The following is a 115343-nucleotide window of genomic DNA, read 5'->3' as shown; positions in this document are numbered from 1 at the left end:
TTCAGTACTTGCAGCAAAAGGTGGTGCTAATACTGAGAGTGAAGATAATTATATTTTAGAAGAGTTAGAAGCTGTAATGAACCATATTGAGCAAAGTACTCAAAATAGAGGTTCGGAAGAAGATTTTAATGCACTTTTTGAAGATATAGATTTACATTCAACAAAATTAGGTAGAACTGTAAAAGTGAGAAATCAAATCATTGTTGAAATTTTTAAATATCTTGGTGAAATTGATTTCAAATTAAATGATATTGAATCAGATGTTTTAGGAGATGCTTATGAATATTTGATTGGAAAATTTGCAGCTGGAGCAGGTAAATCAGCTGGGGAATTTTACACTCCACAACAAGTTTCTAAAATTCTAGCGAAAATTGTTACTACAGGAAAAACAAAACTAAAATCTGTTTATGATCCGACTTGTGGTTCAGGATCTTTATTATTACGAGTAGCGAGAGAAGTAGAAGATGTAGCAGAGTTTTATGGACAAGAATTAAATAGAACTACTTACAACTTAGCTCGTATGAATATGATTTTACATGATGTTCATTATGATAATTTTGATATCAAACATGAAGATACACTTGAAAATCCACAACATTCTGATTTACGATTTGAAGCAGTTGTAGCAAATCCACCATTTTCAGCACACTGGAAAGGAAATAAAAATCCATTGAATAGTCACGATGAAAGATTTAGCCAATATGGAAAACTTGCACCAAATACAAAGGCTGATTATGCTTTTGTAACGCATATGATACACCAATTAGCTGATAATGGAACTATGGCAACCGTTTTACCACATGGTGTTTTGTTTAGAGGAGCAGGAGAGGGAGTGATTCGAAAATATTTAATTGAAAAATTAAATTATTTAGATGCTGTTATTGGTTTACCAGCAAATATATTCTATGGTACTTCTATTCCTACATGTATTATGGTGTTTAAAAAGTGTAGAGAACAAGATGATAATGTTGTTTTTATTGATGCTAGTGGAGAGGATAATTTTATAAAAGTTGGAAATCAAAATGAGCTTAGAGATATTGATGTAGATAAAATTATTAATACTTACCAAAAAAGAATAGCAATTGAAAAATACTCTCATATTGCTTCTCTCGAAGAAATAGCAGAAAATGATTTTAACTTAAATATTCCTCGTTATGTTGATACTTTTGAAGAAGAAGAACCTATAGATTTAGATCAGGTTGCAAAAGAATTAAATGAAGTTGAAGCTGAAATGATTACAATTGATCAAGAAATCCTTGGTTTTTGTAATGAATTAGGTATTGTTGCACCTTTTAATTCTGAAAACCATGGAGCATAATTTAATTCCGCAACTTCGTTTTCCAGAGTTTCAAGAAGAATGGGAGAAGAAAATGATTGTAGATGTTTTAACCATAGGTAGTGGAAAAGATTATAAACATCTTGATACTGGAGATATCCCAGTATATGGAACAGGAGGCTATATGACATCTATAGATGAATATTTATATAATGGAAAAAGTGTATGTATTGGGAGAAAAGGAACTATAAATAAACCAATGCTGATATCTGGAAAGTTTTGGACTGTAGATACTTTATTTTATACACATTCTTTTAAAGAAATTAGTCCTGAATTTACATATTTATTATTTCAGAAAATTAATTGGTTAAAATATAAAGAAGCTTCTGGTGTACCTAGTTTATCAAAAAGTACTATTAATAAGATACAAATATATTTACCAAAAGTAGAAGAACAAAATAAAATTGCAGAGTTCTTGACAAAAGTAGACCAGAAAATTTCTTTTTTAGAAAAGAAAAAGAAAGGTTTGGAAACTTATAAAAAAGGGATGATGCAAAAACTATTTCCAAAAAAAGGAGAAAAACTACCAGAACTTCGTTTTAAAGACGAAAATGGTAATGAATTTCCTGATTGGGAAGAGAAGAAGTTAGGGGAGATATGTAGAATTATAGGAGGTTATGCATTTAAAAGTTCAGAGTTTAAAACTAGTGGAATTCCTATAATTAGGATATCAAATATTTCTAATAACAGTAGGTTTATAAATTTAGAGACTATAGTATATTATGACAGAATAAATATTGATAATAAATATATAATCAAAAAAGGAGATTTACTAATTGCAATGTCAGGTGCAACTACGGGTAAAATAAGTGAATATAATTTAGATTTTGATTCTTATTTAAATCAACGAGTAGGGCTTTTTAAATCTAAAAAAAATAATAATTCATATATAAAAAAATATGTCTTTTCTAATTCATTTAAAATTCAGATAAAATCTATTTTATCTATAGGAGCTCAACCAAATATCAGTAATAAAGATATTGAACAATTTATAATAAAAATTCCTTTTGATGTAGACGAGCAAAATAAAATTGCTGCTTTTTTAGAAAAAATAGATTTGAAAATAGAAGGAATAGAAAAAGAAATTGAAAAAATGAAAAATTGGAAAAAAGGGTTATTACAAAAGATGTTTGTATAGGTTATGGAAAGAGTTAGAAAAATAATTAATTCTAATATTGATAAATATGAAGATTTTAGTTATTACGAATTACATTTAGATAAAATTAATAAAAATCTTAATGATCATCCAGATATTTCAATTGAAACTTGTAAGTCATTAATTGAGGGGATTTCAAAATCAATATTAAATAGATTAGATAATACATTTGATGAGAAGAAAGAAACTAAAGGTCGAAGTGCAAAATCTGTTCAACAGTTATTCAAAAAAGCTCTTGAGAATATAGAAAAACATAATGAGAAATTTGAATCTCAATATGTTCATTCATCAGGTCAAATAATTAATTTGACCTCTCAAATAAGAACTGAAAGAGGCGATATTTCTCATGGAAAATCTGTTCCCAAAGAAAGAATAACTACTACAGATTTTGCGACTTTGGTGAAAGAAATGACAGATATTAATTTAGAGTATGTTTTAAAATTTTTCTTTGAAATTGATTTGAGTTATAAACATAAATTTGATTATAATTCTGAAGAACTGAAAGAATATAATTTTTGGTTAGACGAAAATGAAACTATTTCAATTAAAGGGGTTTTATATAGTAAACTGTTGTATGAAAACGACTATGATTTATATGAAAATAGATATAATGATGAATTTTTATTAGAAAAGGAAAATGAATTAAATGATAATTCTATTAATGAAAAAGAGCAATTTAAAGAAGAAAGTGAAAAAGAAGATTTAGAAATTAATAAAATTGAAGTCAAAGAAGAAGCTAAAAAAGAGAGTTCTAAAGAAATTCTAAAAGAAGAAAAAGATTTAGTTGAGAATGAAATAAAAGATGAAAAAATTGAATTTGCTAATGATGAAGAAGTTAAAAAATTAAAAGTTCTTACCAATACATTTAATGAAGAAGAATTTTGGACAGAAAAAAGAGATGATAAAGTAAAAGAATTTGCGAATAATTTGGAGTTGAATTTTGAAGCAATGAAAAACATATTTAGCAATTTCTTTTATAGTGATAAAGAGCCATCAAATGATGAATTATCTGATGCGATGAGTTCAAGACCAAAATTAAAAGATAGAAAAAATGTATTAGGAAAAATCAGAGAAGCATTTTCAGAATGTGCAAATGCTCTGAACAGCGATGAATTAGAATAAAAAATAAAATCTATCCCCGTAGAATGACAACACAGCCAGAACAAATATTAGAAAATAATTTAGTATCTCAATTAGTAAAACTTGGTTATCAATTTGTTGAGATTAAAGATGAAAAAGGTTTATTAATAAATCTAAAACAACAATTAGAAAAGCATAACAATATATCGCTTAGCGAAAATGAGTTTAAACAGATATTAAACTTCATCAATAAAGGAAACATTTTCGAAAGAGCAAAATTACTGAGAGATCGAGTTCCATATTTAAATGATCAGGGAGAAAAAAAGACGGTTGAATTAATAAATAAAGTTCATTGGTGTCAAAATCAGTTTCAAGTTAGCCAACAAATCACAATGGAAGGAACTTATAAAAACCGTTATGATGTTACGTTGTTAATCAATGGTTTGCCATTAGTCCAAATAGAATTAAAAAGAAGAGGATTAGAACTTAAAGAAGCTTTTAATCAAAATAATAGATATGAAAGACATTCTTTTGGTGCAGGGCAAGGATTATTTCAGTTCATTCAACTTTTTGTTATCAGTAATGGAGTAAATACAAAATATTATGCAAATAGTTCTTTAGACAAAAGATCTTTTAAACAAACGTTTTATTGGACAGATGTTGAAAATAAACTAATCACACAATTATCAGAATTTGCAGATTCGTTTTTAGAACCATGCCATCTTTCAAAGATGATTACGAAATATATTGTGATGAATGAATCACAAAAGACGATGATGGTTTTAAGACCGTATCAATATTATGCAACTGAAGCAATTGTTGAAAGAGTAAAAACTACAGATAAATATGGTTATATCTGGCACACAACTGGTTCTGGTAAAACATTAACTTCATTTAAAACAGCTCAGATTTTAACTAATTTACCTGAAGTTTATAAAGTTGTTTTTGTAGTAGACCGAAAAGATTTAGATTATCAAACAACTAAGGAGTTTAATAGTTTTAGTAAAGGAAGTATTGATAGTACAAACAATACGAAGACTTTAGTAGAACAAATGACAGACAAAACCAAGCTAGTTGTAACTACCATTCAAAAGCTAAATACTTCCATCAGTAAAAAGAAATATTTAGAAAAAATGGAAGTATTAAAAGATAAAAAAATAGTTTTCATTTTTGATGAATGTCACAGAAGTCAGTTTGGAAAAACACACAATGAAATAAAAGCATTTTTCAAAAAAAGCCAAATGTTTGGGTTTACAGGAACTCCAATTTTTGATAAAAATGCAGGAACAAATCAATTCGGAAAAAGAACAACTTCAATGTTGTTTGAAGAATGTTTACATAAATACGTAATTACAAATGCGATTGGAGATGGAAATGTTTTAAAGTTTTCTATTGAATATATAAGTACTTTTAAGCAAAAAGAAAATGTAGAAGATATCGAAGTTGAAGCGATAGATGAAGAAGAAGTAATGAATGCTCCTCAAAGGCTTGAAAATATTACAAATTATATTATATCAAATCATGATCGTAAAACACATAAAAGGAGATTTACTTCAATTATGTGTGTTTCAAGTGTACCAACATTGATAAAGTATTATAATTTATTTCATGAGAAAAAAATAGCAGGAGAGCATAATTTAAAAATAGCTACAATTTTTTCATATCACGCAAATGAAGAAGATAAAAGTACAGCGGATTTTGTTGTGCCAAATTATGATGATTTAGAATTTAATGAAGTAGCCGAAGAAACAGCAACATATGATACAAAACATTCAAGGGATAGTTTAGAAGAGTTTATAGGTCATTATAATCAAGAATTCAATACAAATTATACAACAAAGGATAGTCAATCTTTTTATAACTATTATAACAATATTGCGAAGAGAGTCAAAAATCAAGAAATAGATATTTTATTGGTTGTAAATATGTTTTTGACAGGTTTTGATAGTAAAACATTGAATACTTTATATGTTGATAAGAATTTGAAATATCACGGCCTGATTCAGGCTTATTCTAGAACGAATAGGATTTTAGATCAAGTAAAATCGCAGGGGAACATTGTAAGTTTTAGAAACTTAAAAGAAGCTACAGATGAAGCAATTTCATTATTTTCAAGTTTAAATGCAAAGGATCAGATTATTATAGATTCTTATGAGGAGTATATCAAAAAGTTTAATGAAGCTCTAAAAAATATGCTCGAAATTGCCCCAACAGTTGCTAGTGTAAATGATTTGCCAAGTGAAGAAGAAGAATTAGAGTTTGTCAAGGCATTTAGAGAATTAATGAGATTGAAAAATGTATTATCAACTTTTACAGAATTTGATTTTGAGGATATTTTGATGGATGCTCAAAGTTTTGAGGATTATAAGAGTAAGTATTTAGATTTACATGATAAGGTAAAAGTTCATTCTCAAAAAGAAAAAGTTTCGATTTTAGATGATATAGATTTTGAATTAGAATTATTTCATAGAGATGACATTAATGTAGCTTATATATTGAAGCTTTTATCAAAATTAAAAGAAGCAAAAGAAGAAGATGTAGAAAAGCAAAAAGAGGATATTTTAAAACTACTTACAGGAGAAACACAATTAAGATCTAAAAAAGATTTAATTGAACGATTTATTAATCAACATCTTCCGAAAATTGAAGATACAGATGAAATTCCTGAAAGATTTGCACTTTTTTTAAATGAAGAGAAAGAGAAGGCTTTTTACGATTTACACGAACTAGAAAATTTAGATAGAATAAAATTAGAAAAACTTATTGGAAATTATTTATTTACTGAAAAAATGCCAAGAAGAGATGAGATTATTGATACAATGAATTCTAGACCAAAATTAAAAGAAAGAAAGGCAATAACTCAAAGAATTACAGATAAAATTACATTATTTGTTGAAACTTTTATTAATGGTGTAGGAGGGTAGTTATGAAGAAAAAGAAAATTATAAAGGATTTAAAATCTTTAGAGAAGAATATAGAATTTAAAATTGTAAATAAAAAAAAGAGTGAAATTTCTATATCTAATTTAGATATTCAATTTAAAATTGAATTTCCCTTGAAAATATTTTCTTACTTCAAAAATAAAGAAATAAAAGTTGAAGTCGTTAATTGTAATTTTAAAGAAGCGATATTTAAAGACTGTGAATTTAATTATAAATTTAAAAATAGTGATTTTAATGATGTCTCATTTGAAAATGTAACTTTTGAAGGTAAAATGAGATTTCATGAATGTAATTTTCAAGAAGAAACTAAATTTAACAATATTGTATTTAAAGACTTAGTTGATTTTTGGAATTCAACTTTTAATAAAAAAGTGATTTTTTATAAAGTTGATTTTGAAAAAACCTCAGTATTTTCTATTGTTACTTTTAGAGAAAATGTATTATTTACTTATTCAAGATTTGTAGGACAAGGGATATTTAGGAGAACTACTATAAAAAAAGGTATTGATTTTTCGCTAGCAATAATAGAAAAAGATTTATTGATTTATGATTTTGAATTAAGTGATTTTGATACAGAAGATCAAAATTTAAAAAAAGAAGAATATGAAAGTTTAATAACCCATGAAGGTGTAATTCCTCAGAAAAATAAAAGAGAAACATTTAGATTAATAAAAAAATATTTAAAGAATCAAGAAGATTTTGTTGAAGCAAATAAAGCTTTTTATTTAGAATTAAATACATATAAGTCAGAATTAAAAAAAATATATTAAGACCTTTTTTAAAAAAGAAAGAAGAATTAAAAAGAGAGTCTATTGAAGAGCTTTTAGTTAATTATTATTATTCAAAATTGATAATTAAATGGATGAAAATTTTATTTTGCTGGATATGGATGTTGATTAAATTTATATGGAAACATAAGTTTAGAAGTATTTATTATAAAGCAGTTGAAAATTATTTTATTCTATTATTAAATTATAAATCCAATAAATTTAGAACATCCTGGATTAGAGGAGTTTTTTTTACTATTACTATAGGTTTTATATTTTATTATTTATCTCTATTAAATACCACAGAATAAAATTATACTACAGAATTAAGATTTGATATATTATCTTATGAATGGCATAATTTTTTTAAATTTTTAATACCAACACATAAGATGGATTATATAGAGTTGAAATCAGAAAAACTAAAAATGGGATTTTACATCTTTGATATTTTAGGGCGAATTTTTATAAGTTATGGGATTTATCAAACAATAAGAGCTTTTAGGAAATATAGTTAATTAAATTTTTGAATAATCTCTATATTTTTATTTTGAAAATATAGAGATTATTTTATGAAGAACAGATTTTATTTAATAAGTTTTAACACTTCAAGTAATTTAGGAATCTTGTCTACTTGTGTTTCAGTCCAAAAAGTATAGTTTTTTATAACATTATCGTCATAATCATTTAACTTAATTGTAATTCTTCTTTTTTTCTCTTTAACACGATAATAAAAAGTAATTTCTTTAGCTCTAAAGATAAATTCAGAAGATTTCTTTTTAAATTTCAGATCTAAATTTGGAATTACAATTTCCTCAATGAATAATATAAATTCATTTATTTCTTCAATTCCTACCCAAGCTGTTTTATACATATCAGGTTTTTTAATATGCATATCTAATTGAAGAGCAACTCTTTTTTCTTGATTTTTTAAATTGATTACTTCTACAGGAAAAAATTCGACAGTTTCTCCAATACCAGATTTAAATTCAGCAATAGTATTCCAGTCTTTATTGATTCTTATTACTTGTGTTTCGTCAATAAACTTTCTTGTAGATGACTCTTCATTTTGAGCAAACATAAATGAAGTTGTAGATAGGAGGAAAATTAAAAAATAAAAATTTTTCATTTCTTTTAAAAATTTGTTTAAGAATTCAAAAGTAATACTAAATTATATAGTTGTTTTACGGAAAACCGTAAATTTACTTTTTAGTTTTAAAGTTGATTTAACATCAAACCTTTAATTATTTCAATAATATTTTCACTAGCTTTTTTATTTAAGAATTCGGTGTTTAATTGTCTACTAAAGAAACTACTTATCCAAAGAACATTATAATTAAATTCATTTGCAATTTCATTTACTTTATGTACTGTTTCGCCTTTTGATCTTGAAGCGCAAATAATAATATCACAGTTTTTTTCAGCTAAATTATTTAAAGTATTTTCGTTTATCATCCTACTTTTTGGGTCACCTTGGCTTTCAAAACCAATAATAAAATCATTTATACTAATACAAGTATTTATATCTTCTGAATAGTCAATTTTTTGATTTTCAGGTATTTTTTTAGCATTTGGAAATTTATATAATAATGATTTGTGTACATTTTTTATTGTTTCAGATTTTCCTTCATTTTCTCTTCCATAGATTGCAATAATTGTTTTTTTCATTAGAATTCTGATGTATTAATTAGAGTTATCGAATATATAAAAATGTTTAATCTTATTCCTAATCACCTTATTAAAGATAAGGTTATAATCTCTACCATCCATTTACTTCCATCACAAAATTTACTTTTTAGGTTACAAATTTAAAGAAGTAATAAAAACATTGTAAAAAAATTAGGTTTCTATTTTTGGAATAGACACTCCTAATTTTTTCACACTTTATTTTATCAAAACTTCTTAGTCCACGGTAACATTAAAAATTTAAAATTTAGGATTATGGAAGCTATTCAGAATTGTGTTACAGAGATTAAAATAAATTATATTCCAGAATATTTAAAGCTGAAAAAACAAATTAAAAGTTCCAAAGAAGCTCATGAATTTATACTCAATTGCTATTCAGAAGAAGAACTAAATGTTCAAGAATGTGTCAAAATCATTTACATGAATAACAGTAATTATATCATGGGAGTTTATAATTTGAGTAAAGGAAATATTCAAAGTTGTTTAGTTGACATTCGATTGATATTAGCTGTTGGATTAAAGTCATTAGCAATTAATTTGATTTTAGTACACAACCATCCAGGAGGAAGTTTAAAACCAAGTAATGCAGATTTACATATTACTGAAAAATTAAAAAAAGCATGTGAACTTGTAGATTTAAATTTATTAGATCATTTAATTATAAATCCAACAAAAGAGTATATCAGTCTAAAAGATGAAGGATGTTTTTAGAAAAATATAGTATAGCACAATAAATTAGACCATTGTGCTATACTTTTTTATTGCAATGAAACGGAGTGATTTTTAAGGTTGAATTAATTTATAAAAGGATTAACAATAGAATATAAATGCGTATGAATTAATACTATAAATTGGTCCCTATAATTTCAAGATGTGTGTCTGTGGACACAATCTTGTTTTACTCCCGTTGGTCATAAAAGAAACAAGTGTTTTAAATAAAATGATCATGAAAAATTGTATAATTAAATTCAGATGCACCGAACAAGAAAAAAATAAGATAGTTTTAGAAGCAGTACAAAATGAAATGGATCTTTCTAAATATGTTAGGCAAGTACTTTTAAATCGAAAAGTAGTAGTAAAACAAAGAAAACCAGATCTTGAATTTTATTTTTTATTGACAAGAATTTATAATTTTTTAGAAGATAAAAAATCGTTATTACAAAAGAGTAATTCTAAAATTTATATCGAGATTACTCATGACCTGAAAATATATTTGAAAAATTATATTTAAGAAATTATGGTAGGTAAGGGGAAGAGCATAGCACACGGAGCAAAAGCTATAGACTATGCTTTAAAAAAAGAAAAAGCTGTAATTCTTGAAAAAAGCGGAATAGTAGGAGGGAGTGGTAAAGAAATAAAAAAAGAGTTTAGAATTACACAAGAATTAAATGAAAATTGTAGAAACACCGAATTAAGTCTTGTTTTATCTCCAAGTATTATGGATGGTAATAAATTATCTAATGAAGATTTTAAAGAGTTAACGAAAGAATTTATAAAAAAATTAAAACTAGAAAAACACCAATATATTAGCATATTGCATTCGGACAAAAAACATAAACATGTACATATTTTTGTAAATAGAATTGATTTTAAAGGAAAAGCATATGTGGATAGTTTTATCGGGAAAAAATGTCAATTAGAAGCTGATAATTTGGCAAAAGAAAAAGGATTTGTTAGAAGTAAAGAAGTTCCTAAACTCAAAAAAGAGGCATTAAAAGGAATAAGGAAAGAAATATATGAATTGCATAAAGAAACTTTAAATAAAAACCCGAAAGATTTTAATGAATACATCTTTAAAATGAAACTTAAAGGAATTACAATAATTCCAACCATCAATAAAAATGGAAAACTACAAGGATTTAGAGTTTCTTACAAAGGAATCAATTTAAAAGCTTCTGAAATACACAGAAAAATGTCTTTACAAAATTATGTGATAGGAAAAATAATGGGATTAAACCCAGTATTTAGAACGATTTCTGTAGGATTAAAAATTTATAATAGATTGAAAGATTTTGGTAAAGAATTGTAATTATAGATTGTTCATTTCTAAGATTAAATTTTAATTTTTCTCTGAACTCTTAAAGTCAATCCTGTATTGTCTTTAAATTGTTGAATATGATTCATATTTCCAACATTTGCTTGTGGTCTTTGCTTGTTGGAAACCAAAGCATCAATCTTTTCAAAAGATTCAAGATCTTTATTATTTTTAAATAAACGATGTGTGTTTTCTATTTGCTCTCTAGCTTTTTTCAACCAACGTTTAGAATTCCTATCTTTTAACTCTACAAAAGTTAAGTCTTTTTCTACTATAAAAACACCATCACAAGTACTTTCTTTATCATCTTCTGTATTAGGTTTAATAATCTTGATACAGTTATCTATAGCATAAAAAGTAACTTCTTTTTCTTCAGGATTTTCAATTTCAGTAATCCATTCATTTTCTTCAGATGTATCTAGATAAGCAGGTCTTTCAGAAGGTGGTGGATCATCACAAATTCCTATTGATTGATTTGAATTTGTTTGTTTACAATTTTCTTTGAAATAACTCATATCTTATCTTCTAAATCTAAAAGTTCTGCATATAATTCATTGAAATATCCTAAACTATCATTCAAATAATTTTCATCAGAAGGTAATCCTTTATAATCTTCTAAAAGTGAAATAGATCCATCTGTTTCATCTAATTCATAAATAGCCAATTCATCAGGATTTATCGTAGAATTTAATGATATTTTTGAATTTAATTCTTTTTCTAATTCTAAATTACCATTCATTTTTTTCTGTAATTGATAACCTTTTACTAGAAGTGTGATGTCATTTAAAAGATATGGACTATGTGTAGTTAGAACCAATTTATTTGCTTCTTTTAAATTATTAAATTCAACTAATTTTTTCAAAATTTCCCACTGAGAATTTGGGAATAAATTTTGCTCTGGTTCTTCAACGATATTAATAAATGAATTATATTGAACATTAAGAATTGTAATTTGTCTATTGAAATCTGTACTTTGATTTAAATAATTGATAATATTTTTAAAATATTCATCTTTATCAATATTTTTATATGGGTTTTTTTTGGTGAAATTTGCCAATTCTCTATTAAGAATCTTCATCATTTCAGAATCAATAGTATCTTTTTCTTTTAAACTTATTGCACTAAAAGATTTATTTTCTTTTCGTTCAATTCCTTCCGCTAAATTTTTAGAAACTAAATATAATGGTATAACAGACTGAAAACCACTAGAAGCTTCATATAGATTTAACTCAAAACCTTCTCCAATAATCATTGATTTCCCAGATTCTTTTTGATAAGAATATTTTAAATCATTTATTGGGATAGAGATACTGGAATTTAATTCCTTTTTAGAACGTTCGTATTCTTCTAAAAAAGTAAACAGTGGTTTTGGTAAATATTCAAGTTTACTAGGTTCAGAAACTGCTGCTACAAAATTTCTTTCTGCAGGAATATACATTACTTTAGGAATAGAATAAATTACATCTATATTTTCTTCTATTAATGAAAAATTATTCTTAGAATAATTGAAAGTATATACATCACCTTTATAAGATATTTCAGTTTCATTTTTAAAATAACTTCTTAAATTTTGGTACTCAAATAGCTCTTTTAAAAAATTAATTTCTTTAGTTTCGTCAATAGTTATTTTTTTTTGAACCAAAGATTTTTCTAACCAAGTTAAAGTAGAGATAACTTTTGCCAAAGTACTTTTTCCCGAACCTTGATTTCCTATAAAAATATTGGTCTTTTTAACAGATAACCATCCGTCATTTTCTTTAAATCCTTCTTTGATTGGTCCAAAATGTCTAATTTTTAAACTACTCATTACTTTGTCATTTTATAATATCAAGAAAATCTTACTTTAATGAAGAAAATTTAAATTTCCAACTATTTCTAAATTACTATAATTAAGTTTATTAGATGTGTTATTTTTTAATTAATCTTATTTTAATTAAGTATGATTGCTTCAAGTCTCAAAAATAATTAGAAATTAATAAGAAAAGAAATAAAAGTTTGGGAGATTTAAGAGGTATTCTATTATAAAAATTAATCTTCTATGTTTTCTTTAGGTATCTCTACCTCTTCTTTTGTTTTAGTTATAATTTCAATTCCTTTTTGTAAAATAATTGAATTTGAAAATGAAATATTCTCTCCTTCATCTGTTATAATAAAGAAGAAAAAACCAGTTATATCGACCACTTCTCCAGTTAATTCAAAATCTTTATCTAAAATCCTAATTTTATCACCTATTCTGACTGGATGAAAGAAAAATAGAATTACACTTGAAGTTAAGTTTGAAAGTACAGACCATTGAGCAACAAATGCAACACCTAAAACAGCTAAAATTGAAGAGATAAAAAGTGTAAACTCTTTTAAATTAACTCCCCAAATAAAAAGTAGTATAACTGCTATTATACTATATAGGAAAATGTAAAATAAATTTAAAATAATTTTTTTTCTATTTGGATCAATAGAATTTTTATCCATAAATTTAGTTAAAAACTTTCTTAAGATAAGAAGTAAGAAAAATGCAATTGTAAATAAGATAAATGTTAATGAGATTTCTTTATATAATACCCAATAGTTTATATTCATTTTTATAGTTTTAATTTGGAGTAGTTTAAAATATCTTTAGAAGATTAATTCTAGATAAGAATTTAAAAATAGTCGCAAAAATATAAAAAAAACCTTACAAAAATGTAAGGCTTTTCATTCTCAAAACAGAATATTTTATGAATCAAATTCATCAAACTCAAAATCATTATCAACGAAATCTTCCATTGTCTGTTCAAGTTCAAGGCTAATTTTAACTAGGTATATCGTATCATTTGTTCTAACCTCTACAACTTTTACAGTTTCATTTTTAGAATTTTGAAAAGATAAAATATCATCATAACTATATCCATCAGGATATTTTTCAATCAACAGATTTAAAATATCTTTATTTAATTTTTTATAATCTACAATTACTCTATTCATATTTACATTTCCAATAAATAAGCAAAAATTAGTGGTACAACTATAGTTGCGTCACTTTCAATAATATACTTTGGAGTTTCAATATCTAATTTTCCCCATGTAATTTTCTCATTAGGCACAGCTCCTGAATAACTTCCATAACTTGTTGTAGAATCTGAGATTTGACAGAAATAACTCCAAAATGGCGTATCTTCTCTTTCTAAATCTTGATATAACATTGGTACTACACAAATAGGAAAATCTCCAGCTATTCCTCCTCCAATTTGGAAAAATCCAATTCCATTTTCTGAATTCTCTGTATACCAATCTGCCAAGAAAGTCATATATTCAATTCCTGATTTCATTGTAGAAGCTTTTAATTCTCCTTTAACAACATAGGAAGCAAAAATATTTCCCATAGTACTATCTTCCCATCCAGGAACAACCATAGGTAAATTTTTCTCGGCAGCAGCATACATCCAACTATCTTTTAAATCAATCTCATAGTATTCCTCTAAAACACCAGAAAGAAGTAATTTATACATAAACTCATGTGGAAAATAACGTTCTCCATTTTCTTCAGCATCTTTCCAAATTTTAAAAATATGCTTTTGTAATCTTCTAAAAGCTTCCTCTTCAGGAATACAAGTATCTGTTACTCGGTTTAAACCTTTTAAAAGTAAATCCCACTCATCTTGTGGAGTTAAATCACGATAGTTTGGAACACGTTTATAATGTGAATGTGCTACTAAATTCATGATATCTTCTTCTAAATTTGCTCCTGTACAAGAAATGATATGTACTTTATCTTGTCTAATAATTTCAGAAAATATTTTTCCTATTTCAGCTGTACTCATTGCACCAGCCATAGAAACTAACATTTTCGATCCATTTTTCAATTGTGCTTCATAACCTTTGGCTGCATCCACTAAAGCAGCAGCATTGAAATGCAAAAAATATTTTTCAATAAATTCTGAAATTGGGTGTTGGTTTATGTTGATCATAATATTTCTTCAATTAAATTTTCATCGTCATTTAGACTTTTAAAAAGCTTCTTTTTTAGGTTTCCTTTAGAACCAATAAGTGTTTTACTCATTTTATCAATTGCTATCATAGATAATGTAGATTGAATGAAACCATCAATCAAATCGTCTATACCAATTCCAAGAGAATTGAAATCTTTTGTATCCATAAGAACTAATCTATTGGTATCACTTTTCCAAACATCATTTTCTTTGTAGGATAGATTTGTTCCTAGAATCTCCCAACTGTTTGTTACTTTTTCAAACTCAGAAGGAAGTGGTTTTTTAGCTCTCCTAGCATAAGTACAAATAGGTTTTATCCCTTCAGCTGTCGAACTTATCATCATTCTTATATCACATACATAAGTTTCACTTTTTTTGTTAGGAATTGTACCTACATGATATAATTTTTGATTTTTGAAAGTACTACTCCAATCAGAATTTCCGATTAGATTTTGAACAATAAACATATCGTAATCAAAATCCAATTCCATAAATTCATCTAAATCTTTTTGAGTAACAATAGTATAAACTCCTTGTCCAGCATTAGAATATGGTACTTTTATTACAGCATGTCCTCCCATTTGTTTTACCCAAAGTGGAATCTCATTTTTACGAACTTCCCAAACAGTGTTTGGTGTATTAATCTTTAATCCAAATTCATCAATTTCAGCATTAAACATCTCATAGGCTTTTGCTGCTACAAGCTTATTTCTACCACCAGCAAGACAACTTATTATCGGATTGACGATTTTAGTTTTTGAAAATACTGGCAATCTATTCCAAGGTTTTTGAGTCAAATATCTAAAACAAGCTTTCACTGCCTTCCAAGAACCATCAATCTGAGCGTACATTGTACTATCTTCAAACTTAATTTTAGGATTTTCATCATCCTTTTCAAAAGGAATTAAATATATTTTTTCCTTCATTACGTCTGCAATTGCTGACGCATATCCAGATGCTTCCATCAAATTCTTATCATAAACAACAACTAAAACTCCTTTTAATCTAACATTCTTTAAGCTGTTTTTAAAAGTGTTTTTTATTAATTGATGATAGGTTGTATCCTCACTATATTCATTAATTAGAGGCATCGATTTTTGACCAGAAGGACAAGAATTACTTTCAATAACAACCATTTGACGTTTTCCCGTATTGGAGGTAACATTTATCAAATCTGCTCCACACCATACAAAATATTTCGATTTGTATTTTAGTAACTCTCTTAGTTTATCCTTATTTGCTTTCGGATTTAAATGACAATAGCGAGTAATGATTTGCTCTTGAGACATATTTAAAAAATGCTTTACAATTGGATGAATTGTAGCATTTAATGTCTTTTCATACCAGTGATTTTGATGCTCAAAATTATTTGGCTCAAATTGTTTTTCAATCAACATTAGTCTTCCATTTCTTCTTTAAATTTTAAAACCTTCTTTGAAGATGAATCCATTCGTTCATCTGATTCCTCATTTTCTTCATTATCTAAAGAAAATTTATAGCTCAACATTTTATAATATAATTTTGCCGCTAAAAAATCAGAAGATTTTTCTTGAGAATTTGGGCAAAGCTCTACTATATCAAAACCTACAACATTTTTTTGCTTAAATACTTTTTTTAAAAAATCTAGAGTTTCATACCAAAATAATCCTCCAGGCTCTGGAGTACCAGTACTAGGTAAAATAGAAGGATCAAAAGCATCTAAATCAAATGTGATAAAAACATTTCCTGTTAATTGATCTAAAACGTCTTCCATCCAAAATTCGTTTTCAACCATTTCATGAGCAAAAAATACTTTATCTCTATTCATTACTCTAGTTTCAGAAATATCCATACTTCGAATTCCTACTTGAACCAAATTTGTATTCTGATTTGCTTCGTATACAGCACAAGCATGATTACAAATAGTTCCTTCATATTCTTTTCTTAAATCTGCATGTGCATCAATATGTAAAACAGTCAAATTATCAAAACATTCATTGAAAGCTCTAATAGATCCGATAGAAATAGAATGCTCGCCACCAAATAAGGTTACGAACTTCTTTTTATTTATATATTTTTTGGTATTTCGATATACTTCACCAACCATTGCTTCTGGAGAGGAATCTTCTGTAATAGGATCTGTAAGAAAAACACCTTCTCTATATACTTCCGAATTGGTTTCAATATCATACAATTCCATATTTTCTGAAGCATCTAAAAATGCATCAGGACCTTTATCTGCTCCTTTTTGCCATGTACTTGTTCCATCATAAGGAACAGGTATTAAAACTACTTTTGATGTTTCAAATTTTGCAAATTCTTCAGGAATCCCTGCATAAGTTCTTTTTTCCATCTTATTTGTATCCTAATATTGATAAAAGCTCTTTACTTTGTTGTTGTTCTTTAAATAATTTTGAGATAATTTTTCCATCTTGATCTCTTTCTAGTAAAATATGTTTTGGGTGTGGGATTAAGCAATGTTGTAAACCACCAAAACCACCAATAGTTTCTTGGTAAGCTCCAGTATTGAAAAAACCGATATAAAGAGGATTTTCTTTTTCAAAAACTGGTAAATAAATTGCATTTACATGTTGTTCAGAATTATAATAATCATCACTATCACAAGTTAATCCACCTAATAAAACACGTTCATATTGATGGTTCCATTTATTAATTGGCAACATGATAAAACGTTTATTAATAGCCCAAGAATCAGGAAGTGTTGTAATAAAAGAAGAGTTAATCATATTCCATTTCTCTCGATCATTTTGCTTTTTTTGATACAAAACCTCATAAACTGCACCACTACTTTCTCCTACTGTAAAACTCCCAAATTCTGTAAAAATATTTGGTACATCAACTCCTGCTTCATCACAAGCTATTTTTATTTGATTTATGATTTCTTCTACCATATATTCATAGTCATAATCAAAAGCTAAAGAATTTTTTATTGGGAATCCTCCTCCAATATTTAAGCTATCTAATGAAGGACATACCTTTTTTAGATTGATATAAACTTTTAAACATTTTAACAATTCACTCCAATAGTAAGAATTGTCTTTAATACCAGTATTGATAAAAAAGTGAAGCATTTTTAATCTCACTTGAGGATTATTAGCTATTTCTCTTTTATAAAAAGGAACAATATTCTTATACCCTATACCTAGTCTGCTAGTATAAAACTCAAATTTTGGTTCTTCTTCCGAAGCAATTCTGATTCCTATATTAAAAGTTTTATGAGTTTCATTTAAAATCAGATTGAGTTCTTCATAGTTATCAATTATAGGAATACAATTCTTATGTCCTCCATTAATCAAATCAGCAATATTTGTTATATACTGATCTCTCTTAAAACCATTACACAATACATAGGTATCTTCTTTAATCTTACCTACCTTTTTAAGATTATTCACAATATCTATATCAAAAGCAGAAGAAGTCTCTATATGAATATCATTTTTAAGAGCCTCATCTAATACATGTTTAAAATGTGAGCTTTTAGTACAATATGAATAATGGTATTTACCTTGATAATCCAATTTAGTTATCGCTGAATCGAACCATTTTTTGGCTTTGTTTATATTTTCAGATATTTTAGGTAAATAAGTAAATTTTAATGGTGTTCCATATTGCTCTATCAATTGCATGATATCAACATTATGAAACAATAGATTTTCTCCGTCAACATGAAATTCATCCTGCGGAAAATCAAAAGTTTGTTCTATTAAATTTTTATATTTTGTATTCATTATTATTTTCAATAAAAAGTTATAAAACAAGCTCTTTTGCTATACCATAGCAAAGCTCGAAAACCCTAAATTGAAATAATAAACTAAACTTGTAATTGTAAATACACACCACGTAGGCGAAGATCCTGTAGTGTATCTAAAAAATTGTAGTTGGAAGAAACCTTAATTTTTTCGTCGTGTTTCCAAAACACAATACAGTTTTTGATCTTCCTTAAAAAACTGCAAACGAAATAAGCAAAACGTAACATTTTAACTTAAAATTATGGCGCTAAATTAATGCTTTTTTCAATACAATAATTATAAAATTGAAAAAAAATAAATTCTGAGTATAGCTCTTAATTTGAGTTATTTTCCTTCTCTTAATGAATTATTGGTAATGTATATTATATTTTTTGTGAGGATAATGTATCTAAATTTATTTTGTTAATAAATGCTTAAATTATAATTTCTTAAAACCATTTTTTTCTTTTAAAAAAAAGTAACATAATAAATACAACTAAAACCATAATAGATAAAACAATAAAATAAGCATATTTAAAATGTAATTCAGGCATATTATCGAAATTCATTCCATAGATTCCAGCGATAAAAGTTAATGGTATGAAGACTGCTGAAAAGATGGTTAAAACTTTCATTATTTCATTTAATCTACTATTTACGTTAGTATTATAAATATTTAATTGATCAGATAAAATTTCTCTATAATTATCATACAAGTCGTTTACATGATCTATATTACTAATTAGTTCTTTGAAAAAAATAAGTGTTTCGTCGTGAATAAGTTCAGATTCCGATTTGTAAAGATTTAGAATCATTTCTCTAGTCGGTTTTATATTTTTTTGTATAAAATTTAATTTTTGTCTATTTGTATTTATTTTAGTGATTATTTCTTGATTTGAAGCATCAAATAGACTGTCTTCAAGTTCGTTTATATATTCACCTAAAATATTCATTACATAAATATAATGATCAATAATTAAGTCAATTAAAGCATAGCACATGTAATCTGTGCTAGATTTTCGGATTAATGTTTTTTGTGTACGTATACGATTTCGAACGGAATCAAAAATATCCCCTTTATGTTCTTGAAAAGTAAAGATTATAGATTTAGAAAAAATAATGGATAAATTTTCTATTTCAATTGTTTTCGATTTTTCATTATATTCAAGCATTTTTATTGAGCTATAAAAATAATCAGATGTATCCATAATTCTTGAACGAGAATCGGTTTGAAATATATTTGATAATAAGATATTAGGTATTTTGAATTCGTTACCTAGTTGGCTGATAAATTCAACATCTGATAGTCCTTCAATATTACACCATGTAACCGTATTTTTATCTTTATAAGGTAATAATTCAGAAATATTATGAATATATTTTTCTTCAAATTCATTCAAATTAAAATCCATCACATGAATTTTTATCTTTTTATGAATTTCCTTTCCTCGATAAATTAATTTGGTAGGTCCTATACCTATTTGTTCTTTGAGTGCTGTTCTTTTAGATTTCATGATTATTCGATTTTATAAAAAATCTTTCTGTTAATAATATCCAAAATGGACTTAATAATAGTGTTAACGAGATTAAACAAATTGTGAAATTATAAGTAAATTCATTAATAACATTTAATTGATAAGCAGAGAAGCTTAATAAAAAACTCAATTCACCAATTTGTGCCATAAAAGCACCACCTAATAATGAATCGTTTTTGCTGCAATTAAATAATCTAAATACAACATAATTAATGAAATGATTTATAATATATACTAAAAGTAGAACTAAAAATAATTCTTTAAAATTTTTGAATATAAAATTAAAGTTTAATTGAAGACCAATACTTATAAAGAAAAAAGCTACAAATAATATTCTGAAAGATTGAAGCGTATTATGTATCCAATCAGTTGCTTTAGAAACATGAATTAACATACCTCCTATAAATGCTCCAAGGGCAGGAGATAAGCCAAATAAAGAACTAAATAATGCACCTCCAAAACAGAGAAATATTGCTAGAAATACTTGGAACTCATTATCATTTTCGATAGTTTTTGAAAATGGTAATTTTATTTGTTTTTTGATATAAATATATGCTAAAATTAGAATAAGACAAAAACCACCAATTATTTTTAATATAATATCAAAAGTGTCTTCTTTTTCCCCACCAAGAACACTAGTAATTATTAATAACGGAACTACTAAAATATCTTGCATCAGTAAAATACTAAATACACTTTTACCAATTTTAGTATTTATAAGATTTTTAGTTTCTAATATTTTAATGATAATTGCAGAACTAGAAAGAGAGATTACAAATCCTAGAATGATGGATCTATTCATCTGCCATTCAAACCAAAAACCAATACTGATTATAATAAGTACAGAAATTAATATTTGTAAAAATGTACCTAAAACAGCTACTTTCCATTGTTTTATTAAATCAGGAAGACTTATTTCCATTCCTATGAAAAATAGTAATAATACAATTCCTAATTCACCCAAATGATGAATAGTTTCTGGGCTTTGAACTAAATCTAATCCGTTTTTTCCTAAAATAGCACCGATAATTATATACCCAACGATATATGGTTGTTTTATTTTTTTTAGGAAAAAACCTATAATAATTGTTATTACAGCTAAAATTGAAATAAAATAAATTATTGGGTCAATTGTGATAGTTAATAATTTCATTTTTATAAAAAATATTTATTTAAAAATAATCTATTTTGATAAAACCTTATGTTTTTTGATCATTTTTCAAGATTTAGAAAAGAATAATTAATAGATTACAGATTATAAATCTTCGAATAATACCATTTTATAAGTATTATCTTCAGAAAAATTTGTAGAAATAAAATTAAAAGAGTCAACAAATGGATATTTTTTTAATAGCTAATTTTAGTAATGTATGTCTATTTAAAAATTGGGTAGACTTTTCTTAGAAAATTTAAACAACTACAATTTCTTTTATTCAAATAAAGGAGAAAAATGTTTGCTATATTTGTATACAAACCCAAACTAAGTAGTTTGGGTTTTTTGTTTGATAAAATTATTTTATGCTTTTTAAAAATATTCCAAATACTATTGCTTCTAATAACCTTCCGGATTTTTTATTTAAGGAAGATTTACTAATTACAAAGTTTTTGAATGAACAAGATGTTTCAGAATCTACTAGAAAAATTTATCAACGAACAATCAAAAAATATTTTAAGTTTTTAAAAGATAAAGAAATTTCATTATCTGAAGTAGATCGAGAGATTTTAATCAATTATAAAGAATTTTTAATTCATGAAGATTTAAGTGTTTCAACAATTAATGGATATTTAATAGTAGTTCGTCTATTTTACCAATGGACCGAAAACCGAGAAATTTTTCCAAATATTGCAAGAGGAATAAAAATTTTAAAACGAAAACAAGGAATTCATAGAAAGCAACATTTGACAAAAACAAATAGTCAAGAATTATTAGAACAATATTCTGATAAAGAAAAACTTTTAAGTTTAAGAAATTTTGCAATTATAAATTTGATGTTGCGAACAGGTTTGAGAGGAATTGAAGTAACTAGAATTAGAATTTCGGATATTTCTTGGAAATATGGAAAGAGAATTTTAAAAGTACAGGGAAAAGGAAAAATCGATAAAGAAGACTATATTATTCTTACGAATAAAGCATATGTTCCAATTTTGAATTATTTACAAGCAAGAGAAAACAGAGATTCTATTGATTATATTTTTGTTTCAACTTCTAATAATTCGAAAGGAAAAGTAATTTCAACTCGAACTATTCGTGAAATTGTAAAAAAAGCCATGATTGAAATTGGATTGGATGGAAAAGAATTTTCAGCACATAGTTTGAGGCATACAACAGCTGTAAATATTCTGAAAGCTGGAGGTCATACTGATGATGCTCAAAAATTATTGAGACATTTGAATCCTGCAACAACAATGATTTATACAAATACACTTGAAGAAGAAGAAAGATTTAAAAATCCAGTGGAAAATTTATTGGATGATATGATTTAAAATAAATATTTAATTTTCTTTTCTACTTCCATAAATTTAGATTTACGGAAGTAGAAAAATTAACATTTTTTGAATGAAAATTGAATGAAAATCCAGAATTTAAAAAATGAAAAGAATCGATTAATTATTCAGAACTTTAATTTTATTCAATTCAATTTCAAGTTTTATAGAAGTTCCTTTTTTCAGAATTGAGTTGACTTTAAGATTTGCTGTTAGTTTTTGACTTCGATTTTTCATATTGATTAAACCGTTTTGTCTTTTCAAATTCATTTTATCAAAACCATTACCATCATCTTTACATTCAATCAAAATGGAATTCTTATTATTTCTCACATTAAAATAAATATTTTTTGCATTGCTATGTTTTAAAACATTTGTCATAGCTTCTTTAAAAATAAACATGATTTGTTTTACAAAAAATACAGAATCGTATGTGAAATTAGTTTCTTCAATTTCGGAATGAAATTGGATTTCTGAATTTTCGAATAAGTTTTCTCCAAAGTCTTTCAAATAAAAGAAAACATCATTAAAAGATTGTTCTTCATCATTGAAAAGCCAAATCATATTTTTTACATTTTCATATAAATCTGTTGATTCAGTTCTAATTTTTTGAATTTTTCTTTTACTTTTCTCATTATCAGTTTCTCGTTCTAACATGGAAGAAAGCAATGAAATATTTGCAATTTTATTTCCAAGTTCATCATGAAAATCTTGAGCAATATCTTTACGAACAGAAGATAATTCATCTTTTAATTCAGAGTTCTGATCAATAGATTTATCCAATTTTCTTTTTTTATGATAGTAAAGAGAAACTGCAATAAGAATAAAAGTAATTAAAACTGGAATTGATTTGAAATATATAGAATAATCGTTTTTGAAATAAAAAGGATTTGAATGTTTCCAATCTCCAGACAATTCTCTATATCGAAATTCAATTTCATGATATCCGGCATCAAGATCTTTAAAATCAATTTTGGATAAATCATTTTCAATTGTTTTCCATTCTTTAGATTGGTTCAGTTTGTATTGAATTATATAATCATGTAGATTTAAAATATTTATTTTTTTAAAATGAAATGTATTGTGTTTTTGTTCAATATATAAGTCAAAATTATTTTTTGGTATAAATTCATTATCATTTTGATAGATGAATAAACCGTTATTTCCTGTTACAAAAACTTTTTGATCGTGAACTAAAATATTAGAGACAATAGAAGAATTTTGTGAAGAATTTTCACCAATTCCATAGGCTTTATCATTTTTAATAAGATTTAAACCTGATTGATTTCCAACCCAAATTATTCCATATTGATCAATTGCGATATCATTTATATTTTCATTTAAAAGACCATTAATGTTTAAAATTTTTTCTTCTTTAATTTTAAAAAGACCTTTTGTTGTTCCAATCCAAATCTCATCATTTTTTAAAAGAAAATCAATGAATTTTGGATTTTTAGAATTAGAAAGTTTGCTCCATTTGTTTGTTATTTGATTAGTGTTTAAATCAACAGTGATTAATCCATCAAATTCAAATAGAATATATAAAATATTATCTCTGATTTGCGCATTATTAATTCTATTACTACGATTTTTAAAAAAAGTTTGAATTAATTTATTATTTTGATAGACTTTTACTTCATTAAAAAGTATTTTTATTTGTTGATTTTTATATTCAAAAACAAAAGATTTACTTTCTCTATTTTTAATATTTAAATTTTTATATTTTTTGTTATAATAATTTTTTGATAAGATGTCAATTTGTGATTTTTTAGGAATAATTTGAAATTTTTCACCATTATATGGAACACTTATTTTTGAAGTAACTTCATTATTTTTAAATTCATATAAATTATTTGGTGATAATATTAAATATGCTCCATCATAGTATTTAATATCTTTTAACTCCTTTTCTGTAAAAACGTCTTTTCCAAAGAATTTATTTTTTGAGTTTTTATAATGAAAAATTCCTTCACCATAGGTTGAAATCCAAATATTTTCATAAGAATCAATCAAATAATCAGAAATCATACTTGAAATTCCAATAGTATCTGAAATACAATGTAACTCTTTTGAATTTGGATTATAGGAGTAAAATTTACGTTCTCCAGCATTAATATCAAACACTAGAAAATAAAGAATTCCTTTGTGAATCCTTAATTCATAAATATTTTTTTCATTCAATTCAGGAAGTGAAATATTCTGAATAATTTTATTATTTTCTACAATTAAAATATTATTTTTTGAAGAAAGAAAATAACGATTGTCTTTTTTATAAAACGAATGTATTGGCTGATTTATAAATGGAAATATTCTTTTAAGTTTTTTAGATTCAATATTGTAGGCGAAAATTTGATCTAATTCATGCTCTCTAAATTTATAATCAGCAATGATGATGATTTCATTATCTAAAATAATTTCTTCTGTTTCAAAATGTGGAAATTCTGTAGTGACTTTTGTATCAAGAAAATATTTTTTCTCTGTTCTTTTATATAAAAAAAATCGTTTAACTTTTTCTTTTTTGGTATTATAAATACTAAAATTAGAATTATAATTATTTACATAAATTAATTCAGAATTTATAGGTTTAATTCCACTGATTTTAGGTGGAATATTTTTATAAGTTTTTATTTCATTTGTTATTTCGTTCAGTTTATGTAAACCACTTCCCCAGGTGCAGAAATAAAGGGAATTATTATTGTCTTCAAAAAAATCGATGACATAATTTGAACCATTTTTATTTTCGATATTTCTAAAATTTGTTCCATCAAAAATAGAAATACCATTATCTGTTCCAATATAAATATAGCCCAATGAATCCTTGATCATTTGATAAGTGATATCATGAGCTAAACCATCTTTAACAGTGTAATTTTTATTGAAATTAGTTTGAGAATTAATCGTAAAAATAACTGTGAAAAAAAGAAAAAATGTGATGAAATATGTCCTTAAATTAATAGTTAGCATATTTATCAATTAAATCATCTTTACTGTTTACTTGTAGTTTTTCATAAATATTTCGAGTATGTGTTTTGATTGTATTGATTGAAATATTTAACTCATTTGCAATAGATTTAGAAGTTTTACCTTTTGCAAGTAATCTCAAAACATCACTTTCTCTTTTTGAAAGCTCATTTATCAAAGGAGCTCTAAATGAATTCACAACTTTGCGAGCAATACTACTACTCATAGGAGAACCACCAGATTTTGCATCAACAAGAGCTTCTATTAATTTTTCTGGTGAAGTATTTTTATTTAAATAACCAATAGCACCAAAGCGAAGTGCATCGAAAATAAAATTAGAGTTTTCATGTACAGAGATTAAAATAATCAGAAGTTTTGGGAAGTTTTTCTTTAAAATTCGAACTCCATCAATTCCATTTACTTTTGGTAATTCAATATCAGAGAGGACTATCTGAGTTTCTAATTCTTTTATTTTTGGAAAAGCACTTTCAAAACAGATAAACTTACCTACAACTTCAAATCGTTTATCAGAATTTATAATACTTTCATAACTTTCTAATAGAATTTCATTGTCTTCTATAATTACTACTCTCACTTTCATTTTTCAAAAAAAATTTTGGGGGCAGCAAAGATACGCTTTTTATGAGGATGTTGGTGTTAAATATAAAATTATATTTATTTAAAGTATTGATAGACTTTTGAATGTGAATTAAAAATCACCCATATAGGGTTAAATGAAAATAGACGTCTTTATATAAATTTGTCACATTAGAATGAATAAATTATTCATTGAAAATCAATTTTAAATCAAAACGATTTTTGAAAATCACAATGAAAAAACATATTATCATTTTAGGATTAAGTAGTATTTTATTCTCATGTATGAATTCAACTGAAATTATAAGTCATAATCAAAGTAATTCAGAAGTAAAAGAATGTCGGATTGATTTAATAAAGATTAATTGTGATTTGGTGAAAAGTTATAATAAAGCTAAAAAACTAATTTTAGAATTTAAAGAAGTTAAAATTGGAACAAATTATACTTTAAAAAATGTATCTAGACACAATGATTCAATATTTTCAAAATTAAATGTATTAAAACAAGATTTACTCAAGATAAAAGAATTATTAGGAGAACAAAAATACAATTTAGAATTTGCTACTATTCAAAAAGTAAAAGAAAAAAATATTCTTTATAAGCAAAAGATGGAAGCAATTTCAAAGATTGAGTGGGAAGCTTTATTACTTAAAAACGATCCTGAAAGAGATATTCAAATTAACATTAAAAATGATTCTAAATTTGATATAGAATTATTCGTTTTAGAAACTCATTTATTTGATAAGTTAGGAAAAGAAATTTTTTATGTTGAAGGTGATACAATTGATGCTTTTGATTTTTTACCTAAACACCGAAGAGATTTTGTACCAGATTATTATAAAGGATCGAAGAAAATAAATCTCAATAACATAGGAGAGTATTCTATTTTGGAAAAAGCTCATGCAATTAAACAAAAATTAATAAATGTGAAGTTTAAGGAATTTTGATAATAATTTAGACTGTTTGTAGCACATGGTTTGAAAAGATCATGTGTTTTTATTTTATGAAAAGTATTGATGATTTAATATTTAAAGATTATAGAATTCAGATACTAAATTTAGAAAATCAAGGAATAGAATCGTTAAAAGGAATTGAAAAATTTAAAAATATTGAAAGATTATTTTTAGATAATAATCGAATAACAAATATTGAATTTTTATCAAATCTAAAAGAATTACAAGTTCTGGATTTAGGGAATAATCAAATTTCAAAAATTGAAGGTTTAGAAGATTTAAATCAGTTAAAATCATTAAAACTAAACAAGAATAGAATTACAAAAATTCAAGGTCTACAAAATTTTAAATTACTTGAAGAACTAAATCTTGGAGGTAATCAAATTTCGGAAATAGAAGGTTTAGATTCACTTGAAAACCTTAGAGAATTAGATCTTAGAAACAACCAAATTTCTAAAATTGAAAATTTAGAACAACTTCAAAAATTAGAATATTTAGATTTTGAAAATAATCGATTAACAGAATTAGAGAATTTAGAAAAATTAAAGAGTTTATGTTTTCTCTACATCATAGATAATCAAATTCCAAACATTGAAATATTGAAAAAATCCCCAAATCTAGAAACTGTTCATTTAGCTGGAAACCCTATAAATAAAAATAATTTAAATGAAGAGAATTATTATTTCTATATCTGTTGGTATCGATATGATTAATAATAATTATAAGGTATAAAATATAATATGAACTTAGAAAAAGACATAAAATATGCATCAGAAGTTTTAGATCCATTTCTGAAAGAAGATAGAATTTATTATTCAAATCCAATAGTTACTTCTTATGGAATTTCAGGAGGGAGTATTTATATATTAAAAGATAATGCGAAATTTTATGATTTTGAAGAAGAAAAGGAAATAAGTGATGCTGAAAATAGATGTGATTTACTTTCAATAACAGAAAATTATCCTGAACACACAAAACTGTTATTTCAATTTGAAAAAGGAAAATTGATGACTGTAAAAGTCTATGATATTCCGATGCTTATTGAGGAATTAAAACAGTCTTCTATTCAAGATTTCAATCAAAGAAAGTATTTAAATAAATCTCTGGAAATTACTTTTTCTAATAATGATGATGAAATTCAAACAAGTGTAATTATCAATAAGAAATATGAAAATCGAGAAGTGGAGAGAGTAAGTGATTATTGTGATGGAGATATCATTTGTTTATATAATTTATTGGAAACGAAACCAAAAAAAATGAAATTTATTTATGATGGTGAAAATTTTCAAATTCAAAGTTCCATAGCTTTTCCTGAATATAGAATTGAAAAAATTCAAGAAACTACTGACATTTTAGATTTTAATCCTAAGGAAATTGCATCAATTTATAATTATTTAGAATCTTTTGATGATTTAAAAATAGCAAAATCTTTAGATGTTTTAAAAGAGAATGAATCATTAAAAAATGACGTAGAAAAACGCTATTTAAATTTTATTCAATTAAGATTAAATGAAAAGAAAGCAACAATTTTTGACTATGAAAAAGCTGCTCCTACTAAAGCTGAGATTGAATTTTTCTTAGATAATGAGCGTTGGGGAAAACGATTTGATTTTATTTCATTTTCGTATTGTAATGATAACGAATCAAAATTAATTGTTGATTTAATTGGAACTGTTGTTAAAAATAATATTCACTTTATGAAAACGATCATGAAGTTTAAGCAAACCAATAATGAACAGTTTTTATCAACAGAAATAGATAAATATAAAAAGTTATTCACAGAGTCTTTAGCAAAAGAAATGAATATTTCGAAAGATGGTTGGTATTCTAAAATTTGTACACATTTATTTATTGTAAACGAAATTCAAAATATTCTTTTTGAGAAAACTTCTTTTGAGAAAGCAAATCAATCTCTTGGTCTGGAACCTTTCATGTTATATCTAATTTTTAATCAAAACAGAGGAACATACTTCGATATTTATCAGTCGGATGCGTCAGATTTGACAAAATTATTTTGGATGTTTCGAGATATTCCTTTTACAACTTGGCAAGGAGTAAAAGCAATTTTTCCTGAATCAGAACTAGCTTATAAAAGAAAAGCGAAATATAGTTTAGAAGATGATAGTGATGAAGCCTATTTAATTGAAAAATAAAATATAAAATATGGAAATTATAGAAGAAGTCGAGCTTTTCGAACATTTAGAATCTTTTGATGATTCTAAAATATTGAAAGCTTTAGAAATTATTAAAGAAAATGAAGAGTTCAAAAAAAGTGTTGAAAAGCGTTATTTACACTTTATAAGGATACGTTTAGATAATCCAAAAGCAACAATATTTGATTATTTAAAAGCCGCTCCAACAAAAGATGAAATTGACTTTGCAATAGATAAATTACAGGAAGCATATGATCAAAAAGCCATTTCTTTTGAGAATTTTAGTGATTTAGAATCTAAATTATTAGTTGACATTATTGGTGCTATTGTTAGAGATAATGTGAAGCTATTACAATTTATTTCTAAAGTAAAAAGAACAACGGAAGCATATTATATAGCTGATTTTGTGGAAGAATTTAGAGATAAATTTGAAGAAGCTATAGGAGATCAAATATTTATTTGCACTAAAGGTTGGTATTCTAAACTTTGTGTAAAAATTTATAATATTAGTGAAATTAACAAAGTAATCTTTAAGAATACAGATTTTAGTAAAGCAAACCTATCTGCAGGATTTGAAGCGTTTACGCTTTTACTAATTCTAAAACAAAATGGAGATACCAAAATTGAAATTTCTCAATCAGAATTTCCTGAATTCACAAAACTTTTTTGGATGTTTATCAATATTCCAAGAATTTATTTAGAAGACGATTCACGTCCTACTTTGCCAGATTCTATTTTATTATATCAGCGAGTTACTGCTTATTATTTGAGAAATGATGAAGCTGATTTTTATTACATAGAGAAATAAATTAATACCTAGAAATGAAAATAATAGATACACAAAGTTTAGGAGTTTCTAGTTTAAAAATTTCTCCAAATCAAGATAAAGTTGCTCTTGGATTCATGGAAGGTCCATTAAAAGTTTATGATATGAGATCAGAGAAAATATTAATGATTTATGAAGATCGTTTATTTCATTCAGTAACTACTTTAGATTGGTTTGAATCCGTAAATGAAGAATTTGTGATTGTTGGTTATGATTCTGGTTATATAAGAATTATTGATATGAATGGAGAAGATCGATTAAAATACCAAAGAAATTCATCAGATTATGGTTACCCATTTGCAGCTCAATTACACCCAGTAGATGTTCAGAAACTTAAAGTAATAAGTAATCAATCTTTCTCTATTTCAACTGATGGGGTTTATGCTAAATTAGAATTGGATATAGATAATAAAGGTTATTTTAAATATTCTAGAGCAAAAGAATATAGAAAAAAGATAGGAAGGTTTATGACAGATGTTGAAGTTTTTAACAAAGAGTATCTACTAATTATTCAATATGATTCTATATTAAAACTTCCTCAAAATAAATTTCACATAAGAGAAATTCAATATTTTCAAGATGAAACTGAATTTACAACAATTTGCAGCTTAAATGTTAATTACTTTATAACAGGGTCAAAAAATAAAGAATTGAAAATTTGGAATTCAGAGCAAAGTAAATCTATAAAAACAATAGCTCTAAATGGAATCCCATACAATTTAAATATCAAAAATGATTTTATTTTTTATATGACAACTAATAGTATTCATGTGAGAGAAAAGTCAACTTTTGAATTACTACATGAACTTGATTTTAAAGATAAAATTATTCAAAATTTTGATGTTTCAGAGGATTTAGAATTATTAATAGTTGGGTTTAAATCAGGAGAAATTTGTTTTAAGGAAATATGTATTAATTAAAATAAATATGGAAGAAAATTCAATGAATTTAGAAGAAAAAATCAATTATATATCAGAGCAATTAGATCCATTCTTAAAGGAAGGAGAAATATATTATTCAAGTCCAATAGTTACAGAATTTGGCACTTCTGGAGGTAGCTTTTATACATTAGAAGATAATAAAATTTGTTATGATTTTGATAATAAAGATGCTATTGATAATGCTAGAAGAAATTTAGGTTATAAGCAGGATTTATTCTCAATTTCTAGAGAATATTCTGAACATACAAAACTTCAATATCGATTTGAAAAAGGAAAATTAATGACTGTTAAAGTCTACGATATTCCAATGCTTTTAGAAGATATTCAAAGTAAATATCTATTTGATTTGGAACAATGCGAAGCTATAAAGCAGGAAGAAGAAATAATATTTACTGAGAAAAATGAAAAGATAAAAACAAGTATTGTTGAAAAAACAACTTTTTCAGATAGTGTTTGGGAAGATGTTTCAGATTATTGTAATCAAGATATTATTTGTTTATACAAAGCACTAGAAATAAAACCAAAGAAGCTGAAATTTATTTTTGATGGGCATAAACTTTTAGCTCAAAGTAATATTGCTTTTCCAGAATATGGAATTGAAAAAATAGAAGAAATTATAGATTTTTCAGATTTTAATTCAAAAGAAATAACTTCTATTTTTAGTTACTTAGAATCTTTTGATGATGCAAAAATAGAGAAAGCACTTTCTGTTTTAAAAGAAAATCAAGTATTTAAATTAAAGGCAGAACATCGTTATTTAAATTTTATAAAAGCAAGATTAGATAATGCAACAGCATCAATTTTTGATTTTAATCAAGCTTCTCCAACAAAAGCTGAGATTGATTTTTTCTTGAGTAATAATAGATGGATAAAATCTAAGAAAACAAAGAAAAATCCAGCTACTGTGAAACTTTCATTTTCTTATTGTAATGAAGAACAATCAAAGTTATTTGTTGATTTTATAGGTTCTATTTCAGGAAAATATGCAAAAGTTTTAAAGTTTTCAGCAGAAGCTAGAATGACTTCCAAAGAATCAGATTTAGAAAAAATAATTCGCGAAAATTTTAAACTTTTTCAATTAAATTTAGAAAAAGATTTAAATGAATATAAAGAAGGTTGGTATGGAGAAATTTTAAATTTTCTTTTTAAACTTCCATCCATTTCACAAGTACTTTTTGATAAGACAAGTTTTCTAGATGCAAATGGTTCTTTGTACTTAAAAGAATTTATTTTCTTTCTTTTATTAAAAAGTGATGATACAGGTTTATACTTTGATATTCATCAATCGGATGCACCTGAATTGACTTATTTATTTTGGATGTTTAAAAATGTACCTGAAACTAATTGGTCTGACAGTGAAGCTTATTTACCTCAAAAAAATAGATTGAAATATAAAAGAACCGCTTATTATAAAATTGGAGATTTCTCCAAATGGCAATATTTAGAAAAATAAAAAAATAAATAATAGAAATGAAACCTTATATACTATTTATGATTTCACTTTTAACATCAACAGCGATTGCACAGAATTTTGAAACAGGCTCTTATCTTGTTTCTGGAGGGAGAATAATTAAAATGGATCTTGTAAAAAGACGAAATGAATCTTTTAAAGTTTCTATTTTGACAACTGGGGGAGAAAAAGTTTATGCTTTTTACCCATTAAAAAACAATGAAGGTTCATATGCTTCAAAAGAAGATAATTTAGTTTTAACTAAAATGAAAGGTGTTTTAGTTTTATTAGAATTAGACCCAAAAGGAGCAATTGAAAATAAATTTGTTGTAGGTTTAAGTAGAAAAGATATAAAAAAAGGAAGAAAGACTTTAGGTATTAAAAGTGATTTTTTTAATGAATTTATCAATAATTCTAATAAAAAAGAATCTCGTTATTTACCAGAGTTTTATGTGAAAAATCCAACTTCTAAATTTCACCAAGAAAATGTTGGTAGAATAGTTTTTTTTTCTGAAAAACCTACTGTTGGCCAAGAGGATTTATCTAAAATAAAGACAGACTTTAAAGTTGGAGATAATATTTGGGCTGTTGCATATTTACCTTTATCATTACGATCAGGTTATTTATATAAACTTTCGAATTATTCACAAGATATTTATGGAAATATGAATTATTGGGCTTGTGTTGGTATTGATAAATTTGAAAAAGATATGTTACCAAAAGAAAATGAAATAGTTAATCAAACTACTGTTAAAACTCTATATGAAAAAGATTTAGATAAAAATTATATTATATTTCAGCTATTGACTGATAGATTAGAAAATTCTGAAGTTGACTCAGATGGAGTAGAGTTTTTGATGAAGAGGATTAATGAAAGAATGGGAAGTTACAAACATAAATTAAGAATTGCATTAACTAATGGAAGAATGGATTCAGATAAGGAATATTTTCATGGTTATATAAATTTTGATGCAAGTGAAGGAACTGAAATATACAAAGAAATGTCAAGTAATATGGCGCAAAAAATATTAGATGCTAAACCTTTACCTATTGCTGTTAGAGAAGATGTAGAATTAGAAGCTGAGATGTTACAACAAGTTAGAATTTGGGCCAGAAATAAAAATTGGTCAAATGTTGATTTTAGAAAAGCTATTATTACTTTAGATTGGCAAGTGATTAAAGATGACTATGGAAATATTGAGGGGAAATATATTGAAGGAAATATTTTGTATAAAAGTAATGAAGGTTGTGGTTATCGAAATTTTGGGTTTATTCGTAAGTATCTAGGAAGTAGTAAATATGATAAAAATTTAAGACAATATACTACCGGGCCAGTTGGTGCACTAAGTTGTGATAAAATAGAATAATTTATAAATATGCAAAGATAAAACAGATGGTTAATTTAAAACAAAGATTACAAAATTTGTATAAAAGAAAAGTACAATCTGAAATAAATAATTTTTTTAGAAAAATAGAACGATGGGTAATGAGACTTTAACATAAATTATTTTTTTAACAAACACTAATAATAAATCACCTTTTTCGGGTGATTTATTTTTTTTGAATCAAGATAACTTTGCAACCGAATTATTTGGTTTAGAACAATTAAAGCAAAATACCAAATAAATAATCTCAAATAAGTTTTAATAATTTTAATTAAATGTAATATGAAGAAATGTAAATGGTTTTTTTTGGTGTTAATATCTGTTCTGACTTTTTCTTGTAGTAAAGATGACGATGGTGAGGATATTTCAATTTATGGAAGATGGAATTTTTATAGTGTGATTGAAGAAAATGAAGAACTTTATGAACACACAACATGTGGGAAGGATTTTATGGAAATAAAAGATGATAATACACTTTGGGTAACAATGTATGAAAAGTCTTGCGAAAAAGAAGAAGGAAAAGAAGGAACATATTTGCCAGAAAAGAATGTATTTATGATTAAAGGTGAAGAAGCTGTTATCACTAAAATGAATACGACAGATTTAACATTTGAAGTTTTGATTAAATCTGAAAATGCTACAGATAAAATTATTTATAATTTTAAAAGATAAAAATTAAACACTCTTTATAAAAGAGTGTTTTTTCATTTTAATACTTTCCATAATGAAAAACGAAAAAACTCAAGAAATTATCTTAAAATTAAATATTGAAAAAGAAATAGAAAAAGAATATTTAGCAGAGACTTTAGAAGAAATTAATCAAATTTATAAAACTCCTGTCAAAAGTTTTTTAGATTCAAAAGCTTCTGTGATAAGTGCTGTTTTATCTGGTATTAAAAAAAATCCACTGAGTTATGTTCAAGTTTATGAAACAGAAGATCACTTTGCTTTCTATTCATTTTTAGTAGCACCAAAATTAGGACATGATTTTTCATTTAAAGTATCAAAAGAAATTGGTGTTGATTTAGAAAAATGTAATAATTTATTGCAACATGTAGCCACAAAAATTCTTTCAAAAGAGATTAAAATTCATATGTTTTTAGGAATTGGAATTCATCCTTTAGAAAAAGAATTTCAAACGAAGAATATGAAAGCTGTCATCATTATAAATGATCCTGTTGTGCAACCAAATGAAGATTATGAGTATAAATTGGTATTTGGAATTAATCAAGAAACTTATGATAAAATAGCAATTGAAAATGGAGGGATTTCACTTAATCCATGGGAAGATTTTATTGATTCAGAGTTTGAAGGAAATCCATCAATGATTACAAAATTATAATGCAAATGAAACAAGAATTATTTGAACAATTAAGTTATTTAAAAGATTGTAAAGGAAAAAAGGGAACTTCCTTTGAAAATTTAGGGAGAAGTATTTTTGATCAGATAAAAAATATTTTAGAAAAGGGAAATTTATATATAACGCATTTATATATTCCTAAAGGCTCGAAAGAAAATGCAGAAAAATTAGCAAAAGATCTTAGAGTAATTTTTAATGAAGAGATTCCAGAAGAATTATTTTCTTTTTATAGTTGTTTTAATGGTTTTGAGTTTCGTTATATAAATGCTCAAAAATTTTGGGAAGATGAAAAAGATGAATTAGATATTGATTGGGATTTCTTTTGTGATGATTATGAATCTCTTTCTTATCAAGATTTGTTTTATGAAGAAAATGATGATTTAAGAGAAGAATTTTTTAGTAATCTGTCTATTTATGAAGATGAATCTATTTTTGAAAAAAAACTTTCTAATCCTAATAAATTATTTCAGTATGAGTTTTATGGAGATTCATTAGAAGAATATGAGTATGGAGTCAAAAAGTTTATTCCACCTTTTGATTTTTTGTTACACCCAGAAAATGAAGTAAGACATTTAGATGAAAATGATAAATTATTTTTCTTGGATTATTATTCTGATTTTCGTCAAGTAGTCTTTGGAAGAAAAGAAGGTGAGATTTCAATTTTTGGAGCTGAAGATTATGGAGCTGATATTTCTAAATTTTCTGATAAAAATATAGAAAAGAAGGTTTTATCAAGATTGTAATTCTATATTTTAAAAAATAAATTAATTAATGAAACTTTCAAAAACAGAAGAATTATTCCTAAAAGCATATCATTACAATTGGGATGATGGTATAAAAAATCTGGATAGAATTATTTCAAATAAAGCTTGTGATAAATCTACAGCTCTTTTAATTTATTGGTTAGGTTGTCCAGAATATTATAATAAGTACCAGGTAATTCAAGAAGTTCCTGAATATGAACTTCCAGTTTATATACTTTTAAAAAAGATAGAAAAGTTAATTTTAGAAGAAAAATTCAATGAAATCATTCAATTTATTCCAGAAAAATCAGAAAGACTACCATTAGAAATACCAAAAGAATTAGGGAATATTCCAATTGAAATGACAAGACCTTCAAATGGGAAAATTCGTTCTCAAGATTTAATAGATGGTAATAATAAGATATTAAAATTATTGAAAGCTTGTCGTAATGGAGATTTAGAAACAATAAAAAAAATAATTGATAATAATGAATTTGATATCAATCAAAAAATTGATGGAAATTACTTAATTGAATTAGCAGTCATTGCTGGTCATATTAAAATTGTTGAATTTTTGATTTCAAATGGAGCTAATATTAAAATAAAAACAGGTCCTAATGGATTTACTTTACATCATTGGGCTTGTCAATCAGGGCGTCATAATATTTCGGAATTATTATGTAATAAAGGGTTACATATTGATGTAAGCGCTAAATGGAAAAGAACAGCTTTACATCAAAATGTATATTATGAAAATGATAATTGGGTAACATCTAAAATGTCAGTTACACTTGAATTTTTATTGGAAAAAGGAGCAAATCCTTTTCTTAAAGATATAGATGGTTTAGATGCATTTGATTTAGCTAAACTAATAAAAAACGATGCAGCATTGGAAATTTTAAACAAACACATAGCATCTAACATATAATATTAACATGCTCTTTTATTTATAATAAATACTTGATGTATCATAAAATTAATCAAATAGAATATTTAAAAGATTGTAAAGGAATTAAAGGAAGTATTTATGAAAATTTGGGAGAAAATGTTTTTAATCAGATTAAAAATATTGTATTAAATAAAGATTTATATATAACGCATATTTATATTCCTAAAGGTTCAGAAGAAATTGCTCAAAATTTATCTGAAATTCATAAAATTATTTTTAATAAAAAAATAAATGAAGGTTTGTTTTCTTTTTATAAATGTTTTAATGGTTTTGAATTTCGTTATGTGAATGCTAGGAAAATGTGGGAAGAAGAAATTAATTTAAAAGCTGAATTTAAAGTACTGTCTTTCGATGATCTATTAAAAAATGATTGTAAAGATTTAAGAAAAGAGTTTTTGGAAGGTTTAGGGGTTTACGAAAACGAATCTCCTTTTGAGTTTAGATTATCGGATTCAAATTATTTATATGATTCAGGTTTTTATGATGGAATTGAAGAAGAATTGGAGTATAGCAATAGAAAATTAATTCCTCCTTATGATTTTTTATTTCATTCTGGAAATAAGATTCAATCCACAAATAGAGGTGAACAATTGTTTTATTTTGATTTTTATTCAAATTTCAGTCAGATATTATATGGTGAAAAAAATGACAAACATGTGTTTTGGCAATCTGAAAATTTTGGAACTCATATAACGAATAGTTTTAGAAAAGAAGAAGAGAAGAAAATAATAGAAATTGTATAAAAATATAAAATGGAATTTTTCAAAAAAATAATAAATAAAAAAACAGAAGAACAAAAAAAGTTTGAGGAAGGATTAAATTTAATGGATTTGGAAATGTATGAATCTGCAATAAAATATTTTGATGAAGCTTTAGAATTGAATCCAAAATTTTCACTTGCTCACATTTATAAAGCAGTTTGTTATCTAAAAGAAGGGAAATCAAATAAAGCAAAAGAAAGTCTTTTAGAAGCAATAAAAATAGATTTTAGAGATAGTTCACCATATTTTCATTTAGGGAATATTGAGAGAGTAGAAGAAAATTATAAAGCAGCTATTCAATCCTATAAAAAATCAGAAGAATTTCTAAAATCAGAAGAATTCAAAGATGTACTTTTTTATAATATAGGTAAATCAATTTTAGATGAACTTGAAGAAAATGATGAAGATTATGAGTATGAGAGGCAAGATAAAATGCGAGAAGAGGCTAAGTCATATTTTATAAAAGCTTTAGCTGAAAATCCAAAACAATTTCAAGCAAATTATGAAATGGGTAATATTTATTTCTATTATTTAAACTCTCGTCAAAAAGCAAAAAAATATTTTGAAAAAACCTTAAGAATTATAAGTGATCTAAATATACCAAATCATTACAAACTAAATTCTTATAGATGTTTAGCAATTTGTGAAGCCATTGAAGGTAATTTTGAATTAAGTCTGAAATATGTAGAAATATCATTGAAATTAGATTCTTTTTCTGTTTATTCTTACTCTGGAGATATTGATTTGATGGAAGTAATGGAAAAAAATCCAGATTTTGAAAAGGATTTGAAGTCTCTTTTAAAAAAATACGAAAACTAAAAATGTCAGACTTAACTAAAATACAAATAGTTCAAAAAAAGAATAGTTTTCAATTTAGAATTGAGAATATTCATCCTGATGTAAATGTTGGGTGGTTAGAAAATCAAAATGAGCAAATTATTTTCAAAACAGGTTTGTTTATTTTGTTAGATTATTTTGAACAATGCGAAATGATGAATCATCAGATATATAATAAATTAAGAGCAGTTTTGTCTCAATATTTAAAAGATGATTCGGAATATTATGAGGAAGCTTTTTTGACAGAATTTGGTTGTTATTATTTTGATGATTTTATGGAAGAATTACTCGAATTTGCAAAGGTATCTAATAAAGGGAATTATGATTATTGGGAAAAGAAATTTTCGAATACAATTAGTGAAAATGAAAACTATCCTTTTATCACTTTAAAATTAAAGTTTAAAAAGGAAATGATTGACTTTAGTGTTGAAGAGATAAATGATATCTATTACTCAACTTTAGATGCTAATTTGGTTAATTGGATTTAGTAATTTTTGAATAGCTCAGTTTTCACTGGGATTTTTAATTTATAAAAAAGCGAAATAAAATGATAAGTGTAAAGGTGGTTCAAAAGGAATATATATTTGGAATACAAATGGATAATTTTCCATATGATATAAAAACAGATTGGATTGATAATGATTTAAAATATAGTATTTCAAAAATTGGATTGTATGTTTTGATAGATTTTCTGAAGCAACAAGAAAATTTGAATAATGAAATTGTTATTAAATTAAGAAATTTATTTAGTTCAAAATTGAAAATAAATTTTGAGAAAGATAATCCTAAATATGACTTAATTATAAACATGGATAATGATGATCTTGAAAAAGTGGTTGTGTATTCCGTAGTATTAAATGCTTATGGCAGTTTAGATTATTTAAAAAATACATTAACTAATATTTCAAATTTGAATGGTATTGATGGTAGATTCACCATTAAATTAAAATTAAATGAAGCTTTAATTGATTTGGATAATGTGAGAAAAGTTGACGTTTATAAAAGTGCAATTGATTTAAATCTGATACTAGAGTAATTAGATATGAATCAAACAGAAATATGGCTAAAAAAGGGAATTTCTTTTTTAGATTTAGCAAATTATTCTCAAGCTAGACAATATTTTGATAAAATAATTGAAATTGATAATTCTAATGTTTTAGCAAATTATCATAAAGCTATTTCTTATGTCCGAGAATCTAATGATAGCTCTGCGAAAGAATTTTTTTTAGAAGTTTTAAAGCATGATTTAAAAAATGGATTGACTTACATTCATTTGGGAAATATAGAAAGAAAAAACCAAGAATATGAAAATGCAATCAATTATTATAGAAAGGCAATTTTATATTATAATGATGAACATATGGATTTACTTTATTTCAATTTTGGAAAAAGTATTTTAGATTATTTGGATTTTTTAATTGATTATAATTCTGATGAAGAAATAGATAAGTTGAAATTAAATGAAGAGGCATTAAATGCTTTTATCAAGGTGATAGATATAAATCCAACCAATGATAAAGTAATTTATGAAGTTGCGAGTTTATATTTTTACGAGTTTTCAAATTATCAGAAAGCGAAAAAATATTTTGTTCAATTATTAGAAATATTGAACGAAAATAATAAACAAATTTCTTTAAAAAAAATGGTTTATCCATGTTTGATAATTTGTGAATCATACTTAGGAAATTTTGATCAAAGTATTGATTATATAAAACAAGGTTTACAAATTAATTCCAATTTAATTAAGATTTTAAAAAGAGATTCGATTTTTAAGTCCATTTTGAAAACTAATGATTCATTTAATTCTAAAATTGAAAATTTAAGTTAGAAAATGAATAAAATTGATTATTGGTTAGAGAAAGGAATACATTTTTTTAATATAGGAAGTTACTACCAATCAAGAGTGTATTTTGATAAAATTCTTGAAATAGACGCGACGAATTATGAAGCATTAAATCATAAAGCTTTATCATATCTACATGAAAATTTAGATGAAATGGCAAAACAATGTTTTTTTCAAATTTTAAAAAATAAACCTGAAAGTGTTTTGACTTATTTATACCTTGGTAATATTGAGAAAAAGAATAATGATTTTGAAAAAGCAATTTTCTTTTATGAGAAAGCAATTGAATATATAACAGACGAAAACTACCAACATATTTTATATTACAATCTAGGAAAAGTTCTTTTGGATAGAGTTGATGAAATTGAATTTTCTGATGATAATTCTGAAGTGGAAAAGATGAGAGAAAGAGCTGAAAAATGTTTTCAAAAATCAAGAGAATTAAATAAATAAAGAATATGAAAACAGTAAACGATTTATTAAAAGAAAATCCAAATTTTGGTATTTCAGGTTGTGTTTTAGATTTATCAAATCAAGGTCTAACTTCTTTGGAAGGATTGGAAAATTACGAAGATGTTTTTGAAACTTTAGATTTATCCGGAAATGAAATTACAAAAATCGAAAATCTAGATAAATTTAAAAACCTTCTTACATTATTGTTAGAGGATAATAAAATTGAAAAAATTGAAAATATTTCTACTCTTTCAAATTTAACGTATTTAGAATTATCGAATAATAAAATTACAAGAATTGAAAATTTAAATCATCTTTCAAAACTAGAGGATTTATATTTAATAGAAAATCAAATTTCTAAGATTGAAAATATAGATAAATTATGTCAATTAGTAAGTTTGAATATCAATTTTAATCAAATTACGAAGCTAGAAAATTTACCTAAATCTGATCGTTTGTTTGAAGTTTTATTAGAAGGGAATCTCATTGAGAAATTAGAGAATTTAGAAGTTTTAAATGTTAGTGAAGTTGCTTTAGATCTAGAAAATAATCTAATAAGTAAATTAGAGAATTTGGATGGAATTTCTTTACAAAGTCTTAATCTATATGATAATAAAATCAAAAGAATTGAAAATATAGAAAAATTTGATGTTGCAGAATTGGTTTTAGGTGGAGACAAAATGGAAATCGAGAATCCTGAAGAAGCTGAAAAATATGATTTTATGATTAGAATTTATTAAAAAATGAAAACGATAAATGATTTATTAAAAGAAAATCCAATTTTTGGTGTTTCAGATTCTGTTTTAGATTTATCAAATCAAGGTTTAACTTCTTTGGAAGGGTTGGAAAATTACGAAGATGTTTTTGATACTTTAGATTTATCCGGAAATGAAATTACAAAAATCGAAAATTTAGATAAATTTAAAAAACTTAAAAATTTAGATTTAAGAAATAATAAAATTCAAACAATTGAAAATCTTACAGAGAATATAAATTTAAGAATATTAGATTTCTCGAAGAATCAAATTGAGAAAATTCAAAATATAAACCATCTTTCAGAATTAGGGTATTTATATTTATCTGAAAATCAAATTTTTAAAATTGAAAATCTTTCAAATCTCAATCTTTTTACATTGGATCTTTATGGAAATCCAATTCAAAATCCAAAGATAATTGAAGATTTAAATGTAAGAGGTATAGTTATTTTAACTGGTAAAATAGAAATATTTAATATCGATGCTGAAGATCAGTATGCACGATATATAGGAATTTATGAATGAAAACAGTAAATGATTTATTAAAAGAAGATCCAGATTTTGATTTTTCTTGTAGAGTTTTAGATCTCTCAAATCAAGGATTGACTTCTTTGAAAGGAATAGAAAAGTTTAAGAGCCTTGAATATTTAACAGTTTATAAAAATAATATATCTAAAATTGATTATTTAGAGAAATTAACTTCTTTAAAACAGCTTGTTTTAAAATGGAATCAAATATCAAATATTGAGAATTTAGATTCTTTAGATAATTTAGAGATTTTAGATTTAAGTATGAATTCTATTTCAAAAATTGAGAATTTAAATCGATTAGAAAATTTAGAGATTTTGAGTTTAGGAGCAAATAAGATTAAAAAAATAGAAAATTTAGAATCTTTTAAACATTTAAAAATTTTAGAATTAGATTCCAATGAAATTCATAAAATCGAAAATTTAGAATTTTTAGAGAATCTTGAATCATTAAATCTTGATTATAATGATATTCGGAAAATAGAAGGAATTCAGAATTTAAAAAATTTACAGAACTTATCTCTTAATTCCAATTTAATTGAAAAAATCGAGAATTTAAAAAATTGTAAAAAGCTTTTGAATTTAGATTTAGCAGCAAATTGTATAAGTAAAATTGAAAATTTAGAAAACTTAATTGATTTGAAGTCTTTGGAATTATATGAAAATAAGATTTCTAAAATTGAAAATCTAGAAAATTTAAAGAAATTGGAACAATTAAATTTAGAATTCAATGAAATTCAAAATAAAGAAAACTTAGATTATTTAGAAAGTTTAATAAAATTAAACTTGGATTATAATCCATTTAATAATAAGAATGAAAAATAAAATAAATAGTTTATTAGCAACATCAGATTCAGATTGCTATCAAGAAGCGTTTCAGTTAATTATTCAAAATAAAGAATTGCTAAAAGAAGTTTATCCAATGGTTTTTTATGTTTTAAGAAAAATTGATAATAGTCCTTTTGGTTTGGTTATTCAACATGAAATAGCAAATGAATTAAATGAAATAATTGAAATTTTTGCATCATCAAATGACTCATTAAAAGAGGAAATTAAGAAATGTGGAGAGTCTTTACATTTATTATTTTCTGAATTGGATTGGAATGATGAAGAAGTTTTTAGAGAAGCAATTTCTGATTTTGAAACATATCAAAAAGAATATGAATCAATATTAGGAAAACAATTAGTTTCAGCATATAAATTTATTGTTGAAAAGGGAGAATATCACTTATCAGGAGAATTGTTAGCATTTTATCGATTATTGATTAAATACGATGAAATGAGTTTTGAAAATAAAGTTGATTTTACAGAAATTCTATATGGTCAGCATGATGAAGATAGATTGAAAGAAGATGTTTTAATTGGGTTGAAATATATTGAAGAAATTGTTGTAAAAGAACCAAATAAAATTATTTATTATTATCATTTAAAGGGATTGATGTATGAATATAATTTAGAGGACGAAGAAAAATCAAATGAGGTTTTTCAAAAGTGTGTTGCTATAAAAGTAACAGCATTTGAAAACAATCCTGTTATTAAAAATTTAAATGAAATATTAAAAGAGTTAGATTGGCAAGGCAGACCAATTGAAGAAAAAGAAAAATATTTAAAGATTGGTGAAAATATAATTAATGAAAGTAAAGATTCTAATAATCTTGATTTTTTATGGGAAAAAGCATGGTTTCAATATAGGTATGCTGAAAATAAAGAAGATGCTTTTAAAACATGTTTATTAATAAATGAGTTGGATAAAGAAGAAATTTATAAACATTTAACAGAAATTATTTTAGAAGATTAATGATTCTAATATTTAAATTATGAAAATCAGAAGAAATTGTTTTATGAGCCTTTTCATAGGTATTAATTTAGTTTTTTTCATATTTCTTGTACGAATAATAAACCTGAAAATAGTTTGACTAAAAAAGAAAAGATAGAAATAAAATCTTCTATAATTATGAAGAGTTTTATGTCAAAAAAAGGAATAGAAACGCAACGAAAAGAATATTACATTACTTATCAAAGCAAAAATTATTTTATAAAACTTTGTGAAAGCAATATTGAAAAAGAAACTTTAGAAAGTTATTTTTTGAATGATGAGAGAATATCTAAAATGTTTTCTATGGAAGTAGAGATTAAAAATGGTTTTTGGGACATTTGTGAAAGTAAAAATGAGAATTTTCAAAGTAGAATTGGAGATTATATTATTATTGATAAAATTAATCATTAATTATAGAACTAGCTGGAATGTTTCAAAGATATAACACCATTGGTCCGATAATTTTATTACCTAAAAAATATGCTTGTGAAAAATGGTCTGGACTGTATGCTTTAAAATCTGATTTTGAAAATTTAGATTTTAATCAAGTTGTTTCTAGATTTGAAGAAAAAGGAAAAATGGTAGTTTCTTTTAATTATTTAAATAGAGAGTTTCTTGCTTTTGATATTTTTGATCATCAAGAAGTTGATTTTAGTTTGATTGAAATGGATGAAATAATTTATATTCTTAGATATTGTATGGAATCTGATAAGGAAATTATTCAATCAGAAAAATTGAGAAATATTGAAAGCTGGGAACTTGATTTCGAAATTGAATTTTCTACAGAAGAATATTTATTATTTGATGCAGGAATCAATTTTTTTGAATTAGAATTAGACGAATTTCCTACTTTATTTCTGGAACAAGGAAAATATAAAATCGAAACAAAAATATTGAATGAAGATTTATCTGAGTATGTTATTCATAAAATAGAAAGAATACTATGAAATTTTGAAGCTAAAAAAATCACCTGTTTTGTGTGAAAAATAATTATTTTCTTTTTAAGAGATTTGCTCAATTATTAACTAATCAAATGTGAAATTGATTAGTTATATGTTTAACCGTTATGTTTAAAAAAATAGACGGATTATTTAAATTGATGAATAAATTAATAAGATGATTTTTATAAAAAACATTAAAAAAATAGTATTAGGATTAAGTTTCATTGGACTTTTATTTTCGTGTAAGAGTAAGATAGTTTATAATGATGAATGTGGAACATTGAAAGATTTTAGTATTGATGAAGCATATTGTTTGAAATATAATTTACCAGCGCAAACATTTTCCTTAAAATATCCATCAGATTTGGAAATTGAAACTCAAGAAAATTATCGATCACCAAATTATGTCGGTTTTTTTAAATATGATAAAGATTCAATTCTAACTGAATCATTATCTGTTGGAAAATATCATGGTGTTTCGGAAGTTTCAGGGAAAAAATCAAGAAATAAAAATTTCTTAGGAATCACTAATGAATCTTTATTGACATCTTTAATTAATCAATTCAGAGTTCCAGGACACATAGAAATAGTTGATGTTGAAATGGCTAATGGAACTTTTTTAGAATCTGATCATTTTATCGCAACTGCATTTTTAAAATCAAAGGAAGATTATAGCGGTTTTAAAGGAAAATATTTACTTCAAATTGTAATGAAAGCGACAACTTCTTTGGATAATAAAGGAGTTTTATTGGTTATGATTGCAAGAGATGATACAGAAATTAAAGGTTTCAAAGATTTTGAATCAAAGGGATGTATTTCCCCAATTGTTCAGTCTTTTGAATAGAGAATTTTATGAAAACGATTAATGATATTCCAAATTTAGATTATACTCAAGAAATTTTAGATTTATCTTCTATGGAAATTGATTCTTTGGAAGGAATTGAAAAATTTCAAAATTTAAAAGTTTTGGTTGCTCAAAATAATAATATTAGTGAAATAGAATTTCTTAATAATTTATCAGAGCTAAAAACTTTGATTTTAAGTGGAAATCATATTTTAAAAATAGAAAACCTAGAAAAGTTAGTTTCATTACAATATTTAGATTTATCTGAAAATAATATCTCAAATATTGAAAATTTGGAATATCAAAATAAACTAGAATTTTTAGATCTCACTTATAATAAATTAGATAGTATTAGAAATTTAGAATGTTTGATTTCATTAAAATATTTAAACCTATCGAATAATAATATTTCTAGATTAGAAAATTTAGATAACCTTAAAAGTCTAGAGAAACTTTATTTATACACTAATTCCATTGAGAAAATTGAAGGTTTAGATAATTTAGGACAACTTAAAGAATTGGATTTAGATCACAATTCAATTTCTAAACTAGAGAATTTAGATAAACTGATTCAATTAGAAGAATTAAGTTTATCTGGAAATACAATTAAAAAGATACAAAACCTTAGTAATCTAATACAATTACAGAGATTACATTTAAAGGCTAATGAGATTACAGAAATCGAAAATATTGAGCATTTTACAAATCTTGAAATTTTAAGTTTAGAAAAAAATCCTTTTAAAATAAAAGATAAAGAGGAACTAATAAATAGATATACTTATGATTTTCGTATTTAATTTATTCTTTTGAATTTTAAAAAAAAAATAAGGATTTCTTATCTCCTCTACTCTATCAAATTTAGATTTAATCAACATCGAAAAATTCAATAATTACTAATTTTTTTAGATAAACAAACTCATAATTTATTATGGAGAAACAAATATGGGATCATTGGTTGGATGAATTATTACACATCAAATTTGGAATAGAAAAAACAACTTCAATCATTATTCGTGATGTATTTGAATTGTTACTTTTCATCTTTATGTGCATATTAGTTTGGCGAATTGCAAAAAAGATTTTACATAATGTATTACCTAAAGCAGCTCAAAAAACGAAAACACTTTTGGATGATATTTTTTTGAGTAAACATGTAATTAATTCTATTGCTCATTTATTTCCAGCGATTTTAGTTGATATTTATGCACCAGTATTTTTTAGTAAAATTCCTTCTGCTGTTCCAATTGTAAAGGGGATCACAGATATTTTTATAGTTATTGTGATTACTGAAATTCTTATGAATTTTATCAGTGCTGTAAAGGAAATTTTTGAAGACAATGAAAAATTTAAAGATAAACCTATTGCGAGTATTGCTCAATTACTAAAAATTATATCATTTATCATTGCAGCGATTTTATCTATTTCGATTGCTATTAATGAAAGTCCACTGATTTTATTAAGTGGTTTAGGTGCTGCTGCAGCAGTGATTATGTTAGCTTTTAAAGATAGTATTCTTGGATTTGTTGGAAGTATTCAATTATCTCTAAATGATATGGTTCGTGTAGGAGATTGGGTAACTGTTCCAAAATATGGTGCAGATGGAGATGTATTGGAAATTAATTTAACGACAATAAAAGTTCAGAATTTTGATAAAACAATAACAACAATACCAACATATGCATTTATTTCAGATTCATTTACCAACTGGAGAGGAATGGAAGAATCCAAAGGAAGACGAATTAAAAGAGCAGTTTCAATAAAAATAAATTCCATTGTTTTTTGTACAGATACAATGATTGAGCGATTCAAAAAAATAGAACTTATTTCTGAATTTATAGCTCAAAAAGAAACAGAAATAAAGTTGTTTAATCAAGAAAATCAAGTCGATAAAAAGACAAGTTCTATTAATGGTAGACAAATGACTAATATTGGAGTTTTTAGAGCTTATTTGGAAGCTTATTTAAACAGAAATCCAAATATTCAAAAAGGAATGACTTGTATGGTTCGACAATTACCACCAACAGAAAAAGGAATTCCTATTGAAGTTTATGCTTTTTCTAAAGATAAAAATTGGGTAAACTATGAAGGAATAATCGCTGATGTATTTGATCATATTTTTGCTGTTGTTCCAGAATTTGATTTGGAGATATTTTCTGCACCTTCAGGAAACGATTTTCAATCTCTAAAAAAATAAAATTTTGATTAAATTAAAAAGATATGAAAACAATAAATGATATACCAAATTTAGATTATTCTGAAGAGATTGTAGATTTATCTTCTATGGAAATTGATTCTTTAGAAGGAATTGAAAAATTTCAAAATTTAAAAGTTTTAGTAATTGAAGATAATAATATCACTAAAATTGATCATCTAGAAACTCTATCAAAACTAACTTCATTAGGGTTAAGAGGAAATAAAATTACTAAGATTGAAAATCTTGAAAAACTTACTAAACTAATACATTTAGATTTGTCAAAAAATCAGATTTCTAAAATTGAGAATTTAGAATCTTTGCAAGAGTTGAGTGTTTTAGAACTGGAAGAAAATCAGATTGAAGAAATTGAAAATTTAGAAGAACTGAATCTGAATAATTTATTTTTATCTTACAATAAGATTGAGAATCTTTCAAGTTTGAAATTTTTAGAGAAATTGACATTTTTAGAGTTAAAAGGTATGAATTTAAATTCTTTAGATGGATTAGAAAAAATAGAAAATTTAATTCGATTAGATTTAAGTGATAATATTTTAAATGATTTAAAAAGTTTAGAAAATTTAAAGAATCTAGAGTTCTTATCTATTGAGGGAAATTGCTTTGAAGAAATCAAGGGATTAGAGAATTTAGTACAACTAAAAGAATTAAATATCTCGGAAAACTCTATAAAAGAAATTAAAGGATTAGAAAATCTACAAAACTTGGAAATTCTTGATTTAAGTGATAATAAAATTGAAGATATTGAATCGTTAAATCATTTAATTCTATTAAAAGAATTGAATTTATCACATAATCAATTTGAATTTATGGAAGGATTAGATTGTTTGTCTAAACTTGAAAAATTAAATCTTTCAGCTAATAAAATTTTGAAAATTGAGGGTTTGAGTGAAAATAAACAATTGAAATATTTAGATTTATCGAATAATAATATTTCTTATATAGAAAATTTGAATGAGCTCGTAAATCTTGAATTTTTAGATATTGATCAAAATAAACTTAGATATATTGAAGGTTTAGAAAAATTAAAATCTTTAAAAACGTTATACTTGGCTTTTAATAATATTAAAAAAATAGAAAATCTTGAAAATTTAGTTGCGCTTGAAGAATTAAAATTATTCTGGAATTCCATAAACAAAATAGAGAATTTAGAAAAGCTAACAAATCTAGTTGTTCTAAGTTTAAATAATAATTCTATTTCTAGAATTGAAAATTTAGATTGTTGTAAAAATCTTGAAATATTAGAATTGGAGCAAAATCCAATTATAGAAAAAGATAAGAAAAAAGAATTTTCTTTTAATTTTGATATTTTTCTTTAATAATAAAAAATAGCTATGAAGAAATTTGATGGAAGAAAAGGAAAAAGACTTCCTTATTCTGTTGTTGGAGATTTAAGACTTTTTGGATATTATATTGGAAATGAAACCATTCTTTCAGGTACAAAATGGGGTGTGAATTATGATATTGAAATTATTTTTGAAACTCCAGATGCAATTGCTAATATTTTTGCTTTGAAATTATTCAGAGAATATAATAATCAAATAATATGTTTTCCTGAAACAAATGAATTGAATTCAAATTTATCATCTTCTACATTAATTGGCGAATATATTGAGTCTTTAAAAGAACAGAAGGAATTTAGTTTTACACCAAAAAAACTTTCTTCAAAGAATAAAAAAAATTGGAGAGATGTAATTATACGTTTTTTTAGAGATTTTGAAAATGCTAAATTAAATACAACTCCCCTACTTCATTACAATGAAAATGAAAAAAAAGATTGTGCATATTTTATTTTAACAGAAGGAAATTATTTAGAAAGAACTGTTGCTGTTTTTTGCAATGTTCTTCGAATGGATAAAGATTTTAATGTTATAAATGAAGATTGGGTAAGATTTAGAACAAGTCAATACATTAGAATGATTTATGATGAATCTGAATTATATAAAGTTACACCAAGATTTAAACAATGGGAAATGGAATTATGGTTGTAAGTTTAAAATCACCTTTTTTGGATGAAATTAGTTTTATTTTTTTTCTTCATTTTTAAAAATGAAAACAATTGATGATTTAAATCTAACAGATTTTTCAGTCAAAACACTTTATTTATCTTCTCAAGAATTAGACTCTATGAAGGGAATTGAAAAGTTTAGAAGCTTAAGAAGCTTGTATTTATTTGATAATAAAATCAAAAGAATAGAAGGTTTAGAGCAACTTTCTAAACTTGAAAAATTGGATTTGAGAAATAATGAAATTGAAAAAATTGAAAATTTATGTGATCTACGAAGATTAAAGTATTTGGATTTAACTAAAAATAAAATTCAAAAAATTGAAAACCTTCAAAATCTAAAAAAATTAGAGTCTTTGATCTTAAAATCCAATCAAATAATAATAATTGAAAATTTAGATTTTAAGAACAAAATTAGTTATTTGAATCTTTCTGGTAATTCGATTTCTGTAATTGAAAATATCAATAATTTAAAACAAATTCGGGATTTATCTTTAGCGTATAATAATATTCAAGAATTTGATTTCGATGATTTTTTAACTTTTAAAAATATTATACATATAGACATATCTAATAATAAAATTCAAGATTTTTCTTCTTTGAAAATAAAGAAAGGATTTAGAAGAATTGATATTTGGGAGAATCCTGGAACTGTAGAAATTGATTATTCTAAAGTAAAGTATAGTGTGGTAATATTAAATAGATTTAAAGATGAATGGAGATGAAAACAATTAATGATTTGAATCTTACAGATTATTCTGTTACAGAATTGGATTTATCTTATCAAGAGATTGATTTAATGGATGGTATTGAAAAGTTTGAAAAATTAATAAGCTTAAAGTTAGAAGGGAATAAAATCAATAGAATACAAGGATTAGAATCTTTAGTAGATCTTCAAGAATTGAATTTAATTCATAATGAGATTAGCGAAATTTCAAGTTTAAGCTCTTTAAATAATTTGAATGTTTTGGTTTTGTCTTATAATAAAATTCAAAAAATAGAAGGATTAGAAGAGCTTTATTGTTTGCGAAATTTAGATTTATCTTTTAATGAAATTGATGAAGCTCTAAATCTTGATTTGGATTATTTGCCTATTGAAATATTTAATTTACAGAATAATAAAATTTCAGAAATTGAAAAAATATGTCTTCCAGAATTGAAGATATTGGATTTAAGTAAAAATGAAATTGAACTAAATGAATACAATTTAGAAGGAATTAAAAAGTTGTCAGAATTAAAAAATTTCGAAAGACTTCATTTGTTTTTAGATTATGAAATAAAAGAATTGAACATAAGTCAATTTGCTGAAATGGAATTAAGAAACTTATCTTTTTTTGATTACACAATTTTCTATGATAGATATTCAGATGAAATGTTTAGAGATAAGAATTTTGCTTCAAAACACGATGAAATATTTCAGTTGAAAATCAAAAATAATAATGAAAACAGTTAATGATTTAAATCTTACGGATTATTCTGTAACAATATTAGATATATCAGGAAAACAGCTAAACTCGTTAAAAGGTATCGAAAAGTTTAAAGATTTAATAGATCTAAATGTTTCAAATAATCAAATTCAAGAAATAGAATTTTTAGATGAGCTAAAGGATTTATATTATTTGAATTTATCTAATAATAAAATCAAAGAAATAAAGAATTTGGATAATTTGAAAAGTTTAGCTTGGTTATGGTTAGATAATAATCAAATCAAGAGGATAGATTGTTTAAACTCATTGAAAGAACTAGTTTATTTAAACTTGAATGAAAATGAAATAACTAAAATATCTGGATTAGAAAATATTACTAATTTACTTCTTCTTTATTTAGAATATAATAAAATTAAGAAAATAGAAAATTTAGATACTTTGCTAGCATTAGAGTCTTTACATTTAAGAGGGAATTCTATTTTAAAAATTCAAAATCTAGAGAAAAATGAACAATTAGAAGAATTAGATTTAGGAAATAATTCTATTTCAAAAATTGAAAATTTGAATAAAAATGAGCAGTTAATAACGCTTAATTTAGAAATCAATCAAATTACAAAAATTGAAAATATAAGTGAATTTGAAAAAGGAGAATTAACGAATATCTATATCGCATATAATCCTGTTGTTAATAAGTATAAGGGAAATAAATTTTTAAAAATACATTATAATTTTTTCTTTTAAAATGAAAACAATTAATGATTTAAACCTTACAGATTATTCTGTAAGGGAATTGGATTTGGCATTTCAAGGAATTGAATTAATGGATGGAATTGAAAAGTTTGAACAATTAGAAATTTTATGTTTAGAGGAGAATGGAATAAAGAAAATAACTGGTCTTGAGAATTTAACGAAACTTAGAATTTTAAATCTATCATCTAATCAAATTACAAAAAATGAAAACTTGGATTCGCTGATTCATTTGGAAAAATTAGATCTTAGACATAATAGAATTTCTAAAATTGAGAATCTTGATAATTTAAAGAAGTTAAAAAATTTGTTCTTTGAATATAATAATATTGAGAATCTAGAAAATTTGGAGAATCAAATTTATTTAAATCATTTGAATATAGGAAAAAATAAAATTTCTAAAATCAAAGGTTTAGAAAAAATGAAAAACCTTCAATCTCTTGATATTTCAGGAAATAGGAATATTGATTCTCTTGAAAATTTAAAAGACAATATTGACTTAGAAATATTACATATTAATTCTTGTAATATTCAAAACCTAGATTTTTTAGTGAATTTGACTTCTATAGAATTTTTAAGTTGTTTTAAAAATTGTATAAATAAAATTGAAAATTTAGAATCTGTTTCTAATTTATACTCTATGAATCTTAAAAATAATAATATTTCAAAAGTTGGAAATTTAGAGCATCTTGTAAATCTAGAATATCTTTATTTGGAAGGAAATCCTATAGATAATTCAGAAGAAAATAAAAAATATGATTTTAATATACATTACTAAAAAATAAATGAAAACAATAAATGATTTAAATCTTTCAGATTATTCTGTAACAGAATTAGATTTGTCTTATCAAGAGATTGATTTGATGGATGGGATTGAGAAATTTGAAAAATTAGAAATTTTATATTTAAGAGGAAATAATATTAAAAAAATATCTGGACTTGAGAATTTAAATAATCTTGAAGAATTAGAATTAGAAAATAATAATATTGAAGAGATTGGAGGGTATCAAGGTGTAACAAATCTTCAAAAACTAGATTTATCATCTAATAAAATTGAAAAAATAGAGAATTTAGATTCGTTGGTTTATCTAGAAAAATTAGATCTTGGAAGGAATAAAATTTCAAAAATTGAAAATCTTGAAAGGTTACAGCAATTAAAGAATTTAAATTTAGGATTTAATTTTATTGTGAATATTGAGAATCTTGAGTGTCAAATTCATTTAAAATATTTGAATTTAGAAAAAAATAATATTTCAAAAATTTCAGGATTATGTAAGATGAAATATCTTGAAACGTTTACAATTTCTGATAATAGGAATATTAGTTCTTTTGAAGGAATCAAGAATTTAACAATGTTAGAAGAATTGAATATTGGAGCTTGTAATATTCAAAAGCTAGATTTTTTAGAGAATTTGATTTCTTTAAAATATTTAAAATGTTCTGCAAATTGGATAACTAAAATTGAAAATTTAGAACATCTTGTAAATCTTCAACTATTGGATTTATCAAGAAATGAAATAACTAAAATAGAAGGATTAGATTCTTTGGGAAATCTAAAATACTTATGTTTAGGGGATAATAAAATTTCTAAGTTGGATAATTTAAATACTTTAGAAAAATTGAAATGGTTGCGACTTTCTGGTAATCGAATTCAAGAAATTAAAAATATTGAAAAACTATTTCAATTAGAAGAATTAGATTTATCCAAAAATGAAATTCAAGAAATAGCTCCTTTAAAGAATATAAATTTACTTTGGTTAATTCTAAATCAGAATAAAATTTCTAAAATAGAGAATTTAGAAAGTTTGGAAAGTTTACAATATATTGAATTAGAAAGTAATAAAATAACGAATATTGAAAATTTAGAATTTGTTTCAAATTTATTTTCTTTAAATCTTGAGAATAATAATATTTCAAAAATGGGGAATTTAGAACATCTAGAGTATCTAGAACATCTTTATTTAGGCGGAAATCCAATAGATGATTCAGTTGAAAATAAACAATATAATTTTAAGATTCATCATGAGCATATAATATAAATGAAGACAATAAATGATTTAAAACTTACAGATTATTCTGTTACAGAGTTGGATTTATCCTGTGAAGAAATTCCAATAACTTCTATGAAAGGAATTGAAAAATTTATAAATCTTCGAAAACTAAATTTATCAGGAAATTGTATCAAGAAAATTCAAGGTTTGGATTTATTAGATGATCTCGAGTTTTTGAATTTAGAGAATAATCAAATTACGTCAATTCAGAATTTAGATAATTTAAAGAAATTGAAAGAGATAAATCTTCGAGCGAACAAAATTTCAAAAATAGAAAATATTGGAAATTTGATTCATGTCGAAAATTTGAATTTAGGATTCAATCAAATTGAGAAAATTGAAAATTTAAATTCATTAATTCAACTAAAAGAACTGTGTTTATCAGGAAATAAGATAGCTGCATTAGAAGGTTTAGAATCTCTAGAGTTTCTGGAGAATTTAGAATTAAGTAATAATAAAATTGAAAAAATTAAATATGTAGGATTTTTATTAAACTTAAGAGTTCTTAATTTAGAATTTAATCAAATTAAAAAAATAGAACGTTTAGAGCGACTTAAAAATTTACATACATTATACTTATCTAATAATCATATTTCAAAAATATACCGATTAGAATTATTAGAAAAATTAGAATGGTTGGATCTATCAAATAATCAAATTAGGTTTATAGAAAATCTTCAATCACTTTTACATCTCAATTATTTAGAATTAAGTAATAATAAAATTGAAAAAATTGAGAATTTAAATTTACTATCTATTGAAGTTTTGCTTTTAAGTCGAAATAAAATTCGTCAAATTAAAAATTTAGAAACTTTGACTAGTTTAAAAGAATTAGCTTTAGATGAAAATGAAATTTTTAAAATTGAAGGTTTGAACAATCTAAAAAAATTAACTCATTTGAGTTTGTCGGACAACAAAATTTCAAGTGTCGAAAATTTACATTTGCTTAAAGAACTTCAGACTTTAAATTTAGACCAAAATTTTATAGAAAATGTAAGTTTACTGAGACTGAATAATCAGCTGACTACATTAAATCTTAGCTGGAATTCCATTTCTTCATTAGAAGGATTTGAAAAGTTGTCAAAATTGAAATATTTGTATTTATATGGAAATAATATAGAATATTTTGAGGATATTTCTTGTTTGACAAATATAGATTTAATTGTATTGAATTTAGGATCAACTCCAATAATTAATAGTTATGAAAAAGTATTATTATCATATAAAATTGGGTTATATGGAGATATTGTTAAAGATGAATTTTATTAATAATAAGTAATTATGAGCTGGAACATATCAATGATTCTAATTGATAAAAAATTAGATGAAGATGCAAAAATAGAATTCGTTAGAAAATATTATAAGTCATACATAAAAGGAAGTAATACAAGCCTTGAATTATCTTTAAATCCAAAAAATAATTCAATTTATATTGGAAATTATGGTAATTCAACAATTATTACTCATTTTGAAATTCCTCTTCATATTAATTGGGAGGTTAAAGATATTGGGAAGTTTGAGAAAAAACATAATAAAACATCTAAACTTTGTAAAACTTTTGATGATTGTAATATTTTTTGTGTTTACTTAAATAGTGTTGGAACAGTTTTTAATTATTCTTTTTTTAAAAATGGTGAAAGGATTAGACACAAGAGAAATCAAATTAAAGGAAATTTTGATTTATGTGAAGAAGTAGGTTCTTTATTAATGGCAGAACAAGAATACTATTCCTTTTCTAAAATTAAACATATTGAAAAGGGAAGAGAAGTGAATTATGGTAAAAAAATTGGCATTTTACACAAAACATATTACTGTTCAAGAGAATATTATTCTTTAAAAAGAATTAATAATGAAGAAGAATCTTTAAGTGAATTTCAATGTGCTTATGAAGTAATTATGAATACTACAAAACAATTTTTGAATAGAAGGTTGGATGAAATGGAATTGGAGAATATTTTAATGATAGAATACTGTAAAAAATAAATCAAAGTGAAAACTATTGATGATTTAAATTTGAAAGATTATTCTGTAATTGAATTAAATCTTTCTGGAAAACAACTAGATTCTCTTAAAGGAATTGAGAAGTTTCAAAATTTAGAAAAATTAGATGTTTCAGATAATCAGCTTAAAAACTTTGAGCTTTTAGATTGTTTAAATGTTTCAAAATTAGTTGAATTGAATGTTTCTAGAAACAAAATAAGTTCTTTAAAAGGTATTGAGAAATTCGAAGAATTGAATAGTCTTAAATGTTCAGAAAATCAAATTCCAAAAATAGATTTTCTTGATTCATTAGTTTATCTAGAGTATCTTGATTTATCTCATAATTCTATTATTGAAATAGAGAATCTAGAAAATGCTTGTTTTTTGAAATACATTAATTTGTCTTTTAATAAAATTTCGAAAATAAAGAATTTAGACAAGCAAAAACAATGTATTGAAAGCTTATATTTATCAAATAATAATATCTCAAAAATTGAAAACTTAGAAGATTCTTATTGTCTTCAATTTTTACATTTAAGCCATAATAAAATTGAGAAAATTGAAAATATTAGAAAGATTCATTTATTGTATCATTTAGATTTAAGTCATAATGAAATTACTTATTTAACTGATTTTAGATATCCTATAACTCTTGATACAATTCTTTTAAGAGGAAATTGGGCTTCTTTAGCTTTTTTTCAATATTATTTTATGAATAAGGAAATTGTAGAAAAAATAATGAAAAATAGAGATATAAATCTATATTGATTTTCACCTTAAAAGGGTGAATTAAAAAACTCTTTATTAAAGCATATTTGTGAAAATTAAAAAAGTACTAATTATGAAATTCTACAACTTATATACAATTTTCACATTTGGAAGTTTTAAAAATAAAATACTAAAAGAAGTATTAGAAACTCAGCCTTCATATGTTGAATTTTGTATCAAATCATTTGATCATTTTTATATTTCTGATAAAGATATGGAAGAAATTAAGGAGCAATTTCCTGATTTTTTAATTTCTGAAGAAGGACAGGAGTTACTTTTAGAGAGATATAAGAGGTGGAAAGTAGAATTTAATAAAAGTATTTAGTTGTAAAATTGGAAGATAATAAATTATATAATTTCGATAAATCTTATCATAATGATTGGACTAAATTCATCAGTTTTTTTCAAAATGTAAATCTTGAAGAAGATTCTTTAGTATCTCAAATTAAAGAATGTTGTGAATATTTAAACGAAAAGATTAGGTATTTATATGAGTCTGAACCAAATTATGGTTCTCAAATGGAAATTAGATTTGAATGGAAAGATTTAAAAGTTTTATTAGTGAAAAATAATTCTATTTTTTTAGAATATGCTCTTGATTGGTTTAGTTCAGAATTGGTAAATATGATTAATTCAGATAATCCAAAAGTTGTAGATTCAATTTGGTATATTTTAGGTGTTGATTATTTTGAATGTACTGAAGATGGATATTGGATTTTACCTAAAATTTATGAAAAGATTCCAGAAAAATTCAGAAAAAAACTTATTGCTTATACAGCTTCAATTCCATGGAAATCTAAAATAGAAACGTATAAAGAAATTGTACTAAATCCGAATTATCATGAGTCTTTAGCAGATGTAATTTATAATAGCTGTTTTGCTCTCTGTCATTATTCTTGTTTTTCGTATGAAGCTTTGGAAATTTTAAGAAAATTAGATATTTCTAAAACTAAATTTCAGGAAGTATTTGAAATATTAACAAAACCAGTTCAAGTAGAGTTTGTAAATTTTTTGAAAATTGAAGAAAAAAGCATTGATGATGTAAAAGGTTTTATAACTATTTCTGCTCAAAAGTATAAACGAATTCCAACATGGTTTCCTTATGCTGAATTATGGGTTGATACTGTTTTTTTAGGAAATTTTGAGGAAAAGTATTATGATTTTCGATGGAATGGATGGAATTCAATAAGTTCAAAATACAATATTGAAATAAATTTTGAGCAAGGAACTCATGAATTCTTTTTTCCATTAAAGAAAATTCCTTTTACAGATTGGAATGATAAAAAGTTTTTTATAAAACCGATAAATAGGCCTTTGGAGTAATTTAAATAAAAAAAGATATGACTTTAGATGACATGGTAAATCAATGGGAAATTGAGGGAAATAAAATTTATTTAGATGCTGAAATTTCTGAGGATTTTAAAAAAGTTGATTTCACTTCAGCTAAAAATAATACATTTTTTGTTGAATCACATAATCCAGTAAAAAGTAAAAATTTATTGAAAATTCATAATCAATTTTACAGAGAACAAAATCAAGAGAAATTTGTTCCTTATATGGATATGTTGTGTGATATGTTTAATAATAATTTACCAAATGAAGAGATTGATTTAGGAGAATTGATTGTACATTCTGATGAAGATTTAAAAGATGTTATTAAATTATATAATCTTAATGAATCAGGATTTTTAGTTAGTGAACGAGCAATTTCCGTTTTAGAGAAATTTAATATCGGAAAATTTAGATTATATCCAATTACTTTAATTCATAGAAATAAAAAATATGAAAATTATAAATACCTGAAATTTCAAAATTATGCGGATAAATATGTAGATTTTAAAAAATCCTTTTTCTTTACCCAAAATGAACTTTTAGGTTTTGAATCTAGAAAAATTGTGAAAATTGAATCTGTAGAAGATTATGATTTAAAATTAGAAGAATTAATTGCTGAAAATGACATCACAGCTTCTATAGAACTAAAAGAAATATTTTTAAAAGAAAATAATTTGGATTTATTTTCTTTTTGGGAAGTAGGTTCAAGGGGAGATGTTTTTTGTTCTATGAAATTATTTGAAAGTTTTCAAGAAAAAAATATTACAGGTTTGAATTTTAGAGATACAACTGTTGTTAAAAATATTTAAAATGGATTTTTATCTTAAATAAAGTTTATGAAAAAAGTAAATCTTTTAAAAGGAAAAATCACACAAGATTATGGCTCAGGAATTTTTTTGGTATATGTAGAAGAAATAGAATCTGAAATTATAGTAACTGCATCAGGAAAATCAAGATTGGTTTATTGGAATGAATTGGTAATTGGGAACGAAATAATAATTGAAATAAACCCTAGAGATAAAACTAAAGGAAGAATTGGAAAAAGATCTTTTGATTTTTGGAGTTTTGATAGAATGGAAAAAAACTGAAAATCATCATTTTTGGGTGATGAAATTTATGATTATTTGATGAAATTTGCTTAATAAAGATGTTGAAAATGACTGAAAAGGAATATTTAGACAAAGCAAAATTTATCTGGAAAACATATGTCCCAAAATCTGGACAATCTGAAACAGTTCAAGGAGAATTAATAAGAGTAATTGAAAAGCTTAGATATGAAGCTCAAGGGAATGGAAATGTAAATTGGGGTGAAGGTTTTGAAATTTTAATTAAGTATTTACGAGATTTTTTGATGAATTTTGAAGGGTTTGATAAGTTTCAATTGAAACAAATTCAATCAGATATCAAAGTATTATCAAATTTTGAATATCCATATACTGAAGATGATCTTTATGATAGAATTTTATTTAGAATTATAGATTGGTATGTCATAAATTCTGAACCAATTGCACATGTTTATAATCCAGATTTATATAGGTAATTATTAAAACTAAAAATATGTCAGTAGAAATTTCATTAATGATTGAAGTATCAGAAATAAAATACCTTCAAGAAAAAAAGAACAATATTTTAAAGCAAAAATTATTAAATAATCTTGTAGAATATTTGAAATCTGAATATTTATATGATGATGGAGAAATGATGGTAAATTATGAGAAAACATCTAATTTAAAAGCTTATTCGACATTACCTTTAAATATTTCTGGTTTTGGAAAATGGTCCAATCAATTAGAAAAAGATATTGATACAATCTGTAAAAAATTGCTTGAAAATAAATTTGAATTGCATGTATCCTATGATGGAGGATTAGAATAAGATGAAAACAATTAAAGATTTAAATTTCGAAGATTTTTCAATGAAAGAGCTTGACTTGTATAATAGAAATCTTGATTCTATGGAGGGAATTGAAAATTTTACCAAATTGGAAAGATTAAATTTATCTAATAATAATATTAAACAAATTAAAAATTTAGATAAACTAATTAATTTAAGAGAACTTTATTTAGCAGAAAATCAATTTTTAAAAATTAGTGATATTGATAAATTGTCAAACTTAGAACTTCTAGATTTAAGTCATAATCAAATTCGAAAAATAGAAAATCTGAAAGGATTAGTAAATTTAAAAAACCTTCAACTAATCAAATAAAAGTTTTAGAGAAAATCGAAACTTTAACTAATTTAGTCAGACTTATTATACGATTCAACCAAATTTACCGAATCAATCTTACAAATAATCTCACTTCAACTAAAAGAAAATTAAATATTTCATTTGGTGGTAATCCTATGAATATTGAAATCAAAGATTTATGAAAAATGTTCGGAGTTTTATAATCTTTCTTATTTTTAGTCAGAATATTTTTAGTCAAAAAACTAAAATAGAGAAATTTAATTCTTTGTTTCAAGAGATTGAGTTTGAAGAATTACATATTTATTCATTTGATAGACATCCAGGAAATTTTAACTCAACAAGTTTATATCCATTTAAAGGAATTCAAATAGATACTTCTTATTATCCTCTTTTTAAATCCGTTTTAAAATCAATTGATTCGGATATTTATAATTCAAAATATTATGCAAATTTTACTTTTTATATTTCAGGAAATCTTCAAGCTTTTATTATAAGAGAATTTAATGATGGTGGTTTAGAACATCACATTCATTATTTAGTTTTTGATATTGAAAAAAAGCAATTTACAAATGATTTGAAATTATCTTATTCTTATAGTTATGAAGGCAGTTTTGGTGGAATGGAAAGTTGGATTTTGGATTTCAATAAAGACGGAAAAAAAGATGTTCTTAGTCAAAATTGGAGTGATTCTTTTACTGGAAAAAATGCTATCATAAAATCTGAAAATAATGTAATATTATCTATTTGGTCAAAAAATAATTTGATTTCATTTACTATAAATGATTCTTTATTGATAAAAAAAATTGAGCAAGATTTCCCTTATTATAAAAGAAACAAATTGAGCTATTCAACAGAAAAATTACTTCTACAGTCAATTCAAAATCAAAGAATAATTAAGAATTATAATGAAACGTCAAATCGCTGGAGTATTGTTGTTGGAAGTGATAAAAATATGGAATCAGCTAAATATGAAATCAAACGAGCAGAAAAAATTATAGGCTTTAATTATAAATACAATTTAGATTTTAGAAAATTTGAGATTTATAAAAAACATAACAGGTTTTATACAGTAATTGAGAAATTTCAAACTAAAACAGAAGCAGAAATTGCTTTAAGAGAGATTCAAAAAATCTTTAATAAATCCGCATATATCATTGATTTAAATAAATGGTGTAAGAATTTTGAAAAGAATGGCTCTAAAAAATGTATTGACAAAAATGAATACAATAAATGATTTAAATATTAAAGATTACTTCTTAAAAAAACTTGATTTATCAGGTAAGAAATTAGATTCTATGCAAGGAATTGAAAAATTTAAGGATGTAGAATTTTTATATTTAGGAGGAAATAATATTCGAAAGATTGAAGGTTTAGAAGAGTTAAAAAATATACAAGAATTAGAACTAGATTTTAATTGTATAGAATATATTGAAAACATTCAGAATTTAACCAAATTGAAAATATTAGATCTGAGTGGTAATAAAATAAATAAAATTAAGAATATTTCGACGCTTTTAAATTTAGAATATTTGGATTTATCAGAGAATAAAATTAGTAAAATTGAAAACTTGAATTATCTTTCAATGCTTAATACTTTGAACTTAGAACATAATAAAATTGAAAAAATTGAAAATGTAAATGAATTAGATAATCTAGAGTTTTTAATTGTTACAGGAAACCCTATTCCAAAATATATAGAAAATATAAAGGATTCATTTCAAATTATTTTTGATGATTAAAATAAAAATAATAAATGATTTAAATATTAAAGATTATTCTGTAACAGAGTTAGATTTATCTTTTGAAGAACTTGATTCTATGAAAGGAATTGAGAAATTTAAAAAATTAGAAATTTTAAAGCTTTCATGTAATAAAATCAAAAAAATAGAAAATCTAGAACATTGTAAAAATTTAAAAAAATTAGATTTAAGTTATAATCAAATAGAAAAAATTGAGAACGTAAATCATTTAAAAAAACTAAATGAATTTTCATTAATGGGAAATTCTATTTTGAAGATGGAAAATTTAGAAAAACTAGTTGATTTAGAATATTTAGATCTTTCCTGTAATAAGCTTCAAAAGATTAAAAACCTAGAATATTGTAAAAATTTAAAAACTCTAAATTTAGGTTCTAACAAAATTGAGAAATTAGAAAATCTAAATTTTTTAACAAGATTAGAAAATCTTTATTTAACTACGAATTCTTTTAAGAAAATTGAAAACATAGAATTTTTAAGGGAATTAAAAAGTTTAGAAATTGGTGAGAATTGTATTGAAAGTTTAAAAAATATAAAATTTCCTGAAAAACTTGAGGAATTAGAATTTAAACATAATGAAATAAAAAAGATTGAAAGTTTAGAATCTCTCCAGAACTTACAAATACTGTATTTAACATCAAATTCAATTAGTAAAATTGAGAATTTAAATTTTCCGAATTTAAGCAAACTACATTTAGATTCCAATGAAATTGATAGAATCGAAAATTTAGATTCTCTAAAAGACTTAACTGAATTAGATTTACATCTTAATGAAATAAATAAGATTGAAAATTTATCAAGTTTACATAATTTAAAAGATTTAAATATTGCTTATAATCATATTGAAAAAATTGAAGGTTTAGAAAAATTACAAAATTTAGAAATGTTAAGTCTAGAGCAAAATAAAATAAGTCAAATCATAAATATAAAAGAGTATTGTCAAAAATTTAGAATTCTTTTCATTAAAGATAATCTAATTTCCATGAGAGATGAAATACCTGTTTTTGATTTTAGAATTATAAATGATTAAAAAAGAGTTTTTAAATGAAAACAGTTAATGATTTAAATTTTGAAGATTATTCTGTTACAGAATTAGATTTAGCTAACCAAGAATTGGATTCTTTAGATGGAATTGAAAAGTTTCAAAATTTAGAAATTTTGATTGCTGAAAATAATATTATTGAGGAGATTTCAATTTTGAAAGCATTAAAAAATATAAAATTCATTGATGTTTCGGATAATTATATTAAAGAGGTTCCTGATTTTAGTGAGCTTCAAAATTTACGTTATTTATATTTGAATAATAATTGGTTGGAAAATTATGAACAATTGAAAAAAATGAAATCTCTAATTACTTTAGGATTTTCTTCTATTTTAATTAAAAAAATCAAACCCATCTTCTCTCCTAACCTTGAAGAATTAAATTTAAGTGAAAACAGTATTGATGTAATTGAAAATTTAGAGTATTTATCAAAATTAAAAGAACTTGATTTAAGCAATAATTACATAGAAGATTTTCAGAGTTTAAAAGTATTGAAAAACCTTGAGAAAATTGATCTTTCATATAATTATATTGAAAGTTTAGAAGAAGAAGAATTTCCTAAAAAATTAAGAGATTTAAACTTATCTATTAATAAAGTTACAAATATTAATTTCAAGAAAGAATATCCAAATTTAGTAATTGTAGATTTTTCCTTCAATCATTTATCAAGGTTTGAATCCTTATATTTTTTTCCAAATTTGAAAAAATTAAATGTTTCAACAAATCTTTTTGAAAGTAACCTAGAATTGAAATATTTTAAAAATTTGGAAGTATTGGATATTTCTGAAAATAAGATAGATGAAATAGTTTTTAGAGATACATATTCCAAATTATTAGAATTAAAAGCAAAGTCAAATCAAGTTGAATTGATTGTAAACCTTGACAAAGCTCCAAATTTAGAATGTTTAGATTTAAGTGATAATTCCATAAGATCAATTAATGATATTTATCCAGTAAATATTATATATAAAACATTAGATCGATTGTATTTATCTGAGAATAAAATTGAAAACCTTGATGGAATTCATAGATTTCCAAATTTAAAGAGTCTAATTTTAAAATATAATCAAATTTCAAAAATTTATTTTTTAAATGATAATAGGCAACTTAAAAATTTAGCTTTAACAGATAATAAAATTGAGAGAATTGAAAATCTTGAGAATTTAACTCATTTGGAATATTTGTTCTTAGGTGAAAATGATATTTCTAAAATAGAAAATCTTAATCATTTATCTAATTTGAAATATTTGATTTTAAGTAAAAACAGAATTAAACTAATTGAAAATTTGAATGAGTTAATAAATTTAAAACACCTGAATTTGAATGGAAATCAAGTTCAGAAAATAGAAAATTTGGAGAATCTTCATAAAATGGAATATTTGTTTTTATCTGAAAATGAAATTGAGAGTATAGAAAATTTAGATAAATTAATTGCTTTAAAAATCATTAAACTATATAGAAATAAAATTCAAAAAATAGAAAATCTTAATCAATTAATAGGTTTATCTACTTTAATTTTAAATCATAATTCTATTTCAAAGATTGAAAATTTGGATAAATTATCAGAATTAGAAAAATTATGTTTAGGAGAAAATAAAATCTCAAAAATTAAAAATTTAGAGAATCTTAAAAAGCTTGAAGAGCTTGATTTGGCTAATAATTCTATTGAAAAAATTGAAAATTTAGAGAACCAAAAATGGTTAAAAATATTTGATATTTCTGCTAATAAAATTTCGTCTGTCAACTATTTAGCCAGATTAAAAAATATTATGCAGTTGAATTTGAGTTATAATTTTATTGAGAATTTAGAAGATTTTGATCAACTGGAAAAATTGGAACAATTATATTTATATGGAAATAAAATAAATTCTATTGAAACGCTTAAAACATTATATTATTTAAAATTGACTGATTTAAATCTTGGAGAAAATCCTATTTTAAATCATTATACTACAAATGAAATTGAATCAAAAATTGGTGTTTTTTCAGATTTAATTGCAACTGATACTTGTTTTCCAAGAAGCTTATGATGAATACAAAATTTGAATCTGGAAACAAGAAATGCGATATCGAAATTTTTACCAATTTAGATGGAATTGTTATAAAGTTCCATGATTTATCTAAAGAACCAAAACCAGGTCAAATTGTTGATTATGTTTATGTAGATTCAGGTTATGGTTATATTTCTTTTAAAATTAAAAACGAAGATGCAATTATTAGTGGTTTATTGAAAAGAGAATTTTTTTCTGATGAAAAAATAATATACGATGCTATTGAATTTACGAAAAAAAATGTTCCTAGTCATTTTGATGCTTTTATACCATATAATTTAGAAATACTTATAGTTTCTGATACTTCTATTTATACTGGAGAATGATTTTTGTAAAATCACCAATATTGGGTGATATTTTAAAAAAAAGAACTTCTATTTTTGTAAGGTTCGCATTAAGAAATATAGTCTTCTTATATATTCTATTTTTAGAATTTATGAGAAAGCTTGTATTACCATTTACTATTTTTTAAAATGACTTTTGAAATAAACTATTTTTCCATCAAAAAGAGATTAAATATTCTACCAAAAAAGGAAAGACAACGATTTTTATTAGAACTAATTCAATATGAAAGTGAATACATTGAACCTTCATGGAGTACTTTGAAAAATTTAGGAGAATATCAAGAATTATCTTCTGTTTTTCAAAAATTAGAGTCTTTTATAGATGGAGAATCTGAAGGAAATGAATTGTTATTTTTGACAAATCAGATTAAAAATATTTTAGAAAATAAATCTTTAGAATTAAATGCTCAAAGTTTAAATACTTATTATGCACTTCTTCTTTTAATAGCTCATATTGCGAGAAATTCGATAGAAAATCAAGATTTAGTATTATTTGATTTTGATGGTATATTTTATTTAGGAGAAAATTCTATTCCTTCAATACATTTTGGAGTTTATGCCATTGCATTAGTGGAATGTGAGAGTTCAAAAATTGGAATTCTTACACCAAATATGGATAATGATGATTATCTTGAAATTTGGGAGGAATTCATTGAAGATAATTTATTTTTCGATTTAAATGATAAGTATTTAGCTTTATATCAGTTTAAAAAATATTTTGAGAGTGCATCAACAAGAAGACAATTTTATTTTGTGATTACTCTATTATTTGAAGGAGAAAAAATATTAGAAGATTATTGGAATGATGCATATTGGGAAAAAGATTTGAAAAATAAGTTACCTGAGAATTTATCTGAAGCTTTTTCTAACCTTAGAGAAGCAATAAAAAAATGGGATGAATCTACAGAATTATTAAAATTATATCTACAGAACTTTGAACAATTTGATGAAGAATCTGTTTGGGATGGACAAAATACTCCAATTGACCTTTTAGAATATTTAGCTGCTTGGTGTATGTTTTTACAAAATGTGCTAAATAATAATCAATTAAATACTGATGTAAATCGACATATTTTTTACTTGTTGATTGGTTGTTTGAATTTTAATCGAATGGATCTTCTAGGTGTAGATTTGAAACAAATTGATGAAATTTTAGAGGAAGATGATATGGATTATGATGATCAGTGGCAAGAATTTATTGAAGAACAAAATCAACACTTTGGAATATTATTTCCAGATAGGGTTTAATTATAATAATTATGAAAACAATAAATGATTTAAATCTTACAGATTATTCTGTAATAGATCTAGATTTATCTAATAAAAAAATAGATTCTATGATTGGAATTGAAAAGTTTAAAAATTTATTTTTTTTGAACTTGTCAAATAATAACATTTCAAAAATAGAAGGTTTAGAAAATTTAACAAATTTGTTAAATTTAAACCTGTCAGGAAATCAAATTGCTAAAATAGAAGGTTTAGAAAATCTAAATGATTTAGTAAATTTAGTTTTATGTAAAAATCAAATTACTAAAATTGAGGGATTAGAAAATTTATCTAAACTAGAAACTCTGAATTTATGGAAAAATAAAATCTCAAGATTAGAAGGTCTGGGGAATTTAGTTGAGTTGAATGAATTGATTTTGGATGAAAATAATATTTCAAAATTGGAAGGTTTACAAAACTTAACTAAACTGAGAGGTTTGCACATAATCGAAAATAAAATTGAAAAAGTTGAAAATTTAGAAAACTTATCTAGTTTGAAATATTTGAATTTAGAAGATAATCAGATTAACTCTATCTCTTGTCAAGATTTTCTTGATAGTATAGATTCTGTATACTTAGATTGTGAAAATTCTACGAATTAATTACGATAGAATTATTAAAATAAATTTAATAGTAATTTTTAAAACTCTTATTTTCACTGAAATATGTTAGAAAATTAAATACATACATATATGAGAAGTTTATTAATATTAGGGGTAGTTTTATTTTCTGTTTTTAAAATAAATGCCCAAGAAAATTACAAAAGCTTAACAGAGGTTGATACACAGCCCATTTTATCTGTTTGTAATTCTGAAGAAACTAAGGAAGAATCATCAACTTGTCTTCAAAAAACATTTCCAAAATTATTATCAGAAAAAATTAAAATTTCTGTTTTTAATGAACAGAACTTACCAAAAGGGAGTCATGAAATTTTAGTTTCTTTTACTATTTCCGAAGATGCTAAAATAACGAATATCGTAGTTGATTTTGATAATGTAGAAATCAAAAATGAAATTATTAGAGCTTTAAATAAAATTGATTTTAAAGCTCCAGGAATGGTTGATGGAAAGCCTGTTGGTGTGAAATATTCATTTCCAATGAATTTTACTGTTGCATAAAAAAAACTTATGAAATTACTATAAATCACCTTTTTAAAAAGGTGATTTTTTTGTTTAAATTATTTAAAGAAAGAAATGAATAAAAATAAGTTTGAAATCATTAAACCTTTAAAATCTAAAAAATATTTAATAGAGGAACTGGGAATAATACAGAATCCTCAAGAAGCCCTGGATAGATTTATTTCTTTTTTCCATAAATACAAAATAAAGGCTGAATTGAAGCGTGAAGAAGAAGATATGCTTTTGTATCAATATGGAATAAACGATTGGACTGGAAAAGATGAAAATTATGAATTTAATTTCACTCGTCAATTTCAAATTCCTAATAACGATGAGTTTTTACAATTAAGTTTGACTTTATTTTATAAACCCGAAACAATTGGAGAAATAGAAGATGACAATTCTTGGTCGACTGATTTTAAAAACCTTGAAGATTGGATTAAACATATAAAATCGACTGTTGGGTTTAAAAAAGTAGATGGAATTAAACCAGAAAAAATTGAAATCACATTAGAAATGACTTAAAAAACAGAAAAATGAATAAAAATAAATTAGAGATAATTCATAGTGAATTTGGTATAGAAGAATTTGAAATTAATAAACCTATTTATAATATTTATAAAAGTTCAGATAGTTGGGAATTAGTTTTATATTTTAAGTGTGATAAAGCAATAAAAAGATCAAAAAAATTAGAAGAGATAATTGATGTAAAACCCAATTTTGAAATTTCTTTTACTTTGGATGATGAAAATTTGAATTTAGAAAAAGGAACAACATTTTTTAGTTTAGAAGGATATGATTATGACAAAGATGAATATTTAACTAATCTATATTATTTCGAACATAATACTATAGATAATCTTAAACTAGAAGTTTTAGAAAAAAAGAATAATAGTTTAACTGTAAATATTGAAGGAGAAGCTATTATTAATGGTTCAAATGGCAATAAACCTGATTCAAAATTGAAAGTTGTTAATCTAGAATTTATTTTAGATAAAAAATATAATAGAACAATTATGTAGATAAAATCACCTTTTTGAAAAGGTGATTTTTTTGTTTATTGACAAGGTTTTAATAAGAAGAGTAAAATAATGGTTTTGTCTCTTCAAGAATTAAAATACCTGATAATTCAGCTTCTTCTATCGCTTCTTTTAATCGTTCTGATAAATAAAAATCAATTCCTACAGTAATTCTAGAATACAAATCTAATTCTCTATCAAATACAATTTTAGTTTCTTTTATATTGAATTTGTTCCAGTTTTTTAAATTTTTTGTTCTTTTTTCTCGAATTTCAATATATTCATGATAGTTATTTAATGTAAAATCTTGATTAGTTTTTTTAACCACAAATGAAGATTGATTATAATTGATAGGTTGATTTTCTTTTGCCACTAACAAAAAATAATACTCATGACTTTTATCATTAAATATTACATTAACTGGGAAAAATTTATGATCAGGTAATGTAAATTTTTCAAAAATTCTTTTTGCTTTAGCACTTAATATAAAACCAAAAGAGGAATTTATATCTGGATTTCCCATAAAATCATCAACTTGTTCAGCTCCTTCCTCCACATAAAAATCATAGAATTTATAATCATGAGGAGGAATTCGAGTATCTGCTCTTAAATTGTCATTATCTTTTGGAAAGAAAAAAGTATTTCCAAAAGCATCATCTTCATGATTTTTATGTGTGAATTTTGAATATAATTTGCTAGGTGATAAATATTTATATTTTGGATTATAAGTATCTTTAATAAGTTCTGAAGCGAAGATACTAAGGCTGTAATAATTTAATTTTTTCATAAAAAATAGTAATATTTAAGTAAGTTAATAAGAAGAGAAAAATAATGGTTTTGCCTCTTTATGAATTAAAATACCGGATAATTCAGCTTCTTCAATAGCTTCTTTTAAACGTTCTGATAGATAAAAATCAATTCCTACATACGAAGTAATTCTAGAATATAAATCTAATTCTCTATGAAATACAATTTTAGTTTCTTTTATATTGAATTTGTTCCAGTTTTTTAAATTTTTTGTTCTTTTTTCTCGAATTTCAATATATTCATGATAGTTATTTAATGTAAAATCTTGATTAGTTTTCTTAACTACAAATGAAGATTGATTATAATTGATAGGTTGATTTTCTTTTGCCACTAACAAAAAATAATATTCGTGATTTTTACCATTAAATATTACATTAACTGGGAAAAATTTATGGTCAGGTAATATGAATTGTTCAAAAATATTTTTTGCTTTAGCACTTAATATAAAACCAAAAGAGGAATTTATATCTGGATTATCCATAAAATCATCAACTTGCTCAGCTCCATCGTTTACATAAAAATCGTAGAATTTATAATCATGGGGGGAATTCGATCATTTGCACTTAAATTATCATTATCTTTTGGATCGAAAAAAGAACTTCCAAAAGCATCATCTTCATGATTTTTATGTGTGAATTTTGAATATAATTTGCCGAATGATAAATATTTATATTTTGAGTTATTAGTGTCTTTAATAAGTTCTGAAGCAAAGATATCAAAGCTGTAATAATTCAATTTTTTCATGAAAAATAGTAATATTTAAGTAGATTAATAAGAAGAGAAAAATAATGGTTCTGTAGCTTTATGAATTAAAATACCTGATAATTCAGCTTTTTGTATAGCTTTTTTTAAACGTTCAGAAAAATAAAACCAACTATTAGTTAATGTTACTGCTGAATATAAATCTAATTCTTTGTTAAAAATAATTTTTGTTTCACTAATATTTTTACGTTGATAAAATGGGACATTTCCATTTTTTGAAGGAATGTATTCAGATAAATCGATATAGTTATTTATTTCAACTTCTTGATCAGTATACCATTCTTCAAATGAAGATTGATTATAATTAATAGGTTGATTTTCTTTTGCCACTAGCAAAAAATAATATTCGTGATTTTTACCATTAAATATTACATTAACTGGGAAAAATTTATGGTCAGGTAATATGAATTGTTCAAAAATATTTTTTGCTTTAACACTTAATATAAAACCAAAAGAGGAATTTATATCTGGATTATCCATAAAATCATCTACCTGCTCAGCTCCATCGTTTACATAAAAATCATAGAATTTATAATCATGAGGAGGAATTCGATCATTTGCTCTTAAATTATCATTATCTTTTGGAAAGAAAAAAGTATTCCCTAAAGCATCATCTTCATGATTTTTATGTGTGAATTTTGAATATAATTTGTTAGGTGATAAATATTTATATTTTGGATTATAAGTATCTTTAATATGTTCTGAAGCGGTAATATCAAAGCTGTAATAATTTAATTTTTTCATGAAAAGTTGATTATCTATCATTCAATATTTTATCGTTTGTGAATGATAAAATATTGAATGAATATTAAAAAATAAGTTTTCTTATATTAGAATTTATTTCACTAATATTTTATTCGCTTTCTTAGCATAACTACCATTTGGATAATATTCTAAATACTTTTCTATAGCTTTTTTATCCTGGTCTTTTTTATAAATCGCTTCACAAGCCTCCCAAATGTTATCATCCATCATTTCAGTATCGCCATTTTTTTTTGCAAGTAAGTAATATTCAATGGCTTTATGGAAATCATTTAAAAAATAGTGTGCTGCCCCAATTTGACTATAATATAAACCTTTATTTTCTGGATAATTAGCAACTAGTTTATTATAATATTCAATAGATTTTTCAAATTCACTATTTGTAAGTGCACTTGATGCAGCTCTCAATAAACTATCTTCATCATTTTTAGGTTCTGGATTTTCTGAAATAACTTTTTTATTAATTTCATTTAGTTCATTTAATGTTTTTTTATTTCGTGCGAATAATAATTTAAATCCCATAATTTTTCTTTTTGTATTTTTTTGTTATTAAACAATCAAATTTATATAGATTCAGTAGGATTGAAATCATCTTATATGGGTGAATTCTAAATTATATCACTCATTTTATGTGAGTTTTTTTATTTTTTCAGGAAGTATATTTACCAAAATATAAAAAGTAAAAATTAAATGAAAATAAATAAAGTATTTGAATTCAAATTAAAAGGGAAAAGAAATATTTCATCAAGAAAACCTTTAATAATAAAAGATAAATTATATGTATTATTTTTATTTGAAGAGAAAAGTTATTTTAGAAGTAAATTGATATGTTTATATATAAATAATTTTGATATAATTTGGGAATATGATTATTCATTTATCATGAATGATATTATGAAATCTGTTGATAATAATATTCTGATTTGTACAATGGATGGCAAATTAAAAGTATTAAATTCAGATAATGGAGAGTTGTTAAATACATTTGATTTAGAATTAAATAGAATTGGTGGTTCTTCAAATATTTATGATGAAAAGATAGTTTTTGGAGGAGTTCAAGGAACAAGATATACAAATTGCTTTAATTTAATTTCTCAAAAAATAGAATGGGTTTATGAAACAGGAGGACATTCATATACTCCTTTGATTAAGAATGAAAATGTTTATTTATGTTCTGAAAATAAAATTAGATGTTTTAAATTAAATTCTGGTAAGTTAGTTTGGGAAGCTTTTGAGAAAAATTCATATATTTTTAATCCAATTGTAATGGGAGAAATGATTGCTGTTGGTGGTCATGGTTTGGTAAATATTTATGATAGTAATGATGGTGAATTATTACATCAAATAGATCCTGCTGGTATTCGAGAATCAATTAGAGCTATTCGGGCAGAAAATAATATATTGTATTTTGGAGATAGCGCAGGAATATTTTATGCTTATGAAATTAAAAAAGGAAAAGATTTAAATCTGAAATCCAATAAATTATGGGAATATGAATCTGGAAGAAGTATTGAAAGTTATCCAGAGATTTATGGAGAAAATATTCTTTTCATTAACGATGATAAAAAACTGATTTGTTTAAATAAATATCATGGAGAAATGAATTGGAAGTTCAATACAAAAGGGGAAGCAAAAATATCTGGTATTGTAATTGAAAATCAAAATATTTATTTATCCGTTTCTAAAGGTTATGTATATAAATTAAAGATAATTGACTAGTAATAGTTAGTATATAGATTATTCCAAAACAGATTAAAATTGTTCTTGATCTGTTTTGGAATTAAATATTAAACAACATAAACATCTGTATGCTTAATAAAAGTTGGATCTTCAGCAAGCCAATTACACTTAAAAGAAATTTCAATAATATCACTTTCGTGTTCTAGTTCACAATATTGATTTACATAGATATTTATAATATACCAACCTTTTTTTAGTTCTTTTATATATTGTTCTTCAAAATAAAAATCATAAGCATCAATATCTCCGCTATTATAATCACAAATCATTGTGAAATCTACAAAATTCATTATTTGAAGTGTGTCATTTTCTTCTAAAAATAATTTACATTGTCCTATTTCTAAACCATTTATATCAGTTTCATCAAAAATAAAATTTGTCAATATAAAATCTTGACTTTCAGTTGTGATGGGAAGTATAATTCCTTTGTTTATTGCATCTAATAATCCTTCAGGATAACCATAATCAAAATTACGATCTGTATAGTAATCTTTTAATCGTTTTTTAGAAGCTAAAACTAAAACACCTTCAGTAGTATCTACTTCAAATTTCTTTATCATATTTCACATTTTAAATGATCAAAATTAATAAGCAATTTCTAATTTAATTCATCCATTTTGGATGATATAACATTCTTTTCCAAAAATTAATTTAGAACAATTATGTGAAATTTTATTTAATGAAAAGTAAACGAGATTTGAAAATAGTAGATTATACCGTTACGTATTTATGTTTGTCAAATCAAAATATAGATTCTATGGTTGGAATAAAAAAAAGGAGAATTTAAAAAATTTATTTTTTAAATGATAATCCAATTTTTATATCATAAATAAAGCTTAATAATCACCCAATTAGTATGATAGATGTTCAAATTAAATTACCAATTTTACCTTTTTAATTATAACTAACATGAAAGGTAAAATATTTATACTAATATTAATTCTATTTAATTTTTCGGTTAAAAGTCAATCGAATAAAGAGAAGGTTGAGATCGAAAAAAATATTCAAGATTCGCAAGTTTTATATTTAGAAGCAGATGAACTTATTAAAAATTATTCTTATGATTTAGCTTTTAAAAAATTGAACGAGGCATTGGAATTAGATTCCAAAAACTCTCAAGCTTTAAACCATTTAGGTTGGATTTACGAAACGAAATTTAAAGATTATGAAAAAGCAGAAGAATTATATTCTTTGTCAATAAAATACAATCCTAAATACTCTGCGCCATATTATAATAAATTAATTTTATTCTCAACATTGAGAAGATTTGATGAATTAGAAAAATTGTTTACAAAAGCTGTGAAAATTCCAGGTATTAATCTAACCAAGGTATACCTTGAGGCTGCAATTATGTATGAACTTAAAAAAGATTTTAGAAAAGCAATAGAATATTATAAGAAAAGTATTAATAGTTCTTTAAGTTCTAAAGAAATTGATCGTTATATAAAATCTATTGAAAGATGTAAAAGAAAAATAAAGTTGGAAGAAGATTAACAAAATATTTATAATGAAAAAAGTAAGTGATTTAAATATAAAAGATTACAATGTTGAAAAACTAGATTTAAGTAATAAAAAAATAAATTCATTAATTGGAATAGAAAAATTTAAAAACTTAAAATATTTAGATTTATCAAGTAATAATATCTCTAAAATAGAAGGATTAGAATATTTAAATAAGTTAGAATTTTTAGATTTTACTGGAAATAAAATATCAAAAATAGAAGGTTTTACCAATCTTACAAAATTACAAGAATTAGATCTTTCTTGGAATGAAATACAAAAAATAGAAGGGTTAGAAAATCTCACAAATTTAAACGTTTTAAAAATAAGATTAAATCAAATTTCGAAACTTGAAGGAATGAGGAAATTGGAAAAATTAGAACTTCTAGACATATCAGGTAATAATATTTCTAAAATAAAGAATTTAGAAAATTTGATTGAGTTAGAAGGATTAAGATTGTCATCTAATAAGATTTTAAGAATAGAAAATTTAGAAAAGCTAACACAATTAAAATATTTAGATTTATCAAATAATAATATTTTAAAAATAGAAAACCTTGGAAATTTAATCCATTTAGAACTATTAATTTTGTCATGTAATAAAATTTCTAAAGTAGAAAATCTTGAAAGTTTTAAAGGAAATCTCCTTTTAGATTTATAAATTTTAACAGACTAATTTTACTATGTTAATCACCAAATATGGATGAAATAGTAATTCTTTTTTATATGCATTTTCGCAAAAAAATGAACAAAAGATTTTGTTTAAAGGAATACCATATTAAAAGAAGTTTAGATTATGATCGATTATGAATTTATTGTTGAAAAAGAAAATTATTTTCCAGGTTTTGAAGAAAAATGGATAAGATTAAATTCAGAAGAGTTTTTTATAAATAACAATAAATTAGATGAAATAGTCAATTTTGCAATTACAAATGAAGATGAAAAATCTAAGAATTTAAAAGAATCAATTTCTCATTGGTTTAAAAATGTTAGAAATGAGCCTTTTCATCAAATAAAAGGGCCATTTGAAGAAAGAGGAAAACCATCAGGTTTAATTCTAAAAAATGGATATATAATCAAAGAATGGGGTGATGTCAAAAGAGTAGATATGATTTGTAGTGCAACAAAAAGTTTTCTATCAACTCTTTTGGGAGTAGCTATTGACGAAGGAAGAATAAAATCTATTAAGGACAAAGTTTCAGATTATATAAAAGATGAAAAATTTCATGGAAAACATAATAGTCAGATTACATGGGAACATTTGGTAACACAAACTTCAGATTGGTATGGTGAAATTTGGGGAGGATATGATTGGGCTGAAAGACCTTCAGAATATACAAAAATTAATGAATTAAGAAATAGAAAATTAAATACGCCAGGAACTGTTTTTAAATATAATAATGTTAGAGTGAATCTTTTAGCATATGCCCTACTTTTAATTTTTAAAAAATCATTGCCAGAAGTTTTTAAGGAAAAAATAATGAAACCTATTGGAGCTTCAAATACTTGGAAATGGTTTGGATATAATGATTCATGGGTTGATATTAATGGAAAAAAAATACAGTCTATCACTGGAGGTGCTCATTGGGGAGGTGGTTTGTTTATTAGTACGGAAGATGCTGCTCGTTACGGTTTACTTTTTTTGAATGAAGGAAAATGGAATGATACTCAAGTCATTTCCAAGAATTGGGTAAAAGAAGCAACAACACCTTCTTGTGTAAATAAAAGTTATGGTTATATGTGGTGGTTAAATACAAAAACAAATATTCCAATAAATGGGAAATTGAGACATTGGGAAGGTATTGATGAAGATATTTTTTATGCTTCAGGATTTGGAGGAAATTTGATAGTTGTTGATAAAAAAAATGATATTGTGATTGTAACTCGTTGGTTGAATCCTCAAAAAAATGCAGAATTTATGAGAAAAGTAATCGAAGCTTTAAAACCTATTTAAGATGACTTTCTCCAGAAATGTACAAAAATTTATAGTCGGTCAAGGACTTTCAAATATAGGAGCAATGCTGAAACAAGTTGCGATTTCTTGGTTTGCATATGCAATCACAGAGGATGCATTTTATTTAGCATTTATTGTTTTTATGAGAAGTAGTATTGTTTTTTTAGTTTCTCCTTTTGCTGGAAGTTTAGCAGATCGATATAATAAATTAAAATTGTTGCTTTTGAGTAATTCTATTCTTTTTTTGAATACAGCTCTTTTGACAATATTGGTTTTTTATGATGAAATTACAATTGCGATTTTAATAGGAATTCAAATAATTTATGGATTTGCAAGTGGAATTGAAGCACCTGCAAGGCAATCTTTTATTAATGATATTATTACAGATAAAAAAGATTTGTCTAAAATTATTTCCATTAATAATACTGTTTTTAATGTAGCCAGAGTCATTGGTTATACTTTAGGAGGTGTATTAATCAGTATAATTGGTATCGAATATTGTTTTACAATTTATTCCTGTTTACTTTTTATTGTCATACTGATTTTTTATTTCATAAAATATAAACCAAAAAATGCAATAAAATCTGAGAAAAATTTTAAAAATGATTTTTTAGAAGGTGTAAAATATACAATAAATCATAATTCTATTTCTTTACTAATGATTGTAATGATATTTGTAACATTTCTTAGTCTTTCATATGAAGTTTTACTACCGGTTTTTGTGAAAAATATTTTAAATCAAGATTCAAAATTATTTGGTTTTCTAATGGGAATGTTAGGTTTAGGTTCTATAACAGGAGGTTTATTAATGATTAAAAAGAAAAACGAAAGTAAGCTCGAAAACACACTACAATTATCAATATTATTATTCGGAATTTTAATAAGTGTATTTGCTTTTACAAATTCAAAATATATTGCCTTTCTTCTTTTATTTTTGATAGGAATTCAAAGAATCCAAATATTTACCTCACTTTCAGTTTTAGTACAAAATTTAGTGGAAGATACTAAAAGAGGACGCGTTCTAGGCTTATATATGATGTTATTTATGATAAGTAGATCTTTGGGAGATCTTTTGATGGGTTTTTTATCTAATTTTCTTGGGATTTCGTTTGTAATTTTTTTAGGAGGTATTTCAAGTATTTTATTAGCTTTCTTTTTAAAATTTAAACTTAAAAATAATGATATTTTAAATTTTTCTAATTCCTGAAATAAAAACAGAATCACCCATTTCGTATGAATATATAATCATTTGAAACAATCAATTTTACTGATAAAATTTTAAAAGTAAAATGAAAAAAATAAGTGATTTAAATATTACAGATTATACTTTGACAGAATTGGATTTATCAAATCAAAATCTAGATTCTATGGAAGGGGTTGAAAAATTTAAAGATTTAAAATCATTCAATTTATCAAATAATGAAATTGAAAAAATACAAGGTTTAGAGAATTTAAAAGATCTTGAATATTTAGATTTATCACATAATTACATCTCAAAAATTGAAAATTTAGAACAATTAACATCTCTAGATTTTTTAGATCTGTCTAGTAATCAAATTCATAAATTGGAAAATTTAGAAAATTTAAAAGATCTTGAATATTTAGATTTATCACGTAATTACATCTCTAAAATTGAAAATTTAAATTCTTTGAAGAAAATAAAACGCTTAGAATTAGAACAAAATATAATTGCCAAAATTGAAGGTATTGAGAATCTACACAAATTAGAACAATTGAACTTATCCTGTAATAAAATTCAAAAAATTGAGGGAATACAACATTTAAATAATTTGATTGATTTGTATCTTTTTAATAATCAAATAGAAATTATTGAAGAAATTACTTTTTTAAAGAAATTGAATTTAATTGATTTTGGAATGAATCCATTAAGAAATCAACCAATTCTAAAAGAATTTAAAAAAACAATAATAAACTTAGATTGCACTCCATTAATTGATAAACTATGAAAACAATAAATGATTTAGCAATTACAGATTATTCTATAACAGAATTGAATTTGTCAAATCAAAATCTAGATTCTATGGAAGGGATTGAAAAATTCGAAAAATTGATGAATTTAGATTTATCCCAGAACAGAATTAAAGAAATTTCTGGTTTAGAAAATATAAAGAATCTTAAAACACTTGACCTTTATCATAACCGAATTACAAAAATTGAAAATTTGAACTTTCTTACAAAACTGAATAAACTAGATTTGAGTTGTAATTCAATTTGTAAAATAGAGAATTTAGATTTTTTGAAAAACTTGTATTTTTTGGATTTAAGTGATAATAAAATTGATAAAATAGAGAATATAGAATTTTTGAGTAATTTAATAGAGCTTGAATTTCAACAAAATTATATTAAAACTATCGAAAATATTGAGAATTTAAATAAATTAAAACGTTTAAATCTTTCAGGGAATAAAATAAAAAAAATTCAAAATTTAGATGCTTTTACAAAGCTTAAAATATTGGATTTACATGATAACTTAATTCGAAAAATTGAGAAATTAGATTCTTTAAAAAATTTAATTTATTTGGATTTGAGTTTTAATTTGATAAAAAATATTGAAAATATAGATGGTATTTGGATGGAAATTCAAGAGTTAAATTTGAGTAATAATAAGATACTAAAAATTGAAAATCTAGAGAAGTTACATCGTTTAGAAGTTCTGAATTTATCTCATAATCATATATCGGTGATTGAAAATATTTTTGAGTTAAATAATTCATTTGCCCTTAAAAGCTTAGACTTGACTGCTAATGAGATTCAGAAAATTGAAAAATTAGAAACACTTATTTTAGATATAATAAAAATGTAAAATGCAAAGAGATATTTATACAGTAAATGGAAATTTATTTCGAATGGAAGTTATTTCTGAAGATTTTTTAGAAATTGAATTAGAGTTTTTATTTGAAAATCTTTTTTGGTCCAGATTATTTTGTTTCACAATTTGGTATATAGTTTTTTTTTTATAAAGAATTAAAGAAATATGAAAAAAAAACATTTTAGAAGATTCTATAAAAAAAGCTCTCTAATGAGAGCTTTTTTCTTGGTTAAATTTTGGTAAAATAATCAAAATAGTGAATTGATATTAATAATTAATTTCAATATGAATTCTAAAAATTAATTATAAGGGGGTAATAATTTTTTTAGATAAAAACTGTTTTTGATTAAACTTTTGCAAAGTAATGAGATTTTAGAATTAATTTTTTCATTACAAAAGGGTGATTTTTATAATTTAAAAAATCACCCTTTTGTAATGAAAGTTTGTGTTTTAAATTATAGTTTATTTGTAAATGATAAGTAAAATTTGTTTAGAACTTATTAATAAGTTAGTAATAAGAAAAAGGTTAAACTTTAAAATAAGGTAGTTTAAGTTTTAATTGTAACCTTAAAACCTATAGTTTTCTATAGGTTTTATTATTTATTATAAACAGAGTTTATTAAATTTTTGAAAGAAAAGTTATATAAGCTTTTCACGAGTTTTTTTAGATTAATTTAAGTCTATGAGTTTTCATAGACTTTTTTATTTCACCCTTTTTGTATGAATATAAAACTTCATAGACATATTAGTTTTGCGATACATAAAAATATTTAATCTTATGAAAAAAAGAATACTTTCATTGTTAGGTTTAACTGTAATGTTAAGCTCTATAAATATTGAAGCACAACACTTATTAAGTGATCAAGAAGAAATTTTATCTATAGAAGGATTTGATCCTAATCAATTGGCTGTTGAGGGAAATATGTTTTATTTTACAAATATTGAAACAGCTCAAGATGAAGATGGAGACAATAGTTGGGTTTGGGTTTGTGATATGAATGCTGATAATCCTTCTGGAACAGCCTCTTTTGTTGCTGATTTTTCTGATGAAATATTAGATATGAAATTTGAAAGAAATAATGAATTATTCACATCTATTTTTGATCAAAATAAAATTAGAAAAGTTAATGTTACGACAGGAGAATTAAACGATGTTCTTTCAGTTACTTATCCTAAAAAAATAAATGTTATAGATGAAGATTTATTTTATTCACACAATGATAATAAAATATCGAAATATAATGTAGATGCTCAAAGTAATGAATTGTTTCTTGATTCTGATGCAGATCCAGCTCCAGTTTATCAAGATATTCTAAAGGTTGGAGATTTTTATTATGTGAATGAATTTCATAATAAAAAAATTATAAAATTAGAAGTAACAGATTCTGGAATTGTTGAAACACTTCTTTTTCAAGGAACTGAACCAATAACAGGACTTCAATATTATTCAAATAGAATTTATTTTTTAGAAGGAACAAAAATTAAAAGTTATGATTTAAACACTTCTGAAGTAGATATATTGTTGAATGACCCTTCAATTATTCAAGTGAATGATATGATTATTGAAGACAATAATCTATATTTTTCTGTTTTCATGAATCAAAAAGTGTACAAAATTACTCTGGAAGAACTGACTTATGTACCTGATGATAATTTTGAACAACATTTAATTAATTTAAATTTAGATACTGTTTTAGATAACTATGTTTTAACTGATAATATTTCTAATATTGAAATTTTAAATATTCAGAATAAAAATATAACATCAATGGTTGGTATTGAAGATTTTTCATCATTAAAAGAATTGAATGTAAAAAAGAATAATATTTCAGAGATTGATGTTACACAAAATGGATTATTAGAAAAATTATATTTATCAGAAAATAATATTTCTTCTATTGATATTACGAATAATTCAAACTTGAAAGAGTTTTTTATTGATGATAATCAAATTAATGAAATTAATTTGTCTAGTAATTTATCCTTAGAAATAGTCTCAGTCAGAAAAAATAATTTAAATCATATAGATTTTTCAAATAATACTCAATTAACAGATATTTCAGTTTCAACTAATAATATAGAATCAATTGATATCAGTATGTTAACTTTTCTTGAATATGCAAATTTAAGAAGTAACTCTTTTACCTCGATTGATTTTACAAATAATTTATTATTAGAAAAAATTTATTTAAAAGAGAATAAAATGAATAGTTTAGACTTTTCTCAACATTTAAAAATAAATTTATTAGAATTGGATGAAAATGAATTGGAAAATTTAAATATTAAAAATGGAAAAAATACAGATATTGTTACTTTTTCAACTACAAATAATCCAAATTTAACTTGTATTCAAGTTGATGATACTTCTTATTCAACAATAAATTGGACAAATATTGATGATACAACTTCATTTAGTGAAGATTGTAGTACTTTAAATATTGGTGATGAAAACTTTGATTCTTTTAAAATATATCCAAATCCAGCAAATAATTATTTAATAATCGATGCAATTAATGAAATGGAAACAATTCAAGTTTTTGATTCATTAGGAAGAATGGTATATAATGAAATTATTAATAATAAGTCAATTAAATTAGATACAAGAAATTACACTTCTGGAGTATATTTTGCTAAAATCTCGATTAATAATAAGGTTAGACGTTTGAAATTTATAATAGAGTAATTTTTGAGATTTTGATTTGTAATTTTTAAGTCTGTAGTTTAACTACAGACTTTTTTTGTTTAAAATCACCCTATTAAGGTGATATTATAAATCTAATATGAAAATAAATTTGTGATATATATTAACATAATTAATAAATAAATCACAAATGAAAAAAATATTACTATTAATAATGTTTTTGACTAACATTCAATTGTTTTCTCAAGATTGTAATTGTGACCATACCATTTCGAATTTGAGTTCAACAAATTTTAATGTAGTAAATGCATCATCGTACCAGTATGAACCTGGAGATGTTTTTTGTATACCAGCTGGAGATTATCAAGGTATTAGATTGATAGGTTTTGAAGGAACAGAAGAGAACCCTTTAACCATAAAAAATTGTGGTGGTGAAGTAACATTTTCAGATTCAATATACCCTGGAATTGATATTAAAAACAGTAAATTTTTAAGATTTACAGGTACAGGAGATGAAAATATAGAATATGGTATTCATATTACAAGTTCCCCTACTTCAGGATTAGCTGTTGCTTCTTTTACTACTGATATTGAGATAGATCACATTGAAATTGAAAATGTAGGGTTTGCAGGTATTATAGCAAAAACAGATCCGACATGTAGTGATCCAGATACTTGGAGATTAAGTGGGTTTATATTAAAGAATTTAGATGTTCATCATAATTACATTCATGATACTCATGGTGAGGGAATTTATATTGGCTATACAGGAGGTTATAAGGTTGTCTCAACAAAACAATGTGATAACGTAGATGTGTTTGGACATTGGTTAGAAGATGTATCAGTTCATCATAATATTTTTGAAGATATTGGCTGGGATGGTATTCAATTGAATTTAGTTAGATCAAATGGTAAAGTTTATAATAATACAATAATTAATCATGGAGCACAACAGCAAATTTTTCAGGATTTTGCTATGAGTATTGGTGGTGGGAAATATGAAATTTATAATAATTATATTCGAAATGAAGTAGAAGGAAAAGGAATGCAATTGATAAGTGTACAAAGTGGTACCAAGGTTTATAACAATATATTAATTAATCCTAAAAACGACGGTATTTTTATCCATTGTAGAGATGAGTTGGAAGATGTAAATGAAGGATATTATATTTTAAACAACACAATAATTAATCCAGAAAAAGCTGGAGTAAGATTTTTTACAGCAATTCAACATAGTTTTAACCCAGATTTAGTTGGAACTTTTCAAAATACTATACCATCTTATTTTATAAATAATGCGATTATTAATCCTGGGAATGAATATGAGATAGGAGATACTTGGAAAGGAGTTCAAGAAAATTATTTAGATTTTGATATTCCTGAAACAAAACTTAATATGCAACCTAATATTTTAACTAATACTCTAACTAAAATTATAAATGATGTTGGTTTTGAAGATGTTACAAATCATGTGTATAAGGTTTCAAGTTCGAACTCAATATTAGTTGATAGTGGGACAAATATTTCTTCTTATGGAGTTAATTTAGATTATGATAATATAGATAGACCACAAGGAAATGGTTATGATATTGGAGCATATGAGTATAATGAAATGATTTGTGATTCTCCTAATAATTTAGAAGTAGTTGAGACTTATACAAATGGGTTTTCTGTTTCTTTTGAAGAAATTGGAGATTTTCAATTAAAGATTATAAATATATCTGATAACACAGTTATAGAAACATATGAGGATACAACTTTAAATTTTGAAAATGGATCCTTTAATTTTTCGAGTGATAATATTTTTCCAAATTCAGCTTATAAGATTTTAGTTAAAAATAATTGTGATGGTATTTTTAGTGATAGTGTAGAAATTACAGCAACAACCTTAAATATAATATGTGAGGTTCCTGAAGGAACATCTGTAACTAATGTAACACAAAATACTGCTATAATTAATGTTAATATAACTGCTGTAGATCAAATATATGAATTAAGAGTATTTAATGAAGATACAGGGATTCAAGTTCATTCAGATTTAACATCAGGTTCTAATTATGATTTAGGTTTTACTGGAGTAATCTTATCAAATACATCCTATTCTGTGCAGGTTAGGTTTAAATGTGAAGGAGGAACAGATAGTGAATGGAGTGAAAAAGTATATTTCACAACTCCAAACACAATTTGTGAAATACCTTCAGATATTTCATTCTCAAATATAACAACCTCGTCTGGACTTATAAATTTAAACTATGATAGTTCCGCTATTGGATATGAATATGAAATACGTAAATCTGATACTAATGAACTAATTGAAGAGTATATTTTAGATACAACAAATAACTATTTTATATTTCCTTCAAATTTAAATAGTTTAGAACCTAATACAACTTATAAGATTAAAATTAAAAGAAGATGTAATGAAACTGAAGTTAGTGAATGGTCAGAGTTTTTTGAATTTACAACTATGGAAATTGCTTGTAGTATCTCTGAAGTTATTTTAAGTAACATAACTAGTTCAAGTATTGATTTAACAGTTTTTTTGCCTGAGATGGTCGATGCATATAAACTTGAACTTCGAAAATTTGAAAATGATGTTTTATCAGATATTATTCAACAACATACACTTTCAAGTTCTAATTACACATTATCAGGATTAGAAGCAAATACCAATTATAAACTTTATGTAAAATCAAAATGTAGTGAAACAAATTTTAGTAATTGGGAAATAAATGATTTTACCACGCTAATTCTATGTGAGGTTCCAACAAATCTTTTAGTAAATGAAATTACTCATAATTCAGCAAAAGTCAATTTTGAATCAGAAGAGTCTTTTTCAGAATATGAATTCAAATTATTTTTAACAGATACAAATGAATTAATTCAAGAACAGTATTTTGAAACAAATTTGAATAATTTTAATTTACCATATAATAGTGAATATTTAGAACCAAATACAAATTATTCTATTCAAATTAGAAAAAAATGTCAACCTGTTGGTAATAATAGTTCTTGGACAGAATTATACAATTTCACAACATTAACTCCTCCTTGCGATTTTCCTGATGTTTTGTTATCAAATATAACCTATGAAGGAATTGATTCAGAAGTCACACTTGCAATGTATTCGAATGAATATATTATTGAAGTAAGAAAATATGATAATGGAATATTATCAGATATTATACAAGAACATATACTTTCAATAACTACGAATACAATAACAGGGTTAGAGCCAGAGACAACATATCAATTGCTTTTCAAATCAAAATGTGGAGATGAATACAGTAATTACTTAATAAATAATTTTACTACTAAAAAAGCTTGCAATATACCTTCAAATATCATAATTACAGATATTACACACAACTCAGCTAAAGTTATAATTAATGATGTTGAAACAGCTGAAATGTATGAATATGTAATATTAGAAAAAGAAAGTGGTACTCAAGTTTTTAATTCAATTGATGAAGAAGGAAATACAGAATTCGATTTATCTACATTAGGAACTTTAGATTTTAATACAACATATCAATTAAAGCTAAGAAAAATGTGTGAGAATGGATATTGGAGCGATTATACGGAATTATTTGAGTTTACGACTGAAAATTATGAATGTCCTTTACCTTCAGATATTGAGATTACAGATATTACTCATGACTCAGCAAGATTGAATTTAAATATTGAAGAAGGAGATATTTTTAAATATAAATTATCTAAAAATAATGAAGTACTAGAATTAGTTGATTTTACCGCATCTTCAGGATATATTGATTTTAATAATTTAGAGTCAAATACATATTATAAAGTACAATTGAAAAGAGTATGTGTCATAAATGAACAAGAAACATTAAGTGAATTTACGAATCAATATGTTTTTAAAACTTTGGATGCTTTAGGAGTTAATGACGAAATTAAAACAGAATATACACTATTTCCAAATCCGGTTTATGATAATTTATCAATCCAATCTGATGATAACATAGATCATATAAAAATATTTGATATAGTTGGAAAATTAATTTTAAATAAAAAAGTAAAAAATAAAACGATAAATATATCAACAAGCGATTATAGTTCGGGAATCTATCTTTTAGAAATGTTTAATGGAAATAAAAAAACATCTCTGAAATTTATAAAAAAATAGATAAACTCAACTTCGTAATTTTAATTAGTTTTTATTAAAAGCCTTTGATTTATTCATTGGCTTTTTTTATTTGAATCATCCGTTTAGGATGAATAATCATATTCAAAAGGTTATGAATTTAGCATATTGTTTTAATGTTAAAAAAAATGAGAAAAATATTTATTTTATCTTTTTCTGTAATCAGTTTTATATCAATAAGTTTTAATTTATTTCCATATTTAAAAATTAACAATATTAATAAAGAAGATTATTTTGAAAAAGTTAAAAATCAATCTTCTAGTTCGGTTAATATACCTGAAAAAAAACTACTGAATTGTGAAAAACCAATTGATATTACAGTTTCAAATTTAACAAGAACTTCTGGAGTTATAAATTTGAACTCCAATGTCTCAAGTATTGGTTATCATTATGAAATAATAGAAGAATTCACAAATAAAAAAATTGATGAAGCTTTTGTAAACACCATGAATAAATCTTTTTCATTTTTTTTTGATGAAACGAATAAACTTAAATTCAATACTTCATATAAGATAAGAATTAGAAGAGAATGTTTAGAAAATATTTATAGTGATTGGTCTGACTTTTTTAATTTTATAATACCTGATTTAAATTGTAATACTATTGGGTTGAATGTAAGTAATACTACACATCAGGGATTTACAATTACGAATAATATTCCAAAAAATGGAATTAAATACGAAGTAGAAATTAGAAAAATTGATATTTATGGAATTACTTCCAAAGAAATTATTTTTAATTCAATTATAAATTCCGACTACATAATTGATGTTTTGAACCCTGATACTAAATATTTAATTAAACTTCGAAGAATTTGTAAAAATAATTCTTATAGTGATTGGTTAGAATATATAAAGATTACAAAAACATATTATCCTTGTTTTGTTCCGGAGAATATTATTTTTTCAAAAATTACACATAATTCAGTTGTTGTAAAAATTAGTGATCATAATACTTCTTTAACTTATGAGTTCGCATTGTATGATAAAAATACTAATAAATTAATTTATAATAAGCGTTTTTATGAAAATGAAATATTTGTTAATATTCCTAATGAAGAAACTTTAAAATATTTAAAAACTTATCAAATAAAATTTAGAATCAAATGTGAATTTAATACTTGGAGTGATTTTTCTGAATTATATGAATTTACAACAACAGAATTTGAATGCTTAATACCTACAGATATTGAAATTTTACAAATAACACCTGATTCTTTTTGGGTGAGTGTTAACATTGAACAAGGAGAATCATTTCAGTATAAATTATACAAGGATAATAAGGAAATAGACTCAGTAGAAGTTAGGAACACTTTTTTAGGCTATTTTACAGTTCATGAATCATTAGAACCAAATACAGTTTATAAAATTAAAATTAGAAGATTATGTCAAATTAGTGAAGTGCCAATTTATAGTGATTTTACAGAATTATTTGAAGTAAAAACATTAGAAAGGATATTTACAATTGAAAAATAATAGTGAGTTTGAAAACAAATATTCTAAGTTAAATATCACCCATTTTGGATGATATGTGAATTTTATTAATCATTTACTTTTGGTTAAAAATTTATTTATAAAAAATCAAAAAAATGAAAAAAATATTATTTTTATTTTTGACTTTAATGTCTTTAAAGTTAGTAGCTTGTAACGCACCTACAAATGTAGAAGTAGTCAAAACATATGCAACGGGTTTTGATATTTCATTAAATATTAGCAATGATACATTTTTCCAAATTTTAGTTTTTGATAATTCAAATATGGATCAAGAATACTATACGATGACTAGTGATGCTAAGATTATCAATGGAGAGTTTTCATTTCCAAATGCAGGTTTAGACCCAAATACAGAATACAAAATTAAGGTTAGAGAATATTGTAGTTCATCTAGTCAAAGTGAATGGGTTGAGATTATAGCATCAACAAGTGAAATAAACCCATGTTCTGGTCCACTTGTTGATGGAGATAATTTATTTTCTAATATTACAGATAATAATGCAACTGTTAGTATAGAATTTTCCCTTTCTTGGAATTCTATACAATTTCATTTAAAAAATGCAACAACCGACGAAGTTATCACTACTGGGAATTCTTCAACAGGTACATTTAATTTAAGTGATTATGCTACTTTATTGCCTAATACAACTTATTCTCTTGTATTCAGATCTGAATGTGGTGATGATAATCAAACAGTTTATAGTCCATGGAGTGGACCTTTTCCAAAAGAATTTACTACAACTGAACAAATTTGTAATCCTCCAGCAGATTTAGAAGTTATTGAATCTTTTACAAATGGATTTAAGGTTACTTTTGAGGAAGTTGGTTCTTTTCATTTACAAGTTATTGATATTCTTAACAATTCTGTAGTTGGGAACTATGGAAACCATACAGATAATTTTACAGATGGTTATTTTACTATAATAAATGATGATATTTTACCAAATAAAGAATATAAAATTACAGTAAAAAAGAATTGTAATGGAACTTATAGTGAACTTTCTGAAATTACAGCAACAACCTTAAACGATTGTGATACTCCTGAAGTAAATATTGATAATATTACTGAAGAAGGTTTTGATATTAGTGCTATTCTCCCAACTAATGGTGTTCAATATAAAGTTGAAATTAGAGAAATTAATAATGGAATTGTATCTGAAGAAATTGTACAAACATACCAATTAGCATCGTCAGATTATACTGTTGATAATTTAGACCCTGAAGCTTCTTATCAAATTAGAATAAAAACTATTTGTAGTGAAACAAATTCGAGTGATTGGGTTACCCAAAATATTGTAACAGAAGCATCTTGTACAGCACCGACAAATATAACTTTTTCTGAAATAACCTATAATTCAGCAGTTGCAACAATTGAAGATGTTGAAAATGCTTTGAGTTATGAATATTTTCTTTACAAAAAAGAAACTAATCAACAAGTTTCTAATGGTGCAACAAATAATGGAGGAACAGTTTTAAATATCCCATTTTCTGGAGAATTAGAACCAGAAACTACTTACCAGTTTAAGGTAAGAAGAAAATGTCAAGATAATACTTGGAGTGAATTTACAGAATTATATGAATTTACAACAACTGAGTTTGTTTGTTTAATACCAACAGATATTGAAATAACTGATGTAACAACGGAATCTTTTAATGTTAATTTAAATATTGAAGAAGGAAATATATTTCAATGGAAATTATATAAAGATGAAGAAGAAATCAGAACAATAGATATACAAACAAATCCTTCAGGGTATTTTCAAGTTTTAGATTTAGAAGAGAATACTACTTATAAAATTAAAATTAAAAGGCTTTGCTTGTTAAATGATGTAGTATTTGGCTCAAGTGAATTTACAGAACTATTTGAAGTAACTACTTTAGATGATTTAAATATTAGTGAATTAGAGATTGAAGGATTAAAGATCTATCCAAATCCTATGAATGATATTCTAAACTTTACTTCAAACGAGACAATTCAGACTATAAAGATCATGGATGTTCTAGGAAAAGTTATTTTTGAAAAAAGCATTCAAAGTAAAGTAGGAACAATTAATGTATCTAAACTAAAAGTTGGTGTTTATTATTTATTAATTAGTTCTGAAAATAAAACAAATAGTTTAAAAGTATTGAAAAATTAATTTTATACATTTTTAAAGTTTGAACCTCTTAAATTATTTTAAGAGGTTTTTTTATTTAAATCACCCAAATTGTATGAAAAATGAGTTTTTTTTTACATATAAATTTGCTGAAAAAAATATTTACAAAAATCAAAAAGATGAAAAAAATATTACTTTTATTATTTATTTTTATAACCTTAAAATCTACTGCATGTAGTGAGCTTAGTAACTTACAAGTTATTAATTCGTATACAAATAGTTTTGATATTTCTTTTGAAAATTTGAGTCTTTCTTTTTTTCAAGTTTCAGTAATCAATACTGAAACATTCAATGAAGAATATTTTGCTATAGAAAGTCCACAAGAACTAGTTGATGGACAATATTCATTTACAGATGCTTCTTTTTCTCCAAATACGGAATATCTAATCAAATTACGAAGATATTGTAGTTCCTCTGATCAAAGCGATTGGATTGAAATTACAGCAACAACTTTAAACGATTGTGAAACTCCTGTAAATGTTACATTTTCAGATTTAACCACAACATCAGGAGTTGCAAATTTAAATTCTGATATTTCTTTTGTCGGATATCGATATGAAATTGTGTATGCTGAAACAAATACAAGTCTTGAAACTTTTATTTTTGATACAACAACTGAGTCTACTTTTTCTTTTCCATCAGTCTTTAGTACTTTAGAAGCAGGGATAGAGTATAAGATGAGAATTAAAATAGAATGCACTAATGATGTTTATAGTGATTGGTCAGAATATTTCTTTTTTACAACACTTGAAGCTTCTTGTGAAACTCCTGAAGTAAATATTGATAATATTACTCAAGAAGGTTTTGATATTAGCGCTGTTTTACCAACTAATGGAGTTCAATATAAAGTTGAAATTAGAGAAATTAATAATGGAATTGTATCTGATCAAATTGTACAATTATATCAATATGCTTCAGGTTTTACTGTTGATATTTTAGAACCAGACACGTCTTACCAAATTAGAATAAAAACTATTTGTAGTGAAACAAATTCAAGTGATTGGATTACCCAAAATATTGTAACAGAGGCATCTTGTGCAACACCAACAAATATAACTTTTTCTGAAATAACCTATAATTCAGCAGTTGCAACAATTGAAGATGTTGAAAATGCCTTAACTTATGAGTATTTTCTTTATAAGAAAGAAACAAATGAGCAAATATCTAATGTAAATACTAATAATGGAGGTTTAATATTAAATCTTCCAGTTTCTGGAGATTTAGAACCAGAAACTACTTACCAACTTAAAGTGAGGAGAAAATGTGCAGATAATACTTGGAGTGAATTTACAGAACTTTATGAATTTACAACAACTGAATTTGTTTGTTTAATGCCTACAGATATTGAGATTACAAATGTGACAACCGAATCATTTTATGTTAATTTAAATATTGAATCTGGGAATTCATTTCAATATAATTTATATAAAGGTGAAGAAGAAATCAGAACAAATGATATAAACGCAACTCCTTCAGGGTATTTTCCCGTGACAGATCTAGAAACAAACACTACTTATAAGATTAAAATCAAAAGATTATGTGAGTTAAATGGAGAGTCTAGCTCGAGTGAATTTACAGAATTATTTGAAGTAACTACTTTGGATGATTTAAATATTAGCGAATTAGAGATTGAAGGATTGAAGATCTATCCAAATCCAGTAAATGATATTTTAAACTTTACTTCGAAAGAAAAAATTCAAAGTATGAAAATTAAAAATATTTTAGGTAAAGTTATTTTCGAAGAAAAATTGAATAAAACAAATGGAACTATAAATGTTTCAGGTTTAAATGATGGAATATATTTTCTGTTAATTAAGTCTGGTAATAAGATAAATACAGTGAAAATATTGAAAAATTAAAATAACAAAAAATAAATAAAAAAAGCTCTAATTTTTATTAGAGCTTTTTTTATTTATAATACTTCGATTTCATTCCAACCAGAATCAGGATCATTTCCAGAGCAATCAACACCAGCGAAAAATTCCCATTTATGCTGAGCATGAACACCTCTATAAGTTAATGATACATTATTTGGTATTGGACAATTAAATTCAAAAGTATATTCAGTTCCAGATTCTAATATTTGAGAACCAGAAACTTCAAACGAATTTGAAAAAGTTTCAACATTCTTTTTAATTCGTTCTAAATCTTTTTCCATTTCTCCATCTTCAAACTCATATTCTATTTTTGAAACATCAACAGTTTCAGTTGCTCTCACTTTTAAATAAAGTGAATTCATTTGAATATTATTATCTTTAATTCTGATTTTAATTATTAATGGAAGAAAACCATTTGTCTTAGTATTTACTCCTGGATTCTGGTATATTTTAACATCAGCTCCATTCCCTGTGATAAAATTGGTTGCCTTTTTTATTGAATCAAATAATCCCATGATTGTTAAATTTAAAAAATATTATTCTTCACTATCTTCAGCTAAATTCATTTTCTTTTTACAGCGTTCAATAGATCTTTCATATCTATGAAAGTCATCATTGTCTAATGTATATTTACAACTTTCTTTAAAATAAAAAATAGCTTGCTTATAATCTTGTTTTAATTCATGCATAATTCCTAATTCATTATTTAGTTTTGCTTTATTTGTTCCAGGAATTGTTAAAGCATGAAAGATAAAAGGCTCCAATTCATCAAATCTATTTAAAGTAGATAGTAAAATAGCTTTATTTAAATATGTAGCAGTATAGTTAGGACTCAATTCTAGAGCTTTATTATAATGCTTTTCAGCATTTTCATAATCTTTAAATTTAGTTTCATATAACCATCCTAAATGATTGTGAGCATTTCCAAGATTCGGATTTAATTCTAGAGCTTTGTTAAGACAGATAATTGCTTGTTCTATTTCATAATCTTTAATTAAACTGTCTGCTTCTAAAAATAAAAGATTTGCTTTTTCTATATTGTTAAGTTCCATTTTTTAAGGCTTTGTAATTTTATTTTGATGTGAAAGCAATTCCTTCTTCATCAAAAATTAAATATTTTACATTATCAATTTTTTCTAATAATTTTATACCATCAGTAATTCCTAAAATATAAACAGTTGTAGCTAAAGCATCTGCTATTTCTGCATCAAAACAAAATATAGTAACACTTTGAACTCCTGAAACCAAACTTCCTGACTTTGGATTGATAATTTTGAAATGTGATTTTCCATTTTTGATATTAGAGTTTTTTAAACTACCAGCAGTTACAATTGAATTATTGTCAAATTTTACATTTACATAATTGGAAATAATTTTTATTATATCTTGTGAAATATAAGTACTCCATTTTTTATTTTTAGGATGTTTCCCCCAATAGGTTATATCTCCACCAGCATTGATAAAACCAGACTTTACACCAATACTTTGTAGTTTCTTTTTAGCATATTCTATTGCACTACCTCTATCAACAGCACCTAAACCTATTTTCATTCCTTTTTTCTTTAGAAAAACAGTTGATTCTTTTTCATCAATCTCAATATTTTTATAATTTACAAAACCAAGCGAAGATTCAATAAAAGAATTGTCTCCAAAATCAGAAATATCATTTTTATAGTTGATTGATTTATAAGTTATATCAAAATGACCATGAGAAAAATCAGATACTTTTATTGTTTTATTAATAATATCAATCATCTCTTTTGAAACCTTAACAGCTTTTATTCCAGCATTTTTATTTATTTTATTTGTTTCGGACTCATAATTTTTTGATGAGATAATATTGTATATTTTATCTACTTCTTTAATAGCCATTTCAATATACCCTTCACCTATTATTTTGTCAGTAGCTTCAATATAATATTCAAAAGCAGTACCTCCCATTTGAATAGTTTTTTTATGAAAAATATTTTGAGAAAAAATTGAAATAGATACTGAAAAGAACAAAACAATTAAAAGAATAGTTTTTTTCATCATTTAAAATAATTTGTATTTATATAGTAGTTAGTTGATTGTGTTTTTTATTTAATAATGTAAATTAAGCTTCTAATAAAGTTTATAGAAATACTTAATATCCATAACCAAAATCCTAATTTATAATTAGTAATAGGTTCTTTACTTCCTCCTTCATTTACAATTATTTGTTTGATAAATAAAAAGGAAACAGATATAATAAGTGCTAAACTTGATAAAATAAAAGATGTGATTTTATAATTTTTTAATATCCAAGAAAGGAAAAGAAAAGGGTTTGCTAACCAAATAAAAGATACACCTCCAATAAAGAAGCAAAATATACCTGCCAAAAAAATAGCCAATGAATCACCACAAGATGAATCTGTACAAAAACATTTAGTTGTGAGTGATAATGCGAAAAAGAGTATGCTAAATATTAATAAAACCAAATTCATCTTTTTGTGGTAAATCATATATAATCTTAAGGTTTAATTTAATCTAGGAGAATTAATAGTTATAAACTCATGAAAATATTTTTGATCTTTTATATATTTAAATGAGATATTTATTTCTTCTTTTAAAACAGTATTCACCTTTAATGTTAGGTTATCAACTACTTTAATTTTAGCTATTTGTTGGAAATTAATTTTAATTACTTTAGGGAATTTTATTATTACAAAATCATTAATCCAGTAGATTCTGAAGTTATTTTCTGTGAGTATTAAACATCCTATTTTTTTACCAAACCTTAGTTTTATAATTTTTAAGATACATTCATTACTATTAAGATCCTCTTTAATATGTTTTTGAATTTTTATGTTTACTTTTGATATCAGTGGATAGGAAGCAGTCAATACATCGAATTCATTATCACTGATCATATCTGATATTGAATTTTTTAAGATATGTTTCTAATAAATCTAAACCTATTCTATTCCTTCTTTTATCAACTTCATTTTTGTTTTCGATTTGGTATAAAATATTTGCTTTTAATTTTTTATCATAATAAAACTGAGTTCCATACTTTTGAGGTTTGTTTTTTGAAACTAAAATTCGATCTTCTAACATAGCTAAATGACTCCCTTTAGACTCATTATTTAAAACAGATTCTTCAAGAAGTGGTAAATATTGTTCTTGAATTTCCATTGGAGCATGTTGTATAATAAGAAACTGAGCAATATTTGCTTTACCACCAACTTTACTAGTTCCGGACCATCCATATTTATTTAGAAGATTTATTAATTCAGCTTGATTCTTTTCGTCTTGTATTTCCATTAGATTCCAAAAGAATTTCATTTCATCAGAATCTTTTCCAAATTTTTTTTCAGCATCTAGATATAACTGTCTAAGAGTTTGATCTTTTATGAAAAGATCTTCAAGAGTTTTTTTTAAATCTTGATCAAAATATTTTTCATAATTCGCTTGATTTTTCTCTACAATTTTTAAAATATTTTCCCATTTAGGAAGTTTTTTTAAAGTATCTAAATCTCGATCATTTTTAATGTGTTTTAGATTTTTAAAACCATTTTGTGCAGCTAATTTTAAATATTTAAAGCTCTCTTCAGGTTCATTATTCAGAGAAAAAGCACAAGCAGCATTGTAATAATCATTGTAAGTTCCTGATTGAATAGAAAATGCTTCTTTATAGTATTTAGATGCATCCTCATATTTTTTTTTAGATAGATGGGTGTTACCTTTTTTTATTAAACTGCTATAATCTTGTGCTTTAGTAAAGGAAAAAGAAAATATGAATATTATTAATATGATTTTTTTCATTTTATTAGTTTATTAAAAAATTTGATTCTTTTTCTGTTGAGTTTATTAGTATTTCAAAACGATTAGAATATTCACCTTTTTCTACAAAAAAATCAATTTTAGATGAACTTATTCTGTAAGTTTTATTTTCTTGATTATCATATAAATATATGTTGTAGTTGAAATTTTCTTTTTCAGAAATATTTAGTTCTAAGAAACGAGATTCATCAGTTTTAATTTTTAACTGGATTCTCTCTGTATCACTTGATTCTGCTATAATCACTAAATCTTCTTTTGAATTATTATTAACTAAAGAGATATCAGTTTCTCTAGAATCAAATACTTTACTGTCGTATCCTTTGTCAAAATTTGAAGTAAAATCATCCGACATTCCAATTGCAATTTCTCTTTGAAAATATTGATTATTATCTAGTTCATAGCCAAAGTTTAATTTTAATAGACCAACATCTTTTCTTAAAAAAATACTTTCATTGTTATTCTCAATTTTATGAATTCGTTGTTGATTATTAAAGGTTATTTCTCCTCCACTAGTTGATGATTCTACAAAAAAACCTTGGCAAACAGGTAAATATCGAGAAGGTGTTTTGGCATTATTTAAAGAATTACCACTTACAATATGAACTGCTTTTACTGAAGTAAGTAAATTTATTGAAGCATATCCTCCTTCATAAGAATTAAGAGAATGTCCTGTTGCTGCAGATTGATCCCATAAATATAAAGTACCACTAATAGAGTTTAAATTATCAGTTATGAATTTATTTGAATCCAAAGCTGAAGGATATGGGTTTCCTAATAAGCTTTCATTACCTGTATCAATATGACTAGTAATAATACCATCATTTGGAGTTCCAATAAAAGTAAATTTTTCAGACCTACCTGTTCCTTTAATTGAGAACCCTTCTCCTCTATTCACATTAATATTTAAGTCCCTAATAAATTGCCAATTATCATAAGAATTACCATTTATAAATTTCCAGAACCAATAATCACTTAAAAGTAAAGGTGTAACGGATGCATCATCAAAACCAGAAACATAGGTATACGGATCATGAGTTGAATTTGCTGTTACACCTTGATACCCTCCATAATTAGTTAAACTGTAATCACCTCCAACAAAAAGAATATCTTTAACGGTATGCATAAAATTCGCATTAAATACAGGTGATGACAAATATTTTAATGTGTATTTAGAGTTTTGATCATAAATACGTTCTCTATATAATTTCCCATTTCCGGAGACTTTAGTTTCTCCTGAATGTTTTTGAATTAATTGTGCGTCGCCAATTAAACGAATATCTCCATTTAATATAATTTCATCTTCTACATATAAAATTTTTCCATCAGGAATGACAAGAGTATTGTTAGTTTTTATTTCTAAAGATTTCACATTTGCACTTTCTGGTAGAATAGCTGTATAGGAATTAGGATTACTTGAGTCAATAATCATCTTCATACAATAATCAGCCATTGTAGGAATTTCTTGAATACCCAATCCATTTTCAAAAGCATATCCATTCCAACCAATATATCTTGAAACTTCTAAAGAAAAATACTCAGCATCATTAAAATCAATATTACTAACCTTATAAGAATTTGTATTTGGAATAGGTTCTAAATCATAAGAATTTTTTTGTTGGAAATCAATTGTGTTAGATGTTACTAATTTAAAACGTTCACAAGTAAGATCTACTGAAGGAATAGTCGTATCATTTAGATTAATAATTAGATCAATACTACCTAAATCATTATGTTTATTAACAGCCCATATTCTATTTAATCTTTCAGAATATCCAAAATTACTTAATTGAAATTGTAAATTGTTATTTTCTTTATTGTTTACCCCAATGAAAATAAATTCATCATTATCTAAATCACTAGGATTGTTAATTTGAATTATCCCTGTTCCAATAGAGTTTAAATGTTCTGTACCATCAGAAGCTTTACCAATACCAATTATATGATAATCAATATTTCCTTTCTCATCATTATCCATTGTATAATAATCATGTTCAGTTAAAGGAAAACCATATTTACCAGAAAGATAATTTGATAAAATAATTCTTTTAGAAAGAGATAAATCATTATCAAAAACAATAATTTCCCCCATATTTCCAATTAATGTTTCTGTTATTGTATTTAAGAAATAAGATACTCGTGAACCAATAAGTAGGTTTCTATGAGTACCACTATCTAAATTTATAGTTTTACTAGCTTCAATTTTTCCATTAATTTCTACAAAATCTGTAGCGCCATTATAACGAGTTAAAAAAAGCATAGGATCATTAGAAAATGTAATGTCAGAAGAGATTCCTGAAGCCCAATAATGATTCCCTATTCCTTCACTAGTATATTCAGCAGAAAGAGGTGTTTTATAAGCTATTCCATATGCTCTTTTATATTGATAATTTCCATAATGTAATAGATGTCTATGGCTTTTATCTGGATTATTTTCTAGATTTGAAGCAACGCATACTAAAGTTCTTGGATTTGATCCTGTCGCTGGAATAAAATTAGAAATCATAACATCATTATTATTGAAAAATAAAGATGAATTTCCATTAATACTACTTTCTTGATATTCTGGTTTATTATTCGAATCTATAAGAATTGCATGATTGTTATTTCCTGATAAATCATTCCACTGCATGATACCATCATTATTTATTGCAGGTGTATTACCTGAGTCTTTATAAACAGAATGATTAGCATCCAACCAAAGTTTCATGTTTGAACTTCCATCAATAGTTCCAATTCCTCCTGGACCAGTTTGGGTATAAGAATAAAACTGAATCAATAAAAAAAATATAACGAATTTATACTTCATGTTACAAATGATGTTTTGATGCAAAACTATTTATCTAAGAAGTATAATTTATCATCACAAATGGGTGATTTATATTTTTGATATTGAGATAAATTTGTAAGAAATTAGTTAACAATGAAAAATATTTTATTATTTACTTCAATATTTTTAATCTCTATTTATATTAATGCTCAAGTTTCATCAAGTTTAGTTGAAATTGAAAATTTAGATGGAAAAGAAATTATTTCAAAAAGCAATAATTTTTTATATAAACATTGGTCCAAAGGAATTATTATTTTTAATGATAATACAAGTCTACGTACTAATAAATTGAAATTTGATTTACAAGAACAAACAATCTGTTTAGAAAGTAGATTTAATAAAGATAATCATTATTTTAAATTAGATAATAAGTTGATTACTAGGTTTAAAATATACATTGATTCTAAAAAATATTTTCAAAAATTTGTGAAGATAAAGTCTTCTAAGTTTAATAATCTTAAGGATAGAAAAAATATTTATTATGAAAGCTTTTCAAAGGATTATATTATGAATCCTATTTTAATTCAAGAGTTAAATACTCAAAAAATGAAATATTTTTTCTTAAAAAATGGAAAATATCACGAGATTGAGCTATCAGAAAAAGAAATTTTAAAAATGTTTAAAACTAAAAAAGAAGTTATTCAAAATTATATCAAAAAGAATAATTTGAATTGTGAAAATGTTGAGCATTTTATTCGTATTCTGAATTTTATTAATTAAAGCATAAACTTATAAGTTTATGCTTTAATTTTAAATTCTAGTTGAAAGAAAATATGGAACGGGAAAAGTTTTAACCATCATATTATTCGAAAGCTGAAAGAGTAAATTTGTAACTAAAGCAGCAGAAATATTTGAACCAACAATTAATTGAGGTGGTGTAATTTGGGAACTAAACTTTTTATAATCAGTGTAAAAATCATTAAACCATTCAAGGTTTGCTTCCTTATAGTGATTTAATATACCTTCAATCAAAATTAATTCAAAACGTTGGTTATTTGTTTTAAGATTAAAAATTTGTTGACTTTCAGGTGTTACCACATAAGCAGCACCTGCCCAACCAAAATTTAAAGGATGTATCACAGGTATATTATTTTGTGAGCAAATTTCATCAAAAGCAAAAGGTGTATTTAAAGAATCAAAATCTATAGCATTTATTGCAATATCAACATCTTTTATATATCTCTCAATAGTATGTGGTTCAAGAAATTCATTATAAAAAGTAATATTAACTTCAGGATTAATTTCTTTAAGTCTTTTCGAAATAGATGAAACTTTTGGTGAATTAATATCATTTTTAATATAGTTTTGTCTATTCAGATTTGACTCCTCAACATTATCACCGTCTATAAATATGAATTTTTCAAATCCGAGTCTAAGAGCTGATTCTGCTATTACACTTCCAAGTCCAACACCTGCAAATAAAATTGTTTTGTTTTTGATATTTTCTTGTTGTTCTTTTGTAATATATAGAACATTTTTATGATATCTCTCTTTCTCACTTTGAAGAGATTTAATTGAATTACTCATGTATATTATAATTTGTTAACCAATTTGAAATTTTTTCTTGTGAAATAAATACAGGATATGTCGGACTGCCTAAACAATTTTGTATATCACCTACTATTTCCATTTCTAAACCAATTTCATGAAATATTTGAAAAATAAGATTGTCAGACTCGGCTATAATAATTGATTGTTCATATTTTTTAGTTTGTAATAAACAAAGATTTAATAAACTACAAATTATTTTTTTTGATGTTATAGGTAAATTATTGTTTTTTATGAACTTTGTATCTATAGCTAGTCTACCTAAATGCCAAATTTTTGGATTGGAAATTTCTTTTTTTTGTATTAATTCTTCTAAATCAATCCCAAATTCATATTCTATTGGGAATTGTTGACTTTTTTGAAGAGATATTTTCATCGTCCCAATAATTTGATTTTCGTAAGAACATTTAACATAGAATGAATTATCAAAGTATAGTTTATCTTGATATTTCATTTCTTCAAGATCTTTACTAGTTGATCTCCATTTATATTTTTTATTGTAATGAAAAGAGTATGATTTAAAAACGAACTCAGTAAATTGATTTAATTCATTTTTTTGAATTTTTTGGAAAGTAATATTTTTTAGTACTTCATCTTCATATAATGCATTCATATATAATCCAAAATTTAATAATTATTTATGGGTTTTATTAAATGCAAAAATCAATTTATAATAAGAAATTTAATTCATCCTTTTTTGGTGATTATTTAAATATTTACAAAGTTTTAGTTGATAACCATCATCACAGGTAAACCATTTAAGATTTTAATTTCTCTATTTTTTGGTTTCTTTTTTAATAGAGAACTTATTCCCTTTTTGGAAGGAAAATTATTAGGAAGTTGTTTTAGAGCATATTCTCTTGTTTCATCATTAATTATTGTGTTTTCTCCATTTTCATCAATAGGAATACCAGGAATTCCATCTAAATTATAAATTTGATAGTTTACAGGAATCAATTGGTTATTCCAGTAAATTGAAGAAATAAAAATGTTTATTCGATTACCATTAATTTGGGATTTTCCTTTAATAAGAGTTCCTTTTTTAATTTTTTTATTTTGAATGAAAATAGGTTCTAATAATAACATTTCAACATAACTGTTAACTTTAATAGTTTGATTACCTTTTATTTTGAGATTAGCTATTTCTGTCTCTTTTTTAAATTTAATTCTTGGAATTTCTTTTTTTAGAGATTCTTCGGTTTTAAAAGTTTGTTGTTTTTCTTTGAAAGATACATTTTCAACTTGAGAAACTTTCTTTTCTTTTGAAGTCGATTGTGATAAACTATCAATTTTGTTTTGTAAAATTAAATTTTGATTTTTATAATACTTTATACTATCAATTTCTTTAATTTCTATTTTTTTAGATTTATTTTCTGATGGAAAAATTTTCTTTTGATAATTTTCTAGTTTTTGAAGTCTATCTTTAAAAGGAAGTTCTACAGCTTTTTTTTCAATAGAACTTTTAGGATGTTTTTTAAAGTACAATCCATGAACAATAAAAGAGAACAATAGTATTGTAAACATATAAATTGCCAATACTCCTTTAGGAATGGCTTTTATTTTATCTATCAAATTTTTCATTTTGTATCTTTTTTTGTTATGCTAATTTCTACAAAATCATATATTTTGTATCCAAATGGATTTAACGGATAATTTCTAGATGTCTTTACAATTTTTCCTTTCACTTCTAATAAATAAGAATTGTAAATTGATTTATCATTATTGATTTGTTCAATTTTAGCTAAAGCATAAAAGTTATCATCTTGAATTTCTACTTCAATATGATTTATTTTTTGAGAATTGATTTGATCTAGTAAAACTAAAGATCCATTTTGTAAATAGCTTTCATATATTTTTTCAACAGAACCATCTGATATATAAAGTGCTTTTTGAACTCTTTCTTGGATATCATATTTATCAAAAGCATAAAAATGTCTCAAGAAATAATCAATATTAGCTTTTTGTAATATCATTTCAGATTCTTTTAGTTCTAATTTATGTAAAGGAATCAAATCACCTTTTTCAGAAACTCCATAAAGAATCTTCTCTTGAGATTTTGTAACATAAACAAGATATACAATTGATGAAATAATTGTAATTATCAATGAAATAATAAGTAATCTGATTAAGCTTTGTAATTTACTTAAAACGTTATATATATTATTTTGCTCTTGTTCTATCATGATACAAAAATTTTATATACTAAATCATAAGATCTTTTAAATAATCTAAATTTTAGCCATACAATGATTAGCAAAACTATAGATCTATAAAAATCAGCTTGTAGTAACATTACATTTACTGGTAATATTTTTAATATATCTTTTGTTAATTCATCTAAATAATGTCCAAAAGCTATAATTAAGAAGAATGGTATTATTAATAAATAAAGAGCAATATATAGTTTTAACCATTTGTAAAATAAATCTCTAAATTTTTCAAAAACAGCCATACAAATTGCTATAGCTCCCAATAATTTTAGTACACCAATAAAGAAAAATCGTTCTAATAAGAAAACACCATATACCGCGCAGTCAATTAACCAAAGTATGTAGTAAATAATGTTAGAAATTAGATAAATAGGATTTTTTAAAAAATCTAAAACTCCATAACTCATTTCTTTCATTTTATCTTCCCAATTATTATCATCCACCACTTCTGTTACATCATCCTTTACAAAATATTCATAATTAGGGTAGCTATTATTGAAGTATTCATCAAATCCGATTAGAAGTTGATCTAAAAAGTTTAGTACATGATTATAACTAGCTAATATTAATACCATAATAACCGAAGCTAGAAGTCTATTTATTTTAATAGGAAAAGTAATTTTATTTTCCTGTGTACTATCAACTAAATGTGACCAAATATTAATTAAGATAAATGCAATAGCAAAAAACTTAATACCTAATAGAATATCGCTTAACCATTCATTATCAAAAAAGTTTTGGTATAGTTGATAAAACATTTCATATGAAAAAGGCATCCTCTAATTAAATATTTTTTTTAAAGCTCTATTTTGTGCAATTCTAAAGTATTGATCTCTTATTATTTTTAAATCAGTTAGAGTACTAGACATTTCTTTTTGATATTCTCTTAAAAACGTTAGTCTTTCCGAGTCATTCATATTAAATAAGCCTTCACTCATTATACGATTTGCATTTTGAAGAATTTCCGTAGTTTTAAAAACTAGACGTTCAATATTTCTTGAAATGATTTGAATTTCAGAAATACTAAATTGATCATAGTTTTTAATTTCTTCAATGATATTGATACTTTGAGAGATAGTATATTCTTGTTGTTTTAAAATGTTTAAAGTTATATTTGTATCTCTTAAAACATTAGATACTTGTTTTAATAAGTTTTTATTTTCTTCTAACAAGTGCACTGTTTTTTTTGTTTCTTCTAAAGCTTCATTTCCTTGCATTAAAGTTTGTGCTAATGCTTTGTTTGCTAGAGGATCTTCTACAATTAACTGTGCGTTTGAATTATGATAATAGATAGAAAAAATGATTAGAAACAAATATTTCATGAGTAAGTATTTAAGAATTATTTTTTTGATACTCTGTTATTGATTCTTTTAAAGAATTGTTTTTTTGGTATAATCGTTCGATTTCCATACAAATTTCTCCTTCCGTTTGGTATGCTAGATAAGCAGTTTTAGAAAGTTCTAAACGAACTACCCAAACGAATTTGCCTATAATTAATCCAATTTCTGTATATGGATTTTTAGCATTTAAATTTGGTCTTATAGACCTTAAAATATTATGCTGATGGTTAGATAAATTAAATTTTTGTACTATTCCTTCATATCCTTTTTCATTAAACAAGACATAAACAACTTGTGTATTATCAATCATCGCTTCGATTCTTTCTGTTTTAGGTAATTGTGCAGGTGATTGAAGAGCAACACCAATAGAAGCATTTTGCTTTCTGATAGCTTGATAATAAAATGAGATAACATTTTTTATAGAATCATATTTGATGAATTCTGCCATTTCATCAAAAAAGATAAAACCTTTTTCTGTTCGTAAGTCCCATATTAATTTCTTGACAGAAATTAGGGCTAATTGGAATAGAATTGCTAATAGGTTTTTATCACTTTTAGCTTCTCCAAATTCAAATACCATTAATTTTTTCTCTTCTTGAATTGAATTAGTAGATGTTTTTTCTAGTAAAAAATGATAGATTCCATTTGGTAAATATTTTGAACATAAAACAAAAAAACTATCTAAATCAATGAATCTTAAAGGTATTTGCTCTAAGTTTAGAATATTTTTACCATTGCTTTTTACAAAATAGTAAAACTTAATAAAATTAGGTTCTTTATCTTCTTTATAATAATAGATAAGTAATTTTTCCAAAGCTGATTTAGTATGTTCGTCTAAAATTTTATTTGGTAACCATAAACAATTTATAAAAGCTATAAGTTCTCTTATTTTATCAGAATCTATTGTTTTATTGTTTAACTCAAATGGATTAATACCTAATGAAAAACCATGTTTGTATGTTATGAATTGTGAAGTGTTTTCTGGAAATATTCTTGAAAAATTTTTAAAACTTTCTCCAATATCAAATATTACAATTTTATGATTTTGATCAATTAATTGTCTGAATATGTGTTGTGCTAGCACACTTTTCCCTTCTCCTGTTGGACCGAAAATCATGAAATTAGACGCTTTTATTCTTTTCTTTTTTAAATCTATAATATCTTTATAAATAGGAATATTAAAATTTCTTTCAGTAAAGCGAATTCCAGTTGTATCTGATTTGCTATTTGAATTTATAATAAACAAAGCAGTTCCAACTGCTAATTCGGTAGTATATGTTAATTGTTTTGGAATATGAGAGATATATGGACTGTTAAAGCAAAGAAATATTTGTTTTAAACGTTCATGATTTATAAGCTTTGGTTTTATATTATTTGTTCTAAAAGTATTGCTTATAATTTTTGAATTTTCTCTTAATTCATCAAAGTTTTTTGAGAAAAAAAGGATGTTCTGATGACAATCTATTATTTTTCTATCTGGATTATTTTCGAGTATTTCTAAATAATCTTCAATTTCAATTATTTTATTTTTATTTCTTGGTTCTAATGCTTGTAATCCTTCTAGAATTTTTCGTTTTTCTTCTAGTTTGTTTATCTCTTTTCGAGTGTCTTTAATAATAATTAGTTGATTGTAGATATGTTCAAAAGGTATTTCTAAGCCAAAATTATCTCCAATGTTTTTGTAAAAATTATATTTATCAGTTGAATATTTTGAATCTTTACATACGATGTTTAGATTTTCAGGTAATTGATCCAGGTTATTGATCATATATCCAGTTACTATTTTTGATCCTATTTGAATGCTATTCTCAATTTTTAAATCTTTGTTTTCAAGAATAATATCTGTTTGTAATTTGTTAGTTAATCCATTAAAATAATTAGTATAATTATCTTTAATATCTTTTTCGTTTAGTTTTTTTATTTCAATAAATCTTGAATTTACTAGAAATGAAATACACTTTTCAACTTCTTCTTTAAACTTTAACTGCTTATGATTATAGTTTTCAAATTTGGTAATTTTTTTAAATGGATTTAAAAATTGATTACTCTTATAATCAGTATTTTTTAAACAAAAATGAAGTATTGTTTTTTGTTTAAAATACTTTCTTTTTTGAAAGTGATTCATCTCAGAATTTTCAATAAACGATTTTGATTTTGTATTAGCTTTATATTTCCTTTCGGTGAAAATATCTTGTTTTAAAATAATTGTATTTATGGGAAGAAGTTTAAAAGCTTGAATCCAAATCTGATGAATTTCTTCAATATTTTCTGAAGTTAAACTATAGGTCTCTGGAAGATCAACTTCATAAACTAAGTTTAACTCAAGATTTGAATTTAGAAACGAATTATATTCAAAAATTAAGAATGGATTATTTGTATGTTGAAAAATATTTTTCATCTTTAAAATACAAGTTGTTTTCAATAATTCTTGGTAGTTTCTCATCAAAAGAAATTAGAGGTTCTTCTCTTCTATCAAGAATTAATAGTATTTTCCAAATTAAAACTAGAATTAAAGAAAATACCATCAATTTTATAAGACTAAATTGTATCAATAGAAGAGATATAAATCCAATGAAAATCAGAATAAATACGAACCAAAACTTTAGTTTTAATTGATATAATCTAACTGGTCTAAATATTTTTCTATGTGTTTGTATCGTTGTCATTAGAAGGAAAGTGTTAATAACCAATCAACAATGATTAAGACTAACATGATTGCTCCTAAATACAATCCGACCCCAGTGAAAAATCCTTTGTAATCTCTATTTTCTCCTGTTACTTTTCCTATATTGAATATTATCAATACTAAAAGAATAATAGCAAAAATATAAGGTGCAGCACTTCTGACTTCATTCCAAAACTCTTGTGCTTTATCTTGAATTCCTATAGTTTGTGAATAGATATTTCCACTCAAAAAAATTAAGAGATAATTCACAAATCTTTTTTTACTTAAATGTTTCATGATTTATAGTAAAATTAATTTGTTAAAAGTAGATGCTTAAATTTGATGTCTGTGTTAATTAATTTTATAAAATTGAATTAATTTAGTGACAGCTTTTTAACTTTTTTTAAGTTATTCGATTTATAATAAATATAAGTTTAAAGTTCTTTTGCAATCTTTATGATGTTTAAGTAATTTTCTTGTATAATTTTATCGTTTATTTTCTGCCTAGGAATTTTTTTAATTTTTGAATACTTCATTCTTTTCATTTTTAGATTTTCACTTTCACCATTAGCGTTTATTAAAAAGAAATTTCCAGTTTTTCTTTGAAACATTTCTTCATATCGATGTTTCTTTTCTTTTTTCTCGGATTCGGTTATTCTTCTATCTGAAGAAGTATCTAAATAATTGTCTTTTCTTGAAATACTTGTTGATTTTCGTGTAACCATTTCAAAATAACTTTCGAAAAATTTAGCTGTATCTGGATCGTTTGTTTTTCCAAAGAAATGAGTTGATAAATTTGCTATAATTTCTTTGAATTGAAGTTCGCCTAACTGGATTGCACCTTGTACTTTATCCTGAAGCATGTATATTGTTCCAATATTATAACTTCTCATAGTAGCCGGAATTTTTCCCATATTTGGTAAATAAAGTGTTGGAGCTTCATCAATTAATAAATATGAATATTCTCTATTTCTTTGACTCATTTGTAATAAGGTAGCTTGCATTATTAGGGCAATAATTGGATTATATATTGTGGCATATTTAGGGTTTCCTACCAAACAAATTACACTCATTGATTCTTTTTTATTTACATTAAAATCTACTTCATTTTTACTTAAACAATAAAAAATATTTGGATTAGCTAATTTTGAAAATGCATTGGAAAGTATTGCTTTTACAGCTGTAACTTGTTTTATTGAATCCGTACTATCTATGAATGCACTTGCGTGAACTTTTGCTAAATCTGATTTTTCAATAAATTCTGCTAATTCTTCCGTTGTCTTATTAAGGAAAATTGCTGTTAACATTGAAAAATGGCAATATTTAGGATATTTTTCTTTAAGTACAATGATAGTTCCAATAATAGCTCCTTTGGCTGCTTGAATAAAGAAATCATCTTCTGATTTTTTTTTATTTGTAAATAAATTATCAATTATACATTGTGTAATAATCACAATGTCTTCTTCATTCTTTAGTATTTCAAGATCTAATGGATTTACTCTATCACTGAATTTAGGGTTATGTGGAGCTATTATTTTTAAAGGAATATTACTATTTCGATAGGTGAATTGAGCTATTTCTGTAAGTTCAAAGTTTTTATAATCATATATTATTCCTGGAATATTCTTTTCTCCAAAATCTTTTAAAATCCAACTTGCTATCGATTGTGTTTTTCCACTTCCTGCAGCACCTTGTATACTAATTCCTTTTACGAAATTCAATTTATAAGTTTTACGATTACTTTTTATTTGAAGTGTACTTTTTGAGTTCTTTCTTTTAGAAAGAATTTGAACAAAACAGGTTAATAATATTATAGGAAGTATAATATATTTAAGTAGTTCTATTAAATATACGCTACTATATATGTAGCGAAAAATTAAAATTATAATTATTAAAAGAATATAAATGGATTTTATTTGTTTCATTTTATCTTTTTTAAGATACTCTGTACTTCTTCATATTCTATAGGGAATAAAGAAAATGTATATTTATTTGAAAAAACATTTTTTTTAACATTCATTACAAGTTCTTCTAAGAGTTGACTCATAAATAAATAGTCTGATTTATACTCTTCATTTGAGGATTTCAACCGTATTATCTCATTTTCTTTTTCTGTGATATTTTTTATCAAAAAATTTAATTGTTTAATTTCTTTGTCTTTGCTATTAATTAATTCTTTTAAATTAGAGATTTGACTTTCTTTAACTTTTAGAAGTTGAATATTAGAAAATTGATCTATTAAAAATTCGATTAATTCTTTTTCAGTAATCTGATTATCTTTAGTTATTTGCTGTACTTTTTCTTTATAATTTTTACTTATTCTAATAGCACAAAATTTTGTTTTCATAAGTTTATAAATTACAGTCTTCGTGTTTTTTATCAATACATCCTTGAAACTCTAATTGTTTTTTGACAACGTATCCTCTACTATCTTTTAATTCCACATATGTATCTTTCCATTTATTACAAACATCAATATCATGACCTTTATGTATTTCAGAAATATTAAGTTCATTTTTATTATTAAGTTGTTCTAACTGGCTCTGTGATAATATTAATGTATTTGAAGCATTGTAAATTTTCCCTTCTATAAATCTTCCTTTACTGTTAGCTTTTACATAAATAGTATTTGAAGTTAAACTAGGGACACATTTATCAGGTAATATTGGTCTAATATCTGGTTCTAACCTATATCGTAAACTTCCAAATGTATAAGCTGTAATTATCTCAGGTGTGCTTTTTGATACTTTAATTTCTTTAATTTGCTCAACTTTAGTTTCAAATGAATCTTCAACAATAAACTCATATTTATAAATACCTTCTTCAAGTAAATCTTCTTTATATTCTTTTTCTAAAGAAAATTTATTATCGATAATTCCAGTATAAACAATAGAATTATTTCTCCTTAATGTCAATTTATAGGGTTCTGCATTTCCTTCTATAATATACATCTTAAATAAAATCGTGTCTTCTTCTGTTGGGTTTACAGGAGAATATTTCAAATCAGTTGCTAATTTTGGAACTTTACTTACATATTGAATTTCTAGTTTTTCAACTTCTTCGTCGTTTAACAAATAGCCATGAATTGAAAAGGGTACTTTTAGTTCCCCTAACCTATTAGCTTTAAAATAAAGTTTATTATTTCCTTTTTCTAAATCGAATTCTCCTTTTTGAAAGAGTTGATCTTCTTTTCTCAAAAAACCAAACATCTCTAAATCAAATTTAATTTTATAATGATATGGAGCATTGATATCCTTAGAATTTAAATTTATTTCAATCAGAGTCTCATTATAAATCTCATTTTCAAATTTTGATTTATTTAATCTAACATCAAAGTCGCTTTCTATTATATCAGCTTCTTTTATTTCACTAATAGATTCTCCTTCAGAATTTTCAAGTTCAAATTTAATTTTTATTGGCATTTTTTCATTTACATGTAATCCAATTTTAAATTCTTCCTGGTTAACCAAAAATGGAATATTTTCGTCATAGTTTCCTAATTTAGCTTTTCCTTCCAAAACTTCATAAGTTAAATATTGCTGCGTTAATTTATTTTCTGGTTTGTTTATTTTAAAATTTATATCGGATGATTTATTCAAAATCATTAGCGTATCCATTTCTATATCTAATTGAATTTTAGATTTTTTTACCATAAAATCTAATGACTTGCTTTGGGTTTTTGATGTATTTAAAACTTCAATAATAATTCTTTTTTCACCAGCTAAATCTGTGTTTCCTTTTAAAATTGTTTCTAAACCATTATCCAAATCGTAGTATGTGTTACTTATTATCTTTTGATTATGACTATCTACTAAATTGATTTCATCATCTTCAAAATCAATTCTATATCTAAAATCTGGATCAACAATTTTTGAATCATAAAGAGGAACTACTTCTATAGGCAGATTAAAATCTTGATTCACATAAATTTCAGAATCTATTGGAATTCTTATTTCAAAATCGTAATCTAAATCAAAAATTTCTTCTTTTTTGACATCACATGAAACAAATAAAATTACAAGTAAAAATTTTGATATTCTTTCCATTATTAACTGTTTTACAAACCTAGTTTAACTCCTACTCCAATCATTGGAAAAGTTCTAGCATATAATGACTCTATAAATATGGATTGTTTATAAGTTACCGAAACACCAATATTTGACCAGATATAATAAAGAAACTCATTTTGTAAGTTCACTCCATACCCCCATTGATCTTCTTGAACTATTTTATAATCCATCGATTCATAAGCTAATAATACTCCTCCTCCTATCGACCATTTAAAATTTTGAATTTTAATATATTTCTCCAATGAGTAATTATAATTCACAGATAAATATCTTCCTGTTATCTTTGTTTCTTCTTTTATCTTATCTATTTGTTTTTTATTTTTCAAATAATCAAATTGTAAAGAAACGCTACCTAAGCCTTCAGAATTTAACCTTTCAACTTGAAAACTATAATAATTAGAATTTTCTATGGATTTACCCAACTCTAACTTTACTAACCATTGTTCATTATAGTTTTGTTGTGCTTTTAATTGTTTACTATAAATACATATGTATACAATATACATGTATACAATATATTTTATAATATATACATTATTGTTTTTGCTATTATTCATAATATAAAGGTTTTGCATCCAAAATTAATTCTGGAGATAATCTTAGTGTCAAATTTCTTTCTCCACTTTTCTCTCTAATATGAACATTAAAAGATTTATCTAAACCAATTGTAAACTGAGGAAATACATATACAAATGATCTATTTCTTTTTGCAGCTATAGATTTAGTTTTAAAGTTTGTATGAATAGGGATTTTTACTTCATTGTATATAGAAACATTTTTCTTTTTACTTCTATTTTCTACATTAAAATTAATTTCCTCAATAAATAAATCTAAATGTGATTTATTTTGTAATTCAAATTTGAAAAATAGATTTTGATCATGAATCCAAATACCTTTAATTAAAAAAATTAACTTCTTATTTTTAACCAGATTTCTACTATTCAAAATATTTTCTTGATCTAAAAGGTAATTTATTTGTTGAGAATAATTGTTTGTGTCTGATTTTTTCTTTTCTAAGTCCTGGTTTTGAATAATATATTCATACTTATTAATCTGATTATTATAAGCAAGTATGAAATTGTAGAAAGAATTTGTCTCTGTTTTGACTATTAGATTTGTTTCATTTTGAAGTTTTTCATAAGGTTGGATAAACAAACTATTATCAACTTGTTGTATATCTATTGAATTACTATTTCCACCCAATGTGTAAAAAGAAACATTTTCAGGAAATAGTATATGAACTGTATAGTTTTCCTTTAAAAAAATCTTTTCATTTATTTGAGCAAATAAACTTGTACTCAACAATAAACTTAAAAGCAAAAAAAACCCTTTCATATTAATTAAAATTAATATCCCTGGGGGTTATGATTGCAAATGTGAAATATAATTTTTTGATTCTATGTTAATAGAGTACTAAATTTGATCTCTCGAAAATTCTTCAAAAGATTTTATTCTATACTTTGGAAATTTTTCTTCGAGCCATTTCATAAAAAAGGCCCAATCAGCAGATTTTTCATTTTCTTTTTCTAGACAGTCTTTAATTTTATCAATATTTGTAGATCCTATAGAAATTTTATGATTTAAATAGCTTTCTTTTTCTTCAGATAGCTTTATAGCATTCATCAACGAATTTCTCTGGTTTTTCCAATAAATAGCATATTGATTTCTTACTTCATTCTCTTTTTGAAGAGCTTCATCCTTTCGCTTTTTTATTTCTTTAAGATTCTGTTCTTTTTTGTTTGATTTACTTACTTTTTTATCAAACATCCATCCATTCTCAATAGATTTAATAACATAACCTACAAAATTGTTTTTAGAAGTAGGATCCTCTTTTTGTAAAATATGAATACACTTTCTAAGATAAGTTATTCCATACTTTTCAATTAATTCTTCTGCCTTCTTTCTTGTAATTGGAGCTTCATCAGGTTTTTTTAAATTTTGTAATAAAGATATAATCTGATTTCTACTTTCTTCTTTTGTTAACCTTTGTTTTGGTTTAGCTTTAACGATTTCTTTTTTTGGAATCTCTACAGCTTTTACCTCAATTTGATTAATCGTTTTATCTATTTTCTTTTTTAATTCTTGTTCTGAAATATTTTCATTCTTATAGATATTAAATTGAATTGCATGTACTCTCCTCCTCTTCTTTATTTCAGTAAATTCAAATTTAATATCTGTTTTATTTGCTAATTCTTTTTGAGAAATTAAAATTACATTTCTTTTAAAATCAGCATATGCTTTATATTTATCTTCAATTTCTAAAACAATTTTTATTTCTTCAACTGTAAGCGTTCTTGAACCAATTTTTTCATATTGTTTTAATAATTCATAAATTCTCAAAGCATGGTTTGATTGGATTATTAAATGATATTTTAATTGGTAAGAAGTATAGGCCCATTTCTCTCTTTCATCAATCAAAGCATTTATTCTTTCTTGACGTAGTTGTTCTTTTTCTCTACGTTTTTCCTCCGCAATTTGTGCTGGAGATTTTAAAAGATAGGATAGTAAATTATCATTTAACTCAACAAAAAAAGCACTTTCTTCAACATCATAACGAACTCTATTTGTTATAGTTAAGAATTCAAAACTCCCATCTCCTTGTTTTAAATGAATATTCTTAGAAGTTAAACTACTAGCAATTGTTTCTAATTCTGTATAAACTCTGTGGTTATTTTTAATTTTTACAACATCATAAACATCTACCCTATATTCCTTCTTAAAAGCAACATCTTCAAATGGGTTTATTTGAGAAAAAACTAACTCTAAAATTCTTGATTCATTTCTTGTTAAATTCAATTTAGAAGAAATCAACAAGTTTCCTTTTCTTACTATATTCGGTTTATCTTCTAACATGATCCTAATTATTTTGGTTTACATAAGTATGTTGTTTTTCCTCATAGTTCATGTTGTTTTTCCTCATAGTATGTTGTTTTTCCTCATAGTTCATGTTGTTTTTCCTCATAGTATGTTGTTTTTCCTCATAGTTTATGTTGTTTTTCCTCATAGTATGTTGTTTTTCCTCATAGTATGTTGTTTTTCCTCATAGTTCATGTTGTTTTTCCTCATGGTTTATGTTGTTTTTCCTCATAGTTCATGTTGTTTTTCCTCATGGTTTATGTTGTTTTTCCTCATAGTTAAGTTGGTTTTCTCCTTTATTTACAGTACTTTAAAAAGCCCTAAACATATAAAATATTAAATATATAAAAAAACAACAAACAAAGAATGTATGTTATTTTTTAAATTTTGCTGTTCTTTTCTGATATTCTTTAAATTCTTCTAAATATCCTTCTCTTTTTAGTTTTTCAAAAATAGCGGTACTTGTAAATTTAATTAAACTTCCATTTGTTTTGAATTGATAGAATTTTAAAATGTCATGAATTTCGGTATAACATTGTAAAGGTTTTCTATTTTTACCAGAAATTAATTGTTCTTCTGGAATAATTTCTAAAAGAATTTTTTCATCTTCTGTCCATATTCTTTTGTTTTCTTCAATTTCTTGACTTCGAAGTTTATCCTCATACTCTTTTTGAAGCTTCTTTCTTAAATCCTCTTCTAATTTAGTTTTTAAAGCTTCTAACGAATCTTCTTCTTCTTTTTGAGGTGGGGTTACTATTTTTGGTTTATCTTCTTTAGGAGTTTCTAAAATAGGTTTTTTAACTATTTTTTCCTCTGCTTTACTTTCCCCTTGAATATTCGTAGGAATTAATGAATTTATATTTTGTAATTTCTTCTTTGCCATAATTATACCATTTTTACCCAAGCATCAACTGCATTTTCATAATCTACTGCACCATTTGATTTTGGAGCATAATCAAAAATAGTTTTGTTAATTGAAGGAGCATCTGTTAAATCAACATTCATTCTAATTGCAGGATTAATTGTCAAATTAGGGTATGTTGATTCTATTAAATCTTTAATTTGTTTATTTGAATTTGTTCTTTGATCAAACTTAGTTAAAAGTAAACCACTAAATTTTAATTCAGGATTCAATTTAGACAATTTAATCATAGTAATGAAATCATTTATCTTTTTTAATGGTTGCAATGTCATGATTCTTGTTTCCAAAACTCCTAAAACATTTGTTGCGGCAGTTAGCGCATTTACATTTAATAAATTTTTTGCAGGAGATAAGTCAAGAAAAATATAATCGTAATGTCTATGTTCTAATAATTCTTCTAATCTTTCTTTTAATCTATACTCTCTTCTACTATAACTTGTCAATGTTGTTTCTGCATCCATAAGATCATCATCGGCAACAATTATATCAAGATTTTCTTCTACAGAAATAATTGTTTGATTTTCCTCCCAATCAAAAACTCCATTTTTTATCGGATCATGAAGTAAAACATGTGCTATTGTTGTTACTACTTCGTTTTCAAAACGCTCACTTCCTAAAAGCCAATCTGTCAAATTTCCTTGAGAATCTAAATCAATTAGAAGAACTTTTTTATTTTTCCTTGCAAGATTTACTGCAAAATTAGCGGATGTTGTAGTCTTTCCTACTCCACCTTTATTGATGGCAACTGCCGTAATTACTGTATTCATATCGAAGTTTTAATTGTTTAAACAAATATATATAAAATATTTTGTATACATGTATACAAAATACAAAAAACATGTAAAAAAGTAATCAAGTATAAGGTATAAAGAATATAAAATAGTAGATACAAATATAGAATATTACTGTATAGTGAATAAATAAAACGTGTAAAAAGTAATCAAGTATAAGATATAAAGAATATAAAATAGTAGATATAAATATAGAATATTACTGTATAGTGAATAAATAAAACGTGTAAAAAGTAATCAAGTATAAGGTATAAAGAATATAAAATAGTAGATACAAATATAAAATATTACTGTATAATGAATAAATAAATCATGTAAAAAGTAATCAAGTATAAGGTATAAAGAATATAAAATAGTAGATACAAGTATAAAATATTATTGTATAATGAATAAATAAATCATGTAAAAAGTAATCAAGTATAAGGTATAAAGAATATAAAATAGTAGATACAAATATAGAATATTACTGTATAGTGAATAAATAAATCATGTAAAAAGTAATCAAGTAT

Annotated in this window: 118 protein-coding genes (1 of these 118 running past the window's edge); 75 read left to right on the top strand and 43 right to left on the bottom strand. The window is 24.3% G+C overall.

The features are described 5' to 3' along the window. The 5 genes in view from I0K12_RS15555 to I0K12_RS15535 are tightly spaced (at most 23 nt apart) and all read left to right on the top strand, a layout consistent with a single transcriptional unit that may run on beyond the window. Nucleotides 1-1318 carry the 3' portion of a type I restriction-modification system subunit M gene (locus tag I0K12_RS15555; RefSeq protein ID WP_196889063.1) on the top strand. The gene continues 275 nt to the left of window position 1, outside the view, so 1318 of the gene's 1593 nt are visible here — the last part of the coding sequence; its start codon lies beyond the left edge, outside the window; its stop codon occupies nucleotides 1316-1318. Continuing rightward, the gene (locus I0K12_RS15550) at nucleotides 1308-2474 is read left to right on the top strand and encodes a restriction endonuclease subunit S (RefSeq protein WP_196889062.1); all 1167 of its coding nucleotides are present in this window, start codon (nucleotides 1308-1310) and stop codon (nucleotides 2472-2474) included. Before I0K12_RS15555 ends, I0K12_RS15550 begins: the two co-directional genes overlap by 11 nt. A 3-nt stretch (nucleotides 2475-2477) precedes the next feature. Beyond that, nucleotides 2478-3614 (top strand): hypothetical protein, encoded by a 1137-nt coding sequence (locus tag I0K12_RS15545; RefSeq protein WP_196889061.1) that lies wholly within the window; start codon nucleotides 2478-2480, stop codon nucleotides 3612-3614. Nucleotides 3615-3637: 23 nt separating this feature from the next. After that, entirely contained in the window at nucleotides 3638-6496 is a 2859-nt protein-coding gene (locus tag I0K12_RS15540) for a type I restriction endonuclease subunit R (RefSeq protein ID WP_196889060.1), read from the top strand. A 2-nt stretch (nucleotides 6497-6498) separates the two neighbouring features. After that, a complete protein-coding gene (locus tag I0K12_RS15535) occupies nucleotides 6499-7284 on the top strand; it encodes a pentapeptide repeat-containing protein (protein ID WP_196889059.1) in 786 nt (261 codons plus the stop codon). A gap of 583 nt (nucleotides 7285-7867) precedes the next feature. On the opposite strand, the gene I0K12_RS15530 is transcribed toward I0K12_RS15535, so the two are convergent. Both I0K12_RS15530 and I0K12_RS15525 read right to left on the bottom strand, forming a co-directional pair. Then, a complete protein-coding gene (locus I0K12_RS15530; RefSeq protein WP_196889058.1) occupies nucleotides 7868-8410 on the bottom strand; it encodes a hypothetical protein in 543 nt (180 codons plus the stop codon). 86 nt (nucleotides 8411-8496) lie between these two features. Then, a complete protein-coding gene (locus I0K12_RS15525) occupies nucleotides 8497-8949 on the bottom strand; it encodes a hypothetical protein (RefSeq protein ID WP_196889057.1) in 453 nt (150 codons plus the stop codon). Nucleotides 8950-9222: 273 nt separating this feature from the next. Here I0K12_RS15525 and I0K12_RS15520 point away from each other — a divergent pair, with 273 nt between their 5' ends. The 3 genes from I0K12_RS15520 to I0K12_RS15510 all read left to right on the top strand — a co-directional run bounded on the left by I0K12_RS15520 (nucleotide 9223) and on the right by I0K12_RS15510 (nucleotide 10996). Then, nucleotides 9223-9678: a JAB domain-containing protein gene (locus I0K12_RS15520; protein ID WP_196889056.1), complete on the top strand. Its 456-nt coding sequence runs from the start codon at nucleotides 9223-9225 to the stop codon at nucleotides 9676-9678. A 235-nt stretch (nucleotides 9679-9913) separates the two neighbouring features. Beyond that, nucleotides 9914-10198, top strand: a complete 285-nt coding sequence (locus I0K12_RS15515; RefSeq protein WP_196889055.1) for a plasmid mobilization protein — start codon at nucleotides 9914-9916, stop codon at nucleotides 10196-10198. 6 nt (nucleotides 10199-10204) lie between these two features. Next, nucleotides 10205-10996, top strand: a complete 792-nt coding sequence (locus I0K12_RS15510) for a relaxase/mobilization nuclease domain-containing protein (RefSeq protein ID WP_196889054.1) — start codon at nucleotides 10205-10207, stop codon at nucleotides 10994-10996. A gap of 23 nt (nucleotides 10997-11019) precedes the next feature. Here the strand turns inward: I0K12_RS15510 and I0K12_RS15505 are convergent, their stop codons facing one another. The 10 genes from I0K12_RS15505 to I0K12_RS15460 form a co-directional block, all read right to left on the bottom strand. Continuing rightward, on the bottom strand, nucleotides 11020-11517 hold the full coding sequence (locus tag I0K12_RS15505) for a hypothetical protein (protein ID WP_196889053.1): 498 nt from the start codon (nucleotides 11515-11517) through the stop codon (nucleotides 11020-11022). Then, entirely contained in the window at nucleotides 11514-12809 is a 1296-nt protein-coding gene (locus I0K12_RS15500) for an ATP-binding protein (protein WP_196889052.1), read from the bottom strand. The genes I0K12_RS15505 and I0K12_RS15500 overlap by 4 nt, the downstream gene beginning before the upstream one ends. 221 nt (nucleotides 12810-13030) lie before the next feature. Continuing rightward, on the bottom strand, nucleotides 13031-13579 hold the full coding sequence (locus I0K12_RS15495; protein WP_196889051.1) for a mechanosensitive ion channel domain-containing protein: 549 nt from the start codon (nucleotides 13577-13579) through the stop codon (nucleotides 13031-13033). Nucleotides 13580-13714: 135 nt separating this feature from the next. Further along, the gene (locus I0K12_RS15490) at nucleotides 13715-13963 is read right to left on the bottom strand and encodes a hypothetical protein (protein ID WP_196889050.1); all 249 of its coding nucleotides are present in this window, start codon (nucleotides 13961-13963) and stop codon (nucleotides 13715-13717) included. Between the two features lie 2 nt (nucleotides 13964-13965). Further along, nucleotides 13966-14946, bottom strand: coding sequence for a deoxyhypusine synthase family protein (locus I0K12_RS15485; RefSeq protein ID WP_196889049.1), 981 nt, complete (start codon nucleotides 14944-14946; stop codon nucleotides 13966-13968). After that, the gene (locus I0K12_RS15480; protein WP_196889048.1) at nucleotides 14943-16364 is read right to left on the bottom strand and encodes a hypothetical protein; all 1422 of its coding nucleotides are present in this window, start codon (nucleotides 16362-16364) and stop codon (nucleotides 14943-14945) included. The genes I0K12_RS15485 and I0K12_RS15480 overlap by 4 nt, the downstream gene beginning before the upstream one ends. Further along, nucleotides 16364-17299, bottom strand: coding sequence for an agmatinase (gene speB, locus I0K12_RS15475; protein WP_196889047.1), 936 nt, complete (start codon nucleotides 17297-17299; stop codon nucleotides 16364-16366). Before speB ends, I0K12_RS15480 begins: the two co-directional genes overlap by 1 nt. A 1-nt stretch (nucleotide 17300) precedes the next feature. Continuing rightward, the gene (locus I0K12_RS15470) at nucleotides 17301-18695 is read right to left on the bottom strand and encodes an arginine decarboxylase (protein ID WP_196889046.1); all 1395 of its coding nucleotides are present in this window, start codon (nucleotides 18693-18695) and stop codon (nucleotides 17301-17303) included. A 449-nt stretch (nucleotides 18696-19144) separates the two neighbouring features. Continuing rightward, nucleotides 19145-20209 (bottom strand): magnesium/cobalt transporter CorA, encoded by a 1065-nt coding sequence (gene corA, locus I0K12_RS15465; RefSeq protein ID WP_196889045.1) that lies wholly within the window; start codon nucleotides 20207-20209, stop codon nucleotides 19145-19147. Continuing rightward, nucleotides 20199-21383 carry a cation:proton antiporter gene (locus tag I0K12_RS15460; RefSeq protein WP_196889044.1) on the bottom strand — a complete coding sequence of 395 codons (1185 nt, stop codon included), beginning with the start codon at nucleotides 21381-21383 and terminating at the stop codon, nucleotides 20199-20201. The genes corA and I0K12_RS15460 overlap by 11 nt, the downstream gene beginning before the upstream one ends. Before the next feature lie 365 nt (nucleotides 21384-21748). Here I0K12_RS15460 and I0K12_RS15455 point away from each other — a divergent pair, with 365 nt between their 5' ends. After that, nucleotides 21749-22714 (top strand): tyrosine-type recombinase/integrase, encoded by a 966-nt coding sequence (locus I0K12_RS15455; RefSeq protein ID WP_196889043.1) that lies wholly within the window; start codon nucleotides 21749-21751, stop codon nucleotides 22712-22714. A 120-nt stretch (nucleotides 22715-22834) separates the two neighbouring features. On the opposite strand, the gene I0K12_RS15450 is transcribed toward I0K12_RS15455, so the two are convergent. Then, nucleotides 22835-25678, bottom strand: coding sequence for a histidine kinase (locus tag I0K12_RS15450; RefSeq protein ID WP_196889042.1), 2844 nt, complete (start codon nucleotides 25676-25678; stop codon nucleotides 22835-22837). After that, on the bottom strand, nucleotides 25665-26276 hold the full coding sequence (locus tag I0K12_RS15445; protein ID WP_196889041.1) for a response regulator transcription factor: 612 nt from the start codon (nucleotides 26274-26276) through the stop codon (nucleotides 25665-25667). The genes I0K12_RS15450 and I0K12_RS15445 overlap by 14 nt, the downstream gene beginning before the upstream one ends. Before the next feature lie 230 nt (nucleotides 26277-26506). Between I0K12_RS15445 and I0K12_RS15440 the strand changes: the two genes are divergently transcribed. The 53 genes from I0K12_RS15440 (at nucleotide 26507) to I0K12_RS15180 (ending at nucleotide 69117) form a co-directional block, all read left to right on the top strand. After that, nucleotides 26507-27220 carry a hypothetical protein gene (locus tag I0K12_RS15440; protein WP_196889040.1) on the top strand — a complete coding sequence of 238 codons (714 nt, stop codon included), beginning with the start codon at nucleotides 26507-26509 and terminating at the stop codon, nucleotides 27218-27220. A 41-nt stretch (nucleotides 27221-27261) separates the two neighbouring features. Next, nucleotides 27262-27939: a leucine-rich repeat protein gene (locus I0K12_RS15435; RefSeq protein WP_196889039.1), complete on the top strand. Its 678-nt coding sequence runs from the start codon at nucleotides 27262-27264 to the stop codon at nucleotides 27937-27939. 27 nt (nucleotides 27940-27966) lie between these two features. Beyond that, a complete protein-coding gene (locus I0K12_RS15430; protein ID WP_196889038.1) occupies nucleotides 27967-29379 on the top strand; it encodes a hypothetical protein in 1413 nt (470 codons plus the stop codon). A gap of 10 nt (nucleotides 29380-29389) precedes the next feature. After that, on the top strand, nucleotides 29390-30187 hold the full coding sequence (locus tag I0K12_RS15425; protein ID WP_196889037.1) for a hypothetical protein: 798 nt from the start codon (nucleotides 29390-29392) through the stop codon (nucleotides 30185-30187). 14 nt (nucleotides 30188-30201) lie between these two features. Beyond that, nucleotides 30202-31125: a hypothetical protein gene (locus I0K12_RS15420; RefSeq protein ID WP_196889036.1), complete on the top strand. Its 924-nt coding sequence runs from the start codon at nucleotides 30202-30204 to the stop codon at nucleotides 31123-31125. 7 nt (nucleotides 31126-31132) lie between these two features. After that, on the top strand, nucleotides 31133-32599 hold the full coding sequence (locus I0K12_RS15415; RefSeq protein ID WP_196889035.1) for a hypothetical protein: 1467 nt from the start codon (nucleotides 31133-31135) through the stop codon (nucleotides 32597-32599). Between the two features lie 38 nt (nucleotides 32600-32637). Further along, nucleotides 32638-33963 (top strand): hypothetical protein, encoded by a 1326-nt coding sequence (locus tag I0K12_RS15410; RefSeq protein WP_196889034.1) that lies wholly within the window; start codon nucleotides 32638-32640, stop codon nucleotides 33961-33963. A gap of 300 nt (nucleotides 33964-34263) precedes the next feature. After that, nucleotides 34264-34653, top strand: a complete 390-nt coding sequence (locus I0K12_RS15405) for a hypothetical protein (protein WP_196889033.1) — start codon at nucleotides 34264-34266, stop codon at nucleotides 34651-34653. Between the two features lie 52 nt (nucleotides 34654-34705). After that, nucleotides 34706-35323, top strand: coding sequence for a hypothetical protein (locus I0K12_RS15400; protein ID WP_196889032.1), 618 nt, complete (start codon nucleotides 34706-34708; stop codon nucleotides 35321-35323). 5 nt (nucleotides 35324-35328) lie between these two features. Continuing rightward, on the top strand, nucleotides 35329-36084 hold the full coding sequence (locus tag I0K12_RS15395; protein ID WP_196889031.1) for a hypothetical protein: 756 nt from the start codon (nucleotides 35329-35331) through the stop codon (nucleotides 36082-36084). 28 nt (nucleotides 36085-36112) lie between these two features. After that, a complete protein-coding gene (locus I0K12_RS15390) occupies nucleotides 36113-37012 on the top strand; it encodes a DUF4274 domain-containing protein (RefSeq protein ID WP_196889030.1) in 900 nt (299 codons plus the stop codon). A gap of 35 nt (nucleotides 37013-37047) precedes the next feature. After that, nucleotides 37048-37776, top strand: coding sequence for a hypothetical protein (locus tag I0K12_RS15385; protein WP_196889029.1), 729 nt, complete (start codon nucleotides 37048-37050; stop codon nucleotides 37774-37776). A gap of 9 nt (nucleotides 37777-37785) precedes the next feature. Continuing rightward, nucleotides 37786-38613: a tetratricopeptide repeat protein gene (locus I0K12_RS15380; protein WP_196889028.1), complete on the top strand. Its 828-nt coding sequence runs from the start codon at nucleotides 37786-37788 to the stop codon at nucleotides 38611-38613. A 2-nt stretch (nucleotides 38614-38615) separates the two neighbouring features. Beyond that, nucleotides 38616-39119, top strand: coding sequence for a hypothetical protein (locus tag I0K12_RS15375; protein ID WP_196889027.1), 504 nt, complete (start codon nucleotides 38616-38618; stop codon nucleotides 39117-39119). A 59-nt stretch (nucleotides 39120-39178) separates the two neighbouring features. Further along, the gene (locus I0K12_RS15370; protein WP_196889026.1) at nucleotides 39179-39667 is read left to right on the top strand and encodes a hypothetical protein; all 489 of its coding nucleotides are present in this window, start codon (nucleotides 39179-39181) and stop codon (nucleotides 39665-39667) included. 6 nt (nucleotides 39668-39673) lie between these two features. Further along, entirely contained in the window at nucleotides 39674-40459 is a 786-nt protein-coding gene (locus I0K12_RS15365; RefSeq protein ID WP_196889066.1) for a tetratricopeptide repeat protein, read from the top strand. A 3-nt stretch (nucleotides 40460-40462) separates the two neighbouring features. Continuing rightward, nucleotides 40463-40927, top strand: coding sequence for a tetratricopeptide repeat protein (locus tag I0K12_RS15360; RefSeq protein WP_196889025.1), 465 nt, complete (start codon nucleotides 40463-40465; stop codon nucleotides 40925-40927). A gap of 5 nt (nucleotides 40928-40932) precedes the next feature. Further along, the gene (locus tag I0K12_RS15355; RefSeq protein ID WP_196889024.1) at nucleotides 40933-41667 is read left to right on the top strand and encodes a leucine-rich repeat protein; all 735 of its coding nucleotides are present in this window, start codon (nucleotides 40933-40935) and stop codon (nucleotides 41665-41667) included. A 3-nt stretch (nucleotides 41668-41670) separates the two neighbouring features. After that, nucleotides 41671-42207 carry a leucine-rich repeat protein gene (locus tag I0K12_RS15350; RefSeq protein WP_196889023.1) on the top strand — a complete coding sequence of 179 codons (537 nt, stop codon included), beginning with the start codon at nucleotides 41671-41673 and terminating at the stop codon, nucleotides 42205-42207. Next, nucleotides 42204-43034: a leucine-rich repeat domain-containing protein gene (locus I0K12_RS15345; protein ID WP_196889022.1), complete on the top strand. Its 831-nt coding sequence runs from the start codon at nucleotides 42204-42206 to the stop codon at nucleotides 43032-43034. The genes I0K12_RS15350 and I0K12_RS15345 overlap by 4 nt, the downstream gene beginning before the upstream one ends. Then, nucleotides 43024-44007 carry a hypothetical protein gene (locus I0K12_RS15340; RefSeq protein WP_196889021.1) on the top strand — a complete coding sequence of 328 codons (984 nt, stop codon included), beginning with the start codon at nucleotides 43024-43026 and terminating at the stop codon, nucleotides 44005-44007. The genes I0K12_RS15345 and I0K12_RS15340 overlap by 11 nt, the downstream gene beginning before the upstream one ends. A gap of 156 nt (nucleotides 44008-44163) precedes the next feature. Beyond that, entirely contained in the window at nucleotides 44164-44436 is a 273-nt protein-coding gene (locus I0K12_RS15335; protein ID WP_196889020.1) for a hypothetical protein, read from the top strand. A gap of 17 nt (nucleotides 44437-44453) precedes the next feature. After that, entirely contained in the window at nucleotides 44454-44972 is a 519-nt protein-coding gene (locus I0K12_RS15330) for a hypothetical protein (RefSeq protein WP_196889019.1), read from the top strand. 169 nt (nucleotides 44973-45141) lie between these two features. Continuing rightward, on the top strand, nucleotides 45142-45810 hold the full coding sequence (locus tag I0K12_RS15325; protein WP_196889018.1) for a hypothetical protein: 669 nt from the start codon (nucleotides 45142-45144) through the stop codon (nucleotides 45808-45810). A gap of 8 nt (nucleotides 45811-45818) precedes the next feature. Further along, nucleotides 45819-46607 carry a leucine-rich repeat domain-containing protein gene (locus tag I0K12_RS15320; RefSeq protein WP_196889017.1) on the top strand — a complete coding sequence of 263 codons (789 nt, stop codon included), beginning with the start codon at nucleotides 45819-45821 and terminating at the stop codon, nucleotides 46605-46607. Between the two features lie 131 nt (nucleotides 46608-46738). Continuing rightward, entirely contained in the window at nucleotides 46739-48004 is a 1266-nt protein-coding gene (locus tag I0K12_RS15315; RefSeq protein WP_196889016.1) for a mechanosensitive ion channel family protein, read from the top strand. A 23-nt stretch (nucleotides 48005-48027) separates the two neighbouring features. Continuing rightward, on the top strand, nucleotides 48028-49338 hold the full coding sequence (locus tag I0K12_RS15310) for a leucine-rich repeat protein (RefSeq protein ID WP_196889015.1): 1311 nt from the start codon (nucleotides 48028-48030) through the stop codon (nucleotides 49336-49338). A gap of 15 nt (nucleotides 49339-49353) precedes the next feature. Then, the gene (locus tag I0K12_RS15305) at nucleotides 49354-50010 is read left to right on the top strand and encodes a hypothetical protein (protein WP_196889014.1); all 657 of its coding nucleotides are present in this window, start codon (nucleotides 49354-49356) and stop codon (nucleotides 50008-50010) included. A gap of 58 nt (nucleotides 50011-50068) precedes the next feature. Beyond that, a complete protein-coding gene (locus I0K12_RS15300) occupies nucleotides 50069-50749 on the top strand; it encodes a leucine-rich repeat domain-containing protein (protein WP_196889013.1) in 681 nt (226 codons plus the stop codon). After that, nucleotides 50746-51477, top strand: a complete 732-nt coding sequence (locus I0K12_RS15295) for a leucine-rich repeat domain-containing protein (RefSeq protein ID WP_196889012.1) — start codon at nucleotides 50746-50748, stop codon at nucleotides 51475-51477. The genes I0K12_RS15300 and I0K12_RS15295 overlap by 4 nt, the downstream gene beginning before the upstream one ends. Next, nucleotides 51464-52192, top strand: coding sequence for a leucine-rich repeat domain-containing protein (locus I0K12_RS15290; RefSeq protein WP_196889011.1), 729 nt, complete (start codon nucleotides 51464-51466; stop codon nucleotides 52190-52192). Before I0K12_RS15295 ends, I0K12_RS15290 begins: the two co-directional genes overlap by 14 nt. Nucleotide 52193: 1 nt before the next feature. Continuing rightward, complete coding sequence (locus tag I0K12_RS15285; protein ID WP_196889010.1) at nucleotides 52194-52976, top strand: leucine-rich repeat domain-containing protein; 783 nt, start codon at nucleotides 52194-52196, stop codon at nucleotides 52974-52976. A 7-nt stretch (nucleotides 52977-52983) separates the two neighbouring features. After that, nucleotides 52984-54237, top strand: a complete 1254-nt coding sequence (locus tag I0K12_RS15280; RefSeq protein WP_196889009.1) for a leucine-rich repeat domain-containing protein — start codon at nucleotides 52984-52986, stop codon at nucleotides 54235-54237. Then, nucleotides 54238-55518 (top strand): leucine-rich repeat domain-containing protein, encoded by a 1281-nt coding sequence (locus tag I0K12_RS15275; RefSeq protein WP_196889008.1) that lies wholly within the window; start codon nucleotides 54238-54240, stop codon nucleotides 55516-55518. 12 nt (nucleotides 55519-55530) lie between these two features. Then, on the top strand, nucleotides 55531-56232 hold the full coding sequence (locus I0K12_RS15270; protein WP_196889007.1) for a hypothetical protein: 702 nt from the start codon (nucleotides 55531-55533) through the stop codon (nucleotides 56230-56232). A 6-nt stretch (nucleotides 56233-56238) separates the two neighbouring features. Further along, the gene (locus I0K12_RS22170) at nucleotides 56239-56997 is read left to right on the top strand and encodes a leucine-rich repeat domain-containing protein (RefSeq protein WP_196889006.1); all 759 of its coding nucleotides are present in this window, start codon (nucleotides 56239-56241) and stop codon (nucleotides 56995-56997) included. Nucleotides 56998-57070: 73 nt separating this feature from the next. Further along, entirely contained in the window at nucleotides 57071-57322 is a 252-nt protein-coding gene (locus I0K12_RS15260) for a hypothetical protein (RefSeq protein WP_196889005.1), read from the top strand. Nucleotides 57323-57330: 8 nt separating this feature from the next. After that, a complete protein-coding gene (locus tag I0K12_RS15255; protein WP_196889004.1) occupies nucleotides 57331-58320 on the top strand; it encodes a hypothetical protein in 990 nt (329 codons plus the stop codon). Nucleotides 58321-58337: 17 nt separating this feature from the next. After that, nucleotides 58338-59138, top strand: a complete 801-nt coding sequence (locus I0K12_RS15250; protein WP_196889003.1) for a hypothetical protein — start codon at nucleotides 58338-58340, stop codon at nucleotides 59136-59138. 27 nt (nucleotides 59139-59165) lie between these two features. Next, nucleotides 59166-59417 carry a hypothetical protein gene (locus I0K12_RS15245; RefSeq protein WP_196889002.1) on the top strand — a complete coding sequence of 84 codons (252 nt, stop codon included), beginning with the start codon at nucleotides 59166-59168 and terminating at the stop codon, nucleotides 59415-59417. A gap of 68 nt (nucleotides 59418-59485) precedes the next feature. Then, on the top strand, nucleotides 59486-59869 hold the full coding sequence (locus I0K12_RS15240; protein WP_196889001.1) for a hypothetical protein: 384 nt from the start codon (nucleotides 59486-59488) through the stop codon (nucleotides 59867-59869). 17 nt (nucleotides 59870-59886) lie between these two features. Then, nucleotides 59887-60204: a hypothetical protein gene (locus tag I0K12_RS15235; protein ID WP_196889000.1), complete on the top strand. Its 318-nt coding sequence runs from the start codon at nucleotides 59887-59889 to the stop codon at nucleotides 60202-60204. A 1-nt stretch (nucleotide 60205) separates the two neighbouring features. Next, nucleotides 60206-60535, top strand: coding sequence for a leucine-rich repeat domain-containing protein (locus I0K12_RS15230; protein ID WP_196888999.1), 330 nt, complete (start codon nucleotides 60206-60208; stop codon nucleotides 60533-60535). Nucleotides 60536-60695: 160 nt separating this feature from the next. Further along, nucleotides 60696-61751 (top strand): hypothetical protein, encoded by a 1056-nt coding sequence (locus I0K12_RS15225; protein ID WP_196888998.1) that lies wholly within the window; start codon nucleotides 60696-60698, stop codon nucleotides 61749-61751. Continuing rightward, nucleotides 61735-62256, top strand: coding sequence for a leucine-rich repeat protein (locus I0K12_RS15220; RefSeq protein ID WP_196888997.1), 522 nt, complete (start codon nucleotides 61735-61737; stop codon nucleotides 62254-62256). Before I0K12_RS15225 ends, I0K12_RS15220 begins: the two co-directional genes overlap by 17 nt. Then, nucleotides 62249-63304 carry a leucine-rich repeat protein gene (locus tag I0K12_RS15215; RefSeq protein ID WP_196888996.1) on the top strand — a complete coding sequence of 352 codons (1056 nt, stop codon included), beginning with the start codon at nucleotides 62249-62251 and terminating at the stop codon, nucleotides 63302-63304. Before I0K12_RS15220 ends, I0K12_RS15215 begins: the two co-directional genes overlap by 8 nt. Nucleotides 63305-63318: 14 nt before the next feature. Beyond that, a complete protein-coding gene (locus I0K12_RS15210) occupies nucleotides 63319-65346 on the top strand; it encodes a leucine-rich repeat domain-containing protein (RefSeq protein WP_196888995.1) in 2028 nt (675 codons plus the stop codon). Continuing rightward, a complete protein-coding gene (locus I0K12_RS15205; RefSeq protein ID WP_196888994.1) occupies nucleotides 65346-65693 on the top strand; it encodes a hypothetical protein in 348 nt (115 codons plus the stop codon). The genes I0K12_RS15210 and I0K12_RS15205 overlap by 1 nt, the downstream gene beginning before the upstream one ends. 147 nt (nucleotides 65694-65840) lie before the next feature. Continuing rightward, nucleotides 65841-66959, top strand: a complete 1119-nt coding sequence (locus I0K12_RS15200) for a hypothetical protein (RefSeq protein ID WP_196888993.1) — start codon at nucleotides 65841-65843, stop codon at nucleotides 66957-66959. An 11-nt stretch (nucleotides 66960-66970) separates the two neighbouring features. Next, nucleotides 66971-67579 carry a leucine-rich repeat protein gene (locus I0K12_RS15195; protein ID WP_196888992.1) on the top strand — a complete coding sequence of 203 codons (609 nt, stop codon included), beginning with the start codon at nucleotides 66971-66973 and terminating at the stop codon, nucleotides 67577-67579. Between the two features lie 90 nt (nucleotides 67580-67669). After that, the gene (locus I0K12_RS15190; protein ID WP_196888991.1) at nucleotides 67670-68095 is read left to right on the top strand and encodes a hypothetical protein; all 426 of its coding nucleotides are present in this window, start codon (nucleotides 67670-67672) and stop codon (nucleotides 68093-68095) included. Between the two features lie 75 nt (nucleotides 68096-68170). After that, entirely contained in the window at nucleotides 68171-68620 is a 450-nt protein-coding gene (locus tag I0K12_RS15185; protein WP_196888990.1) for a hypothetical protein, read from the top strand. An 11-nt stretch (nucleotides 68621-68631) separates the two neighbouring features. Beyond that, on the top strand, nucleotides 68632-69117 hold the full coding sequence (locus I0K12_RS15180) for a hypothetical protein (RefSeq protein WP_196888989.1): 486 nt from the start codon (nucleotides 68632-68634) through the stop codon (nucleotides 69115-69117). Nucleotides 69118-69166: 49 nt separating this feature from the next. Here I0K12_RS15180 and I0K12_RS15175 read toward each other — a convergent pair whose 3' ends face one another. The 5 genes from I0K12_RS15175 to I0K12_RS15155 all read right to left on the bottom strand — a co-directional run bounded on the left by I0K12_RS15175 (nucleotide 69167) and on the right by I0K12_RS15155 (nucleotide 71967). Further along, complete coding sequence (locus I0K12_RS15175) at nucleotides 69167-69901, bottom strand: hypothetical protein (protein WP_196888988.1); 735 nt, start codon at nucleotides 69899-69901, stop codon at nucleotides 69167-69169. A 24-nt stretch (nucleotides 69902-69925) separates the two neighbouring features. Continuing rightward, complete coding sequence (locus tag I0K12_RS15170) at nucleotides 69926-70402, bottom strand: hypothetical protein (protein ID WP_196888987.1); 477 nt, start codon at nucleotides 70400-70402, stop codon at nucleotides 69926-69928. A 29-nt stretch (nucleotides 70403-70431) separates the two neighbouring features. Next, entirely contained in the window at nucleotides 70432-70665 is a 234-nt protein-coding gene (locus tag I0K12_RS15165; protein ID WP_196888986.1) for a hypothetical protein, read from the bottom strand. A 24-nt stretch (nucleotides 70666-70689) separates the two neighbouring features. Then, entirely contained in the window at nucleotides 70690-71427 is a 738-nt protein-coding gene (locus tag I0K12_RS15160; RefSeq protein ID WP_196888985.1) for a hypothetical protein, read from the bottom strand. Nucleotides 71428-71520: 93 nt separating this feature from the next. Then, on the bottom strand, nucleotides 71521-71967 hold the full coding sequence (locus I0K12_RS15155) for a tetratricopeptide repeat protein (RefSeq protein ID WP_196888984.1): 447 nt from the start codon (nucleotides 71965-71967) through the stop codon (nucleotides 71521-71523). A gap of 168 nt (nucleotides 71968-72135) precedes the next feature. Here I0K12_RS15155 and I0K12_RS15150 point away from each other — a divergent pair, with 168 nt between their 5' ends. Then, nucleotides 72136-73164, top strand: coding sequence for a PQQ-binding-like beta-propeller repeat protein (locus I0K12_RS15150; protein WP_196888983.1), 1029 nt, complete (start codon nucleotides 72136-72138; stop codon nucleotides 73162-73164). A 68-nt stretch (nucleotides 73165-73232) separates the two neighbouring features. Here I0K12_RS15150 and I0K12_RS15145 read toward each other — a convergent pair whose 3' ends face one another. Then, nucleotides 73233-73745, bottom strand: coding sequence for a hypothetical protein (locus tag I0K12_RS15145; RefSeq protein ID WP_196888982.1), 513 nt, complete (start codon nucleotides 73743-73745; stop codon nucleotides 73233-73235). Between the two features lie 349 nt (nucleotides 73746-74094). Here I0K12_RS15145 and I0K12_RS15140 point away from each other — a divergent pair, with 349 nt between their 5' ends. The 11 genes from I0K12_RS15140 to I0K12_RS15090 all read left to right on the top strand — a co-directional run bounded on the left by I0K12_RS15140 (nucleotide 74095) and on the right by I0K12_RS15090 (nucleotide 91783). Further along, on the top strand, nucleotides 74095-74679 hold the full coding sequence (locus I0K12_RS15140) for a hypothetical protein (RefSeq protein WP_196888981.1): 585 nt from the start codon (nucleotides 74095-74097) through the stop codon (nucleotides 74677-74679). Between the two features lie 13 nt (nucleotides 74680-74692). Beyond that, complete coding sequence (locus I0K12_RS15135; protein WP_196888980.1) at nucleotides 74693-75346, top strand: leucine-rich repeat domain-containing protein; 654 nt, start codon at nucleotides 74693-74695, stop codon at nucleotides 75344-75346. A 135-nt stretch (nucleotides 75347-75481) separates the two neighbouring features. Further along, nucleotides 75482-76639 (top strand): serine hydrolase domain-containing protein, encoded by a 1158-nt coding sequence (locus tag I0K12_RS15130; RefSeq protein WP_196888979.1) that lies wholly within the window; start codon nucleotides 75482-75484, stop codon nucleotides 76637-76639. 1 nt (nucleotide 76640) lies between these two features. Beyond that, nucleotides 76641-77846 (top strand): MFS transporter, encoded by a 1206-nt coding sequence (locus I0K12_RS15125; RefSeq protein WP_196888978.1) that lies wholly within the window; start codon nucleotides 76641-76643, stop codon nucleotides 77844-77846. 82 nt (nucleotides 77847-77928) lie between these two features. Continuing rightward, entirely contained in the window at nucleotides 77929-78606 is a 678-nt protein-coding gene (locus I0K12_RS15120; protein WP_196888977.1) for a leucine-rich repeat domain-containing protein, read from the top strand. Next, complete coding sequence (locus I0K12_RS15115) at nucleotides 78603-79463, top strand: leucine-rich repeat domain-containing protein (RefSeq protein ID WP_196888976.1); 861 nt, start codon at nucleotides 78603-78605, stop codon at nucleotides 79461-79463. Before I0K12_RS15120 ends, I0K12_RS15115 begins: the two co-directional genes overlap by 4 nt. Nucleotides 79464-80247: 784 nt before the next feature. Further along, complete coding sequence (locus I0K12_RS15110) at nucleotides 80248-82152, top strand: T9SS type A sorting domain-containing protein (RefSeq protein WP_196888975.1); 1905 nt, start codon at nucleotides 80248-80250, stop codon at nucleotides 82150-82152. Nucleotides 82153-82300: 148 nt separating this feature from the next. After that, nucleotides 82301-86257, top strand: coding sequence for a T9SS type A sorting domain-containing protein (locus I0K12_RS15105; protein WP_196888974.1), 3957 nt, complete (start codon nucleotides 82301-82303; stop codon nucleotides 86255-86257). Between the two features lie 146 nt (nucleotides 86258-86403). Continuing rightward, the gene (locus tag I0K12_RS15100; RefSeq protein WP_196888973.1) at nucleotides 86404-87750 is read left to right on the top strand and encodes a fibronectin type III domain-containing protein; all 1347 of its coding nucleotides are present in this window, start codon (nucleotides 86404-86406) and stop codon (nucleotides 87748-87750) included. 113 nt (nucleotides 87751-87863) lie between these two features. After that, nucleotides 87864-89906: a T9SS type A sorting domain-containing protein gene (locus tag I0K12_RS15095; protein ID WP_196888972.1), complete on the top strand. Its 2043-nt coding sequence runs from the start codon at nucleotides 87864-87866 to the stop codon at nucleotides 89904-89906. Nucleotides 89907-90043: 137 nt separating this feature from the next. Next, entirely contained in the window at nucleotides 90044-91783 is a 1740-nt protein-coding gene (locus I0K12_RS15090) for a T9SS type A sorting domain-containing protein (RefSeq protein WP_196888971.1), read from the top strand. A gap of 53 nt (nucleotides 91784-91836) precedes the next feature. On the opposite strand, the gene I0K12_RS15085 is transcribed toward I0K12_RS15090, so the two are convergent. The 6 genes from I0K12_RS15085 to I0K12_RS15060 all read right to left on the bottom strand — a co-directional run bounded on the left by I0K12_RS15085 (nucleotide 91837) and on the right by I0K12_RS15060 (nucleotide 98411). Then, nucleotides 91837-92316: a hypothetical protein gene (locus I0K12_RS15085; protein WP_196888970.1), complete on the bottom strand. Its 480-nt coding sequence runs from the start codon at nucleotides 92314-92316 to the stop codon at nucleotides 91837-91839. A gap of 21 nt (nucleotides 92317-92337) precedes the next feature. Continuing rightward, nucleotides 92338-92853 carry a tetratricopeptide repeat protein gene (locus I0K12_RS15080; RefSeq protein WP_196888969.1) on the bottom strand — a complete coding sequence of 172 codons (516 nt, stop codon included), beginning with the start codon at nucleotides 92851-92853 and terminating at the stop codon, nucleotides 92338-92340. Between the two features lie 19 nt (nucleotides 92854-92872). Continuing rightward, entirely contained in the window at nucleotides 92873-93835 is a 963-nt protein-coding gene (locus tag I0K12_RS15075; RefSeq protein ID WP_196888968.1) for an FAD:protein FMN transferase, read from the bottom strand. Nucleotides 93836-94299: 464 nt separating this feature from the next. Further along, complete coding sequence (locus tag I0K12_RS15070) at nucleotides 94300-94692, bottom strand: hypothetical protein (RefSeq protein ID WP_196888967.1); 393 nt, start codon at nucleotides 94690-94692, stop codon at nucleotides 94300-94302. After that, nucleotides 94682-95587 (bottom strand): DUF6624 domain-containing protein, encoded by a 906-nt coding sequence (locus tag I0K12_RS15065; RefSeq protein WP_196888966.1) that lies wholly within the window; start codon nucleotides 95585-95587, stop codon nucleotides 94682-94684. The genes I0K12_RS15070 and I0K12_RS15065 overlap by 11 nt, the downstream gene beginning before the upstream one ends. A 4-nt stretch (nucleotides 95588-95591) precedes the next feature. Beyond that, on the bottom strand, nucleotides 95592-98411 hold the full coding sequence (locus I0K12_RS15060; RefSeq protein WP_196888965.1) for a hypothetical protein: 2820 nt from the start codon (nucleotides 98409-98411) through the stop codon (nucleotides 95592-95594). Between the two features lie 114 nt (nucleotides 98412-98525). Here I0K12_RS15060 and I0K12_RS15055 point away from each other — a divergent pair, with 114 nt between their 5' ends. Next, complete coding sequence (locus tag I0K12_RS15055; protein ID WP_196888964.1) at nucleotides 98526-99152, top strand: hypothetical protein; 627 nt, start codon at nucleotides 98526-98528, stop codon at nucleotides 99150-99152. Nucleotides 99153-99182: 30 nt separating this feature from the next. Here I0K12_RS15055 and I0K12_RS15050 read toward each other — a convergent pair whose 3' ends face one another. From I0K12_RS15050 to I0K12_RS14970, 17 genes are all read right to left on the bottom strand, one after another. Then, nucleotides 99183-99959, bottom strand: coding sequence for a HesA/MoeB/ThiF family protein (locus I0K12_RS15050; RefSeq protein ID WP_196888963.1), 777 nt, complete (start codon nucleotides 99957-99959; stop codon nucleotides 99183-99185). After that, nucleotides 99952-100593: a hypothetical protein gene (locus I0K12_RS15045; RefSeq protein WP_231372777.1), complete on the bottom strand. Its 642-nt coding sequence runs from the start codon at nucleotides 100591-100593 to the stop codon at nucleotides 99952-99954. The genes I0K12_RS15050 and I0K12_RS15045 overlap by 8 nt, the downstream gene beginning before the upstream one ends. Before the next feature lie 113 nt (nucleotides 100594-100706). Continuing rightward, complete coding sequence (traM, locus tag I0K12_RS15040) at nucleotides 100707-101561, bottom strand: conjugative transposon protein TraM (RefSeq protein WP_196888961.1); 855 nt, start codon at nucleotides 101559-101561, stop codon at nucleotides 100707-100709. Next, nucleotides 101558-102163 (bottom strand): hypothetical protein, encoded by a 606-nt coding sequence (locus tag I0K12_RS15035; RefSeq protein ID WP_196888960.1) that lies wholly within the window; start codon nucleotides 102161-102163, stop codon nucleotides 101558-101560. Before I0K12_RS15035 ends, traM begins: the two co-directional genes overlap by 4 nt. Continuing rightward, nucleotides 102160-102966 (bottom strand): hypothetical protein, encoded by an 807-nt coding sequence (locus I0K12_RS15030; protein WP_196888959.1) that lies wholly within the window; start codon nucleotides 102964-102966, stop codon nucleotides 102160-102162. Before I0K12_RS15030 ends, I0K12_RS15035 begins: the two co-directional genes overlap by 4 nt. A gap of 3 nt (nucleotides 102967-102969) precedes the next feature. Then, the gene (locus I0K12_RS15025) at nucleotides 102970-103512 is read right to left on the bottom strand and encodes a hypothetical protein (protein ID WP_196888958.1); all 543 of its coding nucleotides are present in this window, start codon (nucleotides 103510-103512) and stop codon (nucleotides 102970-102972) included. Nucleotides 103513-103522: 10 nt separating this feature from the next. Then, nucleotides 103523-105928, bottom strand: a complete 2406-nt coding sequence (locus I0K12_RS15020) for a helicase HerA domain-containing protein (protein ID WP_196888957.1) — start codon at nucleotides 105926-105928, stop codon at nucleotides 103523-103525. After that, entirely contained in the window at nucleotides 105900-106196 is a 297-nt protein-coding gene (locus tag I0K12_RS15015) for a hypothetical protein (RefSeq protein ID WP_196888956.1), read from the bottom strand. The genes I0K12_RS15020 and I0K12_RS15015 overlap by 29 nt, the downstream gene beginning before the upstream one ends. After that, entirely contained in the window at nucleotides 106196-106492 is a 297-nt protein-coding gene (locus I0K12_RS15010; RefSeq protein WP_196888955.1) for a hypothetical protein, read from the bottom strand. The genes I0K12_RS15015 and I0K12_RS15010 overlap by 1 nt, the downstream gene beginning before the upstream one ends. 137 nt (nucleotides 106493-106629) lie before the next feature. After that, nucleotides 106630-107916 carry a type IV secretory system conjugative DNA transfer family protein gene (locus I0K12_RS15005; RefSeq protein ID WP_196888954.1) on the bottom strand — a complete coding sequence of 429 codons (1287 nt, stop codon included), beginning with the start codon at nucleotides 107914-107916 and terminating at the stop codon, nucleotides 106630-106632. Between the two features lie 200 nt (nucleotides 107917-108116). After that, complete coding sequence (locus I0K12_RS15000) at nucleotides 108117-108542, bottom strand: hypothetical protein (protein ID WP_196888953.1); 426 nt, start codon at nucleotides 108540-108542, stop codon at nucleotides 108117-108119. A gap of 4 nt (nucleotides 108543-108546) precedes the next feature. After that, nucleotides 108547-110241 (bottom strand): hypothetical protein, encoded by a 1695-nt coding sequence (locus tag I0K12_RS14995; RefSeq protein WP_196888952.1) that lies wholly within the window; start codon nucleotides 110239-110241, stop codon nucleotides 108547-108549. Nucleotides 110242-110252: 11 nt separating this feature from the next. After that, entirely contained in the window at nucleotides 110253-110771 is a 519-nt protein-coding gene (locus tag I0K12_RS14990) for a hypothetical protein (RefSeq protein ID WP_196888951.1), read from the bottom strand. A 43-nt stretch (nucleotides 110772-110814) separates the two neighbouring features. Next, on the bottom strand, nucleotides 110815-111600 hold the full coding sequence (locus I0K12_RS14985) for a DUF4138 domain-containing protein (RefSeq protein ID WP_196888950.1): 786 nt from the start codon (nucleotides 111598-111600) through the stop codon (nucleotides 110815-110817). Nucleotides 111601-111678: 78 nt separating this feature from the next. Then, complete coding sequence (locus tag I0K12_RS14980) at nucleotides 111679-113118, bottom strand: replication initiation protein (protein ID WP_196888949.1); 1440 nt, start codon at nucleotides 113116-113118, stop codon at nucleotides 111679-111681. A 376-nt stretch (nucleotides 113119-113494) separates the two neighbouring features. Next, complete coding sequence (locus I0K12_RS14975) at nucleotides 113495-114004, bottom strand: hypothetical protein (protein ID WP_196888948.1); 510 nt, start codon at nucleotides 114002-114004, stop codon at nucleotides 113495-113497. A gap of 2 nt (nucleotides 114005-114006) precedes the next feature. Next, complete coding sequence (locus I0K12_RS14970) at nucleotides 114007-114810, bottom strand: ParA family protein (protein ID WP_196888947.1); 804 nt, start codon at nucleotides 114808-114810, stop codon at nucleotides 114007-114009. Nucleotides 114811-115343: the final 533 nt, after the last annotated feature.

Origin of the sequence: Aureivirga sp. CE67, assembly GCF_015767245.1 — a bacterium.
GTDB lineage: Bacteria > Bacteroidota > Bacteroidia > Flavobacteriales > Flavobacteriaceae > Aureivirga.
This window is presented reverse-complemented; position numbering and strand designations above follow the sequence as displayed.

Bases quoted from the DNA above. Each gene is read 5' to 3' on its own strand.
- I0K12_RS15550 (WP_196889062.1), top strand. From the start codon at position 1,308: ATGGAGCATAATTTAATTCCGCAACTTCGTTTTCCAGAGTTTCAAGAA.
- I0K12_RS15545 (WP_196889061.1), top strand. From the start codon at position 2,478: ATGGAAAGAGTTAGAAAAATAATTAATTCTAATATTGATAAATATGAA.
- I0K12_RS15540 (WP_196889060.1), top strand. From the start codon at position 3,638: ATGACAACACAGCCAGAACAAATATTAGAAAATAATTTAGTATCTCAA.
- I0K12_RS15535 (WP_196889059.1), top strand. From the start codon at position 6,499: ATGAAGAAAAAGAAAATTATAAAGGATTTAAAATCTTTAGAGAAGAAT.
- I0K12_RS15530 (WP_196889058.1), bottom strand. From the start codon at position 8,410: ATGAAAAATTTTTATTTTTTAATTTTCCTCCTATCTACAACTTCATTT.
- I0K12_RS15525 (WP_196889057.1), bottom strand. From the start codon at position 8,949: ATGAAAAAAACAATTATTGCAATCTATGGAAGAGAAAATGAAGGAAAA.
- I0K12_RS15520 (WP_196889056.1), top strand. From the start codon at position 9,223: ATGGAAGCTATTCAGAATTGTGTTACAGAGATTAAAATAAATTATATT.
- I0K12_RS15515 (WP_196889055.1), top strand. From the start codon at position 9,914: ATGAAAAATTGTATAATTAAATTCAGATGCACCGAACAAGAAAAAAAT.
- I0K12_RS15510 (WP_196889054.1), top strand. From the start codon at position 10,205: ATGGTAGGTAAGGGGAAGAGCATAGCACACGGAGCAAAAGCTATAGAC.
- I0K12_RS15505 (WP_196889053.1), bottom strand. From the start codon at position 11,517: ATGAGTTATTTCAAAGAAAATTGTAAACAAACAAATTCAAATCAATCA.
- I0K12_RS15500 (WP_196889052.1), bottom strand. From the start codon at position 12,809: ATGAGTAGTTTAAAAATTAGACATTTTGGACCAATCAAAGAAGGATTT.
- I0K12_RS15495 (WP_196889051.1), bottom strand. From the start codon at position 13,579: ATGAATATAAACTATTGGGTATTATATAAAGAAATCTCATTAACATTT.
- I0K12_RS15490 (WP_196889050.1), bottom strand. From the start codon at position 13,963: ATGAATAGAGTAATTGTAGATTATAAAAAATTAAATAAAGATATTTTA.
- I0K12_RS15485 (WP_196889049.1), bottom strand. From the start codon at position 14,946: ATGATCAACATAAACCAACACCCAATTTCAGAATTTATTGAAAAATAT.
- I0K12_RS15480 (WP_196889048.1), bottom strand. From the start codon at position 16,364: ATGTTGATTGAAAAACAATTTGAGCCAAATAATTTTGAGCATCAAAAT.
- speB (WP_196889047.1), bottom strand. From the start codon at position 17,299: ATGGAAAAAAGAACTTATGCAGGGATTCCTGAAGAATTTGCAAAATTT.
- I0K12_RS15470 (WP_196889046.1), bottom strand. From the start codon at position 18,695: ATGAATACAAAATATAAAAATTTAATAGAACAAACTTTTGATTTTCCG.
- corA (WP_196889045.1), bottom strand. From the start codon at position 20,209: ATGAAATCTAAAAGAACAGCACTCAAAGAACAAATAGGTATAGGACCT.
- I0K12_RS15460 (WP_196889044.1), bottom strand. From the start codon at position 21,383: ATGAAATTATTAACTATCACAATTGACCCAATAATTTATTTTATTTCA.
- I0K12_RS15455 (WP_196889043.1), top strand. From the start codon at position 21,749: ATGCTTTTTAAAAATATTCCAAATACTATTGCTTCTAATAACCTTCCG.
- I0K12_RS15450 (WP_196889042.1), bottom strand. From the start codon at position 25,678: ATGCTAACTATTAATTTAAGGACATATTTCATCACATTTTTTCTTTTT.
- I0K12_RS15445 (WP_196889041.1), bottom strand. From the start codon at position 26,276: ATGAAAGTGAGAGTAGTAATTATAGAAGACAATGAAATTCTATTAGAA.
- I0K12_RS15440 (WP_196889040.1), top strand. From the start codon at position 26,507: ATGAAAAAACATATTATCATTTTAGGATTAAGTAGTATTTTATTCTCA.
- I0K12_RS15435 (WP_196889039.1), top strand. From the start codon at position 27,262: ATGTGTTTTTATTTTATGAAAAGTATTGATGATTTAATATTTAAAGAT.
- I0K12_RS15430 (WP_196889038.1), top strand. From the start codon at position 27,967: ATGAACTTAGAAAAAGACATAAAATATGCATCAGAAGTTTTAGATCCA.
- I0K12_RS15425 (WP_196889037.1), top strand. From the start codon at position 29,390: ATGGAAATTATAGAAGAAGTCGAGCTTTTCGAACATTTAGAATCTTTT.
- I0K12_RS15420 (WP_196889036.1), top strand. From the start codon at position 30,202: ATGAAAATAATAGATACACAAAGTTTAGGAGTTTCTAGTTTAAAAATT.
- I0K12_RS15415 (WP_196889035.1), top strand. From the start codon at position 31,133: ATGGAAGAAAATTCAATGAATTTAGAAGAAAAAATCAATTATATATCA.
- I0K12_RS15410 (WP_196889034.1), top strand. From the start codon at position 32,638: ATGATTTCACTTTTAACATCAACAGCGATTGCACAGAATTTTGAAACA.
- I0K12_RS15405 (WP_196889033.1), top strand. From the start codon at position 34,264: ATGAAGAAATGTAAATGGTTTTTTTTGGTGTTAATATCTGTTCTGACT.
- I0K12_RS15400 (WP_196889032.1), top strand. From the start codon at position 34,706: ATGAAAAACGAAAAAACTCAAGAAATTATCTTAAAATTAAATATTGAA.
- I0K12_RS15395 (WP_196889031.1), top strand. From the start codon at position 35,329: ATGAAACAAGAATTATTTGAACAATTAAGTTATTTAAAAGATTGTAAA.
- I0K12_RS15390 (WP_196889030.1), top strand. From the start codon at position 36,113: ATGAAACTTTCAAAAACAGAAGAATTATTCCTAAAAGCATATCATTAC.
- I0K12_RS15385 (WP_196889029.1), top strand. From the start codon at position 37,048: ATGTATCATAAAATTAATCAAATAGAATATTTAAAAGATTGTAAAGGA.
- I0K12_RS15380 (WP_196889028.1), top strand. From the start codon at position 37,786: ATGGAATTTTTCAAAAAAATAATAAATAAAAAAACAGAAGAACAAAAA.
- I0K12_RS15375 (WP_196889027.1), top strand. From the start codon at position 38,616: ATGTCAGACTTAACTAAAATACAAATAGTTCAAAAAAAGAATAGTTTT.
- I0K12_RS15370 (WP_196889026.1), top strand. From the start codon at position 39,179: ATGATAAGTGTAAAGGTGGTTCAAAAGGAATATATATTTGGAATACAA.
- I0K12_RS15365 (WP_196889066.1), top strand. From the start codon at position 39,674: ATGAATCAAACAGAAATATGGCTAAAAAAGGGAATTTCTTTTTTAGAT.
- I0K12_RS15360 (WP_196889025.1), top strand. From the start codon at position 40,463: ATGAATAAAATTGATTATTGGTTAGAGAAAGGAATACATTTTTTTAAT.
- I0K12_RS15355 (WP_196889024.1), top strand. From the start codon at position 40,933: ATGAAAACAGTAAACGATTTATTAAAAGAAAATCCAAATTTTGGTATT.
- I0K12_RS15350 (WP_196889023.1), top strand. From the start codon at position 41,671: ATGAAAACGATAAATGATTTATTAAAAGAAAATCCAATTTTTGGTGTT.
- I0K12_RS15345 (WP_196889022.1), top strand. From the start codon at position 42,204: ATGAAAACAGTAAATGATTTATTAAAAGAAGATCCAGATTTTGATTTT.
- I0K12_RS15340 (WP_196889021.1), top strand. From the start codon at position 43,024: ATGAAAAATAAAATAAATAGTTTATTAGCAACATCAGATTCAGATTGC.
- I0K12_RS15335 (WP_196889020.1), top strand. From the start codon at position 44,164: ATGAAGAGTTTTATGTCAAAAAAAGGAATAGAAACGCAACGAAAAGAA.
- I0K12_RS15330 (WP_196889019.1), top strand. From the start codon at position 44,454: ATGTTTCAAAGATATAACACCATTGGTCCGATAATTTTATTACCTAAA.
- I0K12_RS15325 (WP_196889018.1), top strand. From the start codon at position 45,142: ATGATTTTTATAAAAAACATTAAAAAAATAGTATTAGGATTAAGTTTC.
- I0K12_RS15320 (WP_196889017.1), top strand. From the start codon at position 45,819: ATGAAAACGATTAATGATATTCCAAATTTAGATTATACTCAAGAAATT.
- I0K12_RS15315 (WP_196889016.1), top strand. From the start codon at position 46,739: ATGGAGAAACAAATATGGGATCATTGGTTGGATGAATTATTACACATC.
- I0K12_RS15310 (WP_196889015.1), top strand. From the start codon at position 48,028: ATGAAAACAATAAATGATATACCAAATTTAGATTATTCTGAAGAGATT.
- I0K12_RS15305 (WP_196889014.1), top strand. From the start codon at position 49,354: ATGAAGAAATTTGATGGAAGAAAAGGAAAAAGACTTCCTTATTCTGTT.
- I0K12_RS15300 (WP_196889013.1), top strand. From the start codon at position 50,069: ATGAAAACAATTGATGATTTAAATCTAACAGATTTTTCAGTCAAAACA.
- I0K12_RS15295 (WP_196889012.1), top strand. From the start codon at position 50,746: ATGAAAACAATTAATGATTTGAATCTTACAGATTATTCTGTTACAGAA.
- I0K12_RS15290 (WP_196889011.1), top strand. From the start codon at position 51,464: ATGAAAACAGTTAATGATTTAAATCTTACGGATTATTCTGTAACAATA.
- I0K12_RS15285 (WP_196889010.1), top strand. From the start codon at position 52,194: ATGAAAACAATTAATGATTTAAACCTTACAGATTATTCTGTAAGGGAA.
- I0K12_RS15280 (WP_196889009.1), top strand. From the start codon at position 52,984: ATGAAAACAATAAATGATTTAAATCTTTCAGATTATTCTGTAACAGAA.
- I0K12_RS15275 (WP_196889008.1), top strand. From the start codon at position 54,238: ATGAAGACAATAAATGATTTAAAACTTACAGATTATTCTGTTACAGAG.
- I0K12_RS15270 (WP_196889007.1), top strand. From the start codon at position 55,531: ATGAGCTGGAACATATCAATGATTCTAATTGATAAAAAATTAGATGAA.
- I0K12_RS15260 (WP_196889005.1), top strand. From the start codon at position 57,071: ATGAAATTCTACAACTTATATACAATTTTCACATTTGGAAGTTTTAAA.
- I0K12_RS15250 (WP_196889003.1), top strand. From the start codon at position 58,338: ATGACTTTAGATGACATGGTAAATCAATGGGAAATTGAGGGAAATAAA.
- I0K12_RS15245 (WP_196889002.1), top strand. From the start codon at position 59,166: ATGAAAAAAGTAAATCTTTTAAAAGGAAAAATCACACAAGATTATGGC.
- I0K12_RS15240 (WP_196889001.1), top strand. From the start codon at position 59,486: ATGACTGAAAAGGAATATTTAGACAAAGCAAAATTTATCTGGAAAACA.
- I0K12_RS15235 (WP_196889000.1), top strand. From the start codon at position 59,887: ATGTCAGTAGAAATTTCATTAATGATTGAAGTATCAGAAATAAAATAC.
- I0K12_RS15230 (WP_196888999.1), top strand. From the start codon at position 60,206: ATGAAAACAATTAAAGATTTAAATTTCGAAGATTTTTCAATGAAAGAG.
- I0K12_RS15225 (WP_196888998.1), top strand. From the start codon at position 60,696: ATGAAAAATGTTCGGAGTTTTATAATCTTTCTTATTTTTAGTCAGAAT.
- I0K12_RS15220 (WP_196888997.1), top strand. From the start codon at position 61,735: ATGAATACAATAAATGATTTAAATATTAAAGATTACTTCTTAAAAAAA.
- I0K12_RS15215 (WP_196888996.1), top strand. From the start codon at position 62,249: ATGATTAAAATAAAAATAATAAATGATTTAAATATTAAAGATTATTCT.
- I0K12_RS15210 (WP_196888995.1), top strand. From the start codon at position 63,319: ATGAAAACAGTTAATGATTTAAATTTTGAAGATTATTCTGTTACAGAA.
- I0K12_RS15205 (WP_196888994.1), top strand. From the start codon at position 65,346: ATGAATACAAAATTTGAATCTGGAAACAAGAAATGCGATATCGAAATT.
- I0K12_RS15200 (WP_196888993.1), top strand. From the start codon at position 65,841: ATGACTTTTGAAATAAACTATTTTTCCATCAAAAAGAGATTAAATATT.
- I0K12_RS15195 (WP_196888992.1), top strand. From the start codon at position 66,971: ATGAAAACAATAAATGATTTAAATCTTACAGATTATTCTGTAATAGAT.
- I0K12_RS15190 (WP_196888991.1), top strand. From the start codon at position 67,670: ATGAGAAGTTTATTAATATTAGGGGTAGTTTTATTTTCTGTTTTTAAA.
- I0K12_RS15185 (WP_196888990.1), top strand. From the start codon at position 68,171: ATGAATAAAAATAAGTTTGAAATCATTAAACCTTTAAAATCTAAAAAA.
- I0K12_RS15180 (WP_196888989.1), top strand. From the start codon at position 68,632: ATGAATAAAAATAAATTAGAGATAATTCATAGTGAATTTGGTATAGAA.
- I0K12_RS15175 (WP_196888988.1), bottom strand. From the start codon at position 69,901: ATGAAAAAATTAAATTATTACAGCCTTAGTATCTTCGCTTCAGAACTT.
- I0K12_RS15170 (WP_196888987.1), bottom strand. From the start codon at position 70,402: ATGGATAATCCAGATATAAATTCCTCTTTTGGTTTTATATTAAGTGCT.
- I0K12_RS15165 (WP_196888986.1), bottom strand. From the start codon at position 70,665: ATGAAAAAATTGAATTATTACAGCTTTGATATCTTTGCTTCAGAACTT.
- I0K12_RS15160 (WP_196888985.1), bottom strand. From the start codon at position 71,427: ATGAAAAAATTAAATTATTACAGCTTTGATATTACCGCTTCAGAACAT.
- I0K12_RS15155 (WP_196888984.1), bottom strand. From the start codon at position 71,967: ATGGGATTTAAATTATTATTCGCACGAAATAAAAAAACATTAAATGAA.
- I0K12_RS15150 (WP_196888983.1), top strand. From the start codon at position 72,136: ATGAAAATAAATAAAGTATTTGAATTCAAATTAAAAGGGAAAAGAAAT.
- I0K12_RS15145 (WP_196888982.1), bottom strand. From the start codon at position 73,745: ATGATAAAGAAATTTGAAGTAGATACTACTGAAGGTGTTTTAGTTTTA.
- I0K12_RS15140 (WP_196888981.1), top strand. From the start codon at position 74,095: ATGAAAGGTAAAATATTTATACTAATATTAATTCTATTTAATTTTTCG.
- I0K12_RS15135 (WP_196888980.1), top strand. From the start codon at position 74,693: ATGAAAAAAGTAAGTGATTTAAATATAAAAGATTACAATGTTGAAAAA.
- I0K12_RS15130 (WP_196888979.1), top strand. From the start codon at position 75,482: ATGATCGATTATGAATTTATTGTTGAAAAAGAAAATTATTTTCCAGGT.
- I0K12_RS15125 (WP_196888978.1), top strand. From the start codon at position 76,641: ATGACTTTCTCCAGAAATGTACAAAAATTTATAGTCGGTCAAGGACTT.
- I0K12_RS15120 (WP_196888977.1), top strand. From the start codon at position 77,929: ATGAAAAAAATAAGTGATTTAAATATTACAGATTATACTTTGACAGAA.
- I0K12_RS15115 (WP_196888976.1), top strand. From the start codon at position 78,603: ATGAAAACAATAAATGATTTAGCAATTACAGATTATTCTATAACAGAA.
- I0K12_RS15110 (WP_196888975.1), top strand. From the start codon at position 80,248: ATGAAAAAAAGAATACTTTCATTGTTAGGTTTAACTGTAATGTTAAGC.
- I0K12_RS15105 (WP_196888974.1), top strand. From the start codon at position 82,301: ATGAAAAAAATATTACTATTAATAATGTTTTTGACTAACATTCAATTG.
- I0K12_RS15100 (WP_196888973.1), top strand. From the start codon at position 86,404: ATGAGAAAAATATTTATTTTATCTTTTTCTGTAATCAGTTTTATATCA.
- I0K12_RS15095 (WP_196888972.1), top strand. From the start codon at position 87,864: ATGAAAAAAATATTATTTTTATTTTTGACTTTAATGTCTTTAAAGTTA.
- I0K12_RS15090 (WP_196888971.1), top strand. From the start codon at position 90,044: ATGAAAAAAATATTACTTTTATTATTTATTTTTATAACCTTAAAATCT.
- I0K12_RS15085 (WP_196888970.1), bottom strand. From the start codon at position 92,316: ATGGGATTATTTGATTCAATAAAAAAGGCAACCAATTTTATCACAGGG.
- I0K12_RS15080 (WP_196888969.1), bottom strand. From the start codon at position 92,853: ATGGAACTTAACAATATAGAAAAAGCAAATCTTTTATTTTTAGAAGCA.
- I0K12_RS15075 (WP_196888968.1), bottom strand. From the start codon at position 93,835: ATGATGAAAAAAACTATTCTTTTAATTGTTTTGTTCTTTTCAGTATCT.
- I0K12_RS15070 (WP_196888967.1), bottom strand. From the start codon at position 94,692: ATGATCAGTGATAATGAATTCGATGTATTGACTGCTTCCTATCCACTG.
- I0K12_RS15065 (WP_196888966.1), bottom strand. From the start codon at position 95,587: ATGAAAAAAATCATATTAATAATATTCATATTTTCTTTTTCCTTTACT.
- I0K12_RS15060 (WP_196888965.1), bottom strand. From the start codon at position 98,411: ATGAAGTATAAATTCGTTATATTTTTTTTATTGATTCAGTTTTATTCT.
- I0K12_RS15055 (WP_196888964.1), top strand. From the start codon at position 98,526: ATGAAAAATATTTTATTATTTACTTCAATATTTTTAATCTCTATTTAT.
- I0K12_RS15050 (WP_196888963.1), bottom strand. From the start codon at position 99,959: ATGAGTAATTCAATTAAATCTCTTCAAAGTGAGAAAGAGAGATATCAT.
- I0K12_RS15045 (WP_231372777.1), bottom strand. From the start codon at position 100,593: ATGAATGCATTATATGAAGATGAAGTACTAAAAAATATTACTTTCCAA.
- traM (WP_196888961.1), bottom strand. From the start codon at position 101,561: ATGAAAAATTTGATAGATAAAATAAAAGCCATTCCTAAAGGAGTATTG.
- I0K12_RS15035 (WP_196888960.1), bottom strand. From the start codon at position 102,163: ATGATAGAACAAGAGCAAAATAATATATATAACGTTTTAAGTAAATTA.
- I0K12_RS15030 (WP_196888959.1), bottom strand. From the start codon at position 102,966: ATGCCTTTTTCATATGAAATGTTTTATCAACTATACCAAAACTTTTTT.
- I0K12_RS15025 (WP_196888958.1), bottom strand. From the start codon at position 103,512: ATGAAATATTTGTTTCTAATCATTTTTTCTATCTATTATCATAATTCA.
- I0K12_RS15020 (WP_196888957.1), bottom strand. From the start codon at position 105,928: ATGAAAAATATTTTTCAACATACAAATAATCCATTCTTAATTTTTGAA.
- I0K12_RS15015 (WP_196888956.1), bottom strand. From the start codon at position 106,196: ATGACAACGATACAAACACATAGAAAAATATTTAGACCAGTTAGATTA.
- I0K12_RS15010 (WP_196888955.1), bottom strand. From the start codon at position 106,492: ATGAAACATTTAAGTAAAAAAAGATTTGTGAATTATCTCTTAATTTTT.
- I0K12_RS15000 (WP_196888953.1), bottom strand. From the start codon at position 108,542: ATGAAAACAAAATTTTGTGCTATTAGAATAAGTAAAAATTATAAAGAA.
- I0K12_RS14995 (WP_196888952.1), bottom strand. From the start codon at position 110,241: ATGGAAAGAATATCAAAATTTTTACTTGTAATTTTATTTGTTTCATGT.
- I0K12_RS14990 (WP_196888951.1), bottom strand. From the start codon at position 110,771: ATGTATATTGTATACATATGTATTTATAGTAAACAATTAAAAGCACAA.
- I0K12_RS14985 (WP_196888950.1), bottom strand. From the start codon at position 111,600: ATGAAAGGGTTTTTTTTGCTTTTAAGTTTATTGTTGAGTACAAGTTTA.
- I0K12_RS14980 (WP_196888949.1), bottom strand. From the start codon at position 113,118: ATGTTAGAAGATAAACCGAATATAGTAAGAAAAGGAAACTTGTTGATT.
- I0K12_RS14975 (WP_196888948.1), bottom strand. From the start codon at position 114,004: ATGGCAAAGAAGAAATTACAAAATATAAATTCATTAATTCCTACGAAT.
- I0K12_RS14970 (WP_196888947.1), bottom strand. From the start codon at position 114,810: ATGAATACAGTAATTACGGCAGTTGCCATCAATAAAGGTGGAGTAGGA.